Raw genomic sequence first — 113,278 nt, 5'->3', positions numbered from 1 at the left:
TCTGCTCCGGCAGATTCGTTTTCTTCGTCGGGCAGATTATCAGCCGGAAACACTTCCTGCCATGCTTCTTTTCGTATTTTTGTTTGCTTTCCGCTGCAGGCTGTGGTACTATTACGGTAAATAAAAGATTTTGTTAAGCGTTCACATATTGTAAAGGGTTTACATGTGTTTGAACCTTTTCCAATGTGTGAATTTTTATTTTACCCATAAATAAAAGTTGCATATTTACTTTAATTTTTTTGGAGGTAACACTCATGCAAACAGGTACAGTTAAATGGTTCAACGCTGAAAAAGGTTATGGCTTCATCGCAGTTGAAGGCGGCAACGATGTATTCGTTCACTTCAGCGCAATCGTAGGCGAAGGCTTCAAAACCCTCGAAGAAGGCCAACGCGTTGAGTTCAACGTAGTAGAAGGCAACCGTGGACCGCAAGCTGAGAACGTAGTAAAACTGTAATGTTTCCAAAAGCTGCCCTTCTGTAGTGAAGGGCAGCTTTTTTCATTTCCGCGATGGGAAGCTCTCTCCCGAAAGGCCTGCTGCCAAAAAGTGACGTACATCCGTATCTTCACCCATCGAGAAGCAGATCTCCGCCAAGCCCGCAAGCAGGAACAACACGATTGAGCCAATCACTTCATCCCCTCCTCCTTCTTGCCATTATTCCTGAAGAAACAGCGTCTGAAAACGACTCGTCTCACATACATTGTAGTGTGTTTTTGCGAGGAGAGCACAGAGAAGACTTGTCAGGCCTCTTTGCAAATTCTGCTTAAGAATCAACTTTTTCTTACAAGATCGCACATTTTTGCAATTGATATGCTCAAATGAATGTTATAATAAACTTGTAAACAATCAATATTTGGGAGGGGAACGATGGAACAAACGAATGCCAAATCGACTCACCAAAGATTGCCGTTGGGAAAATTGCTGAAGCGAATCTTTTTCATCATGATCGGTGCTTCTCTCGTCTCGATTGGTCTGGAAATTTTTCTGGTTCCAAATCAAATTATTGATGGCGGTATAGTAGGCATTTCGATTATCATGTCGCATTTGACCGGATTGACACTCGGCATTTTCCTCTTTTTGCTCAACTTGCCGTTCCTGATTGTCGGTTACAGGCAGATTGGAAAAACGTTTGCCATATCGACGCTGTTTGGCGTAACCATCATGTCCATCGGAACCACGCTGCTGCACTCGGTTCCGGGACTGACCGATGACCCGTTGCTCGCTGCTGTCTTCGGCGGAATCATCCTGGGAATTGGCGTTGGGCTCGTCCTTCGCTACGGAGGATCTCTGGATGGCACAGAAATCGTCGCTGTCCTGTTCAATAAAAAGACCCCGTTCTCCGTTGGTGAGATCGTCATGTTTTTCAACTTTTTCATTTTGGGCAGCGCCGGATTCGTGTTCGGCTGGGATCGCGCGATGTACTCGCTGATCGCCTATTACATTGCTTTCAAAATGATCGATCTGACCATCGAAGGCTTCCAGGAATCCAAGTCCGTCTGGATTATCAGCGAGCATTACAAGGAAGTGGGAGATGCCATCGTGGCTCGTCTGGGCCGGGGCGTCACCTATCTGAAAGGAGAAGGCGGCTATACGGGGGATGAGAAAAAAGTCGTTTTTTGCATCATTACCCGTCTGGAAGAAGCAAAGCTGAAGCTGATCGTCGAGGAGCTGGACCCGAACGCCTTTTTGGCAGTCGGCAACATCCACGACGTGCGCGGCGGACAGTTCAAGAAAAACGCCATTCACTAGCGTCACCGAAAGCAACAACGCCTTTTTGCGAAGGCGATCCGATCAGGGAGAAAGCCCTCCCGCCCAAAAAAGCAGCCGCCCTCTGGCCAAGCCGGATCGGGCAGCTGCTTTTTTCCTTCTTTACTATTTTAGACAAACGCACGCAATTGCTCCAGCCGCTCGATCGTCGCCAGCGGCGCGTGGCTCGTAGTGGGCTGCTTCCCCTGCGGGTTGATCCAGACAGCCGAAAGCCCGGCATCGATCGGGCCAGCGACATCCGCCTCCCACGAATCTCCTACAAACAGCACCTGCTCCGGCGTGACCTGCAGCGTCTCCAGGACCGCCGCATAGATGCGCGGGTCAGGCTTGTGGTAACCGATCAGTTCGGACAGAAAGACGCGTTCCTTCGGGAAGTAAGCGGACAGCCCCAGCCGGTTCAGCTTGATAAAGGCCATGTCCACCGGCCCGTTGGTGACGATCCCCAGCGTGTAGTGCCCGGACAAATCCGCGATCAGCGCCTGCACGCACGGGTCGGGAGTAACCGCCTCCATGCAGGCATCCGCGTACGCCTGCTGAAACCCGTCGATTTCCTCGATACTCGTAGACCGGTCGAAATCCGCCAAGGAGCGCTGCAGCCGTAGCCTGCGGTACTGGGTAAAGTCGCAGCGCTTGGCGATCACATCGCCCCACAAGTCATCTCCGTGCCGACGCAGCGCCTCAAGCAATGCCGCTCCATCCAGATCGTGCGTCAGCGGATGGGTCGCAATCGTCTGCTGCATTCCTTTTTCCCAGCACGCAGAAAAATCGAACAGCGTATCATCCAGGTCGAACAGTATCGTTGTAAAAGCAGACATCTCCGTCACTCCTCTCCCCTCCATTGTACCGGAAAAGAGTGTGGCAAAGGGGAGAAACATGCGAGACCGCAGCTATGGCAGCGCCAGCTCGGCACTTAGCGCCTCACGCAGCTCTGCGGGCAAGGCCGTGGAGCGCCGCGTGTTTGCATCGATCATCACCATCGTCACATCGGCGTCCGCCACGAGCTCCTCACGCTGATTGAACAGCTCATGGCGAATGACGAAGCTCTTTCCCCCCAGCTTGACAGCCGACGTCCTCGCCACGACCTGCTCGCGGATGCGCAGCTCCTTGCGGTAGTTGATATTGATGTTGACGACTACCGGCATGACGGCGCGGCGCTGCAGTTCGTCCAGCGTCAGCCCTGTCTGCCAGAACCAGTCGAACCGTGCCCACTCCATGTACTCCAAATATTTCGCATTGTTGACATGACCGATGAAATCGAGATCCGTGGATCGCACCGTGAATTCGATTTGATGCGGCATCTCCATCACTCCTTTTCTTTCCTCCAGTATAGCGGAGCTTTGAAAATGAGTGAACATTCATTCGCAATATTCCAAAAGATTTTGACTGTTCATTTCTTCCGTTTTTTCTATAATAGGTACATGTCACTTTCTTTTTTGGAAAACAGAAATGGTCCCGGTGCTTGAGCAGGCCTGTTTTTTGCCCTGCTGCCCATCGACATCATGAGGAGGTGAAAAAAAGATGGCACACACCCTGTTTGAATGTGATGTACCTGCAGCCCTCGCCTAGCCGTGAGGGAAAGTCCGTACATCCTCCCCTCGGCTACGGAAAAGACATGCCTATTTGATGAACATTCCGGGAGGGGCTATACATGAACCAAGCATCATGGAAACAACAGTTATTCGGCGCAATCTGCCTGACGCTGGCTGCGGCCATCTGGGGCGGCGTGTACGTCGTGAGCAAAGTCGTGCTCGACGTCATTCCCCCGTTTACCTTGCTGATTCTGCGCTTCGTCATCGCCATGGCGGTGCTCGGAGCCTTTGTCGTCGCGCGCCGGGAGTACATCGCGAAAAAAGATTTTCCGCTCATCATGCTGATCGCGTTCGTCGGCGTCACGATCTCGATTGCCGCCCAGTTTCTGGGGACCAAGCTGTCCACCGCTCATATGGGCGCCTTGATTACATCGGCATCTCCTGCCTTTATCGCTATCTTCGCCGTCTGGGTGCTCAAGGAGACCATCGCCTGGAAGCAGCTGGCAGGCATTCTGCTCGCGACAGTCGGCGTTCTCATCGTCATCGGCGTGCCGGATGCAGCCGATGCCCAATCGTCGCTGACCGGCAACCTGATCCTGCTCGTCGCCGCTGTCAGTTGGGGGCTGTACACGGTGCTCAGCAAGAGAGCGACGCAGCGGTACTCCTCGCTCGCCGTCACGACGTACGTCGCCTTGTTCGGCACTCTTTTCACCAGCCCGCTCATGATCTGGGAGCTGTCCGTCACCCCGGTTTCGTGGCATTTCGGCTGGGAAATCTGGGCAGGCGTCCTGTACATCGGGATCATCTCCACAGCCGGAGCGTTTTATTTGTGGAACAAAGGCTTTGAACTGATGAACGCAGGCAGCGGTGCCGGATTTTTCTTCGTCCAGCCGATCGTCGGCGCCTTCCTCGGCTGGCTGCTGCTGCACGAGCATTTGGGCGTGAGCTTTTTTGCCGGAGCGATCTTCATTTTCCTCGGCGTGGCTCTCTCCAACTTGCAGCAACCGAAGCAGTCCGCCTCGAAGCAGAGCAAAGCGTAACTCGCCTGACGGATACGCCGACAGGAAAAGCGGTTGCCGCTTCCGTCCTAAACCCACGTACAAATGCCAGTCCAGCAGGGCTGGCATTTGCCGTTTGCAGGGCATTCTGATGCTGATTTTTTGCTTGCGGTGTTAGAATTTTTGCGCAAATTACTGTTTGCAAATCCATAAGTATAAACTAAAATAAAGAAATATAAAGACTGTCTGTCCATTGACAATCTTTTATAAAAGTCATAAAATAACTGCTTGTATATTCATTCATCACTGTGAATAAAAGATACAGGAGATGTCGTCATGCTTACTGTTCCAGGGCCTGGAAAATACGTGCGCGAAGAAGGCCTGCTGCACGAGATTGGATCATACACTCGGGCATTCGGGAATGGCGCACTCATGATCGGCGGGAAGACAGCTCTGTCTGTCGCAGAGCCTGCTATCTCAGCCAGCTTGCAAAAAGAAGGTTTGGAAAATAAAGGATTCATCTGGTATGGCGGCGAATGCTCGTGGTCGAAAGTCGAGGAGCTGCGGGCCGTCGTCCAGGAGAGAAAGCCCGAGGTGCTCGTCGCTGTCGGCGGCGGCAAGGCGATCGACACGGTCAAGGCCGTCGCGTTTGCGGAAAATCTGCCGCTGATTGCTGTCCCGACGATCGCTGCAACATGCGCCCCGGCTACGTCGATTGCGATCATGTACGACGACGAAGGCACATTCATCGAAATCAGCCATCGCTCCAAGGCGCCCAACGTCGTGCTCGCAGACACGAAAATCATCAGCGCTGCCCCTTATCGCTTCCTGGTCGCAGGGATCGGCGACACCTTGGCCAAATGGTTCGAGTCCTCCGCCTCCGTCCGGAAAAGCCAGCCGACTGCGCTCAACCAGAGTGCCGTGCGTCTGGCGGAAGGGCTCTACCAGCTGCTGCTGGAAAAAGGCCCGGCTGCCATCGAGACGATCAAGCAAGGAAAAGTCGACCAGGCCGTCAACGACGTCATCGACAGCATCATCCTGATTAGCGGCAGCGTCAGCGGCTACGGCGGCGACGATTGCCGGACGGCTGCGGCGCATGCGATCTACTCCGGACTCACCATCTTCCCCGAGGTGCACGACACGTACCACGGCGAGATCGTCGCGTTCGGCATCCTCTCCCAGCTCGTGCTGGAAGGAAAGAGCGAAGAGACCATTCGCGAGCTGATCGCCTACTATCAAAAAGTAGAGCTGCCGTACACCTTGGAACATATGGCGATCAAGGAACTGACGCCTGAACAGTGGGATCGTCTCGGCGTCGTCACCGTCGGCATCGAGGACATGGCCAACATGCCGTTCGCCGTGACGCCGGAAATGGTCGTCAACGCCATCCAGGGCGCCGACCGCATCGGAAAGGAGGTCAAACAGTCATGAACCTGACGCAAATGGTCCGCAGTGTCTATCCCAATCTGACACCTTACACCTGCTCGCTCGCCGACCTGCCGGTAGAGGAAATGAAGCAGGCGCTTGGCCTAGAGCAGGTGTACAAGCTGTCTTTTAACGAAAACCCGCTGGGGCCTTCGCCCAAAGCCATCGCGGCAATGCAGCAGGCACTCACGCAACTGAATCTGTACCCAAGCTCCAGCGGGGAAGCCGTGTTGAACAAGATCGCGGAAAAGGAAGGCGTCCAGCCCCAGAACGTGATCCTGTCCAACGGAGCGGATGAGATGATCATCCTCGTCGCCCAGACGTTTCTGGAACCGGAGGACGAGGCCATCATCCCGCAAATCTGCTTCGTGCAGTACCTCGCCTCGACAAACCTGATGGGGGCGAAACCGGTTTTCTCCCCGATGAAGGAGGATCTGGGCATCGACCTGGACGGTGCGCTGCAAAAGATCACGGACAAGACGAAGGTCATCTTCCTCTGCAATCCGAACAACCCGACAGGCACCGTGATTCCGGCGGATGAACTGCGTGCCTTCGTCGCGCGCGTTCCGGAAAACGTGCTGGTCGTCATCGACGAAGCGTATCATGAATTCGCGGACGGAGACGGCTATGCATCTTCCGTAGAGCTCACCCGAGACTTCGCCAACGTGTTCGTCATCCGCACGTTCTCCAAGGTCTACTCGCTGGCGGCAGCGCGGATCGGCTACGGGATCGGGCAGACGGAGCTGGTCGATGCGGTCAACCACGTCCGCCCTCCGTTCAACGTCAACAGCATCGCGCAGGCAGGCGCGCTCGCCAGCCTCGATGATGCCGAACACGTCGCGGCGTCCAGACAGAACAACGCCATCGGAAAAAAGCTGTTGTGTGACACGTTTGACGAGTTGGGACTGACTTACCTGAAGAGCCAGGCCAACTTCGTCTGCGTCGACACGGGGCGCGACGGCAAAGCCGTTTTCGACCGTCTCGCCGAACGCGGCTTCATCGTCCGCACGCTGGCAGGCTACGGCCTGAAGAGCTCCCTGCGCATCTCCATTGGCCGCGAGGAAGAAATGCGGGCATTTGTAGCGGCCTTCAAGGAAGTCATGCAAGAAAGCGATCTGCCAACTATAAAGAACTAGATAAGGGGAAATTTCACGTGAAAAAATTTCTGTTTATGCTGCTGTCTGTCATGGTAGCCATCACGGCTGCCGCTTGCGGCTCCTCCAACCAGGCGAGCGATGCCAAGCCGGCTGAAGGAAACACCGCTGCCGCTCCCGCCGCAAAGACACCGCTGAAAGTAACCTTGCCGACATGGACTGGCTACGGTCCGCTGTTCCTGGCGAAAGAGAAAGGCATTTTCGAGAAGCACGGTCTCGATGTAGAGCTGTCCATCATCGAAGGTCTTGCCGAGCGCAAGCAGGCTCTCGCCGGAGGACAGGTAGACGGGATGGCGACTGCGCTCGACGTGCAAGTGACCTTGGCTGCTTCCGGCGTGCCGATGCAAGTAGTCTGGTTGCTGGATGATTCGCACGGCGGCGACGGCATCATCGCCAAAAACGACATCAAGACTGTCGCAGACCTGAAAGGCAAAAAGGTGGCGTTTGAACAAGGCTCGACCAGCCACATGCTGATTCTTACCGCGCTGAAGCAAGCGGGCCTGACCGACAAAGACGTAGAAATGGTGCAAATGTCTGCTGGCGACGCCGGAGCAGCGTTCGTGGCAGGCAAAGTCGATGCGGCTGTCACTTGGGAACCATGGTTGAGCAAAGCCTCGCAGGCAAACGGAAAAATCCTCCTCTCGACGAAAGAACTGTCCGGTATTATCGTCGACACGGTCGGCTTCAAAAAAGACGTCATCGAGCAGCGCCCGGACGACATCAAGGCGTTCGTGGCTGCCATGGCGGAAGCGATGGACTACTGGAAAGAACATACGGACGAATCCAATGAAATCATGGCAAAAGGTCTGAAAATCGATCTGGCTGAATTCACGGGCACCGTCCCAGGTCTGAAATTCATGAACAAGGATGACAACAAAAAATTGTTCGGCGATGGCAAGGGCGACATTTACACCTCCACCCAGAACGCAATCGACTTCTACATGGATCAAAAACTGATCGACACCGCACCTAAGCCGGAAGACGTTCTGAACTCGACTTTTGTTGGCGGACTATAAGGGGGAGTGCCCACTGCGGGCCTCCTTTTCTCTTGTACCAGACTCACAACATTTTTAATGACAAATGAGGGATGACGATGTGGAAAAATGTCTTTACCCCGAATAAGGATATCGCCAAACCTCTCTACACAGGGGCGGGAATCGCGACTTTTCTCATTCTGATTCTGGTCTGGTCGGCACTAAGCTACGGAGGGCTCGTCAATCCGCTGTTCCTCCCCGCTCCGGACAAGATCGTCAAAACGGCTGTCTCCATGTTTGAAAGCGGAGAAATCTGGACCGACATCGGCATCAGCTTCTCCCGGGTGGCGCTCGGCTTCATCCTCGCCGCCATCATAGGCGTACCGCTGGGCATGCTGATGGGCAGCCTGCGCATCATGGAGGGGGCGTTCGAGCCGATCATCGGCTTCATCCGTTATATGCCGGCTTCTGCCTTCATCCCGTTGTTTATTTTGTGGATCGGTCTCGGAGAAGCGGAGAAGATGGCAGTCATCTTTTTCGGGACCTTCTTCCAGCTGACCCTGATGGTCATGGACGTCACGAAAAACATCCAGAACGAGCTGATCGAAGTCTCCTACACGTTGGGTGCGAAACGCTTCCAGCTGTTCAGGCGGGTCATCCTCCCCGCTTCCATGCCGGGGATCGTCGACACGCTGCGCATCACGTTCGGCTGGGCGTGGACGTACCTGGTCGTCGCCGAGCTGGTCGGCGCATCAGACGGGCTCGGCTACATGATCATGCAGGCTTCCCGCTTCCTGAAGCCGGACAAAATCATCGTCGGCATTCTCATCATCGGGATTCTCGGATTGATCATGGACCTGATTTTCAAGGCAATCTATCGCGCATCCTTCTCCTGGATGAGAAAGGCGGGATCTTAACATGACGGCGACGCCAAAACTAGTCATTGATAACGTAGGGAAAGTATTTTCGACCAAGAGCGGACAAGTCGTCGCACTGGATCAGACGTCGTTCTCTGTCGCCGAAGGGGAGTTCGTCACCATTCTCGGCCCTTCCGGCTGCGGCAAGTCTACCATTCTTCGCGTCGTCGCGGGCCTGGAAGAGCCAACCTCCGGCCATGTCTATCTCGACGGCAAGGAGATCAAGGGACCGGGACCCGACCGGGGAATGGTCTTTCAGTCGTACACGTTGTACCCGTGGCTGACGGTCAAGGACAACATCACGTTCGGTCTCGACCTGAAAGGTGTGCCTAAGAAAGAACAGGACGAAATCGCCCACCACTACCTCGACCTGATCGGGCTGAAGGGCTTTGACAAGCATTATCCCATCCAGCTGTCCGGCGGGATGAAGCAGCGTGTGGCGATAGCCCGCGCCCTCGCCAACGACCCGGAAATTTTGTTGATGGACGAGCCGTTCGGCGCCCTCGACGCGCAGACGCGCACGATCATGCAAGAGATTTTGCTGAAGGTCTGGGAAGAATCGAAGAAAACCATTCTGTTCATCACCCATGACGTGGAAGAATCCATTTTCCTCGGCGACTCCATTTACGTCATGACGGCGCGTCCGGGGCGGCTGAAAAAAAACATCAAGGTGCCGCTCCCTCGCCCGCGCGACTACCACAACAAGAGCAGCGAGGAATTTCTCGCATTGAAGCTCGAGCTGCTCGAACTGATTCGCGAGGAGAGCCTGAAAGCAGTCAATCCGTAGCGAGCACGCAAACGATTCATACGACGGGAAAAACCCAAAGCGGATCAGATGGACGATCCAGCGCCTTGGGTTTTTTCGTTTTCGGACAAAAAAAAGACGGCAACAAAGCCGTCCCAATGTATATGGTAAACCCGGGGAGGGAAGTAGAGGAAAAACGAACAAGTTGGCTTCTTGTCGTCACTGCCAGATTACTTGCATACTGCTACGTTTGCCTGACTGCATGTTACTGCTTGGATGTCGTATCAGCCGTGGAGCTGCTGCTGTCTGTACCAGCAGATCCTGCTGCATCCTTGGCGACTGTGTCAGACTTGCTGTCCTTGCTGCTGTCGCTCGTCGTGCTGGAATCAGACGAAGAGCTGTCAGACGATCCTGCGGAAGCGTCTGTACCGCTGGCCGCAGCATTCGGTGCAGATTGATCTTGAGTAGAAACCGAGCTATCGGTCGATTGGCTGTTTGTCGTGGAGGAGCCCTCCGATGTAGCCGCGCTGCCTCCATCTTGCTGGGTAGCCGGTTCCGATGTACCTGTATTGCCGGAGCAGCCAACCAGGCTGCCTGACAGGAGCAATGCCACAGCCGCGATGGAGACCCATCTTTTGTTCATGTTCATTCTCCTTTCATTCCTTGGTTCGTGACTCTCTCTCCGTCACGCTTACATCGTAACGGCCAAAGATAATCATTCTGTGAGGAAAATGGGAAAAAACCATGTTCAAAAGATGAAAAAAGTATGACCATCCTGCCGGTGCCCGCTCGCAAAACTCACGTCGACTGGCGCGAAGCCGTCACGGTCGGCATCCAGACAGTAAACGTACTCCCCTTGCCCGGCTCGCTCTCAACGCTGATCTTGCCGCCATGCAGCTCGACCAGCTCCTTGACGATCGCCAGCCCCAATCCCGTCCCCTTGTTCTTTTTCGAGCGTCCGCGGTCCACCTTGAAGAACCGCTCCCAGATCCGCTGCAGATCTTCCTGGGAAATGCCGATGCCCGTATCTGCCACCTCTATTTTGACGTACGGCTCCTCCGCGACCGCCCGCAGGCGAATCTCTCCTTGCTCCGTAAACTTCACTGCGTTTTTCACGAGATTTTTCAAGATTTGCGCGACCCGATCCCGGTCTGCGTAAATTTTCGGCAGGTCCTCTTCCAGCTCCAGCTCGATCTGGATGCCTTTTTCCCCAGCATCGGCGCGGAACGCGAATGCCACCTTGTTCATCACGTCCGCCACATCGACAGGGAACTTCGCCAGATTGACTTCGTTGTTTTCCAGCTTCATCAGGTCCATCAGGTCATCGACCAGCCGGTTGACCTGCATCGTCTCCGAGTACATCACCGCGTAATACTTTTGCCGCGCTTCTTCGTCTTCCACCAGGCCGTCCTGCAGCGCCTCGAGAAAGCCTTGCATGGCCGTCAGCGGGGTGCGCAGCTCGTGCGACACATTGGCCAGAAAGTCGTTGCGCACCTGCTCCAGATGCTGCCGCTCCTGCTCGACCCGCTCCAGTTTCTCGGCCATCGTGTTGATCGTCTGGGCGAGGTCGCCGATCTCGTCCGACGTATCGACGCGGACCCGTTCGGCGTAGTTGCCCCTGCCGATCTCCGCGGCTGTCCGCTCAATCGTCCGCAGCGGGCGGGAGATGGACCAGGACAAATAAGAGACCATCGCCGTCGAAAGCAACACGCCAAAGAGCGTCGCCCACAAGATCGTCTCCCGCATCTGGCCGAAGGTGCGCTCGATCCCTTCGATCGGGGCGTGCAAAATGATGCCGCCGTAGACGTGCTCGCCTTCGCCCCACGGGACGGAGACGGACAGCATCGGGTCTTCCAGCCCTTCGATCTGCAACTCGGTTACGGCGCTCTTGCCTTTCAGAACACTCTCCGCGATGGAAACCGCCACCGATTTGCCGGTGAATACCTCGTCCTTCATGGAAGTGGCGACGATCTTCCCTTCCTGGTTGAACAACCAGATGCGCGTATCGAAGGCTTCGTCCAGCGAGACCAGCTCATCCAGCAGCTGCTTGTTCACCTTGTCGTAGTTCTGGATCGCGGCGTTCACTTTTTTCGCCATTCGCAGCATTTCTTCTTCTTTGGAATCGTAAATGTACTGCCGCGCAAACAGCGAGATGAGCAGTCCGGAGATGCCCAGCCCGACGAGCACGGTAGCCAGAAAGCTGAACAGCAGGCGGCGGAAAATGCTTTTCGAGGTGCGCAGCATCAGGCTTCCACCCCGAACTTGTAGCCGATCCCCCAGACCGTGTGAATACATTCATAGGGAAGCTTGTCCAGCCGCTGCCGGATTTTTTTGATGTGGACGTCGATCGTGCGCACATCGCCAAAGTAGTCAAAGCCCCATACCTGCTCCAAGAGCTGCTCCCGGGAGAAGACGCTCCCCGGCGATTTTGCAAGCTGCACCAGAAGGTCGAACTCCTTGGGGCGAAAGCCGATCTTCTCTCCTGCCACCACTACCTCGCGCTTGTCGATGTCGATGGTCAGCTGATCGAAGACGAGAGCGGCAGGGGCGTCCTCCACGGCTTTTTCTTTGGGCTGCATCCGGCGCAAGACAGCTCGAATCCGCGCCACCAGCTCGCGCGGACTGAACGGTTTGGTCACGTAATCATCGGCGCCCAGCTCCAGGCCGAGCACCCGGTCGAACTCTTCGTCCTTTGCCGTCAGCATGATGATCGGCGTGTCCCACCTCTTGCGGATTTCCCGGCACGCCGCAAAGCCGTCCATCTGCGGCATCATTACGTCGAGGATGACCAAGTCCGGCGTTTCTTTTTCCATCATGTCGATGGCTTGCTGCCCGTCACTTGCGACGACCAGATCGATTTGCTGTTTGGAAAAGTAAAGGCGAATAATTTCGCGTACATTCGGATCATCGTCTGCTACCAGTACCTTTGTTTGTGCCAAAGCCAACAACCTCCCTTCAAAAAAGAAAGCCCTTTTCAAGGCTGGCTCACGGATGTGCCACCGTATTTCACGGATGGTGAAAGCACATGTTCGGCATCAGGCTTTTTCCTATGGTAACACAGATACAGGGGATTGTGGATGGATGGAAGTCCTGGATAGCTGGAACCAGGTGGAAGACATGGCGGGGCTGCATGTCAAAGGAGAAACGGAACGCCAACACGCGAAAGGGAATAAGAAAAAGCCGGGCAAAATGCCCAGCTTTCTTTGCTGTTACGTATTGCTGGTTGTCTCGCGGTACAGCTTCGGCTCGCCTTTTCGCTTCGGACGAAGGCTGCCCCACAAAAAGCCGAGCAGCGCGCCGGCGACGGCCGGGAGCAGCCAGCCGATTCCTTCCTTGTACAGCGGCAGATGTCCGTACGCTTCCGTGATGGCATCTACCGGCAGACCGATCAGGGCGGCGCCGTCGATCAGGCTGATCGCCGCCGTAACGACGATCGCGCCGATATAGACAGCCGAGTAGCCACGGAACAGCTTATGGAAAAACGACAGGATCATCAGCACGATCCCGATCGGATAAATCGCCATCAGCACCGGCACGGAGAACGCGATCAATTGGGTCAGCCCGACGTTCGCCACCCCTGCACTAAACACGCTAAGGATGGCCGCCATCGCCTTGTAGGAGACGCCGGGGATTCGCTCCGAAAAGAAAGTGGCGCACGAGGCGACCAGACCGACCGAAGTCGTCAGGCAGGCCAGGGTGACGGCCAGGCCGAGCAAAAGGGAGCCGAGCGGGCCGAACAGAACGTGAACCACGCCGGTCAAGATTTGTCCCCCGTTTTCCAGTTTGCCCAGCGATTGGCTGGTCGCGCCCATGTGGCTGAGCGCCAGATACACAAGCCCAAGCCCTACGGCTGCGATGACGGCAGCTTTGATCGTCGATGTCGTGATCTTTCGGCGATCGGTGACGCCGACTGCCTGTACCGATGCGGTCACGACAATTCCGAATACCATCGCTGCCAGCGCGTCGAGCGTGAGATAGCCTTCCAGGAAGCCTTTAATGAACGGCGATTCGGTATAATCCCCGGTCGCAGGGCCCATGTCGCCGAGCGGATTGACCAAGGTCCCGATAAACATGACCGCAATGATGATCAGCAGTGCCGGCGTCAATATTTTCCCGATCCGGTCCACCAGTTTGGATGGATTCAGGCAAAGCCAGTACGTTACGGCAAAGTAAACGACAGTCGTCACGAACAGCGGCAGCCAGCTGTCTTTTGCCGACGCAGGCAAAAACGGCAGCACACCCATTTCATATGTGACGGTGCCAGTCCGCGGGATCGCCAAAAACGGGCCGATCGCCAAATAGACGACAAACGTAAAGACGACAGCAAAGACGGGGTGTACCCTTCTTGCCAGCGTCTGCAAGTCTCCTCCTCCGAGCCCTACTGCAATGACCCCCAGCAACGGCAAGCCTACACCGGTCGTGATAAAGCCAAACATGGCTGCCCACACGTCCGTCCCGGCGGCCTGGCCCAAAGCGGGCGGAAAGATCATATTGCCTGCCCCGAAGAACAAGGCAAACAGCATGAGCCCTACAGTAATGGTTTCTCTCTTTGATAATTCTCTCATGATGCTCCTCTTTCTATCTATATTATTGAATATTCGTTCATTATATTTGAAATTTCTCGCAATAACAACCTTCCTGTTTTTCAAACTTCTTGAAAAAGGGGTCCTGTCCTACTCCCATGTCTCCTTTCTCTTCACGGCCCCTACGGCTTCCCAGATGTACAGCGAGCAGATGCTGCGCCACGGCGCCCACGCTTCCCCGATGCGGCGAATGTCTTTTTCATCCGGCTTTTCCGTCAGGCCGTACACCAGCTGCAGCCCGTTGCGCAGGCCGATGTCCGCTGCCGGAAGCAGGTTGGGACGGCCCATGCCGAACATCATCAGGCACTCGACTGTCCATCTGCCGATGCCGCGCAGGGAGGTCAAACAGGCGATGATTTCCTCGTCCTCCATCTGCCACAAGCGGCCCAGATCCACCTTGCCATCGACGATCGCACGAGCGTAGTCGATGATGTATTCCGCCTTGCGCTGGCTGAACTGCAACGGCCGCAAATCCTCCGGCTCCAGCCTGGCGACGGCCTCCTCCGTGGGAAAAGCCAGAAAGACGCGGCCCTCGTCGTCCTCGACTGCGTCACCGGAAAGTTCCAGCAATCGCTTTGTCAAATTGGCGGCGAACGCCAGATTGATCTGCTGCCCGATAATCGTCTTGACCATGGACTGAAACAGGTCAGAATCCAGAAACGGATGCAGCCCGCGAAATCTTTCCGTCAAAATCGCCAGCGGCGGCTGATGCCGCATATGCTCGTAGATGGGGACCAGGTCCAGATCAGCGCAAAACATGTGTCGGACCGTCTGTTCCAGTTGCTGCTGCTCCCCGGCCGAGAGTGAAGACGGTGTGTGCAGCCGGAGGAAGGGCTCCTCAGTCGTGCCCGCAAACTGCAAGCTCACCAGCACAGGCCGCGTCCCCACACGAAGCACCCGGCGAAGCACTCTCTTATGCGCATCGACCAGCAGCTGCGGATCGGGATGAGTCTGTAACCGGCGAAGCAGCCGCTCAAAGGAATAGGGGGGAATCAAAGAAATGACAGATGAATACACGGGCATCGCACCTTCTTTCCTCGCATTGTTCGCGTTTTCACCAACTTCTACTACGATAACACAAAACACCTCCGGAACTCTTCCGAAGGTGCCTGTTGTCGTTTCGTATTCTTGCTCTTTTACTTGGTGAACATCCCTTTGAGGACGAATTTCACGTTGGCCGGGCTTTCCGCCAGGCGGCGCATGAAGTAGCCGTACCAGTCGTTGCCATAAGGCACATAGACGCGCATTTTGTAGCCTTCGCGGGCCAAATCGATCTGGGACTGGGAGCGAATTCCGTACAGCATCTGGAATTCAAACTGGGTGCGCGGGATGTCGTGCTCCTTCACCAGCTTTTTCACGTACTCGATGATGGCGTCGTCGTGGGTGGCTACCGCCGCATAGCCGCCGTTGAGCAAATGCTGCTTGATGATTTTTTTGTAGTTCTCGTCCACGTCCGGCTTGTTCGGATAGGCAACTTCCGGCGACTCCTTGTACGCCCCTTTTACCAGGCGGAAGTTGACTTTTTTGTCCTTGAGGCTCTCGATGTCATCGGATGCCTTGTACAAGTATGCCTGGATCACCGTGCCGACGTTTGTGTACTCTTCCAATAGCTCGTTCAAAATTTCCATGGTGACGTGATTGTGCGCGTAGTCTTCCATGTCGATCCGCACGAAAATGTTGCCGTTTTTCTTGGCTGCGTCGAGAATGCGGCGCATGTTGGACATGCACAGCTCGCGGCTGATGTCGAGACCGAGCGAAGTCATTTTCAGGGACAGGTTGCAGTCTACCCCGGACTGGTGGATCGCTTCAATCGTCTTGATGCAGTAGTCGGCCGATTCGTTCGCTTCCTCCACGCTGAAGACGAATTCGCCCAGGTGGTCGAGTGTGCACACGAGCCCTTTTTGGTTCAATTCGCGGACGGCCTTGATCGCCTCCGCAATCGTTTCACCGGATACGAAGCGGCTCGCGCCAAAACGCAGACCCCACTTTTTCGCAGCTTTGTTCAAGGTTTTGTTCTTGGATAAAAACAGGAAAAAATCCTTCATAGCTTGTTCCATCGTTGACTGTCTCCTCCTCAACGTACTCTGCGTCATTCTTCTAGCATGAACTGTGCCAAATTATCTGGCTGATAAAAAATTAAGTATATTTTCTGTTCGTACGCCTGCATGGGACGGATCATGCCGGAAAAGAAGGATGCATGCACAGTGAAAAGCACCCAATAATTTAACACTTCTGTACAGATGATGTTTATTCTTGTACACTTTTGATTAGAAGCTGTATGACAAACAGCATGAAAGCCCGTTTCTAGTTAGTATGAATAGGATGTGATGAGTTGAAACCGTTATTCTCGCTGGACACTGCTGTATTTTCATTGGCCGCTCCCGTCAAACCTGATGAAATCAGCATACGCGCGGGGGAGGCGGAAGGTGTGTGGCATCGCCGGGAGCAATCCGTCAAAGTGCTGGCGGTCAAAGAGACAGCGACGCTGGAAGCCGCAACCAAGCTGCTTCGCTCTGCGCTGGACGGCCCTTCTCTCCCCGCCCTCGTCACTGTCGATGAGAACGATCGGCCCACCGGCATCGTCGCCCCCGAGCATTTGCTAGACACGTATCTGACCTTGATCCAGAACCAGTCCGTACTGCTGCGCACGCTGATGGACACGATGAGCGAAGCCACGACCATCGTCGATTCGCGCAACGTCGTGCAGCACTGGAACCGGGCGGCGGAGTCGATCTATCGAATCGACCGCGCCCAGGTGATTGGCACATCGCTGGACGAACACTTCGCCAGCGAGTCGATCCGGCTGCTGGACGCGCTGCGTCAGGGGACGTCCGTGCAGCGCGTGTACCACATTCCTCGCCCGGACAGCCACGTCCTGATCAACGCGGCGCCAATCCGGCTGGACGGCGACATCATCGGAGCCATCTCGATCGAACAGGACATTACCGAGCTGGTGCGGCTCAACGAAGAGCTGGCCCACACCACCGCCCATCTGCACACGCTGCAGCAGGAGATGAGCCGCTTCCAGGCCCCGGACGATCCGTTTTACGCGATCAAGGGACATTCCTCCTCGATCCAGTCCGCCATCGTCTCCGCCCAAAAGGTGGCGCAGACGGATGCGACGGTCTTGATCTACGGGGAAAGCGGCGTCGGCAAGGAGCTGTTTGCCAAAGCGATCCACCAGGCGAGCCGCAGACGGGAGAAGCCGTTCATCGCCATCAACTGCGGAGCCATCCCTGCCGCCTTGTTTGAGAGCGAGCTGTTCGGCTATCAGGGCGGCGCCTTTACCGGTGCGGAAAAGAAAGGAAAGCCCGGCAAGCTGGAGCTGGCCCACGGCGGCACGCTGTTTCTCGACGAGATCGGGGAGCTGCCGCTGGAGCTGCAGGTCAAGCTGCTGCGCGCCCTGCAGGAGCGGCAGTTCTACCGCGTGGGAGGGACGGAACCGATCACCGTCAACACCCGGATCGTCGCCGCCACCAACCGCCAGCTGGAGCAGATGGTAGCCGAAGGCCGCTTCCGCGAAGACTTGTACTATCGGCTCAATGTGTTTTCCCTGGAAATTCCGCCGCTGCGCGAACGCCGCGAAGACCTTCCCGAGCTGGTGCAAATCTTCATCCAGGAATATTCCGTCGCACACGAGCAGCCCGTTCCCCGCATCGCACCGGAGGTCATGCAGGCGCTGTTCGACTACAGCTGGCCGGGGAACATTCGCCAGCTGCGCAACGTCATCGAACGGCTGTCCATTTTGCAGGAGAACGGCGTCATCTCGCCGGAGCATCTGCCCTCGGCGATCCTCTCCCGCCAGTCCGATGCGACCGGTGCGTATCAGCCGCCCGTGCTGCCTCGTCCTGTCCCGTCCCAGCTGTTTGCCCCATCTCCCGCGCCGGGCGGCTCCGAGCGGGAAAAAATTGCAGCAGCGCTGGCCCGCACCTACGGCAACAAAAAGGCGGCCGCCGAGCTTCTCGGCATTTCTCGCGGGACGCTGTACAACAAAATGAAAAAATACGGCCTGTCCGAGGAGAATTTCCGATGGGAATGATTATCTGGTCAGATGAACGGTTCCAAGTCCAGCATGCAGGAGAAACCATCACCCTCCTGCCAAAGGAATACGCGCTTCTTCATTATTTGTTCACCTGGAAAAACCGGACGTTCAGTCGGGACGAACTGCTGAACCGTGTGTGGCCGCTAGAGGACCCGACGGATCGCACTGTCGACGACCACATTTACCGGCTGCGCCGAAAACTGCAAAAGTGGTCGCATCTGTTTACCATCGACACCGTCCGCAAAGTGGGGTACCGGCTGACGTGGAAGCAGCATCATCCGCCCACGCCGGCTGTCCTCAACCGCGATTTCTCCGATACGGTCCGTACCTTGCTGGAGACCTACCACGGGATGGGAATGGGCGCGGCGATGCAGCTTTTGTCCACTCACCAGGAAATTCTCGGCTTCTCGCTCGATCCGTTTTACGACATGTACTTGCACTTTATCCGGGGCGATTTTGCGCATTTCACGGACGCGGCGTCCTCGCCTTTGGCAGACAGGCTTTTTTACCTTTTTCACATTTACTACATGGCGGAGGAGGACCCGCAAAAGACGCTGCGCCTGTATGAGCAGACGGAAACGCTGCAAGAGCGGATGCCCGCATCGTTCCGCCACGAGCTGCAGATCGTCGCCGTCGGTCTGTACGCGCTGACAGGTCAGCGGGAGGCGGCAGAGCGACAGCTGGCAGTAGCGAGACAGATCGTCGAAGGCATGAACTCCGAGAGCTTTACCCTCTTTTTGCACACCCAGCAAGTCATGCTGGCCCTGCTGTCGGATCAGCTGGAAGCAGCGGAGGAGACGATCCGCCACTCGGCGGAGCTGCTGCAGCTCGTCCCGATGCAGCGGGAACTAGGCAGCTTTACCGTGTACCGTGGACTTTGCCTGTACCTGCGCGGCGAAGGGAAAAAGGCGCGACAGCTGGTGGACGAAGGCGTCGAAATCATCCGCACGACCCATTTCGTCCCGCATCTGCTCTACGCTGCCCAAATCGTGCAGGAACTGCTCCGACACTTCGGCTGTGACGAGGAGTGGCTACGGAAGTACAAGAAGCTGTGGACAGAGCTGAAGCGCGAATACCGGCTGGACGACCTGAAGCAGCAGGTGCACGCCATCCTCACCCGCTCCGTTTGATATTCCTCTGACATTTTCCCTCTATCCTCAAAGAAAATCGTTCGATGGAGGGATCAGCTTGCTGCGGGAAAATAAAACGTTTCGCGTGTTGTTTTTCGCTTATGGATTGTCTACCTTGGGGGATTGGTTTGATTTTATTGCGGTGTCGATTTTGCTGGGGTTCGTCTGGAAGGCTGACCCGATGACCATGGCGCTATTGCCCATCGCCTACGCCGCGCCGGGCATCGCTTTTGGACAGCTGGCCGGCGTGCTGGCAGACCGCGTGAACAAGGTCAGGCTGATGATCGTCATGGACGTCATCCAGGCGCTGTGTACGCTGCTTTTGCTGGCCATGCCTGGCTCCTTGTCCTTTTTGCTCGTCATCGCCTTGCGCTCCTGCGCCTCGGTCTTCAACGATCCGGCGCAGCAGGCGCTGACGCGGAAGATCGTGCCCGAGCATCAGCTGCTGCAGGCCACCTCGCTCAACGGCGCCGTCTTTCAAATGGGGAAACTCGTCGGTCCCTTGCTCGGGGGGATCGTCGCCGCGTTTTTTGCTCCCGGCCTCTGCCTCGCCATTAACGCCTGCAGCTTTTTGCTGTCTGCCGCGCTGCTTTTGCCGATCGCAGGAGTAGAGAAAAAGGCGGGTGCAGTCGGTGCTGACGGTACAGTCCGTGCCGACGCAGCCCCGCCATCGCCTACCCTGCGCCACTCCTGGCAGGAAGGCTGGCAAATTTTCTGGCAAAACCGGATACTGCTGTTCAGTACGGTCTTTTCTCTCCTGGTCGCGCTGACCATCCAGCTCGCAGACGCGCAGCTGCCAATCATCTTTCGGGAAAAGGCTCCTCTCCACCCGGAAATGGTCGGCTTCGCGGTGAGCACAATCGGCCTGGGAGCCTTGCTCACCGTCACCTGGCTCCAGCGCTGGCAGGAAATACGCTCCTACGGCTGGGTTCTCGGGGGAGGCGTCTTTTTGATCGGCATCGGTTTTACCTGGATCGCCGTGTATCCGGAGGACAGCGGCCGCTACTGGCTGCTTCCCGCCGCCTTGCTCGCCGGCATCGGGACGGGGCTGACCACGGTTGGCTCCAACTACCTCGTACAGAAGGAAACGCCGCCGGAGGCTCTGGGTCGGGTGCGCGGCATCATCGGCTCCCTCACCAGCACGACGTTTATCGTCGCTCCGCTTTTGGGCGGCTGGCTCATGACCGTCTGGGGACCGAGCCTCGCCTTTTTGCGGGTAGGTGCGGCGATCTCGGCGCTTGGCGCAGGCGCGGTACTGCTGCAGCGCTTCATCTGGGGGAGGGCGGAGGAAGTGGGAAGACCGACCTTATCGGAGGAACTGCGCCGCGATGCAACAGGGTAAACGCGACGGCTACTTACCTTCGCGATCCACCCAATACGATTCCGGGAGCATTTTGCGTCCGAAGAAATGCTCCATTTCCGGAAGAATCCAGCGGTCCAGCTGCTCCTGGCTGCCTGCCTCCACCAGCCGGTTCACCAGAATGTCGTGCCAGATGTAATCCTCCAGCAAAAAAATGTGCACGGGATCGTCCGTGTAGTAGGCGTTGCCTTTGCGCTCGGCCGAATGACCGTAGAGCAGCTCCTTGCCGTCGACAGACAGCACAAACCAGCGCTCCTCGGTCATTTTGTTGATATACTCGTTGATCCGGTGCTTGTACAGACCTTCCAGCGGCTGCTCGACGTCAAACAGGATTCCCTTGATGCGGCAGCCTTTTTTCTGCTGCTCCGCAAGCTCGGGGAGCAGCTTGTCGTACATCGGCCCCCACATCGACAGCAGCACTTGTTCACGCGCCCTGCGAATCATGATGCGGCAAAAGGACAGGACGTTTTCCTCTCCGCGGACTGTTGTGAGCGAGACTTCCGTTTTGGCTTCGCGCTTTTCCAAGGTGCGCAGTTCATCCCCCACCTTTTGCCACGAATCCTCGAACGTGCGTCTGGCTTGCTCGAGGAACACCTCGACCGGCAGCGGCGAGTAGATTTTCGCGCCGTCTCCCGTTTCCTCCAGCAAGGCAAGGCCGCGCTGCACGAGCGTCTCCATGGTGTCGTAGATCCGCGCCCGGGGAATTCCGGACTCCTTGCTGATCTGGTAAGCGTTGGACGCGCCCAGACCGATCAGCGCAGTATAGGCCTTGGCTTCGTACTGGTTAAATCCGAACAGCTGCAGCTGCTCCCATAACCTGCTCATACGCTTCCTCCTTTCATCCTCAAACAAAGGATGGCTTTCTTCCTTATGGCAAATAGTCCATGACCAGCAGCAAAGTAAACGGGCAAAATACCGTCGTCAGCAGGATGACCATGGCCAGTGCGGACGTATCCCGCTCCTGATCCTTGGCGAGCAGGAGCAAATTGAGCGAGGTCGGCATGCCGAACATGAGAATCATGACGCTTCGCTCCACCGGATCATCCGTCATCCAGAGCGCCAGCGGCCAGGCGACCAGCACGGGAAGCACCAGCTTCAGGATGCTCACCTTCGCCGCATCCCACAATCCTTCGCGCCCGTACCGATTGTTGCGCATCTCCGCTCCTGTCAGCAAGAGGGTCAGCGGCAGCGTCGCACTCGCCGCCAGATTCAGAAAGGCATCCAGCGCTCCGGGCATGGTCCAATCCATCCAGCGCCAAAGCAGACCGGCGATCACGGCATACAAGTACGGATTTTGCAACGCCCTGCGAATTCTTCCCCGCCACTGTCGCTCGCCACCCACCTGCGAAAATCCAAACAAGGCCATATACAGGTTAAACGCCAACGATACAGCGACTGCGTAAGGTACCGCATGCTCGCCCACGGCATAGCGAATGACGGCCAAACCGAAATACCCGACATTCGCCAGCGTCGCAGCCAGCACATTCCATTTTAGCGTTTCCTTCTGCCAGCCAAACCACCGCCCCACGACATGCATCAGCAAGACGTAGACGAGCAGCGTCATCACAAAAAAGTGCAGCACGATCATCGCCAGCGACTGGATCGATACCTCTGTGTGCACAAATGACTGAAAGATCAGAATTGGAATGAGATAGTACAGGCAAAGCTTCGCCAGCGAGCGATTTTGTTCCTCCCTGCGCTGCGCTGCATATCCCAGAGCCATAAAGCCAAACACCACGACCATAGCCTGCAGCATCAGACAATCACCCCTTTAGTTACTACTAAGATAGTAACTAATCAAAAAGGCAGAAGGCAACAAAATATTTTCGTTTTTGTGCACAAAAAAAATTGGCCCTCATCGAACCAATTCGTCAAATGTGTATAATTACACCTGGATTCTCCTGCGCTCCTCGAGTTGCCGCTGCAAAATATACTTGCGCAGGTTGTGAAAATGGCGCGCATTGATCCCATTGATTGTACAACCGAACAGGTGATGGGGACCTTCGATTCGCTCGTGAATGACTTTCAGCTCGGCCTTGATGACGCCATCCGGACGGTTGCGCCCGTACAGCTCCGCCGAGAAAATGATCGACTGCTCCTCGGGGATCGATTTGTCCATACGGAAGGCGAGACCGCCGAGACTCAGATTGACCAGATCGACCATCTGGCTGTGCACGGAAAACAGGGAGTCCGGCTCCTTGCTCGGGTACTGAATCCAGCCCTTCAGGTCCATGTCAAATCGCGGGTATCGGCGACGCTGCTCGCGGAATTCGGTGGCAGTGGGCGAATGAAACAGAAAGAGCCGATTTTTTTCTCTGGCTACGACCACCGCCTCAAAATTGATGACCGATTCGTAGTCGATTGTAAGCAGGCAAGGCAGCTGATCTCCTACCGTCACATCCGTCAGGCCGGGAAAGACGGCCTCGATCAAATCGCCTTCTTCATAGGTAACGTTGCCCTCCATTACTTGATTGCCTCTTCTGATTTGTAAAATGCATTCCATCTGCGGACTCCACCACTTCGCACAATATTTTACCGGGGTTGCAAAATCTTTACCTGGATGTTTTTCGCGGAAAATAAGGTATAATGGGAACATTGACAGATAGGAGGTTACAATCCGATGAATCGTTATCAAGTGGTAACATTGGCTTTGGCATTTTTAGTAACCGCCTGTCTCATCGGAGTTGGCATTTCCATCGGGGAAAACAGCCCCCTTGGTATCCTTGGCTGTATCGTTGCTGCCTTCGCTTTGATGGGATTTGGCTTTTCGTACAAGCGCAAGCATATGCGCTGACCCCTTCTCCGTTACCTTCTCACAAGCAAGCTGTTCACGTAAAACAACAGGGACGGCAAGCCTTTTGCCTGCTTTAACAGTTGTTTTGCAATGGTGTATATATGCGGCTGGTTCCGATTTACCTTGCGATCGGCCAGGTAAAAAGCAATAAGCCCGTCCACGATCATACGGTGAAATGAAGAATTTGGCAAGCGTTTGACGCTTGCCTTTGCCTGTTTGATGAAAAACTGCAGCCGCGCCGTCGCATCCACATCCGAATCATAGTAACTGACGAAATTCAAATCTCCGCCCAATCTGTCTTCTTCCAGATCGATCAAATAGTCGAGCAAAATATGCAACCCGCACAGCCACGGGAAATACGCTCCGCTCACCGCCTGAATCTCTTCCTCCGTCACGTCCTCTTGCGTCGCCAGACAGAACAGGGCAAAAATCCCGATCGTCGAGCCTGTCACGGCGGCAAACTCCTGCCAGTACAGCTGGCCGTACGTTTCCTTGTATTGGTCCCACCACTTCAGCAGCTCGCTTTCGCGCAAGGCAGGAGCAATGTGCTTATACACCTGCAAATCGCTGTACAGCGTGGAAAACTCCACGACCCTGGACTGGATGCGCGCGTAGGCAGGCAATTGCGCCGCATGCTTTTGACAGGTCTGAACCAGGCTCGCCAGGTAGCCGCCATCGTCCCGGTCCTCCCGGTAGCGGTAGTAGTCGCGCAGGGGCGCTCCCGGCGTCAGCGCGTCCTGCATCGAGGTGTGCAACTGCCGAAAGTCCTGGGGGTCCAGCGACGTGCTGCGATCGCACAGGTTGTCCAGATAGTCGCTGATGGTCTGATACGCCACGATTAGCGGAACAATCGTCTCTACATAGGGAATCACCTGCGCCGCGTATACCGAGCCTCCCTGGCAATGAAACTTCTTCGTATGCATACTGTCCAGCGCCTGTTTTCTAAGCTCCGGATTGGGAATGTTCTGCGCCATTTGCTGCCAGGCAGCAAACTCCCGCTCCAGAACAGGTTGGACATGGCGATAAACCCGATATAGCAGCTGCCATGGATTGCGCAGTTCGCTCACTTGCTTCCCTCCCAACAACAACACAATAGTGATATCTTACCACATTTGCTGGCTCTCACCAAAAGCAACTGCATAATCTGTTCGTTGTCTGGACTCCGTGAGAGGACCATCAGGAAATTATGTCGGTCAGCCCGAGCGAGGCCAAAAAGCCCGATTGCCGCGATCGGACAAACCAGTAAAAAAATCCCTCCCTGCGCGGTCTTTGGTTCGGAGCTGCCGCGTATGGAAGGGATTTTCGCTTCGCCTAAACGTCCTGATTCCGGATCACTTTCGTCCAGCCGTCGACCTGCTCGACCCGGCGCTCCTTCATCAGCTTGCCCAAGGCCCGCTTGAAGCTGGACTTGCTCATCTGGAATTTCTCGCGGATGATGTCTGCATCCGTCTGGTCGGTATACGGCATCGCGCCGTCGCGGTTGAGCATATAGCGCAGCAGCTTGTCCGCATCTTCCTCGTACTGCCGTTCCTTGCGCTCGCGCATGGAGCCGTTCAACCGGCCATCCTCGCGCACGTAGCTGACGCGGCAGCGAACGGTCTGGCCGAGCCGCATCCGCTCGGTCATTTCATCGCGGTGAATAAACAGGATATGATCGTCCTCCGTCAGCAAAAACGCTCCGGCCGCAATGACCTTGTAAACGGTGCCTTCGACGTGTTTGTTCTTCATGCTCGCGTCGGCCGGGACGGAAATTTGGACCACTTCCTGCTCGGTGACCGGCTTTGCCAGCAGCCTTCCCTGCTTGTCCCGCTTCAGCGTCACCAGCAGGCGATCGCCGGGACGGGGCCATTCGTCGCGGAGCTTGGGCAGATCGTCGATGAACACAAGCAGATGCTTCTGAATCCCGTTGTCCAGAAACACGCCCATGCGCGAGGAGAGGTCCACGACTTCCAGCCAGCCGTACTCCCCCATCCCGACGTAGGGAAGGTCCATCGTCGCCGCCAGCCTGTTTTCATGGTCGTGATACAGAAACACGTCCACTTCCTCTTCCAGATCCAGCGGCCCGTGCGCTTCGTTCCTGTGCAAGAACACTTCATCCTTGCCCGCGCGCAAAAAATAGCCGATCTCCGTTTTGCGGAACACCGTCATCGTAAGGGTATCCCCTGCCTGCAAATGAGTCGGTGCAGGCGTGCTCGTCCGCACTTGTTTTTTCCCTTTGTACATCGTAACCCATTCCTCACTCTCGTCCATTCATGCACACTAACTATACCCGGCAAACAGGTGAAAATACCACAACTTTTTTCCACCGCGTCGGCAAGTCTCGTGCGAGTGGACATACACATGAGATTAGGCAGTGGCTCATGCTTTGCGCCATTCTTCCATAATTCTGACGTTGGGAGTGACCGTTCGCGATGCTGCTTTTGCTTGAGCATATGTTTCTGGGGATCGTCCAGGGCCTGACCGAATTTTTGCCCATTTCCAGCACGGGCCATCTCGTCCTGTTTCGCAAGCTGTTCGGGCTGCAGGAAGCCGGCCTGCTGTTCGACACCATGCTGCATTTCGGGACGCTGATCGCTGTCGTCATCGTCTTCTGGCCGCAAATCTCGTACATCCTGACCCACCCGTTCAGCAGACTGACGCGGCTGCTCGTCGTCGGGACGATTCCGACCGCTGTGATCGGCCTTTTGTTTGAAGACTATTTTGAAGAAATTTCACGGACAGGCATCACGATCGGCTGGGAGTTTCTCGCGACCGGGGCCATCTTGTGGGGCGTAGAATCCATGCGCCGGGGCAACCGCACCTTCGAGCAGATCAGCTACACGGATGCGCTGCTCATCGGAACGCTGCAAGGCGCCGCCATTCTCCCGGCCATCTCCCGCTCGGGGCTGACGATTGCCGGCTCCCTCATGCGCGGCATCGAGCGAGCATCTGCCGCCCGCTTCTCCTTTTTGCTGTCCTTGCCCGCCATCCTTGGGGCCTGCGCGTTGCAGTCTGTCAAGCTCGCCAAGTCTCCCGCAGACACGTCCTTGCTCATCCCGATGACCGTCGGGACGATCTGTTCCGCCCTCGCCGGGTACGTCGCCATTCGCTGGATGCTCAAAATCATCAGCACCGGGTCCATGAAAGGCTTTGCCATCTACGTCTGGATGCTCGGAGCCGTTATTCTCGCCCTGCAATGGCTGGGCTGGTAGGCGCTCGCTGTCGCAAGAGGAAAGCCGGCTGCAGATCGCCGGCTTGTTATTTGCTTTCTTCCTTGTCTGGATACCGGCTTGCCACAAGTTTCCCGACCAGAATCAATATCCCGTAAAACGCAGCGGCCAACAGGGACGTTCCCAGCCAGGTCGCCGTTCCCAAAGCCAAATACAGCAGGGCGTGCGCGATCCAGATGCCTGCCAGCCACGCGAGGACATTCATGCGATTGAAAAAGCTCATCAAACTGCGCAATCCACTTGCACCTCCACCAATCCATCTACCTATGTTATAGCCGATGAATTCGTGTTTTATCCTCCGGAGTCGATCAGCCGCGATCGAGAAGTCCCGAAGCGACCGCAAGTCCGGCGCGTTCCATGATTTCTGCCAGCACGGGCAAGGGCGTATTCGCCACTTCCGCGAACGCCTTTTGCGTGCGCAAAGGGATGGCGTGCGGAATTTCTTCCATCAAATGCATCCGCAGTTTTTTGCCGCTGTCATCTTCGTCCGTGAAAATGTACACTTCCTCGGCGTCCTCCGTTTTCCGTACCAGCTCCTCGCCCTTTTCCGGACTGTACGTCCCATACGTGCAGAGAATGGTGACAGGCTCCGCCAATACTTGCAGCAAACGCTCCTTGTCCGTCTTTCCTTCCACGATGATGACACAACCACCCATTCCCCATCCCTCCTGTTGGGTTCCTTGTCTTTGTAGTATACATGCCAGCCGCACCGGGAGCATCCTGTTTCAGAAGCTGGCCGTTCCCCGAAGCATCCCGCCTCGCCAAGAGTTGGATGAGTAGAGCGGCTCCTGTTTGGCATAGTAAAAAGGAGAACCGACGAAAAGGAGCGATTCCCATGGCCAAATGGAAAAACGCCAAAAACCTGAACCAAAAAGGACTGGCCGTCACGGGCTTGACGAGCAGCACCGCAGCAGACGATACGCATACGGAAAACAATCAGGGATCGTCCCGGCAGCAGCGCAATCAAAACCCGGCCAAGCCGATGTAACACTCGGAATAGGAAGCCGTCATTTGGCTTCTTTTTTCATGCTTCCGGCGCGGCGCAGGAGATTCGGCGGCACGACCCCATCCGGCAGATTCAGCTGCACCTGTACAGCTTTACATATCGTGTCGCCCTTGCTACGCTATCTTAATAAAAATCTTTTTGTTGAATTTTTCCGAATGGGGCGATTCGCAGTGGATGCAACTTTATGGAAAAACAGCTCCTTTTTGAAGCTGTGGCTGGCGCAGCTGACGGCGAACATCGGCGATCAATGCTACAGCTTTGCACTGCTCTGGTACTTGCTGCAGGCGACCAAATCGGGAACGGCCTTGAGCCTGCTCGCGATACCGGAGATGGCGGCCGGACTAATGTTTTATTTGACCGGAGGCGTGCTGGCTGACAGGTACAGCCCGCGTCTGCTGATGGCAGGGACGGACGCCGCCCGGATCGTCGTGGTCATCTCGGTCGGCGTCATGGCGTCTTTCGGAGTCGGGCAGTTTGGTTTCTTTTTGGCTGCACAATTTTTGCTCGGCGTATTTTCCAGCCTGTTTCAACCCGCGCGTACGGTAGCGCTGAAGAGCATCCTCCCGCTGGAACTGCTTGGCCGTGCAAACGGGATTTTGGACACCACCTTTCGCTCCATTCGGATTCTGGCCCCGATGACCATCGGCTTGCTTGCTGGCTCGGTGCCGCTGTCCGCCCTGTTTTTTGCCAATGCGGCCAGTTACCTGGTCTCGGTCTTTTTTGTGTTGACGATCCGCGACTCGCTAAAGGGCAAGGGCGGCAGTACAGCCAGCAAGCTGACGCTCGGACAGTACAAACGCGACATCGCGACCGGAGCGAGCGAGCTACGCCACACTCGCGACCTGTTTTACATCTTGCTCTTTGGCAATCTGGGGTACCTCGTCTGGCTCGTCACATACAACGTCGGCTTTCCGTTTCTTGCCGAGCGCATGGACCAGGGCAACGGCAGCACACTGGCCATGCTGATGGGCTTCTACGGCATCGGCAATCTGCTCGGGAGCCTGTACATGGCGCGCGCCTGCTACACCCGCCATCTGCTCGTCGTCCTCATCGGCTGGATGATGCAGGCAGCAGGATTTCTGCTGCTGACAGGCGGACCTGCCTTCCACTGGCTCGCGTTCCTCGGGGCTGCCCTCGCAGGAGTAGGCGGACCGCTCATCGGCATTCCTTCTGTCACGGCCATCCAAGTAAAGGCGACGGATGCGAACGTCGGGAAGGTGTACGCCATCAACATGCTCATGTACACCTGTTGCGGCATGCTCTCCAGCTGCCTGGGAGCGCTCTGGCTGGGCAAGCTGCCCGTGGAACGGCTCTTCCTCGTCAGCGGATTGGCACTGGTGCTGCTGACGGTCGTCGGCCTGGCTGTAGAAAAACGCAACCACACCACAAAGCACCACTCTCTCGACCTCTAGCGTGCGAGAGAGTGGTGCTTTTTGCTGCAAGGAACGTTGGTTGCGCTTACATTTTCCACTTTCGCCCATTCACGCAGGAAAGTTTCTGAAAGTACAAAAAAATAATTGCAAAGCGACTTTTCGCGTCATATAATCTGACATAAATATAAGACGTGTCAGAATAACTGACATGAAAAGGAGTGAATGGGATGGAACCGACTGTAGCGCAACTCTCTTCTGCCATTGATGCCACGTGGGTGATGGTATCCGCGATTCTGGTCATCCTCATGCAAGTAGGCTTTGCCCTCCTGGAGGCAGGATCGACTCGCATGAAAAACGCCGGTCACGTCGCCGGCAAGACTGTCCTCACTTTCGGGATCTGCTCAATCGCATTTTGGGCGTTGGGCTTTGGCCTGACGTTCGGGGACGGCAGCTCCTTCCTTGGACTGTCCGGATTTTTCTTTGACGGCAACTCCAAGGACGCTTTTTCCGCTTTTTCCGCAACGAGTATCCCGATCTCTATTCTCTTTTTGTTTCAACTTGCCTTTTGCGCCGTATCTCTCGCGATTGCCTGGGGCGGCTTCGCAGAGCGGGCCAAGTTGTCCGTTTACTTCGTTTTCAGCGTCCTGTTTACGGTCCTGATTTATCCCGTTGTCGGGCACTGGGTATGGGGCGGCGGTTGGCTGGCCCAGCTCGGCATGCAAGACTTCGCCGGTTCGACAGTCGTCCATCTGCAGGGGGCCATCGTCGCGCTGGTCGCCACGATTTTGCTGAAGCCTCGCCTTGGCAAATACAATCGCGACGGCAGCTCGAACCTGATTCCCGGACATAACCAGGTGTATTCCGTCCTTGGCGTGCTCTTCCTGTGGGTGGGCTGGTTCGGCTTTAACGCAGGCTCCACACTCGGCAGCACCTCCGGATTTTTCGGTTACGTCGCCATGACGACCAACCTCGCAACAGCAGCAGGGGCAGTCGCTGCATTGGCGATCTCCTGGATCGTAATGGGGAAAGCGGACATCCCGAGCATGCTGAACGGCGTACTGGCCGCACTCGTCGCCATCACCGCGTCCTGCGCGTTCGTCGATCCGTGGGCCGCTGTCCTGATCGGTGCCGTTTCCGGAATTTTGACCTTTTACACCTCCATCTGGTTCGACCGCATCGGCATCGACGATCCGATCTTCGCCTTTTCCGTACACGGTATAGCCGGGATCTGGGGGACGCTGTCCACAGGGCTGTTCGCCACACCAGAGCTGGCTGAAAAAGTAGGCGTGGGCGGACCCGGCCTGTTCTACGGCGGCGGCTTCCACCAGCTGGGCGTACAGGCGCTCGGACTGGCAGGCGCAATCGCCTACGTATTCGTCATCTCTTACATCATCCTGTCTGTTCTGAAAGCTGCGATTGGTCTTCGCGTGACTGAAGAGGAAGAGGTGGTTGGTCTTGACCTTAGTGAACACGGAGGATACGGCTATCCGGAACTTCTCCAACCCGAACGAGTACAACCCGCTGCAACTGCCAAAACGAGTGCCTCTCACTCTCTCACCTGAGCAACGGGACAGAATCTACAGCGCCGAATCGTTCCGCGAGCTGTGCGCCATCCGGCAGGAGCTGCTGGATGCGGCGCCGCTCCGGACGTTGAACCGCGCAGGCGAGCTGGCGCCTTATGCCATTGTCGTCAACCTGATCCACGACAACGTCATTCGCCAAAGCGTTCTGCTCGCTGTCAATGAACTGGCAAAACGGGGCGTGGGAACACCTCCCGCCCCTTTTGCCTTTCTGCAATTTGGCAGCGGCGGGCGCTATGAGCAGGCACTCATCAGCGATCAGGACAACGGGCTGGTCTACAAGCTGCCCGACCATCTCGATGAGAGCGAAACAGAGAAAGCGCACAGCTATTTTCACCTGTTGGGGGCGATGATCGTTCAGGGGCTGGAGGAGACTGGCTATCCACCCTGCCAGGGCAATGTGACCTGCCTCTCCCAAAAGTGGCGGGGCAGCGTCGAACAATGGATCGAACGTCTGGACGGCTGGGCCTCTCACCCCACTTGGGAAAATGCCCGCTACTTGCTGCTCGCCAGCGACGCCCGCGTGCTCTGCGGCGAGTCGGCCATTTTCCAACCCGTCCTGGACCACTTTCGGGGGATGCTGGCAAATAACGCCTTTCTGCTGACACGCCTGGTCAGCAACACCTTGCATTACCGCGTTCCCCTTGGGCTGTTCGGCCGCATTTTGCCGGAAGTCACCGGCCGATACCGGGGAGCCATCAATCTGAAATACGGTGTCTACCTGCCGATCGTCAACTGCATTCGCCACTTCGCCCTCTGCAACAACATTTATTGCAGCTCGACGCTGGAGAGACTGTCCCTGCTGCGCGAGAAGGGCGTCTGGGAAAAGGGCTTTTGTGACGATATAGAGAGCCACTTCCGGCAATTGCTTGGGCTGCGGCTCATTGCTCCGCTCCATTGGGAGGACGGACAATACACCAGCAACAGCTACATCAAACTAAGGGAACTGTCTCCCGATACGACCGTCATGGTGCGCACCGCGATGAAGCTCGCCATACGGCTGCAGCGGATGACAGCAAAGCTCCCATCCGTCTATGAGGGGTAGGAGGGAACTTCTTTGGCAAAATGGGATCTGTTTGGACGTCTGTGGTACTTAAACCGCGATACAGCCGGCGTGCAGGGAGACTGGAACATCGGACACAACGAGGGCGACAAACACCATCTGGCCTATCTTCGCTCGCTGCACAAGGACCGTCGCCATGAGGAATCGGGTGTCGACATGCCACTTGCCGATCTAAAGGTCGTCGTCGTCGACCTGGAGACGACAGGCTTTTACCCTGACCACGGCGATGCGATCATCTCCATCGGAGCGGTTGCCATGAATGGCCACCAGCTGCTGCCGGGAGAATCCTTTTATACGCTGGTCAATCCGGGACGCTCCATCCCTCCGCATGTCAGCACCCTGACCGGGATCACGGATGAAATGGTTGCCACGGCTCCCGATCTGTTGCTCGCCATGTCCCAATTTTTCCGATTCGTCGGCAATCGTCCGCTGGTCGCCCACCACTCCCGCCACGAACGCGAATTTTTCCGCGCAAGCTTGTGGAAGACCAGCCGCCGCCCGCTGACGCACCGGATGCTGGACACGATGCTGCTGATCCGTCTGCTTCGCAATCCGATCGGCAACGGCTCGCTGGATGCCCTGTGCGCCCTGCACGACATCCCGATCTCGCGGCGGCATCACGCCTACTGCGATGCGGTGGCTGCCGGGACACTGTGGGGCAAGTATTTGCTCAAGGCCCAGGCTGCCGGCTATTCCAATCTGCGGCAAGTGTATGAAGCGCTGCGGTAATTGTTGACCCGCCCTGCTGAACCGTCTGTATTTCAGTCAGGACGGTTTTTTTGTGCAAACATCTTTCGAGCACGGTGGCATGCCGGATTACGCCTTGGCCAAGCGGCTTCGCACCGGGAGCCGGCCGGAGCGGACAGGCGACTCGTCATTCAGGTGACTGGCACTGCGGCTTTACTCACTTGCCGCTGCCGCATCGATGACCTGGCCTCCCGTCATTTGCAGCAACTGCTCGTACGTCACTGGCAGCAGCGATTCCGCGATGCCTGCCGCCGTATACACGACGGAAAACCGCTGCAGCGAACGGTCGACGTAGACAGGCACGTCCTGCAGCAAGGCAAACGGACATACCGCGCCTACCTGAAAGCCCGTCACTGCCTCGACCTCCTCCGGCGAAGCCATTTTGGCCTTTGCGCTACCGAAGACTGCCTTGACTTGCCGGGCGTGGATGCGGACATCTCCCGCCGCCACGAACAAAGCGTACTGCTCGCCTGCGCGAAACAGGAGCGACTTGGCGATCTGGCCGATTTCCACTCCCAGTGCCTCCGCCGCCTGTTCGGATGTTTTCAGCGGCTGCGCAAACAGCAGCGGCGCAAGCGTCGGCTGGTATTGCTGCACATAATGCACGACTCTCTCCAACGGACTTGTCTTCATCGTCATTCCTCCCCTTCTGGAAACCTGGCTGCGACAAGCCTTTTTGTCACAGCCTCGTCGCACCTTTATCGAATCGTCATTCTGTCAAATTCCTGTTTGTATAAAAACGGGCTGTCCTTTGTCGGGGCAGCCCGTTTTTCTCGTTTGCTCTCGCGCTATTCGGAAACGTACACGGCATCCCCTGCAGCCAGCATTCCCGAGGTGACGACCGAAGCGTATACGCCAAAGCGGTTGTCGTGCCGCTTCACGCACGTTTTCAGGACGGCCGGGTTGATCCCCAGCGTATCCGGGTCGATGTTGACATACATGCAGCGCTCGCAGTGTCGGTTCACCTGCAGCACGACATCATTGATGCGGATCTGTTTGCCGATCCAGCGGTCTTCCGCAAACGGCTCGTCTTCGTCCAGCACGACGACGAGATTGCCCCGGAACCTGCGCGGATCGAGCTGCTCCTCGCCGATCAGGCGGGCGATCTCCCGCAAGGACGCATCCGTCACCAGTAGAATGTGGTCCTCCCAGTTTTTCCCGCCCTCCTGCGGCGTACTTCTCCCAGGCTGCACGGGACGCTTCGCCGTCTGCGCCACATGAGCGAACAGCGCATCGCCCCACGTATGTACATGGCCGTCTCTGTCTGTGACGCGAATCTCGGGATACTCCCCTTCTGCCTTTTCATCCGTAAAGCTGGCTGCGTACCCGAGCAGCGCGGGGACGACATCTGCACTCAGGTATTTACCATTTCGTGATTCGTCAAGGAAATAGTAGCCCCGGTCGCCGTACAGGCCAAAAGCATCCACCTCGCACGCCGCCAGCTGCTCGCCGCGCATCGCCTTGACCGGATGGCGAAAAATGCTCTCCAGTCTCCCTACTCGTTTCACCCGCATCCCTCCTTTTTTTTGCGCTCGCTATCCCTTTATAAACGAATTGCGCACACGGCTCCAGAACGTCAGCTTCTTGTAGCGGGCAAACTTCACTTTCTTCTGGCCGACCCGGCAAGAAATGGACCGAACGTCCTTCCAGACAGCCTGCTCGCGGTCCAGTCCGACCATGATCCGGGGATTCATGACAATCAGCTCGACTTCGTGATGCTTCGGCAAGACCAGCGAGCTGTTGATCGTCCGGTACGCCTGGTTGTTGATGGACGCAATTTCCGAGAGCTGGATCGCCTCGATGGACGGATGCACGATCGCCCCGTCCACTGCCTTGTTGTATGCCGTGCTGCCTGACGGAGACGACACGATCAAACCGTCGCCGCGAAATGTCTCCAGCTCGTCGCCGTTGATGTAGACGCACGTCACCAGTGTCGACAACGAGGCGTTGCGCAGCACCAGCTCGTTCAGCGCCCACTTGTGGTGGACCGTCCCGTCCCGCATCGTGATGCGGCAAGCCACCGTCGGATACTCCACGATGGCCGGTTCCTGCTGCACCAGCCTCTCCACGAATTCGTCCAGCTCGTCCGGTCTCCAGTCGGCATAAAAGCCCAAATGTCCCGTGTGGATTCCCACGTAGGACGGCTCGATGCCGTATTGGTGCACAGCCTCCAGCAGCGTGCCATCCCCCCCGATCGAGAGAACCATGTCCGGATGGTCGTCCGGTCCGCCCACAAATCGGCACGTTCTCCCTGCCGCCGCTCCCAGCTTTTCTTTCAAGAGCTGTTCGACTTCTCTCGTATAGTCGTCGTTTCGCAGTACGGTCGCAATCTTCATGCTGATCTGCCCTCACTTTTATCTTCACAAGGAGCGCCATAATCGCTTCTCTTTTTTCTCACTATACCATAGCTAATTGCCAGATGCATGGAAACTCCCCTTGCCTTCCCCTCGTTCAACCGTACTGCGGCCACAAAAAAGACCAGATAGACGCAAGATGGTAAAAACCCTTCAAGCGGCCAACTGGTCGATGCCTGGGAGCCGAATCCATTCAGTAACGTGTGACTTGATTCATTAAGCAAATACAGCTTCACCTGCAGCTTCCTCATCCTTGGGAATGAACCCCACAGACATTTCAAAAGCTTTGGCGATTTTTCCGAGCGTTTGCGAATTTGGAAGCTGCTCGCCGTTTTCAATGCGAGCGATTTGAGATTGATGCAAGCCAGCTTTCTGCGCCAATTCAGCTTGTGACCAATTGCGCCGCAATCGGTTTTCCACCACAATTTTTGCGATGTGCGCTTTATACTCCATCAATTCCAGTTCCTCACGCGAAAATCGCAAGTCCAATGCTGCTTTCTTATCATCCCATGTGATTTTCTTTCTCATTGAAACACACCCTCTTCGTTTCGTAGTTAATCACCAAAACGACGCACCCAATCCCAATAATTCCTTTGTGCTTTCGCGATGTCACGAGGCGGTGTCCTATCTGTATCTTTTTGAATCCAGTGCAGCATAAGCACATTTCCTTGCCAGAGAGTCCAGAAAATTCGGTAGTAGTTCTTCTCCCAGATTGGCGGATCTCCAACACCAGTCAATTTTCTTCCATCCGGCATGGATAAGGCAGGCCCAAATGTTTGAACATAACTGGCACCATTATAACACTTTTGATATTAAGTTACAATGATGCTTCCCTCCTTATAAAATGAAGCGCCCATAAGGTTCATCTATCGGATGATTGTTTCAACGTAACTTTTATACTACTTGCTTTGCAAAATCAGATGTACATTACTGAACATCCTGTATTTCCAATTGTTTCATATCAGATAAAGTGCCTCCGTTATTCTTTCAATATATCATGCAAAAGTGAGACAAAAATACGACCGTACATTCACTTTGCCAAGCTAAATCGCTCTTTCTTTTCCTTAATATGCACTCCTCCCTAAATGGAAATTGTTCTCCCCAAACAATAAGGGGCTGTCCAGAAAGTCAGCGTAAACTGACTGCTGGGCGCCCCGTTTTTATGGAATGTGAAAAATAGGCACAAAAAATCGCCACATCCTGTAGATATGGAAGTTACCACACCACCAACTCAGAATGGGCGATTTTTTGCGTAATCAAACGACTACTGCGGAACAGTATGCAAGGACAATCAGCCGTTCCATCGGTTCTCCTTGCTTTCGGGACTTGTTAGACACCCCGCCCTTACACCAGTCGATTCTCCAGCTCTTTGACAATCGCTTCCGCCTTGCGCAGCCAGCGCTCGTCTACCTCGGCATCCTTGTCCAGCGGCTCCTGAAACTGGTTCATCGCAGAGGAAGCGAGCGGCTCGTAATAGCCGATGTCCTCTTCCACCCCCGTCTGGTACACATGCCGCAGCACAAAAGGCTCTCCCAGCTCAATCCACGCATCCGGGCTGTCCAGTTCGCCCTGCAGCACTTTGATCGGCAAGCGCAGATACACCATGTTCCGGTCATCCAGCGCGCGGTCAAAATAGCCTTGCTCATAATCCCAATTCGCCAGGGTGAAGTACGGCTGGAGTGCTGCACGAAAATAGCCGAACGTCCCTCGGGTGCCCGGCAAGCTGCTTTTTATCGGCCTCATCGCCTATCCCTGCCTTTCCAGATTCTGATTGTAGTGTGCGACAAATCAGCCGGTTGTACTCACAGCTTGCACCCGATCGCGCAAAAAAACAGCAAGTCTTTCGCACCGTGCAAAGGCTCGCGGAAGACTTGCTGTCGATGGGGTTTAGAGCAAAGCGATGGTGAGCAGCGTAAACAGCGCCAGCGGGATGATTTTGCGTCCTCTCCGGCACGGGCGGCGTCTCCTTCTGGGCGGGATGATGACGGCTGCTTGCGGTCCCACAGGCGGCGGTGGTGGCGGTGGCGGCGGAAAGAAAGGAATGCACGGCATCGGCTGCGGGAACGGCGAAAATGGCGGAAACGGCGAGAAGTACGGATTTTGCCCGCCAAACGGGCTCACCTGCGTCGGGTAGTTGTGATCGGTGTACGGACTGACCTGGCTGAACGGCGCATTCTCATTTTGCTGGGGATAGCCCGGCGCGCTGCTGCTCCCAAAGGGACCGAACTGTCCATACGGGTTACTGCTGCTCCCGAACGGCCCTGCCCCAAATGGCCCGTACGGATTCATCTGCCCGTAGGGATAGCTGCTGCTGCCAAACGGTCCGAAGCCCTGGTAGGGAGTCCCTCCGGAAAACGGGCTAATATCGCCATATGGACTAGGGCCGCCGTACGGATTCCACCCGGGATAGCCTCCTCCCCAGTCTCCCCCGTATGGCTGGCGGCTGGCGACCTCCTCTACCTCCAGATCATCTATCTCTGCGTCCGGATCTTCGACTTCGACATACACGTTCTGGTCGTCGTAGTCGACTATCACACCTTCAAATATTTGCCCGTCGATCGCTTCAATGCGTACTTTTTTCTCGAGATGATCCTTGATGACGTTGTGCACATTATGGCGAATATCCTTGATCAGGCTGACGGTCTGCCCGTCGATCTGATAAAGGTTTTTCTCCTCCTCAGACTGCATGGAAACTCCTCCCCTTCTGGTGTTTCTTTACTACCATATACAAAAGCCTATGGGGAGGTGTTCCGCTTTGCATGTGTGACTAGCCCATTTTCTCAATCATCCGCCGCAGACAGGGTCAAGACAGGAAGCGGCTGGGCAGGAACGGTGCGATCTGGCCGCTCTCGCCGCTTTCCAGATAATCGGCCATTCGCTTGGCAGTGACCGGCGACAGCAAGATTCCGTTGCGGAAATGTCCCCCGGCAAGCGAGAGTCCTTCCCAGCCCGGAACAGGACCGAGCAGCGGCCTTCCGTCGGCGGTTGCGGGGCGCAGTCCTCCCCACGCTTCCAGAAACGCTGCCGCATGCAAGGCCGGTACGTACGGCATCACTCCCTGAAAAATGCTGGCAAGACCGGCCAGGGTGACTTCGCGCTGGAAGCCGCTCTCGTCCTCTGTCGCGCCGATGACGATCTTGCCGTCCTTTTTCGGCGTAATGTAACCGGACTTGCCGAAAATGACCGTCCGCAGCGGGATGCCCTCAGAGGAGACGGCTGCAATCTGCCCGCGCACCGGCCGCACCGGAATGGCGACATCGAGCATTTTCATCATGATGCCCGCCCACGCACCGGAGGCGATTACCGTGTGCCCTGCGCGGATCGGCCCGGACGACGTCTCGACGCCGACGACGCGCCCGCCTTCTGCCGCGATGCCGCTGACGACGCAGCCCGAAAGCAGCGTCACTCCCTGCAAGCGGCAAGCCGTGACGAGGGAGCGCAGCAACAGCCTGTTGTTGATATGCCCTTCCCCTGGCGAGTAGATGCCTGCCACCGCGCGTTCGGTCAAAAGCGGCTCCACTTCCCGCAGCTCTTTACCGTTCACCCAGTGGACATCGTGACCCGCTTCTTTTTGCCACAGGTACTTTGCCCGCAGTTCCTCGCTTTCCTGCTCATCGAGGGCGACGGTGACGAGCCCCTCCAGACTTAGCTGTACATCTCCCGCCGTGACCTCCTCCAGCTCCTGCGCCCATTGCGGATACAGGCGCAGCGATTCCATCCCAAGGTCCACCATCGGGCCCGGCGATGCGAATTCTTTCAGCGGAGCCAGCATCCCGGCCGCAGCCGAAGATGCCTGACCGCCCCACTCTCCCTGCTCGACCAGCGTGACGGCCATCCCCCGCCGCGACAGCTCATACGCCAAACTAAGCCCAATGATACCTCCGCCCACAACCAGACAATCACTCATCGTTCTCTCTCCTTCTCTCCCTCACCGGATGCGAAAACTTACTTGAAGCGCAGAAATGAAAAAGCCCGCCGCTTCCTCGCAGGAAACGGTGGGCTCATACGCATATGACCAAAGACAAAAGCGCTGCTGGCTCGCAACCACTTCCCTGCGCCGGCATGATCCGGATCAGGTGCAATGGGTCGATGGTCGTCGCTGCCATCCTCTCAGCCCCGCATGAAGGACTCCCCAAGTTGCTTTCTTGTTATGTCATTTTCATTGACAAGTATAGTCCTCGTTCGGAGCGTCTGGCAAGCAAAAAAACCTTGGTACGGGCCTCGCCCGAAGGATGAATGAACGGGAATCAGTCCTCGTCTTTCACGTCGTAGCTTTCCGGTACGGTCTCATGGCGGGCTGTTTCCTCATACTCCCGCAGCCTGCGCAACTCCTCCAGATGGTGCTGGAACTGATGCTTGTTGATGATGTACTCGTTGCCGTCGTGCAACGCCCGGATTCGTCCTTCCTTGATCTTTTCCAAAATGAACGTCACCGGCAGTTCGAGATACTCTGCCGTCTCTTCGACGGTCAAATACGTCTTGTTCTCTTTCAATCTGGCCTCCAGTTCCGCTTTCTGCCGTTCGTAGCCTGGCTTGCCCAGCAAGGCAAACATGTTCTCCTTGTACGCTTCTACTCCCGGCTGGTCGAACGGATTGACGCCGAGTAAATAGCCGCTGATCCCGCACGCCTTTTCAAAGAAGTAGATCAGGGCGCCCAGATGGTAGGCTGTCGCCTTGGGAATTTCCACCAGAAGGTTCGGGACGCCGCCATCCACATGGGCCAATACCGTTCCTTCAAAAGCCTTTTTATTGACAAAACCCATCTGCTTGCCCGTCAGAAAATTCAATCCGTCCACATCGGCCGGGTCTTCCTGCACGGTTACGTCCACAGACGGCGTTCTCACCGAGATGACAGTCTCAAACAATTGCCGCATGCCATCCTGTATGTACTGGCCAAGCGAGTGCAAGTCGGTCGAAAACTCGGCGGACGCCGGAAAAATACCTTTTCCGTCCTTGCCTTCCGATTCGCCGAAAAGCTGCTTCCACCATTCCGAGAAGTAGCGGAATTGCGGCTCGTAGCTGACCAGAAGCTCGACCGTCTTGCCTTTTCGGTACAAGACGTTGCGAATCGCCGCATACTGGTAGCACTCGTTTTCCGCCAGATCCTGCTGCATGTAGCGCCGCCGGGCATCTGCCGCACCCTGCATGAGCGCGTCCAGATCCGCCCCGCTGACTGCGATCGGCAAAAGTCCCACGGGAGTCAGCACCGAGTATCGACCCCCCACGTCGTCCGGGATGACGAAAGTCTCATATCCTTCTTCATCCGCGAGCCTTTTCAGCGCCCCCCGCGCCCGGTCTGTCGTGACGTAGATGCGTTTCCTCGCGCCTTCTCGCCCGTACTTGCGAACCAGCCAGTCGCGGAACAGTCGAAAAGCAATTGCCGGCTCTGTAGTTGTCCCGGATTTGGAAATGACGTTGATCGACACTTCCTTGTCCTCCAGCACGTCCATCAAGTGCGAAACGTAGACCGGGCTGATGTTGTTGCCTACAAAATAAATTTCCGGGGTGCGCCGTTTGGATTTGGGCAGCAGATTGTAGAAGCTGTGCCCCAAAATGTCCAGTACGGCTTTTGCCCCCAGATATGAACCTCCGATTCCAATCACCAAAAGCACATCTGAATCAGACTGAATACGTGCTGCCGCTGTCCGAATCCGCTGGTACTCGGCACGATCGTACAGTTCGGGCAAGTCTACCCACCCGAGAAACTCTCTGCCTGGTCCTGTTTTCCTGTGCAGCATCTCATGCGCTTGTCCAATCGCCGGAGCGAGCAGCTCCCATTCATGTGGTTTGACAAAAGCAAGAGCATTGGAGTAATCAAAACGGATCGCTTGGTTCATGGCTCCCCTCCCAGGAACGTCATTTTTTCCTTATCTTATCACGGCTAAACGGCGGAAAGTACAATCCGTCAAAACATGACAAATTGCGACTTAAATAAAATTTTTTCGATACAGAAGCCATTTTTTCGACACGCTTCGCAAGGCAGCTTTCTTCACGATCTCGCCGCGACAGCGCGTATCTCTGCCAGCGTCTCCTGGTCCAGCTCCACGTCGGCAGCAGGCAGGATGCTTTCGACATGATCGGGCCTCCGCGCGCCGACGATCGCGCTGGTCAACGCCGGATGCGCCAGCACATAGGCAATCGCGAGCTGGGCGACGGTGATGTCCAGACGAGCGGCGATGCTCTTCAATTTCTCAACCCGGTCGATGTTTCGTTTCAGCGCCTCGCCCGTATACGCCTTGTGGCGGGAGCGCCAGTCCGTTTCCGCAAACGTGGAGCCGTACGTATACTTGCCCGACAACAGTCCGGAAGCGAGCGGGCTGTACGCTACGACCCCGATGCCACGCTCCAGGCAGAAAGGCAAAAGCTCCCGCTCCGCCTGCGGCACCAGGATGGAGTACGGCGGCTGCAGCGAGTCCACATGGCGGACGGCAAGCGACTGTTCGAGCAGCGGAATGTTGTAATTGCACAGTCCGATATAGCGCACCTTTCCGTCCTGGACGAGCCGCTCCATCGCCCGCATCGTTTCTTCCGCAGGAGCCTGCGCGTCCGTATCGGGATAGTGCATCTGGTACAAATCAATCGTATCGGTTCCCAGCCGGCGCAGGGAGGCTTCTGCTTCCCGCATGATGGAAGCGTACGTGCCGTTTTTGACAAGGCGGCGCTCCTCGTCCCACAAGTACCCGCACTTGGTCGCCAGCACGACCCTCTGGCGGTCCTTCCCCAGCGCCTTGCCGATCAGCTCCTCGGCATGTCCCAGACCGTAGACGGGAGCGGTATCAAAAAAGGTGATCCCGGCATCAAGCGCAGCGCGTACACTTTCCATCGACACCCGGTCGTCCTGCTCTCCCCAGGACATCTCCCAGTTGGCTCCGCCGATCGCCCACGAGCCAAAGCCGATCACCGAGATCATGGGGCCGTCTTTCCCGAGCTGGCGATATTTCATGGTGTCTCCTCCTTTTGCATCTACAGATGTTTTACCACTCCCTGGCCCCTTCCGTAAATGGCATCCCAGCGCTGGACTCGTGAAAAGAAGTGCCGGGGACGCTGCCGGGCAGGCATGAAAAGTAAAAAACAGGCACCCGCCAGCTACAGCTGCAGGTGCCTGCTTACGTCGGAAACGTATCCGTCATCAGCTTCAACAGAAAAAACAGCACAATACCAGCGCTCGCAACCGTCCACCAAACAGGCTTGCTGTCTGCCTTGCCTGTCTTGTAAATGCCGATCAGCTTCCAGGTGCCCACGGCCACACAGAGGAGACTGATCAGGAGCAGGATTGTCCCCATGATCTCCCTCCTTTCCCTCTCCTAGCTATATGGGAGGGAAGGAAAAAAAATCACTCCTTCGGCACATCCTTTTTGCCCAGCCTGTTTACGACCGCGCGTCCGCGCTGCTTGACCGACTCGTCCCTGACACTCAGCTCGCGCCTTTTCATCATGCCGTTTTTGGACGTATCCGGCCTCTCGTTCTGCCGTCCATCACGCATCAGCTGTACTTTCCTTTGCCTTTTTTGTCGTATTCCTCGAGCAGTTCGGCAAAGCTTTTGTTCTTTTCCCGCTCTTCCTGCTCGCGCCGTTTCTTCTCCGCCGCTTCCTGCGCCTGCCGCTCGCTTTCCGCTTTCATATCTTTTTCCAGCTGCTTCAATTTGCCAAGCGCGCTTTCATTCAGCATTTCCTTCAGGCTAATCCCGCTTTTGACCTCAGTGGCCCCCGCACTCTCCGAAGACGTGCGCTGCGGCTTGCGTTGCTGCTTTTTCGCCATCTGTGTTCCATTCCTTTCCTGTTCCTTATAATGCCCTCATTCAATGGCCGGCGGTTGGTCATACTAACTCCATCCGACATCAAAGAGGAGGGAATGACATGGTACGTAACAAGGCAAAAGACTTTGGAAAAACCGCCGAAATCCGCGGGCCCAAAGCCCAGTCCGAAGCTGTCCGATCTGACGGCTCCATTAATAGTGAACCACAAGAGCGGTTAAAAGAAAACCGTTAGACCCGCAAAACAGACCAAGCCGCCGATCCTATGGGACCCGGCGGTTTTTCCTGATGGTGCTCCCCGGCAAATGGGCAGCCGCACTGGTATAAGGGGGATGCGCTTGCAGCATCTTAAAACGAGGGAAGCCTGCCCACAAAGGAGGTCCTATGGATGGACAATGACAAACAGGAAAAGAAGGAAACCGACGACATCTCGATCGACGGCACGCTGCCGCATCAAATCAGCGCGCCGGATTTCAAGCATTCTTCCCGCTCGATCCAGAAGCCGTTCGTCAACGGATTTGGCGTCGTGATCGGAGACAGCCAGTACAATTCGCCACAGTCGCCGCTCAACAACTGGAGCACGCAGACCGATCCCGCCATCATGGCCGGAGACCAGTGGGTGCATCCGACGAACGACATCGGCTGGAACACGTACGAAAACCGGGAACTGCTGGAGGACGAACAGCCAGACGGCGCCCGCTTTATGCATCCGACCCATGACGTGAGCAAAGGCAAGGATTGACGCCGCCTTCGCAGCAGCCCATTCGGCACCGCTTCACTGCCGGATGGGCTTTTCGTTTGTGGTACAATGGGCGTTAATAAGAAGAGAGGAGCATACCCATGAGTATCACGTTACAGATCGAACCCGCATTCGCTCTCGCCTATCGCCGCTACGCCGAATTTCAGCCGGGCGATGTCCTGCGCCTGTACGTTCGGACGAGCGGCCCCGGCACCGGCGGCATGTTCTACGCCATCGAAAAGGACGCGCTTGCGGAAGGCGATGCCGTCTTTGACGTGGAAGGGCTGCGCTTCGTCATACGCCCGACCGATTTTTGGTACTTCGACGGCGGCCATTTGACCTACAATCCCGCTTTTGGCGAATACGGCTTTTCCTTTTCCAATCCCCGCCTGGAAGACTAGCCCGGAGGCTTCCCCTGTCAGGAAACTTTTTCCGGGGATCGCCGTATAAATCAATGACCGCCATGACGTATGGGAGGAACCTGGAATGAATAAAAGCCGTTCGGTCCTCTTGGCCATCGGTGCCTTTTTGCTGACCAACCTGAAATGGCTTCTGGGTATTCTGAAGTTTTCCAAATTCGGTGCGACCTTGCTTTCCATGGTCATCAGCTTGTGGGCGTACGCTGTCTTTTACGGCTGGAAATTCGCCCTTGCACTCGTCTATCTGATCTTCGTCCATGAGATGGGGCATTTGATCGCCGCCAAACGCAAAGGAATCGCCACATCTCCTGCCGTCTTTATCCCGTTCGCCGGCGCCTTCATCTCCATGAAGGACACGCCCAGAGACGCCAGTACGGAAGCGTACCTCGCCTACGGCGGCCCACTCGCCGGGACGATCGCCTTCCTGCCCGCGCTGCCGCTCTATTGGTGGACGCATGATCCATTCTGGGCGCTGGTCATTTACCTTGGGGCCTTGACCAACCTGTTCAACCTGCTGCCCGTCTCGCCGCTGGACGGCGGGCGCATCGTCTCGGTCCTGTCGACCAAAATCTGGTTCTTCGGCCTGGCAGGACTCGGCTTCATGCTGTTTGCACGGCCCAGCCCGATCCTGGTGCTTATCTTCATCTTCGGGCTGATTACGTGGTGGAAACGGATGCGCGAAGACTATCTGCATCAGGTGCTCCAGTATGAACGGACGCATCTGAACGACTTTCTGGACGAGATCGGACAATGGCCGCAGCTCGAGTCGTCCTGGAACAAGCGCATGCAGCTCGGCGAGGAAATCAGCCGCCTCGAGAAAGCCGTGCCGCCCCAGGGCTTGCTCGTCCCTTTCCTGCAGGACAACAAGCGCTTCAAGCGCGACCGCCTGCGTCTCGACAAAGTGTACCTGTACCGGAAGTGGGATTTGTTCAGGGAGTGGGAGCGCGAGCCCGTCCTGTTCCCGAGCGGAGATCCCTTCCAGCCCGCGCCGTCGGAAGTCTTGGCCGAAGCGAAGCAAAAAGCGTTGCAGCGGCTGGCGGAGGTCGATGAACAGATGCATCGGCTGACCACGTACTATACGGCTCCTGCTTCGACCAAGTGGAAGGTGCTTGTGGCCTACCTTGGCCTTGCCGCAGTGCTGTCCGGCTTTTTCGTGTACGGACAGCATATTCTCGGCGCAGGCCCGTTCTGAACCGCAGCCGTCCGGCCACTGCCGCCGGACGGCGTTTGACCATCTGTGACCTTCTAAGGCCGCAAAAACGCGCGATATGGTTATCTGACCGACGCTCTTGTATGGCAACAAGGCATCAGCACCCATCACGGAAAATTATCGCCTTTGTCGGCAGCCGGAAAACCCTGTAAAATAGGAAGTATACATTCATAACATTCCAGAGAGGATGACTATTTTCTTGGATAGCGTTCCGATAGTGCTCGACCTTTTGCTTGTCGTATTTCTTGTCTTTCTGAACGGCTTTTTCGTGGCCGCAGAGTTTGCTCTCGTCAAAGTCCGGCAAACCCGCCTGATCCAGTTGGTCAATGAAGGGAACAAACGAGCCGCCTTTGCCCAAAAAGTAACGCAAAAGCTGGATGCGTACATGTCTGCCTGCCAGGTCGGGATTACCCTGGCGTCGCTGGGTCTCGGTTGGGTCGGGGAACCGGCCATCGCCCACATGATCGTGGAACCGCTTCTGGGCTCGACGGGACTTCCTGATTACGCGGTCTCTGCCATCTCGCTCGGTGTCGCCTTTGCGATCATCACGTTCCTGCACATCGTACTGGGTGAACTGGCTCCGAAATCACTGGCTATTCAGAAAGCGGAAGCGACTTCGCTGTGGGTTGCTGCGCCATTAATGTTTTTCCATAAATTATTCTATCCGGCGATCTGGTTTTTGAACGGAACCGCCAACGCGCTCATGAAACGACTGGGACTGGAGCCGGTGTCGGAGCATGAAGCCGCGCATACGGAAGAAGAAATCCGCATTTTGGTGAACCAGAGCCACCAAAGCGGCCATATCGACCAGACCGAGCTCGCTCTGGTGGAGCACGTCTTTGACTTTTCCGAAACCTTGGCCCGGGAGACGATGATCCCGCGCATCGATATGGTTTGCTTATATACCTCGAATACGTTTGAGGAAAACCTGGAAATCATCCGCACCCAGCGACACACCCGTTTTCCTGTTGCGGACGATGACAAGGACAACATCATCGGGTTTGTCCATGCGACTGATTTTTACCTGTCCGCCCTGCAAGACGGCCAAGCCGATCTGGCAAAACTGCTCCGTCCGGTGCTGACCGTTCCGGAGACAATGGAGATCAGCACCGTCCTGCGCCTGATGCAGAAAAAACGTTCGCAGCTGGCTATCGTCATCGACGAGTACGGCGGGACGGCGGGTCTGGTGACGATGGAAGACATCCTGGAAGAAATCGTCGGCGACATTCAGGACGAATTTGACGAAGAACTCCCGGAAATCGAAAAAGTGGAGAACGGTCTCTCCGTGTCCGGTATGCTGACCCTCGCCGATCTGAACGACCATCTGCCGTTTGAGTTGGAGTCGGAAGATGTGGACACGATCGGGGGCTGGTTGTACAGCCAGCTGGAGGAAGAGATTGCCGTCGGTGCCTTTGTCGAATGGGAGAGCTACCTGTTCACCGTCAAGCAAATGGACAATCACCGCGTGACCCGCGTCCTGATCACGCCCTTGCCTCCCCAGGAAGAAGAGGCTTCCGAAGAGCTGCAGACCGTATCGTAACCGCGAAAGCAAAAAACAAACACAGCGCCCCCTTCCAGCCGCTCAGGTATCGGAAGGGGGCGCTGAGCCTTCTATCGCTTGTCGCAAAAGAGAAGCATTGAAAATGGCAGGCATGGAGGAAGCCTCCCTCCTGCCGGTTTCCGCTGTCAGGAAACGAGCTTGAGGCCGACCACCGAGACGATGACCAGCGCGATGCAGACGATGCGCAGTTTGTCCCGCGGCTCGCCGTGCACCAGCATCCCGACCAGGGTGCCGCCGACAGTGCCGATCCCGGTCCAGACGGCGTAGGCTGTCCCCATCGCGATTTCCCGCATCGCTACGGAAAGCAGCAGAAAGCTAAGGGTAAAGCCTCCTGCCAGCACGAGCCAGGAGCGAAGCGACGGCTTTTGGTTGACCAGCGTAATCCCGGTGACGCCGATCACTTCACAGCAGCCGGCCAAAATCAGCGCGACCCATGCCATGCCGCTTCCCCCTCCTCTTGCGGTATCCGGTCTGGCTCACGCGTCGCCAGCTTCAAGCCGATGATGCCCGCCAAGAGCAGCGCGATCCAGCCGATTTTGACCCAACTGAACGGCTCGCCGAACCACACCATCTCGACGATAACCGTCCCCGCCGTCCCCAGCCCCACGAACACGGCGTACACGGTGCTCGTCGGCAGCTTTTTCCCGGAGTAGATCAGCACGACAAAGCTGGCCAAAATGGCGAGCGCGGTCAAAATCCACTCCATCCAATTGTTCCCATACTTCAGCCCCGCCACCCATGCGAACTCGAACAAGGCTGCAACCACGACCAGAAGCCAGTGTCTCCCCATCGTTCATGCTCTCCTCTCTATACCCGCATCCTGCCCCGCACCCATCGGCGGCGCATCGCCCGCGACGCAAAGAAAAAAAGCCGCGGTCGAATAACATTTCGCTATTCTCCCGGGCTTTTGTCCCTCCGTGACACGGCTGCGCCGTGGGTTTTCTCTCGGACCAGACCGGATGCTGACCATCCGCGGAACCCTAGAAAACACTGCGGTATGAAATTGGGTTTGTTTTCTGACTGATTGGTTTACCTTAGCACATTTGCTCTGGCCGTTCAATGGAAGCTGCTGGACGACTGCCTAGAAAAAGGACAGCCCGATGGCGAAGATGACGCCGGATACCAGCAGGGTAGTCACGCAGTAGCCCATGATGTCGCGCACGCCCAAGCCCGCGATCGCGAGTGCCGGCAGCGCCCAGAACGGCTGCGCCATGTTCATCCACGCTTCCCCGTAGGCAATTGCCATGGCCGCAATACCGCTGTCCACGCCCAGCTGCTGTGCCGCCGGCATGATGAACGGACCTTGGACGACCCAGTGTCCGCCGCCGGACGGAACGAAGAAGTTCACGAAGCCGGAGCTGAGGAAGGCGAGGAACGGGAACGTCTCCGGCGTGGAAATGGAGATGAAGGCGTTGGTCATCATCCCGCCCAGGCCAGACTGTTCCATCATGCCTTGAATCCCTGCGTAGAACGGGAACTGGATCAAAATTCCAGCCGTCCCTTTGGCAGCGTTTCCAACTGCTTTCATGTACGAGAGCGGCGTTCCGTGCAGCAGCAGACCCGTGATGAAGAAGAGCAGGTTGACGGTGTTGATGTCGACTTTGAAGCCTTTGTTTGCAAAGTAGTAGATCAGGAATGCGTAACCGAGCGCGCAGATGATGAGCGTCAAAATCCGGCTGTTTTCCACGACGGTCGCAAACGTTTTTTCAGAGGGCGCTGCATTGACGGCAGTCGCTGCGACTTCCTCTTTGGCGAACAGCTGCGGGTCGATTTCCACCACTTCTTTGCCGGTCGGCATCATCAGGCGGGTCATGATCGGCAGAGCGATCAGCAGGGCAACAGTAATGAACAGGTTGTAGCCCGAAAAGATCGTATCGGTCAGCGGGATCAGACCGACCGTTTTTTCCATCGGATTGCCAGCGGTAGCCGCAGTCAGCGGAACGGAGCCGGAGAGACCGCCGTGCCAGGTCAGAAAGCCGATGTACGCACAGGCGATCAGGAAACGGTAGTCAGAGCCTTTCACGCGCTTCGCCACTTCTTTGGCAAACAGCGCTCCAACGATCAGGCCAAAGCCCCAGTTGAGCAGACAGGCGATGGCGGAGCCCAGGGTGACGAGAATGACGCCTTGGGTCGGTGTTTTGGCGATGCCGGCGAGCCGGGTCAAGCCTCTGCTGACGAGCGGAGAGCTTGCCAAAGCGTGTCCGGTTACCAGGACGAGGGCCATCTGCATGGCAAATGCGAGCAGATTCCAGAAGCCATTTCCCCAAAATTGGACCATCTCGATCGGGCCGTGATCGGTAAAGATGAGACCGGATGCAAACAAAATGATCGTGAGAATGAGAGCGAATACGAACGGATCGGGCAAATACTTTTGCACCAGGGTCGAGAAAAAACGTGATAACGCTTTCATAATTGTCCTCCTTGCTTCTATGTGCGGATACCCCTCCAACACCTACAAGAATCGTGCCAACCGCTTCGCCGACGCACCATGACGCCATTGGCCGGTTCTGTCCGCTCGCGCAAAACGCCGGGAAAACGGGCAGTGGAAAGTGTTCTGGAGCTGCCTTGGCTGCACGCGGTACTTGTCCCGCACAGCGGCTTGTACGTGCCTGAACGAACAAAAAGTGTGTAAAAAGTAAACCTTCCGCCTACTTTTTACACACTTCTTCTTCATTCTTCCGATACGTCGATCCCGTACATGTCCATCTTGTACAGCAGCGCGCTGCGCGAAATGCCCAGCCGCCTGGACGTGCGCTGACGGTTTCCTTTTTCCCGCTGGAGCGCGCGCGTGATCGCTTCCTTTTCGACCTCCTGGAGGATGTCCTTCATCGGCCGGTCCTCCAGGCGCACGCCGAATGTATCCTGTCCGTCCGCTCCCTCCTGGCACGTCTCCTCCAGGTACGCCTGAATGTGCTCAGGCAGAATCGCCGGGCCGCTTGCCAGCACGACCGCCCGCTCGATCGCGTTTTCCAGCTGCCGCACATTGCCGGGCCAATGATAGTTGTTCAGCACATCCACTGCCGCCGGCGACAGGTAGCAGCCCTCCTTGCCCGTCTCCCGCCCGTATTTGTGCAAAAAGTGCCGGATGAGCAAAGGAATATCTTCCCTGCGGTCGCGCAGCGGCGGCATCTGGATCGGGACGACGTTCAGCCGGTAATACAAATCTTCGCGGAACAGCTGCTGGCGGATGCGCTCCCGCAGATCGCGGTTGGTCGCGGCGATGATGCGCACGTCGACTGGGATGGGCTCCACTCCCCCGAGCCTGACAATCGTCCGCTCCTGCAAGACGCGCAGCAGCTTGACTTGCAGCGGAGGCGTCAGCTCCCCCACTTCGTCGAGGAACAGCGTCCCTCCGTCGGCCGCTTCAAACAGCCCCTGCTTCCGTCCGACTGCTCCCGTAAAGGCCCCCCGCTCATACCCGAACAGCTCGCTCTCCAGCAGCTTTTCCGGGATGGCCCCGCAGTTGACGGGAATCAGCGGCCGATCCTTGCGCGGGCTGTTCAGATGGATCGCCCTCGCGATCAGCTCCTTGCCTGTCCCGCTCTCGCCCTGAATCAGCACCGTTGCCTTTGACATGCTGACTTTGCCTACCAGCTTGTACACCTCTTGCATCGCCGGGCTGAGTCCAACCAGAAATCCCGCGTCGTCCGGCTGCTCCTCCTGGGCGGGGTGCACGCTGCCGTCTTCGTCTCCGCCTGCTTCGGGCTGCTGCAAGGCTTTTCCTACCACCTGCTTGACCTGTGCGAGGTCAAACGGCTTTTGCACGTAGTCGTACGCACCGAGCCGCATCGCTTCCATCACGTCGTTGGCGGAACCGTACGCAGTCATCATGACCACGCTGGGAATCGGCCCCTTGCGCTGCTTCAGACGGCGCAGCGTCTCCATCCCGTCCAACTCCGGCATGCGCAAATCAAGCAGCATCACCTGCGGCTGGTAGTCGTCCAGCTGGGCCAGCGCCTCCGCTCCGCTCGCCGCTTCTTTCGTCTCGTAGCCCGCCTTGCGCAAGCTCGTGGACAACGCCTTTCTCACATTGGCTTCATCGTCGACCAACAGAATACGTCTATTCATCGTCTTCCTCCTCCCACCTGCCCGGCAGCGCCACGGTAAACCGGACGCCCCCCGGAACATTTTGCGCAGTAATATGGCCGCCGTAGGCATGCACGATCCTCTGGGAAATAGCCAGTCCAAGCCCTGCCCCTGACGGCTTCGTCGTATAGAACGGCTCAAACACGGAGAGCAGATGCTCTTCTGCAATCGGCTCGCCTTCGTTCGTCACGTGCACGCACGCCTGATCGCCGTCCATCTCCGTCTGAATTTGCACAATCCCGCCGTTTGGCATCGCCTGGATCGCATTCATCAAAATATTCAGGAACACCTGCTTCAACAAGTCAGGCGAAGCAAGGACGTACGGGGCATGGTCGCCGTAGCAGCGCTCCACTGAAATGCCTTTGGCGGCGGCGCTCCGCTCGACCAGCATCACGGTCTGATTGATGACGTCCCAGACGTGGATCGGGACGTGGGCTTCCTCATTGGGCCGGGTAAAGAGCAGCAGTTCGTCCGCGAACCGGTTCAGCCGCTCCACTTCCTCCACGATGATCTCCGTGTACTCCCGGCTGGCGTGCTCCTGCGGCAAATCTTCCTCGATAATCTGGGCAAACGCCTTGATCGACGTAAGCGGATTGCGCACCTCGTGAGCGATGCTGGCAGCCCACTCGCCGATCACAGCCAGCCGTTCCGCCTGGGCAAGCCGCAGCTCCATCCGTTTCCACTGCGTCCGTTCGTCGAGCACCACGATCACCCCCAGCACCTGTTCCGTCGGGCTCATCCAGATGGACGTTGCGACCTTCACATACCGCCGCCCCGTCTCCGGATGGACGTATTCCCACTCCGCATCCCGGATCGTCTGTCCGTGCCGGAGCGTCTCCGTCAGCAGATCAACGAATGACGGGCTCTGTGCAAATACGTCCGTGTACATCCGCCCCATGACCTGTTCGGCGGGCCATCCCGTTATTTTGGCGGCAGCCTCGTTCCAGGAAGTGACCCTGCCCTGGTCGTCCAGGGCAAGTACGCCGCTGTCCATGCTTTGCATGATCGTCTCCGTATGCGTCCGGCTCGCCTGCAGGTCTCCTGCCATTTTGTTGATCGCCTGGAAGATTTCCCCCGGCTCCCCGGCCAGCCGTCTCATGCGAAAGGACAGGTCCAGACTGATCGCCCGCAGGCCCGCCTTGATTTCCTCCAGCAGCGCCTCCAGCCGGTGGACCATCAGACCGCTGGCTCCCGCCGCGATCAGGCAGCCGATTCCCGAGATGAGGTAAATGATTCTGCGCATTCCAGCGAGCTGCACGTCAATATTGCTCATCAGCTCGTTCGCCCACGTATAGCCGATGGTCTTCCCGTCCCGCTTCAGCGGGTACATCGCGTTCATGATGTTGCCCCGCACCTGCTGCCCGATGGCGACCTCGGGCTTGCCGCTCTCCATCACGAGCCGCCCGAGATGGTCAGGGGAGATCGATTCGCCGACATGGAACTTCAATTCCTGGCTGGGCCCGTAGGTGACGATGGCATCCAGATCGGCGGCGTAGTACCCGACACCAACCCCGGGATGCTCGGCCGCGATCCGGTCTGTAAGCGGTTGCAGCGCCTGGTTCAAATACGCGATTTTTTGCGCCCGCGACGCTTCCTGCACGCCGAGCCTCCGGGCCAGGTCGTCGTAATCTTTGGGCAGCGCGAAATCAAGCTGCTGCGTAATGGCGATCAGCTTTTGCTTTTTTTCCTCCAGCAGGGCTTGCTCAGCCGCATGCAGCAGCACCAGCCCTGTAATCAAAATCGGCAGGATCGTCACCGCCACCACCGAAGCGATCAGTCGTATCCGATAAAAGTTGGCTTTCACTGTTCATTCCTCGCTCTTCCTTACCGCATCTATGTTATTCTATCATAGAGAACACGAACTATTACCTGGCTAACAAAAAAGGAGCACGATCATGACTCGCGTATTATTTGTCTGTCTCGGAAACATCTGCCGGTCTCCGATGGCGGAAGCGGTCTTTCGCCATCTCGTCGAACAGGAGGGCTTGGCCGCAGAAATCTCCATCGACTCGGCCGGGATTGGCGGCTGGCACGCAGGGGAACGCCCGCACGCGGGGACGCAAAAGATCCTGAACGAGAAGGGCATCGCCCACGACACCTTGCGCGCCCGCCAGATCACGCCCGACGATTTTGCCGCCTTCGACTACGTCGTTTGCATGGATGAGGAAAACCTGTCCGCTCTGCAGCGAATGGCTCCCGCCGGCAAAAAGGTGTACCGGCTGCTCGATTTCGCCTCGGCGGCCAAGGAGCAAAACGTGGAAGACCCGTACTACACCGGTCGCTTTGCCTACGTCTACGAACTCGTCGAGGACGGCTGCCGCGGGCTTCTGGCGCATATTCAAAAGCAAAAGGGATAGCCCCTCGCCCGGTGGCTATCCCTTTTTGCATGCTTTTGCCTGGTCGCGTGTTTACACGGCTACGGTCGCAAACTCTGTCTGGTCCCGCAGCCATTTGACGGTGCTGCCGATCAGCCGCTGGTAGCTGTCAGCAGAGGAGAAGGTATGGTCCCCGCCGATGATGATCTCGGTCTCGCAGCTGCCTCTCCGGCGCAAGCGAAGCTCCCGTTCGTAATGGAACATCGCGTCGACCGAGATGACGTCGTCCCGGTTGCCGTGCAAGAGCAGGACTTCTCCCTCGTACTGCTTGGCCTGGCGAAGCGGGAGCGCACCGCTCAGCGACTGGAAGAAGCGGTCCTGGAGCAGGTAGCCGTGATGGTCCGTTCTGCCGAGCAGCAAGGCTTCCTGGTACTCTTTTTCGCCCACGATGCGGACGATGTCGTCGTACGGCCGGGCGACTGCGGCCCAGAGCACGAGCGAGGAAATCCGCTTGTCCTGGCTCGCCGTCAGCATGGCGACGGCACCGCCCAGGCTGTGGCCGATGAGGCTGACGCGCTCGGGATCGATCTGGTCCAGACGAAACGCGTAGTCGAGAACGTCGCGCGTCTGGGTGAGCAGGACGTCAAGCCCCCCTGCCCCGTAATCGCCGCCGCTCTCGCCGCATCCCCCGTAGTCAAAGCGCAGCACGGCAAATCCGCTGGCGGTCAGTTCTCTGGCGGCCTTGACAAACAAACGGTCGACCCCGATGCGGCTGCCGATGAAGCCATGGCAGATGATGACAAGCGGATGCTTTGCGGGAGCACGGTCCCCCGTTTCGTCCGGTACATGCAGGGTAGCCGCCAGGTTGATGTCCCCGCTTGGAATGTACAAAGTCCGTTCCATTTGAACACACCTCATTTATTTTCAGTAATCCGAGTAGTTTACTTTGTTATGTACATTATGCTGGATGGCCGGGCTTTTGTCAAGAAAGATGACAGGTCAGGACAGGAGGCCGCTACGACTCCGCATTCCGATCGTCTGGGGATCACTCGCGCTTTTTATAAAAATAGAGCAATCCCTCCCTTTGTTCCGGCTCTCGCGTAAATCCCAGTTTCTCCAGCAATTTTTGTGATCGGTGATTCGCCGGATCAACTGTGGCATCCATCATGGTCAGTCCCAAATGGAAAAAGCCGAACGGAACCACCGCTTTCATTGCTTCATGCATGAACCCTTTTCCCCAGTATTGTCTGGATAGATCAAACCCTACTTCTGCTGTAAATCCTTCCCCCGTTTGTCTTAGACAATGAAATCCACAGGTACCGATAAGTTCTTGCGTCTCCTTATCAAACAGCCCCCAACGACAGCCTGCATCCAGTATGTGAAACCTGATGATTTCTTCGGCCTCTTTTACATCCTTGCACGGTTCAATGTCCATAAACCTTGTGACAGCTTCTTGAGAGAAGTGTTTCTATACGGCTTCAGCGTCCTGAAAGGTGAGAATCCGCAGATGTATTCTCCCTGTTTCTAATGCTGGATAATCGAATTTTTGATCCGCCACTTCGCCACTCCTTTTCTTTTTCCCCTTCCACCCCGTAACGCGAATGAATGTCTTCAAGCGATGCGCTCTCCATTCGGCTCGATACAGGAAAGGGATAGCACCCGCCGGGCTATCCCTCTTGTTTATGGAGTTGTTATCGTATTCTTCGGCGGAGAAGCCAGATCGCGCAAGATTGCGACTTCTACCCGCCTGTTTTTCGCTCGGCCTTCCGCCGTCGCGTTGGATGCGACCGGGTGGTATTCGCCCATCCCGGTAGCGCTGAATTTGGTCGGATTGAGTTTCGGGTTTTCCAGCAATACTTTGAGGAAATTAACCGCACGTTTCGCGCTCAAATCCCAGTTGGACGGAAAATCGGCCCGATGGATCGGTACGTTGTCCGTGTGTCCGGTTACGGTGACCTTTTTCGGATGGGGAACGAGCATCGCTGCCATCTCCGTCGCGAGTTTCCGCGCTTCTGGCTTGAGATCGGCCTTTCCGGAGTCGAACAGCGCATTGTCGAGGATCGTAATGAGCAGCCCTTCTTCCGTCATCCTGGTCTGGAGCTTGTCCTGCAGTTTGTTTTTCTGTATGTAGCCTTCCAGCTGCGACTGCAGGTTTTTCAAGTCCTGCGTCTCTTTGCGCACGGCTTCCTCCAGCTTTTTCTCCTCTTCGGTCTTCGGCTCTTCCGCTTCCTGCGCGCCTTTGTGGATCGTCTGCTGGGCCATGACCGGATCGAGCGGCACCGGGCTCGGCTGGTTCAGGACGCCTGTCCCGCCATTTAACGCCACGCTGAATGACTTCACCATCTGATCGAACTTTTTCGCATCCATCTCGCTGGAGGCAAACAGGACGATGAACAGAGCAAGCAGCAAGGTGAGCAGATCAGAGTAGGGCACCAGCCAAGTCTCGTCCATGTGCTCTTCATGCCCGGAATGTCGTTTGGATCGCTTAGCCATTGGCTACTGCAGCTCCTTCCTCCTTCTTCTCTTCTTCCTTCGCCTCGACACGCTCTTTGTACGGAATGTACACGAGCAGCTTTTGTTCGATCGCTGCCGGAGAAACCCCGGCCTGGATGGAAAGAAGACCTTCCACCATGATCTTTTTGATCTCGATTTCCTGCTTGGATTTTCGTTTCAACTTGTTCGCAAAAGGGTGCCACAACACGTATCCCGTAAAAATACCGAGCAAGGTAGCGACGAACGCAGCCGCGATGGATATGCCCAGCACATCTGTGTCGCTCAAGTTGCCAAGCGCAGCGATCAGCCCGACTACGGCGCCCAGTACCCCAAGGGTCGGCGCATAGCTGCCCGCCTGACTGAATACCAGTGCTCCTGCCTGGTGGCGTTCTTCGATAGCGTGGATTTCCTCGTTCAATACATCCCGTACGAAGTCAGGCTCTCCACCGTCGATAATCATCTTCATGCCGTTCCGCAAAAAAGGATCTTCAATCTCGTCGGAGGTGTTTTCAAGAGCGAGCAAACCTTCACGACGGGCGATGGATGCCCAGTTCATAAACTGGCCGATCAGCTCGCGCTTGTTGGGCAGCTTCTGCTCGGTAAACACAACCTTGAAAAGGGCGGGAATCCTTTTGACTTCCGACAACGGAAACGCGTTGAAAATAGAGGCAGTCGTCCCTACGATAATAATCATGAATGCAGCCGGGTTAATCAATGCAGAGGGACTGGCGTGCTTCAAAATCATCCCGACAATTAATGCGACAACACCTAGTGCGATACCTATCAAGGTCGACTTTTCCATCGTGACACTCCCTACTTCCATAATCGAAATCTGTCTACTATATGGTTTCGGTAAATTTCGCCCGGATTGTGAGAGTAAGTTGGGGGAAAAGAGGAACTCTTTTCCGAAAAGCCCGCGATCCTCGCCCGCAAAGAGCAGACTTGGACTGACTGCCTCACGTCTCCGAGCGGAATGTCTTGCCCAATTCCGCGCCGAGTCCGAAATAATGGCGGAAATTGTAGATGAGCGGATTCCAGTCCCGGGGGCTGACGTAGCGATCGCCGATGACGATGCGCTCTTCCGCATGCACATGCCGCACATCTGTCTCCACGATGGCAAATCCCCCCTCCCCTTCCGAGCGAATGATCTGCCTGACGACTGCTTCGAGCTGGAGAGGACATTCGGCGATGCGCTCAGGGCGGACCGATACCGATTTCATTGGCGTGAGGGATGCGGCAGCGAACTTGTCCTTTTCCCAGCGAAACCCGAGCTGCTCTTTGTATGGCGGGACGGGGAAGAGTCCGGTCAGGGAAGCAAGCGCCTCGACCTTGCGCCACATCCCCGCATCCGGCAGGTTGATGACACATTCCGCACGCTCGCACAGATTCGCAAAGCCCTGCGAGCCTACCCCCAGGCCGAGCACGACCGATTGGCCGAGCGCCCAGGAAGAGGAAAGCGGCGTGATATTGGTGGAGCCGTCCGGGTTTTCTGTCGACAGCAATACGACTGGCGCTCCGTAGTACAATATTTTCGGCTGAATCGTGACATGTGCCATAGCGCATTCTCCTTTGCAAACGAGTGGCGTTTTCCCAGCCATTCTACCTTGCCAACATTTCCGTCTGCATCGAAGTATGCCTGTACGCTTTGCAAAAATCCGAAAAGCACATCTCGATTTCCTGATGCTCTTGCAGGATAATAAACATAATTATTTCTATATGCTTACGATCACTATTGGGGGGATACGTATGGAGCACTACGATGTCATCATTGCCGGAGCAGGATCGATGGGCATGGCTGCCGGTTACTATCTGGCGAAGCAGGGCGTGCGCACCCTCATGCTGGATGCCTGGGACCCGCCGCACACGATGGGCAGCCACCACGGCGACACCCGCATCATCCGCCACGCCTACGGGGAAGGCAAGCAGTACGTTCCGCTCGTCTTGCGCGCCCAAGAGCTGTGGCTTGAGTTGCAGAAGGCTGCCGGGACCAAACTGTTCGAGCAGACAGGCGTGCTCAGCGCAGGGCCGACAGACTGCCCCTTCCTGCAGGAGCTGCGGGAGAGCGCCAGGGCGTATTCCCTCCCTCTGGAAGTATTGCAGGCGGCAGAGGTCAACAAGCGCTGGCCCGGCATTCTGCTGCCGGACGATTATTACGCCTGCCTGGAACCTTCCTCTGGTGTCCTTTATGCGGAAGCATGCATCACCTCCTACCGCGAGCAGGCGCTTGCCGCTGGTGCCCGGCTGCTGACCAACACGCCCGTGACCAGCCTCTCTCCGGACGGCGCAGGGGTCATCGTCCATACAGCGAGCGGCACCTATCGCGGGGAGAGGCTGCTGCTTAGCGCCGGTGCGTGGAATCCCGCCCTGCTCGCTTCTCTCGGCCTGAAGCTGCCGCTCGTCCCGACCCGCAAAACCGTCGCCTGGTTCGGAGCAGACGAGGAACTGTACAGCGCAGACCGGTTCCCCGCATTTATTTTCAATCTGGAAGAGTCTATGTACTACGGATTTCCGAGCATCGATCAGGCGGGTGTCAAGATCGGCAGGCACGACGGAGGAATCGAGATCGACCCCGATCAGTTGGAGCGGACATTCGGTGCCTTCCTGTCCGATGAGGGCGATGTCCGCGCCTTTCTGGAGACGTACATGCCGCAGGCAGCAGGGCCGCTGCGCCAAGGCCGCGTGTGCATCTACACGATGACGCCGGACGAGCATTTCATCATCGACCGCCATCCGGACTATCCGCAGATCGTGATCGCCGCGGGATTTTCCGGCCACGGCTTCAAATTTGCCAGCGCGGTCGGAGAAGCCGCCAGCGAACTGCTCACCCGCGGCTCGTCCACGTACGATCTGTCCATGTTCTCTCTCAGGCGTTTTTGCGACTGAACGGAAAACAGCCTCGCTGCCGCAACCATAGGCGCGAGGCTGCTTTTTTGCACAGCGATGGCTTCGGCTGCGCCGTAGCCTGGCAAGCCGTTTTTTCTGCTCATCCCTCCCAGCGCGAAGATCCGGCCCTGGCAAAAATGCGTGCGCTCACGCCTTGCATGCGCCCTGACATTCCGGGCGGATTATCGTTGAACGCCGACAGGTAGGCAAAGCCGGGCCTGGTGGCTTGCCGGACGAGAAAGGCAGATCGCGTCGCTCCCCTGATTCTCTCCCCGTTCAGGAAGTCGATCAGTTCCTCTGCGGTCTTGATTCCGGCACCGTGCCCGTAATACAGCCCTCTCCCCAGATCCACCGCGTTCTCTCCCTGCCACCACGGCTTTGCCGGGTTGTAGTCCGGGTTGGCAAAGTAAAGGATGTCGCCTGGCAAAAACGTGCCCGTAACCGCCGTCTGCAAGTCAAGGTCCTTGTCATAGCGCCAGTCGTAGAGCAAAATATCGGCGAACATCCGTTCAAAATCCGCTTGCCTGATCGACCGCAGCGCAGCGTGGTACATGATAATCACCATCGCGGTGGCACATTCTGTCGCATACAGATGGCCGTTCCGGAAGATGTCGATGATGCCTTGCGAGGGCAGGACGCCGCTGCGCAGCCGGAACCCGCCCAGCTCCGTCCGGTGCCAGTACGCCTCGTTGCAGCGCGAATCCTCAAAAGTAGAAAAAGCGAGCCCGCTTGTGTTGAGCGCCCTGGCCGATCTCACCAAATGATCCCGCATCTTCAATTCAAACTGCAGCATCTCCGGTGTCGGATAGTCAAAGGTCTCCGGGCTGCGCGCCATCTTCTCGACTATCTCGGTCTGCACCGCGTTCAATCTCCAGCTCGACGCCAGCGAAGACGGGTTGACCTGCGTTCCGGCAATCAGAATCATGGGTATCCCCCTTCTCGCACTCCATTACGAATATGTCTATGCACAGGTCCAGCGCGATGTGAGACCGGAAAACCGGGCTGCCTCAAACCTTTCCGGGGAGCTTTTGGCGCAATGCAAAAATCCCGCCTGGTAGCCAGACGGGATCGTTCACTCATATTTCAACCTGCTTGAACGCGGGCTTTTTTTCAGCGATACATGCTTCAGACTCGGGAACAAGGGCGGTTATAATGTATTTTGTCATGTATAACAGTATAATAAATGATTGAAACTTCATGCAGGAGGTAACAATGAAGGCAACCATTACAAGTTTGACACTTGTTTTCAGTCTCGTTTTCCTCTCTGGTTGTTCCCATAATACGTTGAGTGAAAGTGATACAACCTATCGAGATATGCTCTTGTCGGATGCAGAAATAAACTATTTTGTTCAAATTTCCAATGAGTACACCTACATTTCAGTCATTGATGGACTACTTCGCAAATACAATCCAGACGACGTCTCAACTTTCGGTTATCTCGAACAAACTGTAGGTGCCATAAAATTATGGGAACATACCTATCCATACGAACCAGGACGTATGGTCACTTTGAAAAATTTAGACTTGTCCATCCGCGATGAACTGATTAAACAAAAAGATGCAGAAGAACTTAATTTCATCATATCTAAACTTCGTAAAACGATCCAAGAGGTAAGTGAACGGGTTCTCGAACCACTGGCAGAGCAACACGAGCAACGAATTTCTTTTACCGCTAAACAGACTATACAAAAAGTCCAAAACGAATTGTCGGTGCTGCGTTTGAACATGTCAGTATTGGACCAAGCTCAATCAAGCAAGTTCAATCGAGATAGCGATAGCTATACGATACAATTGAATCGTTCATTCAATAAAATCAATCAAAGTTTAGATAAAATAAACTCCATTCTCGCATCAAAGTAAAGATACCCAGATCTGCCTTCGTAGGATTTTACCATTCCAGAGTCGATTATCAAACGCTAAAAAATGACACCGGATTCCTGATCTCGGTGTCATTTTTTGTTACGGCAGAAGGTCTGCACGGCGGCATTTTGCGGTGCCACTCTTCCTGTCAGCCCCTTATACCCCCATCCAAGACAAAATGACCGGCAGGAGCAGAAACGCCCATGCTACTGTCATGACTGCCCCGGCGATAACGGCGAGCGTCGCGCTGCTGCCTTCCAGTTCGCCCTGCTCCATCGCCTTTGCCATGCCGAGCACATGTGCGCCCATGCCGTACATCAGGCCGATGGACACTGGATGGCGCAGCCTCATTCGCCGGATGAGGACCGGTGCCCAGAAGACGCCGGCAAAGCTGGTCAGCATCACGAACAGCGCCGTCAGGCTCGAAATGCCGCCGATGGACTCCGACAGCCCGACCGCGATCGGCAATGTAATGGAGCGCGGAATGACGCTGATCGCCGCTTCTTGCCCCAGACCGAGCAGCATGGTCGTCGAGACTCCGGCGAGGATGGCGATCAGCGAACCGGTGGCGAGGCTGCCTACGATCATCCGCCAGTGCGAGACGAGAATCGGCCAGTTGCGGTAAAGCGGGATGGCAAAGGCGACGGTGACAGCCCCCAGCATCTCGCTCAACAGACCCGTCCCTTCCTGATAAGCGGAATAGGGGGTATCCGTCGCGAGCAGCAGGGCAATCACCCCCAAAGGCGCAACGATCGCAGGGGATAACAGCAAGCTCGGCCATTTGCGATTTAACCGTTTGGCAGCCGCAAAAAAGAGAACGGTCACGAGAAGACTACCCATGTTCCACAGAGTCACGCCGTTTCACCTCACCCAGATTGAACAGCCGTTCAGCAACGGCGCCTGTTGAAATCATCACGAACGCCGACCCGCTCACGACGACGATCAGCACGAGCAACCCTTTGATCCCGAGCAGCCACGGATATTGCATGATGCCTGTAATGGCCGGGACGAAAAACAAAATCATCTGCGAGAACAGCAGCGCAGCGCCCGCCTCAACCCAGCGCAGGCGAATCCAGCCGCGATGCAGGCAGAGGAACAGCAAGCCCATGCCGATCAGACTGCCGGGAACAGGCAGCTGCCATGCCTGGGCAAGCCATTTTCCCACCCACGCAAACACGAGCAGCAGCAGCACCTGCGGCAACGCCAAAAACCATGATTTCATCCTGACCACCCCGAATTCCCTAGTTGGTAGGTTTATTCTAGCTGGTCACGATACTATTCGTACAATACATAAAGATCATAAAATCCATTCCGATTGGTTATAGCCCCAGATGCTCTTTGGCAAAAGCGATAAACGCCCGTGCCGCGTGCGACAAATAACGGTCCTTCCGATAGATGAGGGCGTACTGCCAGTCGATCACCGGATGGGAGATGTCCACCGTGCGCAGCTCGCTGTTGTTCAGGCGGCGCACGATGGAGCGGGGTACGAGCGAGATCCCCAGCTGCGTCGCCACCAGCTCCCCGACGAAATCCCACAGCGAGCTCATGTAGGCCACCTGCGGTTCAAAGCCGGAGCGCAGACATGCCTGCTTGACCACGTCGTGGATGGCATACTCCTCCGTAAACAAAATAAATGCCTCATCCCGCAGCTCTGCCAGATTCACGGACTGGCGGTCGGCGAGCCAGTGCTCCCGGTGGACGATGGCGACCAGGTCTTCTGCCTGCAACGGGACCGCTGCGAACTTATCCGTGTCCGCCGGCAGCACGGTCAGTCCGACGTCGATGCTGCCCTGCTCCACCTGGATTTCCAGCAGCTTGGCGCTGTACTCCTTCATCTCGATTTCGATGCCGGGGTAATGTTTCTTGAACAGCGCGATGACGTTCGGCAAGAGGAACGATCCCACCGTCGGCATCATGCCCATTTTCACCCGTCCGCGCTCCACGTTGCGAATTTCCCCGATTGACGAGGACAGACTGTCCAGCAGCTGGAGCACCTTTTTCGCGTGATCGAAAACCAGCTCTCCCGCATCGGTCAGCTCCATTTTCCGCTCCGCCCGGTCGAGCAATGCGACGCCCAGCTCCTCCTCCAGCGCTTTTATCATTTTGCTGATGGACGGCTGCGAGACGTGCAAGGTTTGTGCTGCACGGGTAAAGCTCTTTTGCTTTGCCACTTCCACAAAATATTGCAGCTGCCTGATTTCCATGAAAAGCCTCCGTCAAATCCCAACCGTTCGTCCGGTCTTTTTTTACAGATTACCACAGCGGCCAGAGGAAGGCGCACTCGTGCAAGCAAAAAGACCGCCCCCAACAGGCAGTCTCTGCGCTTTTCCCGATAAGCGTGCCGGTTACTTCACCGTTACTTGCACGTTGACCAGCTTTCCGTTATACGTAGCGATGACAGTCGTCTTGCCTGCTTTCACCGCCGTGATCTTGCCCGCCTCGACTGTCGCCACCTTTTGGTTCACCGAGGTCCAATCCGCTTCGCTGGTCACTTCTGCTTTGGTCTCGTCGGTGTACGTCACGGTCGCCTTCACGTCCTTCGTCTCGCCCACTTTCAGCGTGACGGATCTTGCATCGGTCTCCAGGCTGGACACGACAGCCGCCTCCACGGGGATGGTGACCGTCTTGCCTGCGTACTTGGCCGTGATCTTCGCTTTTCCAAAGCCCACTCCCGTCACGACACCAGCCGCCACCGTGACGACCTTCTCATCGCTGCTCGACCATTCGGCCAATGCCGTGGCATCGATTCGTTCGCCGTTGGACAGGAAGGCGGACAGCTTCAGCGTCTGGGTTTTCCCCGGATGCACGTACACTTTTTTGGCATCCAGCTGCAGCTTGGCGATGACATCCACTTCCACCGGGATACTCACTGTTTTGCCGCCGCAGGAGACGGTCACCTTTGTTTTCCCCGGGCCGACTGCGGTGACGAGCCCTTTTTCCACTGTGACAACATCCTTGTTTGCCGACAGCCACTTTGCCTCGTCTGTAACGGACGCCGTCGTCTTGTCCGAATACGTGGCGGTAGCCGTGATTTGCTTGGTCGCTTTGCTGGTTAGCGCGATTTTTTTCTGGTCGACGGTCAGCTTCCCGATGACTTCAATCTCGACCGGGACAGTGACGGACTTCCCACCGTAGCTCGCCTTGATCTTCGTCTTGCCTGTCCCTGTCGCCGTCACCAGGCCCGCCTCCACTGTGGCGATCTCGCTGTCTGCCGAGCTCCATTCCGCCAAGGCCGTGACTTCCTCTGTCGTCTTGTCCGTATAGACAGCCGTCAGGACGAGCTGCTGCGTCCCTGCTTTTTTCAGCGCGACCGTTTTCGTGTTCACGCTGATCCTGCTGATTTTCTTTTGTACCCCCTCCGCCGCTTCCGCCTTGGCGTATACAGGCATGGCACCTGTCCCGGCCCACGCAACGCCGACTGCCAAAAAGGCTGCGAGGACTGCTTTTTGCCACCCGCGCACGCACCTGCTGTTTTTCTTCATGTCGTTCTCTCCTTCATATCTTTTCCACTTTTTACTATGTCGGCAATTTGCGATCCGAAATGAAGGGGAGGTTACCGTCCGCAGCCGGCGCTTTCCTGCAAAAAACTCATTGTTTTGGCTCTTCAAATTTCAACGGAATCGTTTCACTTTTCTCGTCTCCTTGATCGTTTATCCACGTAATTTTATAAACAGGATAATCTCCAAAAAATTGTTTTATTTCTTCTTCCGTTACGCCATTTTCAAACTTCTTTCTGGCACTTTCTGTATTTGGAAAGTCTTGAAACAAAATCATATATCCACTATGAAAAACAGGGTTCTCTATTTTTCCTTCTCGTCGGCTGGTATTTGTCATCGCTGCCTCATACTTAATAAGGTTAACATGTTCTTCAGACAGATGACTGATTTTACCTACAAAGCGTGCACCATTATCAGGATCTGGAGTAATTTCTGTAACTACATCCCAGTTTTCGGATTTCCCCCCGAAGCGATACGACCATTCGTTTGAGGAACACGCTACGACAAGAAGAAACAGGACAAACACAATAAAAACGTTCACTCTCTTGAATACAATGGTTTTCCTTCCTTTCCTTTCATTTCCTGATGAATATGGTAAAAAATGTATACATAAAGACAAAATGATATGCCTTGATAAATGGTGCCGCTGAGGGTTCTGGCCGATCACTTCCGGAGATTGCGCACGAGCATCCAGCACCGTTTGCAAACCTGGCTGCGCCAAGACTTTCTTGCACTTGCGCCGGATCAGCACATAGACATTCTTATCTGCATGATGAAAAAACCACCCGCTTGGATCGGGTGGCGATATGGCTTTCAGCGCTGCTTGACAGGATTCAGCTCGTATGGCGTCTCCTGGTAGACGTAGTAGTTCAGCCAGTTAGAGAACAGCAGGTTCGCATGCGCGCGCCACCTGACGATCGGTTCGCGGCTCGGGTCGTCCTTCGGATAGTAATTGCGCGGCACGGCAATGTCCAGCCCTTTGTTGATGTCGCGGAGGTACTCGTCCTGCAGGGTCGTCGGATCGTACTCCGAGTGGCCCGTGACGAAAATTTGCCGCCCGTCCTTGGTCGCCACGATGTAAATGCCGGCTTCTTCCGACTCCGACCAGATTTCCAGCTCCGGCACTTTCTCGATGTCCTCCCGGCGGTTTTCCGTATGGCGGGAGTGCGGGATGTAGAAGTAGTTGTCGAAGCCGCGCAGCAGCTTCACGTTCTCCTTGTTGAGCGTATGCGGGAATATTCCGAACATCTTCGCCGGCAGCGGATGCTTCGGCACGCCGAAGTGGTGGTAGAGCCCTGCTTGCGCTCCCCAGCAAATATGGAGCGTGGATGTGACATTTTCCATCTTCCAGTCGAGGATTTCCTGCAGTTCCTTCCAGTATGTGACCTCTTCAAATTCGAGCTGTTCGACCGGAGCGCCCGTGATGATCATGCCGTCGAAGCGTTCGTCCCTGATTTCCGCAAACGTTTTATAGAACATCGACAAATGCTCTTCCGAAGTGTTTTTGGAAGTGTGGCTGGACATGTGCAGGAGCACGATTTCCACCTGCAGCGGAGTATTCCCAAGGAGGCGCAGCAGCTGGGTCTCCGTCGTTTGCTTGACAGGCATCAGGTTCAGAATAACGATCCGCAGCGGCCGGATGTCCTGGGTAAACGCCCTGCTCTCTTTCATCACAAAAATATTTTCTCGCTCCAGTATTTCGGTAGCTGGCAACTCGTCCGGCAATTTGATTGGCATTGTAAAATCCCCCTTCCCGACTTGCTTCGAGCAAGCAGACAAACATTAATCCGACTAATTCGACAGTATTTCATACTTACCTGCTAGGATAATGGCTGGAGTCAAAAAAAGCAACGCCCATCCACTGGTTGCTGCCTCGTGGGGGCGTTGCCGATACGGCTATTTTTTCATATGCTCCCTGATCAGACGGTTTTTCGTTTCCCAGACTTCGTCGCTCATGTACAGGCGGTAGTGCTCCGGGTTGAGCATCCGCAAATACTCCGGCCAGAACAGCTCCAGCTGCTTCCGATGGTAGGCGCGGATTTCTTCGAGCGAAGGCAGGTCGTAGACGAGCTTGCCGTCGACAAAAACCGGGACGAGCAGCGGCTCTGCGCGGTATTTTACCAGCTGCTTGTTCAGGTACGGCAGGCTGGGAATAAAGAGGTGCAGCGGTGCTCCCGCCTTTGCCTGCTCCTCGCGAGGGAAGCAGAGGTAGTCCGCGATCGCCTTGTTCGTCTCGGGATCGATCAGCCGGTACATGTCCTTGATCCCCGGATTGGTCACCTTCTCCGGATTGCCCGATATTTTGATGGTCGGCATGTACTTCCCGTCTGCCCCCTCCCGCGCCACCAGCTTGTAGACGCCGCCCAGCGTCGGCTGGTCCGCCGCGGTAATCAGCTGCGTTCCGACGCCCCAGCTGTCCACTCGCGCTCCCTGCACTTTGAGGCTCAGGATGGTGTGCTCGTCGAGGTCGTTGGACGCGACGATCTTGACGTACGTCAGCCCGGCCTTGTCCAGCATCTCCCTCGTCTTGATCGACAAGTACGCGAGGTCGCCGCTGTCCAGACGAACGGCAGACAGCCGCTTGCCCTCCGCCTCCAGCCGCTTGCCGAGCGCAATCGCATGGGGCACGCCGCTGTTCAAGGTATCGTACGTGTCCACGAGCAGCGTCACCTGGTCGGGGAGCGCGTGCGCGAATCGCTCGAACGCCTCCTCCTCGCTGTCGAAGCTCTGCACCCAGGAGTGGGCGTGCGTCCCTTTCGTCGGGATGTTGAACATTTTCCCCGCCAGCATGTTGGAGGTCGCATCGAAGCCCGCCAGATAGGCCGCCCGCGTGCCCCACAGCGCCGCGTCTGCCTCCTGGGCACGCCGCGTGCCGAATTCCATGAGAATGTCGGAGCCTGCCACGTTTTTGATACGGGACGCCTTGGTCGCGATCAGCGTCTGGTAGTTCATGTAGTTCAACAGCGCGGTCTCGACCAACTGAGCTTCCATCATGCGGCCTTCGACGCGGATAAGCGGTTCGTTCGGAAAGACGAGCGTGCCTTCCTTTACCGAATACAGCGTGCCGGTAAAGCGCAGGTTGCGCAGCTCTTCCAGAAAGGCAGGGTCGTAGTTTTCCTCCTGCTCGCGCAAATAGTCCAGATCGCTCTCTTCAAAGCGCAGGTTGGTAATGTAAGCGACGATCCGCTCCAGGCCCGCCGCAACAGCGTATCCGTTGCCAAAGGGAAGCTTGCGGAAAAAGGCTTCAAAGACCGCCTTGCGATTGTGCGTCCCGTTGACCCAATGGGCGTACATCATATTGATTTGATATTTATCCGTGTGTAACACCACACCTGAAGATTGCATGGTACGTAAGCCTCCTGTATCTGCCTTTCCCCCATCATACCAGAGTTGCCATTTGCTGTCCCTGCGGTCAGTGGTAACAGGTGGGAATTTGTTATAGTATGTAGGAAGTACACATGTGGGGAGAGGTTAAACGTGGCGGAGAGAAGCATCGTATACGTCAGCAAAGGCTTGCCCAAAAACAGGCTGTACAATGGGCAAGAATATCGCTCAGCCATCTGGAAAGAGCAGACAGATGAGCTGCACGTCCGCATGCAGCAGATCGACGGGGACGAGGTGGCCGCCCCCGAATACCACGGCGGTCCCGACCGCGTCGTCTGTCTCTACCCTTTTGAACATTATGCCCATTGGGAGCAGGAATTTGGCCAACCGCTGGAAAAATCGGCCTTCGGGGAAAACGTGACGGCTATCGGCATGCGCGAAGACGCGGTCTGCATCGGCGACATCTATCAATTCGGGGATGCGATCCTGCAAGTCTCGCAAGGCCGCTATCCTTGTGCCAAAATCAATAAACGCAATCAAAACAACCAGCTGCTGAAAAAAATCATCGCCACCGGGTACACCGGCTACTTTTTCCGCGTTCTGCAGGAGGGCACGATCCGTCCGGACTCTCCCATCGTCCAGTTGTCCGCCCATCCCGCGCAGGTGAGCGTCGCCTCGGTACACCATCTGTACTTTCATGAGACATCTCCGGACCCGGACGTGCTGCGGCGGATGCTCGAGGTGGAGGAGCTGGCATTGAAATGGCGCAAATTACTGCTCGAAAAACAGCAGAAATGATGAAAGGAACGTTCCATGCGAATCAACAAGTACATCAGTGAAACCGGCTTTTGCTCGCGCCGGGAAGCGGACAAGCTGATCGAGGCCAAACGGGTGACGATCAACGGAAAGCTGGCAGAGCTGGGCAGCACGGCCGAACAGGGCGACGATGTGCGCATCGACGGACAACCTGTCGGGCCGAAGAAAAAGTCCGTCTACATCGCCTTAAACAAGCCGGTCGGCATCACGTGCACGACGGAGCGGCACGTCAAAGGGAATATTATCGACTTCGTCGGCCACCCGGAGCGCATTTTCCCGATCGGCCGCCTGGACAAGGACTCCCAGGGGCTGATTCTGCTGACCAACGACGGCGACATCGTCAACAAAATCTTGCGGGCGGAAAACAACCACGAAAAAGAGTACATCGTCACGGTCGACAAGCCGATCACCCCGCAATTCGTCCAGGGCATGTCCGGCGGCGTCCGCATCCTTGGCACCGTCACCAAGCCGTGCAAGGTCACGAAAATCGATGACCGCGTGTTCAAGATCATCCTCACGCAAGGGCTCAACCGGCAGATCAGGCGGATGTGCCAGGTGTTCGGCTATCAGGTGCGCCAGCTGAAGCGCGTGCGGATCATGAACATCCAGCTGGGCAGCCTCAAGGTCGGGCAGTGGCGGGACCTGACCCGGGAAGAGCTGGCGGAGTTGAACAAGAGTCTGTAGACGAAACAGAATTGTTGTGCCGACTTTTAGCGGCTGAATCGGAAACAGGTATGGCTCAAGTCAACGGCAGACTGATCGAATGAAAAAGGCAGCGGCAGCCATGAGCTGAAAAAGTCTCTGGCTGCCGCTGCCTCTATTCAACTGCCGATCCGTTTCTGTAAAAATAGACTTGCCCTGCGGTTTCCGAAACAACCTGGTTTTTCAAGTAAATGCCCGAATCGTCATCCAATCCGTAACCAACGGAGACATTGGTTAGAGCCAGCGCCTTTCGCAAGTTGTTTTCTTCTTTCCACTTGGAAAAGTGGACACTTACCACACAATGATCGATCAACCCTAGACCTCGCAAGAAAAGATGCTCGTTTTTCCGGTTGTCGATGGGCGGTATGACGCAAATATCCGGACATATCAAGGCTCCTGCTGAAAATCCCGCGACAGCTCCGGACAAACCATTGCGTTCATCCGGGATCTTTATCCTAGAGAAGATATTCCGACTCTTAGACTTCCGACAGATAGCTCCAGCGATGTTTCCCCTTGAGGATTATGTTCATTAAAAAACCAGCCCCCGCTCGCACAAGCGTGGACTGGCCCGCCTTCTCCCTGTCGAAAAACAATCACGCTTTCCCGGGAAATCGACAGCGCGGATACGCCCGCTTCTGTCTAATAATGTTTGCCGTTTGCGTAGTAGCTTTCCTTTTGGAAGGCGATAAAGACCATTTCCACCTCGGGGATGCCGAGCGACTGGACGTGCCTGGTGACGATCCGGGCAAACTGGTCGCGGGTCTTTTGGCCGCGCTCGAACCAGCCTACCTGGATGAACGGATACGACTCTACCACTTTTCCGCCAAAGACGCCTGTCGTGTGCAGACACTCAATCGTGAAATTGTCCGTTCCGCAGCCGCAAAGAGCGGCCAGTTCTTCGAGCAGCGGCTCGCTGATCGTCGCCATTTGTTCTGCCTGAATACCTCGTACGAGTAATTGTGGCATAATTGCTTTTCTCCTTTTTGCGTTTGGTAGAAACATGCATGCTCTCATCATACATGGCTCGCTGGCTCATGAGTAGTCTCTTTCCTGCCCCCGTCGTTTCCTCGTTCTCGTCTTTTTTCCGGCAGACCTGTATCCCGTTCGGCTGGTGAAACGTACTTCCCTTTGTGTCCGTACCGTCAGCAAGGAAAAGGCTTACTATTTCCCGTCTTTTGTATTACATTGAATAGGGACAACTTCTATTAAACACGTACGCCCGAACTAACGTGGCGTTTTTGGAAAGGTGAGTAACCAATGGATCTTTGGCAAATCTTCGTGGCGTTTGTGTTGGGACTTGTAGAAGGACTCACGGAATTCGCGCCCGTCTCATCCACCGGGCATATGATTATCGTGGACGATACGCTGCTGCATTCAAAAGCACTGTTTTCTCCCGAGGTCGCCAATACGTTCAAGGTCGTCATCCAGCTCGGTTCGATTCTGGCTGCTGTCATCGTCTTTCGAGACCGTTTCCTGAGCATGTTCGGCCTGAAAAAAATTTCGCCGGACGGCAACGGACCCGGGCACAAGCTCCGTCTGTCGCAGGTGATCGTCGGGCTCTTGCCGGCCGGCGTGCTGGGCGTTCTGTTCAACGATTACATCGACGAGTATTTGTTTTCCATCAACACCGTCCTGATCGGCCTCGTGGCAGGAGCGCTCCTGATGATCGCCGCCGACTGGTTCCGTCCCGCCAGGCCGAAAGCCGCGAGCGTGGACCAGATTACGTACAAGCAGGCGCTGCTGATCGGGCTGTTCCAGTGCATTTCCCTGTGGCCCGGCTTTTCCCGTTCCGGCTCGACCATTTCCGGCGGTGTCCTGCTCGGACTGAGCCACCGCGCCGCCTCTGACTTTACCTTTATTATGGCCGTGCCGATCATGGCGGGGGCGAGCTTCCTGTCCTTGCTGAAGCACTGGCAGTACATCACCGCTGACACGCTGCCGTTTTTCATCGTCGGCTTCATCAGCGCGTTCGTCTTCGCCCTGCTGGCGATTCGCTTCTTCCTGAAGCTGATCAACAAGATCAAGCTGGTGCCGTTCGCCCTGTACCGCATTGTCCTCGCGGTAATCCTCTACCTGCTCGTCATGTAGGGAAGCGGCGTTGCTGCCCTGCCAAAACAAGAGCTGCCTGCCCTGGATGAACTGTCCCCTTGTTCGCCGTATGGAACAAAGAGGAACCGTTTCATAAAGGAAGGCAGCTCTTTTCATTTCAGACAAAAGATATGCAGGAGCGCGGCAGAGCAGCCGGGCCTTCCGGGCAGAACCGGGGCCTTGGCGGATCTGTCGGGCCATCCGGACGAACCCGGCTCCCGCGCCAATCCCCCTGCCAGACCCGCTTCGTCTCAAGCGGAACAGCAGATTCACGGTCGACGGCAACCCCTTCCTCGTCGAGCAGTTCAAACACCCGCTCCGCCGCGACCCGCGCCTGCTCCAGCAGGGCGAGCTGGTTGACGATCTGCGTGATCGGCTGGAACAGGCGGTTCAAGTAGTCGAGAAAAGAGTACAAGACGCCAAGGCTAAACAGGCTCCCCACTCCGCCAGACGCTCCGCCAGAAACGCCCCTCCGAACAACTTGTTGATCCAGACGATGTTGACCAGATAGAGCGCGACGGTCAGCACCGCGTAAAAACCGACAATTTGCACCAGCCGTCCCGTTGTCAACGTCTGTTTTTTTCTCCTGCCCGTTTTTGCTCGCCTGCTTTTTCTGGTATCATTACCCTTACGATGAACAATCAGGAGGCCGTTTGTTTTGCTATCTTCCTCTCAAAAACGACGTTTGACATCTGTGCAGATCATAGTCTTTTTTTATGTGGGACTCATTATCCTCTCCACCCTTTTCTTGTACTTGCCGTTTTTTCATAAGCCCGGCGCCTCGCTCTCGTTTATCGACAGCCTGTTTACCGCGACGAGTGCCATCAGCGTCACCGGCCTCACCGTCATTACCATCCATCAAGTGTTCAACGAGTGGGGGCAGCTGTTTTTGACCTTGCTGTTTCAGGTCGGCGGCATCGGCATCATGACGCTGGGAACGTTTTTCTGGCTCCTGCTCGGCCAAAAGATCGGGCTGGAGCAGCGCATCTGGATCGCCACCGACCACAACCGCTCGACCTTGGCCGGCCTGGTCGACCTGATGCGCAACATCCTCGTCATCGCGCTGATGATCGAGCTTGCCGGCACGATCCTGTTGGGCAGCCACTTTCTGCTCGCCGGCTACTACAAGGACTGGTATACAGCTTTCTACCACGGCTATTTCTCGGCGGTCAGCGCCTTTACCAACGCGGGCTTCGACCTGTACGGCAACTCGATGCTCGGCTTCACTCACGATTACATTTACCAGATCCTTGTCATGCTCTTGATTATTTGCGGGGCCATCGGCTTTCCGGTGCTGGTGGAGCTGCGCAGCTACCTGTCCTATCGCCGGGCCAAACAACGGTTTACGTTTTCCCTGTTTACCAAGATCACGACGCTGACCTTTTTTTCGCTCATCGTGGCAGGGGCCCTGCTCATCTTCCTGTTCGAGCGCACGGCTTTTTTCCAGAACCAGACGTGGGACCAAATCCTGTTCTACTCCTTGTTCCACTCGGTTTCCTCGCGCAGCGGCGGGCTGGCGACCCTCGACATCAGTCTCCTGTCGACGCCGACGCTGATCATGCTGGCGGGAATGATGTTCATCGGCGCCTCGCCCAGCAGCGTCGGCGGGGGGATTCGGACAACGACGTTCTTCGTCCTGATCGCCACCGTCGTTGCCAGCATGCGCGGATTCAAGGACGTCAAAGTATTCGGCAGAGAGCTCGTGGAGGACGACATCATGCGCTCGTTCATGGTCTTTTTTGTCGCGATCATCCTCGTCTTCACCGCCTGTGTGCTGCTGATCTGGCTGGAGAACCTGCCGTTTGCCCACGTCCTGTTCGAGGTGTGCTCGGCCTTCGGTACGACGGGTTTGTCAACCGGGATCACATCCCATCTCGGTACCGGCGGCAAAGTGATCCTGATCATCATGATGGTCGTGGGGCGGATCGGGATTATCAACCTGCTGCTGTTCCTCAAGCGCAAGGAACAGGTCGTGCGCTATCACCATCCGAAAGAGCGGATCATCATCGGGCAGTGAGCGGTGGAAAGCATGGTCAAAAGCAAAAAACGGCTGCCCTCGCACATTTCAGGCGAGGCAGCCGTTTTCTTTTCTCCTTCTGTCAAACAGTGACAGACGCTTCCTTGGTCCCGTGATAGACCGCCGTGTCGAGGTCTTTGGTGGCTTTGCTGGTGAGCAGGCCCGCCGTCATGCTTCCGCTCACGTTCAGCGCGGTGCGGCCCATGTCGATCAGCGGCTCTACCGAGATCAGCAGCCCGACGATCGCAATCGGCAGGTTCAACGTCGACAGGACGAGCAACGCGGCAAAGGTGGCGCCGCCGCCTACGCCTGCCACCCCAAAGGAGCTAAGGGCGACGACGGCAACAAGCGTCAGGATGAAGGACGGCGTCAGCGGATCAATGCCTGCCAACGGTGCAGCCATCACAGCCAGCATGGCCGGATACGTGCCTGCGCAGCCGTTTTGCCCGATGGACAGACCGAACGAGCCCGCGAAGTTGGCAATTCCCTCGGGAACGCCCAGTTCCTCGGTCTGAGTCTTGACGTTCAGCGGCAGCGTACCGGCGCTGGTGCGGGAAGTAAAGGCGAAGCTGAGCACAGGCAGCACTTTTTTCACGTACGTCACCGGGTTCAACCCGGCAAACGCCAGCAGCAGCAAATGGACGATAAACATGACGATCAGGGCGACGTAGGAGGCGATGACGAATTTTCCAAGCTGCCAGATCGCGTTGTAGTCGCTGGTCGCCGTCACTTTCGTCATGATCGCCAGCACCCCGTACGGCGAAAGGCGCAAGATCAGGGTCACAATACGCATCGTAAGCGTATGGAGCGTGTCGATGATTTTTGCGAACAGCTCCGCCTGCTCCGGATTTTTCCGCTTGATTCCGAGGAAAGCCACGCCGATGAAGGCGGCGAAAATAACTACGGCAATCGTCGACGTCGGGCGCTCACCCGTAAAGTCCTGGAACGGGTTGGCCGGCAGCAGCGACACGACTTTTTGCGGCAGTGTCGTCTGCACGTCGCCCAGTTTCTGCTGCACCTGCTCGATCCTCGCCTTTTCCGCTTCTCCCTGCTGCAGTTGTGCGCCGTCCAGGTTGAATGCCAGCGTAGAGGCAATCCCGATGGCAGCGGCAATCGCAGTCGTCCCGACCAGGATGCCAAGAATGAGCGAGCTGATTTTCCCGACCTTGTTCGCCAGTTTCAATTTGGTAAAAGCGGAGACGATTGAAATAAAGACCAGTGGCATAACGACCATTTGCAGCAGCTTCACATAGCCGCTTCCCACGATGTTGTACCAGTCGATCGTCGTCTTCAGCACGTCGGACTTGACTCCGTAAACCAGTTGCAGGATCAGCCCGAAGACGATTCCGATTCCCAATCCGGCAAATACCCGTTTGGAAAACGATACGTGTTTCTTTTGCAGCGCGTACAGCCCAATGATAAACAAGAGCAGGATGATAATGTTGACGATGATCAGCAGGGCAGACATGCTCTCTCCTCCATTTCCTTACTTTCTCTTTTTGTCAGTATAATGTGCTTTTTATAGTTATATTCCTATAATTCTGATTTGTAAAGTAAGAATTTAAGCATTTCACACTTCTCTGCTGTCATCTGCATAAAAAAACCAGGAATCGCAATGGAGTCGACTCCTGGGTCCCACCTTCCTTCGTTTATTTCAATTGCTTTCTGACGAGACTCCAGAGCCACATCAGCACGATCGCGCCGATCGCACCGGCAATGACGTTGAAGCCTGCCCACATCCACAGCCAGTTGCCCAGGATGAGATCGCCCAGCCAGCTGCCCAAAAGCGCCGCGATCAGCGAAGCCAGCCAGCCGTCTCCCCCTGCTTTGCCTGTCATCAGCATGTTCATTCCCCACCAGACAACGAGACCGACCAATGCCCATACGACCCAGTACATACAGCACACTCCCTTTCTCAAGATGGTAACGCTTTCATGAGGACCAAATAATGAAAGTTATCTGTTACCATCATATGGAGATTGGTTGAATGTGTTCGTAGGTGCATGCCTGATTCGCTAGAGGAAATGCGTGCTTGCTGCCCGGCTCCGCCCCCGCAGCCACAGAAGTCATCGGCGGAGACTGGGTTGTCCGAATGCTGGATTGTGCCCTTTCACAAAAAACAGCGGTGTCCGGACGAATCCGCCAGACAGCCGCCGTTTGTCGTTGACCGGGTATGAACGAATCAGTTGGTATACAGCTCTGCTCTGCGGTTGGCGACGCTCGGCAGTTTGCCGCGGACGCGGGCAATGCGCTCCTGATCCAGCTCGGCCACGATGAGCGTCTCCTCTTCGCCCGCACTCGCCAGCACGACACCCATCGGATCGACGATCAGGCTGCGGCCCGCGAAAATATTGCCCACCTGGTCGGCGGCGCAAACAAACATCGTATTCTCGATCGCCCGCGCGCGAACGAGCGTCTCCCAATGGTCTTCCTTCATCGCGCCCGCTACCCAGCCTGCCGGCACGAACAAAACATCGGCACCCTGCAGGGCAAACTGTCTGGCGATTTCAGGAAAGCGCACCTCATAGCAGACCATCAGGCCGATCTGGCCGAATTCCGTCTCCACCACCTGGTACGGATTGTCCCCCGCCGCGATGGCGTCCGATTCCTTGAAAGAAAAGGCGTCGTACAAATGCGTCTTGCGGTACGCGTGGATCAGCTCGCCGGAACGGTTCAGGAATACCGTCGTATTGTAGGCGCGCTTCGGATCGTCCGGGATCGTCTCGTAGACGCCGCAAACGACGTAGACCCCCTGCTCGCGGGCCGCTTGCGCAAGCCCTGAGACAAACGGGCCGTCCAGCGGCTCTGCTACCTCCGCCGGCTTGACGCCCGTAGTGGGAGTGGCCGGAGCGAGGTACATCTCCGGCAAGATGACAAAGTCTGCCCCGTTTTCTTTCGCCTTCGCGATGTAGGCAACTGCCTTTTGCAGATTTGCCGCTTTATCCATAGTGGAAGTAAGCTGCGCAATCGCTACTTTCATGTTTTCTCCGCCTTTCACGTTTCACGTTGGTCAAACTGCTTACTGAATAGTATAACTGATTTTCCGTGCGGGGAAGGAGCGGCTTTGTGCAGTTGTGCCGCCTATGCGAGGCGATCCGCCCGAGCCGTGCAGTGACCGCGGCTAAAACACCGAAGGCCCCGGCCCGCAGTATCACGCAGGGCCTTTGCAGCCGTCCTGCCAGATGACGTCCGGTTGCTTTCATCCGTCCCGCCAGGAAAATGAGCCCATAGAAAAAGGTCCCATCCATCGCTGGACAAGACCATCTTTCCTAACGCAGGCGCATATAGGTGACTGCCGTAAATGTCCCTGTCTCTTTGGCCCGTATGGATGGCGGCTTCATGGAGACATGGCCTTGCAGGACGTAGTGGCGCAAAGGGAGCCCTCGCTCGTCCTGGCTGACCATCGTGCCGACAAAGGTCGCAAAGGGAGATTGAAAGGCGATCTGCCTGGTCGCCTCGTTCCACGTCCCCTGAATGGGATGAAAGGTACCGCGAAAATTTACCGCGCCATTGATCTGATTGCCTGTAACGCTCTGAATGGCCAATGTCCCCAGCGACATCGGTCTGCCGCCAAAGCTGGCCTGGATGTCCCACGTTGTCGGGTACGGCAAGCTGACCCTCGTCATCTGTCCGATTGCCACATAGACTCTCTCCTTCATCCGTAATGGTAGCTCGAGCAGAAAGTTTCTCTACAGTATATGAACCCATGGGGAGGTGTCACGTAGGCAAACGCACATTTTTGGCAGCGGCCGTACGGCTCCCCGCCGGACCGGACAGCGCACGCGCATGCGAAGCAGCCCGCAGTCTCTTGCAGGCCCCTACTCTTGATCGACTCCAGCTCGACTGGCGTCTCCGCCAAACGTACTCCCTTTATTTAAACCAGCCCTTTTCCTTGAAATGGGTGATGGCCTCGATGCGGTTGCTGACGCCGAGCTTGTCGAGAATGACGGAGATGTAGTTGCGGACGGTTCCGGTCGTCAGGAAAAGCTGGCTGGCGATCTCCTTGGTGTTTTTCCCGTCGGCGATCAGCTCCAGCACCTCCTTTTCCCGCTCGGTCAGCGGGTTTTCCTGCCCGTACGCTTCGTCCACCAACTCTGCGGCGTAAATGCGCCGCCCCGCCATGATGCTGCGGATCGAGCTGGCCAGTTCTTCGCTGGGGCTGTCCTTGAGCAGGTAGCCGTGCGCACCTGCCTTCAAGGCCCGTTCAAAATAGCCGGGGCGGGCAAACGTCGTGAGGATCATCACCTTGCAGCCACATCCTTTCAGCTCCTCTGCCGCATCCAACCCGCTCTTCACCGGCATCTCAATATCCATGATGCAGATGTCCGGCTGGTGCAGATGGACGAGCTTGACGGCATCCTCGCCGTTGCTCGCGCGCCCGACGACCATCATATCTTCTTCCAGATCGAGCAGGGAAGCCAGCGCGCCCAGCAGCATCCGCTGGTCCTCGGCGATGACGATGCGAATCATACCTCTGCCTCCTTTACCGATTGTTTGAAGACGTTTGGCACCTTGATGACGACCGTCGTCCCGCTTTTTCCGGACGCGATCTCCATGCACCCGTTTACGAATTCGAGCCGCTCCTTCATGCCCCGCAGGCCGTTTCCCCGCTTGCAGGCGTAGTCTGCGGCCATGCCGATGCCGTCATCCATGACCTTGAGCAGCAAATCCGTGCGGGTCGGCTCAATGACGACGGTGCAGGTCTTCGCGCCGCTGTGCCGGACGACGTTCGTGACCGCTTCCTTCAGGCACATGCTAAGCACGTTTTCGGTCATCGAGGATGTATGCTCCAGGTTCGGATCGCCCTCCAGAACGAAATCGATCTCCGCAGCCTTGGTAATCTGCATGACCCGAAACAGCTCATCCTCCAGCCGCGTTCCCCGCATCTGGGTGACCATTTCTCGCACTTCCTTGAGGGCGATCCGCGCCGTCTGGCGGATTTCCTCCAGCTCTGTCTGTGCCCGCTCCGGATCTTTGCTGATCAGCTTGGAGGCCAGATCGCTCTTCAGCCCGATCAGCGACAGCTTTTGCCCCAGTGTATCGTGCAGGTCGCGGGCGATCCGCTGGCGTTCCTCCAGCTTGACGAGCTCCGAGATGCGCTTGTTGGCGTCCTCCAGCTGCCCCTGCAGCTTTTCCCGCTTGTTCCAGTTGTATGTCGTGACGGGCAGCAAAATCACCGCCACGAGACTGACGAGGACGAACGGCAGCTGGTTGAAGAACTCCGCGTTTTTGGACAGGAAGCCGAGGTTGACGGTGACAACGGTACTGATGAGGTGGATCGTGTACAGGGTGAAGAAGCCGATCTTGTTTTGAATATGTCCGATAAAAAACGCCAGAAACAGCGAGAAGTACACGTAGCCGAACAGGACGGTCATCGCGATGGAGATGACGATTTGCAGACTCGTCCAGAAGTAGACCGCCCATCCTTTGGACAAAAAGGCCAGCACATAGCAGACGAAAAACATCAGGATCATCACGATGCCGATCACGACCTCGTACGTGGAGGAGGACCGGAAGATGAAGTAGAACGGGAGGATGTAAAAGACTACCCACACATACGGGCTAAGTCCCGTGCTTTTATGAAGAATTTGATACCACTTCTGCATGCATGCCCACCTTTTTTCCTCCGACGCTTACGCTAAGTGTATATGAAACGGCAGGCAGATGGCAGGGTTATTTTCCTTCCAAGCTCGCCCGCGGCACGGAAATCGAGTCGGCCAGCGCCTCTGCCGATACGACCGGACGGCGAATGTCCCGGAACGAGACGAACTTTTTATTTTCCTCGTCCCACAGGCGGAAGCGCAGCGATTTCAGGCTGGACGACAGCGTGATGGTCGTCGCGTGTTGCAACGGTTTGGTCTCGTTATGTGCCCGCTCGAGGTTGTAGTTGGGAACCTTTGGACTTAAATGGTGAACGTGGTGAAATCCGATGTTGCCGGTAATCCATTGCAGCACCTTGGGCAGCTGGTAGTAGGAGCTTCCTTCAACCGCAGCTTTGACGTAGCTCCATTCGGCTTCCTCCTCAAAGTAGGAGTCCTCAAACGTGTGCTGGACGTAAAACAGCCAGACACCGAGCAGGCCGGAGACGAAAAAGATCGGGCCTTGCACCTTGAGAAATGCCTGCCAGCCCACCGCCCAGATCATGAGCGCGTACAGACCCACGATCAACAGGTTCGTCAGGTACGTGTTCAGCCGTTCCTTGCGGCTTGCGCCTTTACGGTTGAACCGGTACTGGAAGACGAAGACAAAGGTCGGGCCAAAGATAAACAACGAGATCGGGTGGCGGTAGATCCGGTAAGCCACGCGCTGCCACAGCGGCGCGGAGCGGTATTCTTTGACGGTCATCATCCAGATGTCGCCTACGCCCCGCTTGTCGAGGTTGCTGCTGGTCGCGTGGTGGATGGCGTGGCTGTTTTTCCACTGCTCATACGGGCACAAGGTCAACACGCCGGTAATGTTGCCGAGAATATCGTTAGCCAGACGGCTTTTGAAAAACGATTGGTGGCAGCAGTCGTGAAACAGGATAAACGTGCGGACCGTAAAGCCCGCAGCGACAATCGTCAAAGGAAGGGTGAGCAGGTAAGAGACGTCCAGGCAGATGTACGCCGCGTACCAGAGCAGCAGCAGCGGTACGATCGTATTGATCAACTGCCGGATACTCGTCTTCGTATCCGTTTTTTCAAAGGGGGCCACATCTTTCTTCAGATGGGCAATGTTCGCATGATGCATGGCATATCCTCCTTGATCTGACGCATGTCTCGATCGCTGTAGACTACTTTCATCTTCATTGTAGAAAATACTGATTTTTCGGCGTAGTCATAAACGTCAGCTTGAGGATATGACAAATGTCATGGATCTCCCCGCCTCATCCAGCAGCTCGTCTCGCGCAAATCCAGACTTGACAACTCGGGATTATTTTCAATTAAATGTAAGGAGAAATCATTTCCAAACGAAATGGGGAGGATCGCATGGCAAAGAAGCGTATCGACCACGTAGGGCTGGCAGTGAAAGATTTCGAGGGTGCGATCGAGTTTTACCAAAAGATCGTCGGCTTTGAACTAAAGGGCAAAATGACCCACACGAACGGCGTCATCCAGCTGGCTTTCCTTGGATTCGGCGGTTCGGACGAGACCGAACTGGAGATCATCCACGGCTACAACGACGCTCTGCCTGCCGAAGGAAAAGTGCACCACTTCGCCGTGAACGTGGACAATCTCGAGGAAGAGTACGAGCGCGTCAAAAGCCTCGGCGCGACATTCGTGGACCCCGAGATCGTCACGCTGCCGAACGGCTACCGCTATTTCTTCATCTACGGCCCCGAAGGCGAATGGGTCGAATTTTTCCAGCGGTAAATGCAAAGAGAAAACAAAAGGGAACCGAGCTGCTCTCACCTGGAAAGCGGCTCGTTTCCCTTGAATCGTTGGAGCATAAGCCGCTTCAACAAGCTGCTGGTTTTGCCCAACCGCGCAGTATCACAGCCGTCTCCGAAGCGGTGACCGTTTACGCGCCGAACCGCTGGCGATACCCGCATCTTTTGCACAATTCCTCGACTGCCTCTCTGCGAGAAAAGCCTTCGACGAGCTGATTGGCACGCTCGCCCCCCACGATTTCGGAGAACGGCTTCTCGTTCACATTGCCGAGATTGATGATCCCTTCCCCGTCCAGACAGCAGGGCACCACTGTCCCGTTCTCGAGAATCGCCGCCTGCGTGCGCAAGCCGTGGCAGAAGCCTTTTCCTTCGTCCCTTGGCGCGTGCAGGCTGGGCCACTGAAATTCAATGTCCTGATTCAGGTAGACGTGCCGCGCGATTCTCACGCCGCTGCCCGGCACGACCCTTTCCTCGATCTTGAAATCCAGCCCGAATTCTTTTTCAATGATTGCCAGCGTCTGGCGGTTTCTGCTCTTTTGCATGTTCGTGGCATTGTCCGGGGTCAGGTTCCAGAGGCGCAGCGAAAAGATGATACCGTGCTCCTCCGCTTCCCGGACAAAGGAGAGAATGTCCCGCAAATACCCTTCGCGGTCGGTCGAGCCTGCGTGGCCGTCGAAGCTGTGGAGCGAGAAGTTCATCTGGCGAAGCGCAGGCTTGCCCAGCAGCTTGTGCCGGTTTTTCGCGATCAGCGTGCCGTTGGTCGTGATGTTGACCTTGAACCCTTTCGCGTGGCTGATGTCCAGCAGCTGGTCGATCTTCGGATGGAGCAGCGGCTCCCCTTTGACATGCAAATAAATATAGTTGGTGTGCGGTTTGATCGCGTCCAGCCGCTTCGCAAAGTCATCCACCTGGATAAAGCTCTTCGTCCGCTCGGTCGGCGGGCAAAACGAACAGGCGAGATTGCAGACGCTCGTAATTTCTATATACACTTTTTTAAATGATCTCAAGATTTCGGCCCCATTCCCTACGACGATGTGTTGCGATGCTCGCTGCATACCCCACATCGTACCACAGGTGGGCTCATGCATGTAACGGTGCTTTTTGGGGAGTCCTTCCGCTCCATCTCGGTCCCGTGCGCAACTTTCTCTTTTCCTGCTTGCGGCGCCGGCTCTCCCCGCTTACTCGGAGGCTGCCTGCGGCGCATCTTCTTTTTTGGTGATGTCGTACTCCATCGGGTTCCATTTTCCCGAAGCTCCTTCTACCTGCACGACGGGCAGCTTGTCCACGTATTTCTCAAACTGCGGCGCAAAGTAGCTGGTGAGCTTTACCGTGGCGGTCATCCGGGTTTCTTTCGGAATGACGAACTCATCCTTCTGGTTCGTCTTGAAATCGAGCTGGTCTACGCGCAAATAACGGGACAATTTTTGCATTTCGGTCACAAAGCGGTAGATTTGCTCGTAATCTCCCTTGATTTTCATAGAGATGGAGATACTGTTGAAATGAACCTCGGGCAGGAACTTCTCGATGATCTCCGCCTTCACTTGACGCTCGGCATTCAAGACCGCAGAACCGCTTGCCTGTGCTGAATCGTTCGCCTGCCTGCCAGGCTCGTCGACGTTCGCGGACGCATCTGCCGCTTTCTCATCCTGACTGGCCTCGTCGTCCTTTGCCTTTTCGTCCGCTCCGGCGTCGGCCCCGTCCTTTTTCTCTCCCTCTTTCTCTTGCTTGTCGGTGTAGGCCAGTTGATCCGCCAAATCCTTTGCCGAGAGCTTCTCCTGTTCCGTAAAGGTAGCTTCTTCGATCGACACCTGACTGATCGACTGCAGCCTGTCCAGATCCTTGATGAGCTGATCTGCGTACGGCTTGACCGGAATCGCCTCCTGAATTTGGCTCAAGAGCTGCGGGGAGATTCGCTGCTCCTTGGCGGCCGCCGGATTTTGCAGCTGCTCAAAAGATTGCTTCATTTTCTCCAGCCGCACCTGCAGGCTCGTCTGCTGGTCCTGCAACGGCATGACGTACAAGTAATAGGCTCCTGCCAAAGCAGAAAATAAAAGCGCAAAGACGACAAACGCAGCCTGGCGCACTCTCCCTTCCATCATGCGGACTCCCTCCTTTCCCCTACTTCTTCTCCTTGTCCTGTTCCGTCTCGGCTGCCGGCTTCTCCTGCGCGGCCAGCTCTTTCAGATCGACCGTGATGGCCTGCACCGCAAACGTGGCTTGATAGCGGGGCAGCATGTCTCCGCCCACCGTACGCAGCGCTGCCGACATCGGCTCCCCTTGCTCGTCCGTCGGCCCCTGCCATTTGATCGGGCTTTGCTTGATGCTTCTGATTTCCGCCTTCCGGACGTAAGAGGAGTCTTGCAAATGGTGCAGGAACGCAGCGATGTCGTCGTACTGCTCAAAGCTGCCCTCCAGCTCCAGGCTGCCGCTCAAATTGTACTTGATGCTCTCCATCCGGCCATGTGCAGGCAAATTGCGCGCGATCTCATCAAAGAGCAGCGTCGGCGGCAGGAACAGATGCTGCATTCTCTCTGACAAGAGCAAATACTGTTCCAGCGAATCTTCGTGCTGGACGGTCGCTGTCTTTTTTTGCATGGCGGCGATGGCCGTTTCCTTCATCTTGATCTCCTGTTTCAATTCAGAGACCGACCCGCTCACGGAATAGTAGGAAAGACCGAGAGCCGCCGCTCCAGCCACCCAAACCAGTCCGACTCCTGCCAAAACGATATGCGATGCCGTAAAAAACGGCTTTTTGCGCGGAAGCAGATTTATCGTAATCAATGGCCTCAACCTCTCAAAGATAATCCCAGCGCCACGGAATAGGCTTGCAGCTCTGCCTCGCTCGCCGTCGCGTGCTGGATATGCCCCACCGGCAACGGAGCGATCTGCAGCTGCGGCAGCCGCTCCCGCAAAAACCCGACCATCCTGTCGATGTCGGGAAAATCTCCGGTGAGGTACATCGTATCCAGCCTGACCGTGCCGTTCTTCAAGGAAAACTGGTAGAAGTTAATGACTCGCTCCAGCTCCCTTGCAAAATCTTCGGCGAAGGTCTCGAATGCGTTGTGCTGCTCCAGAAAAGCGAGCAACTCTTTCGAGGAAAGGACACGCCCAGGGACGTCCATCCGGTAATTATCCAGGTCGAGCGATATATTGCGAAGAAATTCAGGTATCTCCCCATGAAAAATGCCTACATTAATGGAGTGCATTCCGAACTGGACGATCAGCAAATTCTCGCTCAGCGCCACGCCGCTGCGCTCGAGAAACCGGTAGAGCGCCAATGGTTCGATGTCCACGGACTCCGTTTTCAGCTGGAGCCATTTCAGCAAAGAGACGTACTGGTCAATCAAATCGCCCGGCGCGGCGATGACGACGTACGAGTCTTCGGCTCCTTCCCCCGCTGCTTCTTCGTTCTCATCTGACGGGGAGGACGCAACGCTTTGCGGCAGCTTGTAATAATCAAAATAAGGCCGGGAAAACGGCAAGTGAATGGAAGATTCCAGCTCGACCTCAATCAGCGAGCGGACTTCCTTCGGCGGCAGCGGCGGCAGAGACAGCTTGCGAATCACGACAAAGGAGCTCGGCACAGCCAGCGACACTTTTTTTCTGCCCAGCGACAGGTCTTGTCCGGCCAATGACAGCTGAAGCTCCAGCGCTTTTTCGTCCATGATCTTCCCTCCGGCAATGAGTCCTCGTTCCAAAGGAATGGAGCTCATGCGGCGAATCTGGATGCTTCCTTTGTTCTGCGACGTCTCGACAATCCGAATCCTGTCCTCTTCAATTGTGACGCCGACTTTCTTTCTCGATGGGAGAAATGGCAGACCCATTCGATTCCATCCTTTCTGGTGGTAGTAGACATGTTTTAGGAAGGGAATAAAATGATGACACTGTCAATATAAAGAGAGATACCACGCCCCAAGCCCGGAACCGTACAGGTAGGAAACCAGAGCGCCTATGGCAATAAAAGGACCGAACGGAATCATCGCTTTGCGCGCGCCTCGACCGCTCATCCATAGATAGAGCCCGTACAGCGTCCCGCATGCCGCGGAGAGAAACACCGTCAAAAATAGCAGCAGCGGCGGCAGAAAAAGCCCGATTACAGCGTACAGCTTGATATCCCCGCCCCCCATGCCGCCGCGGCTGACGACGGCGAGCAGCCAAAAAAACAGGAAGCCTGCTGCCATCCCGATCAAATGCTGTCCATATCCTGTCCCTTCATACGGCCAGAGGAAGCGCAGGACGAGAAACAGGAGGAAGAATGGTAGCAGCACCTTGTTGGGAATCAGCCTGTACGACAGGTCGGTTACGGTAATGATAATCAGGAGGGAGACGAACAAAATCCCGAGCATCGTCTCCCAGGAAAGCCCGTACCGCAGAAAAACAAGAACAAATCCCAGCCCCGTCAGCCCCTCCATCACCGGATAAAGGAGGGAAATGCGGGTATGGCAGCCTTTGCATTTCCCTTTTGCGAGAACATAGGACACCAGCGGGATCAGCTCGCCCGGCCCAAGCCGCCGCGCGCAAGCCGGGCAATGCGACGGCGGATAGACGATCGACTCTTTTTTCGGAACCCGCAGGCCCACCACGTTGTAAAACGAGCCAAAGAGAAGGCCGAGGAGAAAAAATGAGACGGACAGTAGAAACTGGAGCATTTCCTCACCTCCTGGTTACGCGTGTTGCCGTTAATCGGTCATGTTGCGGTTTCGCCCGTTCGGCCTGCTTTAGCTGTTCGTTCATTTAATGAAAAGACTTCCTTCTTCGGGTGAAGGAAGTCTTTTGTAGTGGATAGCTATTCCTCTCTATTTGTCTCCTGGCAATTTCACATCCTCACGAGTGACTGTATCAATTGGTTGTGGATCAGTTGCTTTACCGATGACTTCAATGGATGTAGCTGAAGATCCAGATCCCGTTTTTCCAATCAGGACAATCTGATACTCTTTTACATTTCCGGTAGGAGTGTCTTGTTCAAAAAATACTTTAGTATTTTCCGGATCATATCCGTCATCAAAACCAGGTGCACTCGGATTGTTGATATAACCTTCATCTACGAGCGTTTCAAGAGTAACAGGTGAACTTGCATTGGGATTATTCACCAAATACATCCGAGTAGCATCCACCATCATCCGCGCATTCGCAATATGCGAGTCTCTTCGGGAATTATCAATCACATTCCCAATCGCCGGAATCGCAATCGCCGCGATAATCCCCAGGATGACGATCACCGCCAAAAGCTCAATCAAAGTAAATCCTTTTTCATTTTTTAACATCCGCTTGAACATACGATAAGTCTCCCTCTCCTCTTATTTGACTTTGCTGAAAATATCAAACATTGGCACCATAATGGATAACACAATGGTTCCGACAATGCCCGACAAAAACACGATCATGATTGGCTCGATGAGCGACTTGATCTTGTCGACGGAACTCTCGACTTCCTTCTCGTAGAAATCCGCGACCTTGTCCAACATCGAGTCAAGCGATCCTGTCTCTTCCCCGACGGCGATCATGTGGGAAACCATCGGCGGTATGACCCATGACTTTTTGAACGGCTCGGACAATGGACGGCCTTGGCGCAAGCTTTCTTTTGCTTGTCCAACTGCGTCACCGATGAGCCGATTCCCGACCACTCCCTCGACAATGCTCAGTGATTGCAAGATCGGAACCGAACTGGAAAACAAGGTAGCCAGCGTTCTCGTCATTCTCGCAATTGCAGATTTTTGTAAAAGTTTACCGAATACAGGCATTTTTAACATACCATAATCTACCCAAAATCGTCCATAAGAATTATTGACAATTATATTAATAATCACAACAAGTACCAAAAGACCTATCAGATAAAAATACCAGGTATCAATCAGGCTCTTGCTAAATGCCATGACCACCTTCGTCATCTCCGGCAACTCGGCATGGAGCCCGCTGAACATCCCGACAAACGTAGGAACGATATTGGTCAGCAAATAGACCGTCACCGCCACCGCCAGCAGTCCTACCGTTACAGGATAAGCCATGGCGGACTTGACCTTTTCCTTCGTGTAATGGGCCTTCTCGTAAAACGTAGCCAGTCTTTCCAGAACCAGCTCCATGTTCCCCGATGCTTCCCCCGCCCGAATCATGCTGATAAAAAGCGGCTCGAACACCTTCGGATACTTGGCGCATGCGTCAGACAGCTGCGTCCCTTGCTGCAAATCGGCCTGCACATCGGAAAGATACCTTTGCAGCTTTTTGTTCTCGGTCTGAAGTCCCAGCACCTGAATTGATTCCACGATCCCGATTCCCGCACGGATCAGCGTGGCAAACTGGCGCAGAAAAATGACGATATCCTTGCCTTTTACCGGTCTGCCGAGCTCGATATTGCGATCCAGCAAACCCTTGACCTCTTCCTTCATCGAAAGTACGAGGACGCCCTGCTGCTTTAACTCCGTGATCGCGGAAGCTTTGGCATTGGCTTCGATTTTCCCTCGCACCTTTTTCCCGGTTCGCTCCCGGCCTTCATATTGAAAAACAGGCATTACTCCGGCATCCTTTCATTCAGGTAAAACTGGGCGGTTTCCATCGTAATCTTGCTATTTGCAATGAGCTCCTTGATCGACATCTCCAGCGTATGCATCCCAAGCTCCCGGCCTGTCTGGAGAATGCTTTTGATCTGGTGCACTTTTTCGCTGCGGATCAGATTGGCAACGGCCGGGGTGTTGACGAGAATTTCGGTCGCCACGGTTCTTCCTCCCCCGATCTTGGGAAACAGGCGCTGACAGATGATGCCGACCAGCACAGACGCGAGCTGTGTCCGCATCTGCGGCTGCTGGCTGCCCGGGAATACGTCGATGATGCGGTCGATCGTCTGCGGAGCATCGGACGTATGCAGCGTCGCGAGCACCAGATGCCCTGTCTCCGCTGCTGTAATCGCGGTGCTGATCGTTTCGAGATCGCGCATCTCCCCGACGAGAATCACATCCGGGTCCTGCCGCAAAGCTGCCCGCAGCCCGCTGGCGAAATCCCGCGTATCCAGACCGACCTCACGCTGGTTCACGACGGACAGCTGATGCTTGTGCAAATACTCGATCGGGTCTTCCAGCGTCATGACGTGCTTTTTCATCGTGCGATTGATGTAGTCGATCACGGCCGCCAGCGTCGTCGATTTTCCGCTTCCTGTCGGACCTGTGACCAGCAGCAGTCCCTGCGGCTTTTGCGCGAATTTCTTGACGATGCCTGGCATCCCGATAGTCTCCAGCGTCGGGATCGAGGTAGGGATCACCCGCGCGACGATTCCCGTACATCCGCGCTGCTGGTAGGCATTCACCCGGAAGCGAGAGACGCCTTGCAGGCCGTAAGAAAAGTCCAGCTCGCCCTTTTCCTTGAACTTCTCGTACATGTGCGGCGGAATCATCGTTTTGGCCATCCATTCCGTATCCTCCGGAGCGAGCGGCGGGGTATCCAGCCTTTTCAATTCCCCGTCGATCCGAAAGACAGGGGAGGTCCCTACCGACAAATGCAAGTCGGATGCCCCTTTGTCGAAGGCGTACTTCAGTAATTTGTCGACGTCGATTCCTGACATGCTGCACTCCCCTCCTGAAACGGCCAACCGCTACGAGTTGACCGTAATCCGATAGATTTCCTCCATGGTCGTGACGCCCTGTTTGACTTTGAGCAAGCCATCGTCGAACAGCAGAACCATGCCGTTTTTCATCGCATGCTTTTTGTATTCGGCGGCAGGCAGATTCTGAATCAGCATCGAGCGGAGCGTGTCGTCCATCCGGAAGACTTCGTGCACAGCGATCCGGCCCCGGTATCCGGTCAGGAGGCAGCTGGCACAGCCTTTGCCCTTCCACAGCGTCTCCACGGTCAGTCCGCGCTGGGCAAAAAGCAGTTTCTCCTGCTCCGTCGCCTGATATTCTTGCTTGCAATCCTTGCAAATGCGGCGGACCAGCCGCTGTGCCAGGACGCCGTTGATGGAAGAAGCGATCAGGAAGGGCTGAATGCCCATATCCACGAGACGGGTAATGCTGCTTACCGCATCGTTGGTATGAAGCGTGCTGAAAACGGAGTGACCGGTCAGCGCGGCACGGATCGCGATCTCCGCCGTCTCCCTGTCGCGAATCTCCCCGACCATGATGATGTCCGGGTCCTGGCGAAGGATCGAGCGCAGCGCGGACGCGAAGCTCATCCCGATATTCTCGTTGACCTGCACCTGGTTGATGCCCTCCAGCTGGTATTCGACCGGGTCCTCGACCGTAATAATGTTCACGTGCTCCGAATTCAAATGGTTGAGCACCGCGTACAAACTGGTCGATTTTCCGCTGCCCGTAGGCCCGGTCACGAGAACAATTCCGTTGGGCGAGTTCACCAGCTCCTGGAAGGTGGCGAAATTCCGTCTGGAGAGACCGAGCTGGCTCATCTCCACCAAAGCGTTGGAGAGGTCCAACAGACGCATGACGATCTTCTCGCCGTAAATGGTCGGCAGCGTCGACATGCGCACATCGATGTCTTTATAGGCGACGTTCATCTGAATCCGGCCATCCTGCGGTATTCTGCGTTCCGCAATATTTAGGTTCGCCATGATCTTCAGACGGGCCGTCAGCATCCCTTGCATGTGTCTCGGCAAAACACGTTCTGTTCTCATCATCCCGTCGATCCGGAAGCGGACGCGAATCCCGTCTTCCAACGGCTCGATATGGATGTCGCTCGCACGGAGCTGGACGGCTTGCTCGAACATCTGGTTGACCAGCCGGACGATCGGGGAATTGTCGTCAAAAATTTTGGCTTCCTCCAGGTCCTCCGGTAAAGACATGCCCTCCATGAGCTCCTGTACGGAACCTTGCATGCTGTACATGCGGGAAATCGCACGTCCGATCTCGTCGCGCGTTGCAATCGCCACGTTGATGACAAAGCCTGTGCTCATGCGCAGTTCATCGATGGCATAGTAATCCAGCGGGTCCACCATCGCGACGGTCAGCTTGTTTTCTTCCTTTTTCAAAGGAATCAGCGAATAGCGGCGAGCGAGCTCTTCTGGTACAATCGCCGACAGCGCAGGGTCCAAACGGTAGCGAAACAAGCTGACATGGGGGATGCCCAGCTGAAATTCCAAAATTTCAATCAACTGCTGCTCGGTGATATATCCGCTCTGCAACAAGTGGTCGCCCAGCTTCAGTTTCGATTTTTTCTGTTCGGCCAGCGCTTCCTGCAGCTGTTCTTCGGTAATGATGCCGCTTTCCACCAGGATGTCTCCCAGTCTTTTTCGGGACATGCCGCTCCCCCCTTCAGTTCTGATAGATGATGCCGTCTACGACGCGAGGCTCTCCCGCCCCGCCGCTGCCCGAGTCAGCCAAAGTGTCGGGCGCTGCAGGAATATCCGGCGGCCGGTCTTCGGACGTCGCTTCCTTCGCAGGCAGCATCGCTTCTGCCGGCAACTTTGCCGCGCCTTCTTGCGGCGCATTTTGACCAGCCCGCGCTTCTTCCTTGTCTTTTTCATAGACAGGACCTACCGCGATAATATTGTGCAGCGGCTTGTAGTAATCTTCGGAAACTTTCTGTCTGACCTCTTTCCCGCCCATCTCCATCCATGATCGGTAGGCGGTTACCGTGAAGCCTTCGCTTCCCTTTCGCTCAATCAGCTCCTGGTTGGGCGAAAGGTCCTTGTCTACCCGAATGATCGTATTCGGCTTGATCCTCTCGCTTTTTTCCGTAGAGAGAGTCACTTTGGGCGCATCCCCTTTTCCGCTAAACAGGGAGACACTCACCCGGTTATCGCTTAGTTCCGCATGGATAAACACCGGCTTCTTCGTGTCGTTGGCAAAGCGCAGATCCAGTCCATCCCCGCCTACCACCGCTTCCAGACCCGCCTCTGCATATGTGACAGGCCGCACAGCCGCATGCCTTTCGAGCACAGCCAGTCGGCTCTTCAATACTGCCTGGTAGAGCGCAGTAGCGATTTGACCAGCTCCCCCTCCCAGTTCGTCGAGCGTCTGTTCATCCGTGTGTGTCTGTATCGGCACGTATCCGTTTTCCTCTGTGTAAGGTCCGGTCTTTTCCAAAAAGGAGAACGCCTGGTTCGGGAACACGACAGAGCCGTTCAGGCGGGCGATCAGCTTGGCTGTGTTTTCTTTCATCACCTCGTCGGTAAATGCGACCGGAAATGACGCCTCCGCTACCCGCTGCTCGATCGCTTCCAGATCGCTCTTGCGCATATCCGGGACGACCTGCTCGACCTCCAGTTTCAAATCGCCGGAACTTTGGGAGAGCTCGTTCATCAGGAAGCGGTCGAACCGCGCAAGTGACTTGTCAATGTCGACCCGGTACCCGATTACCTCCGGAACGATCGCAATGCGGTCGCCTGAAACGACTCCCTTCGCAGGCACAGCCGGCCGATTCACTTTTTCTCCGATCTCGCCGAGCTGCTTCGCCAATGCGGCGCGATCGTACGCGACCTGCAGCGTCAAATCTGCGCTCTGTTCGGATTCACCCCAGAGGCGCGGGAACAACCCGCTTTGTTCGCCCGAGCGAGCCAAAGCCTTTTTCATCGTAGCTTCGATGTCAAAGGTGACATCCAACTGGCCCAGGTCAATCGGGTAAGCCTGTCCATCCAGGACGTACCGGACAGTCGTCTTCTTTCTGGCCTGGACGGCCGCGATCAGTTTTTTCCTTGCTTCCTCGTATGTATTTCCCCCTACAGGGATCGAAGCGATGCTCATGCCGGAGCGAAACACCTCTGCCCCGGATGAGCCTCCCCCCCACTTCACCGCCACATAAAAGGAAAGCGAGGTGATCAGAACGAGTTGGAGGGAAAATGCGGCAAAGTAACGCAAAAAGCGCTGTGATGCTGGAAAAATGCGAGTTGCGTACATACGTCAACGCCTTTCTTTATCCGTTGTCCTTTACGAACTTCCATTCAAGCTCTTCCGCCAGAAGCAGGCCTGTCTGCGCCGCTTCACTGGACGATTCCCGCTTTTCAGAAAGAGAAGAAGGCTCGTCATCAAAAAAGTAGATGATCTGATCGTCTTCTTCCTCTACTGCTGCCAGCGTTCGCCGCTCCCGGCCCGAAATTGCAGGTTCAGGCTCCATCACTGCGGGGCCGTCCGGCAGAAAGTCAAATTCCATTGCATCCGGACTGTCCTGACCGGTTCGATCGGCCGCTGCTTCGGTGCTGGTTACCGTCCCGTCCATGCGAAGATTCCCTTCCTTGCCGGCCGCCGCTTCCTCATAGGCAAGCAGCACTTCCCGCCCGGTTTTCCAAGGGGACTCTGGCTGAACCTTGCTCTCGCCCGCCTGCTTCCGCTGCGGCTGATTGGCTCGGGATGCTTCTCTGTCCGCCATTTTCTCTGCACCCCGCCGCCAGGAAAACCAGGCCAACCCGATCGCCAGGGCCAGCAAAATGGAAAACGCCGCCCACGCTCCCGTGATCTGGACGAGTACGGGAGTAAAGGCTCCGATCAGGACAGCCGCCGCCAACATCGCCCAGCCTGCACGCGAAAAAAGAAATCTGGCCCTCTGATAGAGGATTGCCAACAAAAGGGCTGTCATCAGAAAATAGCAGCCATAATAAACAAACACATTTGTCGCCCCCATTACTCTTTCACCCTGCCCAAAGAAAAACGTGACTTTAGACCCAGCACTTTCATACGAGTAGATTCGACTCTACTATACAGAATCCTGCATGAAATTATATTTTTTTCCTAGAATATCCTATTTTGTTCATTTCGTGTACAATAGAAACACGGTCTTTTTCAGGAGGAAATGTAGGATGAAAGCACTAGCTAACGAGAAGGGCTTGTCCCTGATTGAGGTGGTCGCCTCTCTGCTGATCTTGTCCGTTGCCCTCATGTTCTTGAGCCAGTTCCTCGTCAGAAGCTTTGCAATCTCCGGAAATCAGGACAATCGCCAGGTGGCCCTGAATCTGGCGCGACAGACGATGGAAGAGTGGAAAACGGGAAACGGGATCATACCGAAAGATGTCGATCAAGAGGATGTGACGCTGGAGGAAGACTTTTTGGAGAAGCCGCTTTCGTATCAGCTGCTGTCAGACATTTGCACGTCGACAAACCAGCTGTCCAAAGACGCGAACGGGATACGTCTCGCTGATCTTTCTATCAATGACCGCACGTACCAGACCTATGTGCTTCCCCAAACCATCCGTCCCGATTCCATGAAGGACAACCCGCTGATCCGGATTGTCGTCAAGGTTTTCTCGAATGATGCAAAGGACGCTGAATTAGAGACGCTGGTCCCTAATCCGGCTGTAGGGCAGGAGACGGATTCATGAAAAAGACACCCTTTTACAAACGCCTGCTTGCCGGATTGCTTCGCGATGAGCGCGGGCTTACGCTCGTGGAGCTGATCGCCTCTTCGCTGATCTTCTTTACCATTCTGATTCCGCTGGTCTCTGTCTATGTGAAAGGCGTCGAAATCTATCAGGAGACGACGGTGAAAAACCAACTGCGGAGCGATACCGACTTTCTCATCGGCAACGTAATGCGAACCATTCAGGAGGCAAGCTACGTCAAGCTGGCTCCCGAAACCGCCACGGAGCGGCAGGACCCGGCAAATGAACAGGTAAAGTCCATCATCGCGGCGTCATTTCCAGCCTTCCAGGAAAGCAATGCTGCCAGTTCCTGCCGAATCTATCTGTACAAGCGCTCCGTCAAGCGCAGCGAAGAAGCGGTCCCCGATGAGGAAGCGACCTCGACAGGCAATCGCACTGTATCGTTGCTTACCAGGGAGACGTACTCCTTTGCACCTTGCCCGCAGGCCGAAGGCAGCGGCGCCAGTTGCGAACACGTCCCTTTTCCGACCGACCCGGACCGCTATCTGGTTCAGGGGTACTTTGAAATCGATCAGCCTGCGGGCGATTCCTCAGGCAAAAAACGGGTGACGCTCTATCTGGTCGTCGCACAGCGGTACGATACGATGACCTTGCCTTTCTCCCAGGAGGATCGGCGCGATCACGAGCTGTTCGCTGACTGGGATGCCGTAGCGAGTGCCGTCGCGCAAAACAGTGAGCAGGCACAGTATGTCCGCGTTGTTCGTACCGAAATCGATCTTAGCAGCGAGCAAAAGGGGTGAGGCCATGAAGATCGTTAAAGACGAGCGGGGCGGCGCCCTTCTCATCGTTTTCATGATTCTGGTCCTGTTTACGGCGCTGGCGTACTCCCTCGCCAACCACACGATGCAGAGCGTCCGCCAGCGCACCTTTTCCGAAGATGAGGTGCAGGGCAAGCTTTTGGCAGATGCGGGACTCGCCTATTTTCAGGAGTATTTGGAGGCGAACCTGCAGATGCCCGCTTCCTTTCTCACAGGCGACGACGCGCTCCAAAAAATCGGGGAGTCGCTGTCGACGCCGAATGCCGAGCAGGTCGCCTTCTCGGAAGACAAGGTCATCGAGCTGGTTCGGCGCATTTCGTCAGATGAAGCCAATACATACAAAGAAATCCGTCTGCCCGGGATGAACGGCAGCTTTGCGATTCAGGCGCAGATCGTGTCGCGTATCCCGCGAGAGACCGGAAGCACGCCCCAACCGTACGTCCTGCAGTTGAAAGTGTCGGTGATCGGGATTCCGGACCGCGCGGAAAACCTGCGGAAAGTGAAGCTCACCTCCACGGTGTATGTCAATACGGTTCCGGCTCCGTTCCACTACGCGGTCAGCACCCCCGGGCAGCTGCGCCTGTTCGGCGGGAGCAACATCATCGGAAATATCGCGGCCGATTCAGTCGTCACCAGCTCCGAGTACCGGTACAGTACACCGGAAAACGATCAGGATGTCTGGGACACTGACCTTGGCGGCCTGCCTTATGTAGAGGGCGAGATCTCCCTTCCGGACCGCGGCAATTTGCAAAGCGTGGACAGCATTCCGGAAGAAGAGCCGGACAGCACCGCCTTTTCGGGAACGACTATCGCGGATGCCGACCTGGAGAAGTTTTTTGTCCCCAGCCCGCTCGACTCCGTGGAGGCGAGCACCGTCACGCTCAGCGCCGATCCGGCCACGCAGCAAATTCCCGGCTATGAACCGCCCATCGTGACTGTCAGGAGCCATCCCACGGATTCACTCTTCCTCGACGACGCGGAGACGGATAGCGTGGAAAACACCTCGACCTATGTCCGGGAGCAGATCCAGCAGGCGAGGGCGAGTGCAGCCGGAGACCAAATCAGGCGCATCACCGACAAGGATACGTCCCTCTGGTTCAAGGGTCCGGACGACGATGAGCACGATCCGAAAGGCGAGACCAGCAATCCCGGCATGGTGGATGCGGAAGAGCCGGACGGCGACACTCTCCTGATCGAGTCCCCCTATGGGACGGCCACCCCTGACTTCTTGAGCCTGACTGCACGATTTACGGGACGCTCCTTGCAGAATGTGCACCATCTGTACATTGGCGGCAAGGACAGCGCAGGAGAGGGGATTGCCGCTGTGGAAATGGGCAGAATCGGCTCCTTTTTGCCCGAGCCCAACGATGCGGGAGACCCGTTCACCTTTGATGGCACAATCTACATCAAAGGGAATCTGGACATCGTCGGCGACGTCTCGATCAACGGAACCATTTATGTCGATGGCAATGTGGTCATCCGGGAAATCCGAAACGTCTCCGCTCCAGGGAAAAAGAACAATCTGGTCATCATCGCATCCGGAACGATCAGCCTGACCGACCGCTACAAGGACCAACCGATCACGAGCGAAGCAATCCAGCCGCTGTCGGCCTTTCTCTACTCGGAGAGTGCCATGCAAATTTATTCGACGAGCTCGCACAACCGGCTCATCGGCGGAATCGCAACCGGCCGCGGCATGCCTCTGTACGGGCAGGACGGGCGCCTGAGCGGTTATACGGACAGCTATATTGAGCTGAATACCCGGCGCGAAGGAAAGGCAGACCGGTACGCGTCACATATGTCCATTTCCTTTGACCGCAATATTTTTGACGAAAAGACACCGGGCCTGCCGCCTGGCGATCGTTTTCATATCGATCTGTACGACAAGGAATATCCCGAGGTAGGAAATCCGGTCATCGTCACAGGCGACTAAAAAAGTGCCAATGGGGACAATTATCCCGCATTGGCACTTTTTCTTTCTCCCTCTGCACGCTACTGGCGCGTCCCCGTCGCCAATACCGTAATCGGCGCCGTCTCCTGCGTATGCTTTACTCCCGAAATGTTTTTCTCGTGATCTTTTCCATACGTCGTCACCGTGTACCAGACGTCAACCGTAACCAAATACGTCTTCGTTTTGGAATCGTCGGACTTCAGATTCAAGTATTTCTCGGTAAAGATTCCGTCGGTGGGCAACGGGTTTGGCGTTCCTGCTGCACTCCCTTGCGGCGCAATCGTAAACTGGGCTTTCGTGACGTTCACTTCCACGTTGCCCGGATCGTGCACCGCGTTAAAGGAATACCCGAGCCGCACCGAGACCGCCCGATTCTCCTGCGCGCTCTTGGTGGCGGTGACAAACGCATACGGCGAATCACTGCCTACCGGGAGCACGGGCACCTCCAGTACGATCGTGCGGTTGGTCACGTAGCCGTCTCCGTTGTCTGCCTGAATCACGACAGTCGTTTTCACAGGATTTCCGTTGCTGTCTTTCTGGTAAGGAATCTGCAGGTAACTGTCTCCATGAGTCTCGACGCCATTGGTCTGCCGGAAGTCGTCGGGCGCCTCCCCCTTCGATGTGGCGTATCTCCAGACGGTTTCATCCGTAATGTTGTCGATCGGCGTCACCTTGACGAGCCCGATGTCGTCAAACGTCTTGTCTTTGACCGGTTCAGCCGTGAATAACGGGTACTCTCCGCCAATCGTGACCACGTTGGACACGCTCATTTCATTCGGATCGGTCGTGTCCTGATCTTCATTGAAATCCTGGCGCAGGACGACGACAAAGTAGTTTTTGCTGTCCTTCAGCGGGACTTTGTGCGTGATGGAGCCGTCTGTGAAGTCGACCAGACGGGTCTGATGATTGACCTTGCTGTTGTCGCTCTCATTGGTCCAGCCAAAGGTTGCATTCGGCATGATTGCGCCAGACGGAACGGCAGTGAGCTTGGCCGTCTGTGAGCCGGTTTCCCTCTCGCCTGCTGCCGTAACCAGCACCACCGGATTAAAGTACACTTTACCTTCTGCCTGCTCGGACAGCTGATCGAACCGGTTTTTGACCTGTCCGGAAATGACGGCCGGTCCGATAAAAGGTCCGCCTGCTTCCGTCTGGTTTTGCGCAATTTCCAGCGTATAGACCGTCTTATAGAGGCTTCCCGATGCATCGACAGGGGTTGGCCCGGCTGTCTTCGCAGGCGCAAGCGGCTGGCCGTTGATGCGGAAGTCCGGCTGCAGCGGTCCATCCTCCTTGCCGTGGACCACTTCTGCCGTGATCGTCACTTTGTCCGGGTACAAGCTGTTCCAGCCCTGATTGGCCGTCATGGAGATGAGCGGCGCAGTCGGGACAATCACGACGCATGTATCGGTGAAACCTCCGTCCAGCGTAATCACCGTGATCGTCGCCTGGCCGCTGCCTGTCGCAACGACCCGCCCCTTGGCGTCCACCGTCGCTACGTTTTCATCGCTGGACGTCCATTTTACGCCTTTGTTCTCGGCATCATCGGGGAATACCGTGGCAATCAGCTGCTCGGAGTTGCGCGACGGATCATCTGCAATCAGCACGAGCTGCTCTTTGTTGAGCGCCACGCCCGTCACCGCCGTGTACACATGGAAAGTCATGCTGTTGAAGGTGTCCGCCACATCTGCAGAAGTGAAATCGGTATACTTCAGTTGGGATTGATTCAGCGTGTACAGACCGCTTTTCACAGCTCGAACAGTAACGGTAAACTCCTTTTTCGCCGCCCGAAATCCTTTTCCATCTGGTGAAAGGGTGTACGAGATGTCCTGCAGACTGCCGGATATCCGGCTCTTGCCGTCTGATTGCGACGGCGTCCACGCTTCAGAGTTGCCCACCACCTCGATGCCGGACGGGTAGACTTCATCGAACCGCAAGTTTTGCAAGGTCAGCTGATCATTGCTGAGGTTGTAGACGTATCCCCGAAAAACGCCGACGTAGTCGCCCGAGCTGTCTTTCTTCACTTCAAAGCGGCCGAAATTGAGCGCAGTCGCTACCGTCGAATTGCCGCGCAGCACCGTTTCGTCGATGATCGGCAGCGTAATCGTCATTTTTTGCTTGTACAGGTAGTCGAAGCCGCCCTCGATTTCGCTTTTGAGGTTGTTTCCCGTCATCGTATCAATACTATCGTACAAGGCGACGGGAGTAGAGTAACCCGCCTTCATCAATTGCAGGAAAGCCGCGCGGTCGTTTTTGCCCGTCCAGGCGATCGGGCCGAAATTGCCCCGCGTCACATCCCTGAATGAATAAGCATTGCCCAAAACGTAATTTTGCTGCGGCATCCAGATCGGACGCAGGCCCGTCACCGCCAGGGAGCTGAGAGGAATGTCCCGAGGCTCGATGGTATAGCGGATTTGGAACGGACTGTTTTTCGCGATGCGCTCCGGATTGACATCGACCAGCTTGCGGGACAGCGCGAGCGCAGGCGTCACCTTGTCCACGATGACGGTGCGCGTGATCGTCTGCTTGGCTCCTTTGCTGTCCTCCAGTTCGACCTTCACCTCAATTTCTCCGCCGTTGGTCGCGGTGTTTTCCGCATTGTAAATGACGGTCGATCCATTGCCGGCACGGTCGTTGGAATAGACCAGGGAGCCGTCCACGTAGATCCTCGTTTTCAGCAGGAAGTCTTTCAGATCGTAATCATCCACGCGATAGGCAATATCAAACGTCTTGTCCGTGCTGCGAATATGCTCCTTGTCGTTTGGCGTAATCATCGTGATGAACGGCGCGTGGTTGGCACCGATGAAGGCGCGGTACAGCGTGTTGACAAACAGCTTCTGCTCCGAATCGGGGAAGCTGTTGGACGTATGCCCCGTACCCGAATAGGTGACGCTTCCCTTTGAATAGGTGTAGTAGTGATTCCAGCTGTCGGCAATATCGCGATTGTCTTCCGCCATGTTATACCACGGGATGACAGCCGGGTCCTCGAGATCGAGTGTAAAATACTGATCGTGGGTCGTCGCCACCGTGACCGAATCGCCCAGGGCAAACGGATATTGCGTCAGCAAGCCGCTGTTGACCTGCTTGGTCGTGGTAGACGGATTGGGCGCTCCCAGGCCCAGGTTGTGCATAGGGTCCTTCTGGCCGGTGATGTCTTTGAAATAGGTGAGCCAGTTGTTGCTGCTGCGATAGATCGTATCATGGGAGAACATGACGCCCTGGCCTGTGCTGATAAAGGACTGCACGGCCTCTGCCGCTTTCGTCGTGATCGTCGCCCCTTCGTTGTAGGTATCCCGGAACCCGAATACCAGCATGTCGTAATTGCCATTGAGACTTTTGTAGTAGGAATTATTGAAATCGTTGATCGATACAGTCGTAATGTCGAGGTCGTAATCCGTCTGGTTGTCCAGATAAGTCGACTTGATGCGCTTGTTCAGATCGCTGACGTCATTGGAACTTACCGTTACCTGAAGTACGCGGACATGTACTTTTTGATCCCGGAACTGAAAGATGCCTGTCGCGAAATCTTTCAGTTTTGTTCCTTCATCGACGATCTCCAGCTTCCAGTAGTACAGGGTGGAGAGCCCTTTCGGCAGCGTATACTGAATTTCCTTGACAGAATCGCTGGCAGTCATCGCCGTCGTGCTGACCAGCTCATCCGGTTCGTATACCTTGTCGAAGTCAGCGTCGATGTACAGATTGGCGCTCAGGTTATGGCCAGCCAGCTGCGCGTTATTCGCCAGCTTGAACGTATAGGAAATGGTCTGGTCCGCGCCGTAGATGGTATGCGTCGGAAGCGTGTAATCGCTTGGCTGGGTGAGCAGCTCCAGCCGCGGCCTGGCCGCAATGTTTTGCCCGATCTTGCTCGCTGCCTCAGCGGCGCTGGATACAAAGATGACGTTCTTGACCGGATTGCTTTTGTAGCCGATGAACTGGCTTTTCAGCTTGCCCGTGTTTTTCGTGACGGTATCCGTGTGCAAAACGACCAACTGGCCTTTGCTGATAAACTCCTTTTTAATCGCTTCTGCCTTCAGATTGGTGATATCGTTCATGATGTCTTTCGTGTTGTGCGCATTCGCGCGTTCCGACTGCGAATTTTGGTTGGTCATGTTGGGGTAGCTGACTTGTGCGGTGCTGTACTTCCCTGAGCCTATATAGATCGCGTCATACCTTCCGTCCAGTTCCTCCCGAATCGCGACAAACCGCTTCATGCTCATGGTCGTAATCGCATACTCGGTGCTCGGTAACATTTGCGTAGACAGCTCGGAAATGCCGCTATCCGTGATCTCCAGAATCTTTTTCTTTGGGGAGGGCATGTCGGCTGCATGGCTGATAGACTGCGGTCCCCATGTGCCGAGCGAGATTTGAATCATGAGCGAAAATAATAGCAACAGCTTCCAAACTCTCACAACCGCATTCTCCTTCTCTTTTTGATTCCTGAAACCGAATGGTGTTCTCGTAAACGATGCAAATGGAAACACTAACCATTTCACTATCAGATTACCCTATTAATGGTTCTTTTGCACTATATTTCTGCGGAAAACCATCTCATTTGTCCTGGTTTGTCAAACGAATGAAAAAAATCCATTCTGCTCTGTAACGTTTCTTCATCCCCTTCGTCAAATTGATAGCAACTCACAAAACTATAGAAGGCGTGATAACGCTGATAGAAGTGTCTCGCTCGCTCTCGCTGAATGGGCATGAACCATATGCAACGCCTGACTTCAACTAACTGGAAAAGGTGGTCTCCTCTATGAAACTCACACGCAATCTTGCAGCACTTTCCGCTTTTGCGATTCTGTCGCTCTTCCAATCGGGCGCTTCCGCTGCGGCTGCCCTCACTTCTGCCGCTGCTCCCCTCACCCCTGCAGCGCAAACGCAGGAAAGCAGCCAAATGTCCATCACGCAAAATAACGCGCATCCGCAAGACAGCCAGGCCGACGAAGACTGGAAAAACGGCCTTTTCCTGCCGCAAGCCACCATTACCGCTGCGGAAGGCATCCAACTGATCGTCAACGCCTTCCACTTGAATATCGATGGCATTCACTTCTTCAAACTCCCCGTTGCCAGCGATTATTACGCCAAAGCGGACAACAACGCCTGGTACGCTCCCGCCCTCGTGATCGCCGCGAACCAAGGCTTTAAACTGCCGGCCGATCTCGCACCGGATCAGATGTGGACGAAAGAGGAGTTTGTCTATCAGCTGATGACCGTAATGGAATCCCGTTACAACCTCCCGATGCTAAATATTGCTCCGGTTGCACTCGGAGATGAAAGCGAGCTGAACATCAGCTATCAAGGAGCTGTTCAACGGGCACTCTCCCTTGGCATCGCACACCTCGATGAACAAGGCAACTTCCACCCGAAACAGGCCTTAAGCCGCCAGGAGACAGCCGAGCTCATCCAGCATGCCGTCGAGTATATTCAGGCTCATCAGGCGCCGGTGGCTGAATAAGCCGGTCCGCCAAGCAACCACCGGCTCGCAGCACCCCCTATCCAGCCGCCCGCCGGTTCTTCCTGCCAGTTGCCTGTCATCCCTGCCTTACAGCCAAAGCAAAAGGGGAAAGCAGATCCGATTGGACCTTGCTTTCCCCTTTTTGCTCAAAGGTCGGCTAACATCTTACATATTTCCGTTTGAAACCAAGCTGCCCTCTGGCGATCGCCTTTTGGATACTTTCGGCGGCATGCAGGGTACTGCTTTTTTTCTTGTCCCGTTTCAATTGGATCGGACCGACTGCCTTTGCGGTCTCAACCGCCTTTTCATGGAGCGGCAGGTAGGACACCCCGACAGTGTACATAAAATTGTTCATCGACGCTTTCGTTCGCTCGGGAGCATCACAGATCGTCTTTTCTACCGTCTCCAGCATGCCTGCCAGTTTGCTCTCGGCAAATTCCGTGTCCGGCCGACTGCCCAGCAGCCAGCAATAGCAGCTCCAGCCCGCCGACATCCTGAGCTCTTCGCCGCTTGCGATCCATTTGTCGGCCACTGCTTGCGCGATATCGGTCTCCGCCAGGGTGACGGCAACCACGTAATCGGATAGCATATAAAAATAGGCACCATCCATCCAGCGCTCAAAATCCGCCTCGGTCATCGCTTTCGGGTCTGCAATAATGCCGGCAAAGTACATGGCATCGTAGTTTCCCGTGGCGTAAAGCTGCTCGGCCAACGGTTGATTGATCCCGATTTTCCTGGCGAGCGGCTTCATCTCTCCTGTCGCCACGCCAAAAAGCGGTTCACGCGCCCCGTTGGACATGTACATTTTCTTCAGCCGTTCCTTGCCGAGAGCTTCAAGCTCCTGCATGACCGTCTCCAGGTTCAACTCTGTTCATCTCCTTTTGCGGGTACTCCTATTTCAAATCGAAAGGCCGCCATCGACAGGAATTACGGCACCATTGATATAGCTGGAGTCATCGCTCGCCAAAAATAGATACACATTCGCAATATCCCTTGGCTTTCCAAGGCGTTGGAGAGCTATTTTGTCCCTCATGCCTTGAAGTACCTTCTCCGGCATTTTCTCCGTCATCGGGGTCATGATAAAACCTGGCGCCACCGCATTTACAAGAATCCCCTTCCTGCCAAGCTCTTTCGCCCACGTCTGCGTCATGGCAATAACCGCTGCTTTCGATGCGGCATAATTAGTTTGTCCAAAATTCCCCATTCTCCCTACGATGCTGCTTGTATTGATAATTTTGCCCGAGCCTTCCCTGATCATGTGAGGCACCACGGCCTGCGTGCAATGAAAGACACCTGTTTGGTTAATGGAGATCACACGGTCCCACTGTTCCTGCGTCATCTTCGCAAGCGTGGCGTCCATGGTAATCCCGGCATTATTAATCAAAACATCAATTTTCCCAAACCGGTTGATTACTTCACTGACCATCCCATCCACTTGATCGCGGTTGGATATGTCAACAGCTAGCCCCAGACCATTCGCTTCTTTCGCTACTTCTTCTGCCGACTGCTGATGACAATCAACGACAACCACATGTGCCCCTTCGCTAGCCAATAATAGACTCGCTTCTTTTCCTATTCCCCCTGCTCCCCCCGTAATGATGACAACTTTCCCCTCCAGTTTCATGCAAGACACTCCTCATCACATTTTCCGAATCATGATTTGCAGTCAACACCGATTCGTCAAAATTATCCGAACACCATGTTCAATGCTAGTACGCCGAGTATGCCGTAAATCGCAACAAGGGTGTACATGAAGCATACAGATTTGATCGTTTGACCAATCGTCAAATGAAAATACTCCTTTGTCATCCAGAAAGAGACATCGCTCGGCGGAGCCCAGGCAATGGATGCGCTTCCAATCGCAAGCACCATCAATTCAGGACTCACTCCGGTTTTCGAGACAATGGGCAGCATGATTCCTGCTGTCGTTAACACCGTTACGGTAGCAGATCCTACAGCCAGCCGAATGATGAGCGCAATCAGCCACGCCAGGATAAAGGGAGAGATATTCCATCCGCTTGTGAAATCCGCAATGTACTTTGCCATGCCGCTATCAAGGATGACCTGCTTGAATGCGCCGCCGCCACCAAGGGTGAAAATGATCCCTCCTATGGAGATCAGCGCCCCTTCTACGATTTTCATCAATTCCATCATCGTCTTTCTCTTTTTGCGCAGACCAAACACATAAACAGCGACGAGAAGGGAAAGAAGCAGCGCAATATCCGCATTCCCGATAAAAGTCAATGTTTTGTAGATCAATGATGTTTTCGGAAAGGAGAACCCTGCAATTACCCCGATCAATATCAGAATAACAGGTAACAACGTAATGAATACAGACGTTGCAAAGGATGGGACCTCATGCATGTTAAATTCTTTCTTCGTAACCAAATGGTTAGGAATTTGGATATCCCAGTTCCGATACAGCTTCGCTACTAACGGACCAAAAATCACGGTAGCCGGAATGGCTAACAGGAATCCATATCCCAACACTACACCCAAATTCGCCCCTAAAGCAGCTGAAATAGCGGTTGGTCCTGGATGTGGCGGCAAGAAGACATGGGTGATGGAGATTGCAGCCAGAAAAGGCATTCCTACTTTCATCAGCTTGACTTTTGCTTCATTGGCTACTGTATACACAATGGGAATAAGTAGAATATAACTTACTTCATAAAACAAGATAACCCCTAACAGAAAGGATGCGATACAAATAGCCCAATCCACTCTTTTTTCACCGAAAATATCAATTAACGTTGATGCAATTCGGTTCGCTCCGCCGCCTTCAGAGATGATTTTTCCGAAAATAGCTCCCAGTCCAATAATAATCGCCAGATGCCCCAGCGTACCTCCCAGTCCGGATTCGATGGAGGTCACGATCGCCGATGGCTCCATGCCCAGAAAAACGCCTACGAAGATTGCTGATAGCATGAGAGATAAAAAAGCATTGAACTTGCAAACAATGACTAACACAAACAACAGTACGATCCCTAAAAATAATGCGATAAGTGGCATACATATACACTCCATTTCACATTTTCGTTTTCAGGAATAGCGTTTCGCAGCAGGAGCTTTCCCCGCTCCTTTTATAGACTTGAACCAAAATAAGCAATATTCTCTTCAAATTTCGGGGGTCTGCCCTTCTTCTCTGCTTCTTTCACTAATTGAACAACCAAATCATTGTACGGAGTCTGAATCCCTGCCTCCCTTCCTTTTTTACAAACAAAGCCGTTGATATAATCAATTTCTGTCGGTCTCTTTTTCTCTAAGTCTTGCAGCATGCTTGCTTTTGTATTGCGATGCGGCCCCCATACTTCCTGGTAAAACGCCATTTTATTGGGGACGTCATTTCGATCCCGGAGCTCAAGAAATTCCATATCTTTTCCCTGCATTGGCTCTAATCGAATTTTGTGTGCATGCGCCACCTTGATCGTTTCATCTGCAAGATACGCCAAATGAAACATGGCTGCGTCATTCCTCAAGACATCGCCGAAACGGCAGCCTAATGCAGCTGACATGCCGCTAAATGTGGCATTCATCAAGAGTTTGGCCCACTTGATTCCCATGATGTTCGATGAGATATGACAATGTCCAACAAGGTCCAGTACCTTCTTTACTTCCTCGAGGCGAGGCGTTATCGCTCCATCCAGCTCCCCGATGTCAAACGCATAATGTTGCATCGTATGTACTTCCGTTGCCAGCTCTGAGATTCCTGGCCCTAACCATGCAGCCCCGAACCCGACCGCGCCTCCGATGGTTCTTTCGCGTCCGATCAATGACGAGACATAATCCTCAGGCACACCATTTTGCAGCGTACACACGATGCTGTCCTCAGACAGATGGGGAAGCAACTGTTCCAACGTCGTTTTGTTATAAACCTGCTTGGTCAAAAGAAAAACCAAATCATACGTCCCTGTCATTTCACTGGGCAAAATCGCTTTTACTCGTACACAAAGATCCAGAAAACCGGTAATTTTTGCACCCGAATCATTGAGTGCGTCGACATGCTCCTTGTTAATGTCGATTAGCTCGATCTCTCGTCCCCCTTTCGTAATAAGAGCCCCGATTATCGTACCTAGCGAGCCGGCACCCATAATTGCCATTCTCATCTGTTTTCCTCCTCGTTGAGTTGTCGGATCAGCAATCGTTCACTCGCCGATTCTCTTGATTCATCCAAAATGAAACCGCTTGCATTTTTTCGTACAGGCATTGCGGTAAAACGTTATTTGGCCACTCTGGATTTGCTCAAACCCAAAATGTCTCTCGCTTCATTTGGCGTTGCAATTTCTCTGCCCAGTATTTTTGATAATTGGACGATTCTTTCCACAAATTGAGCATTCGTTTTGGCCAGTTCCCCCTTGCGATAATAAACACTATCCTCCATGCCTACCCGGACATGCCCTCCCAGCAGAATGCTCATAGTATTGATCGTCAATTGATCTTTACTTGCCCCGATCGCTGACCATGTTGAACCAGGGGGAAGGCTTTCAACCAAAAACAGTAAATTTCTCGGGGTAGCACGCATTCCTCCCTGTATGCCAAGGACAAACTGAAAATGGGCTGGCATATCAAGCAGGCCTCTCTGAACCATTCTCGTCGTATTCTCGAGCATTCCAATATCGAATATTTCGATTTCCGGCTTGATCTGATGTTCTTTCATTTTTAACGCCAATCTCTCCAGAAATTGCGGAGAATTAAGAAACACATTCGCGCCAAAATTCATGGAACCAGCATCAAAGGTTGCCATCTCAGGCCCTAATTCACAAACCTTTAGTCTGTCTTCATCGTTCATGAACAAGCCGCCGGCAGTCGTTAAGTTGATAATGATATCACATTTGTCCTGAATGCGGTTTACGACTTCCCTGTACGTATCCAAATCCAAGGTATTGTTGCCGCTTTCATCTTTCACATGAATATGTGCGATCGATGCACCCGCTTGCCACGCCTCATAAACCGAATCAGCGATTTCCTTCGGTGTAAGCGGCAGATAGGGAGTATGCTCACGAGTCGTCTGAGACCCTGTGGGAGCAACCGTAATGATTAATTTTTCCATCGAATTTCCTCCTCGTATCGTAATTTTGGGAAAGCTGGTTCATAAGGGACTTCCCGCTTGCACGCGGCCTGGTCAAGGGGAGCGGTCGGCGAGTGCGCCGGAGACATCCCGGAGTGTCCATTCCTTGAATCCCCCCTGAGAATCCCCCCGGAAAGATGGGGCAATCTCATGAACCAGAAGATTGCCATCATGCTGCCAGACTTTCGTTATTGCTTTACCATTTATAATCGAAACGTTTCGATAATATTCATGGAAAATCGTAGTGAAATTCCATCAAACTCTTTCTATCACCTTTGAAAAGCAACGGTTATTACCGATTTCAACCGTTTTTACACCAATTCGATCTGCTGATCCATTACCCATCTATCGAAACGTTTCGCCATTCGTGATTCTCATTATAATGAGCGCTACATACAAAATCAACCATTTCCTCTGAAAATTTTTATAATTTTTCAAATTCACTACTTTACCTGTATGAGCAAAAAAAGAAAACCATTTTCGCTTTCTTGATGAAAGTGAAAATGGTTTCCGAAAATACAACTTCTGTATATGGATCTACCCTTTGCTTTTTAGACACCCTTTCGTTTTTGCGCTCCGCAGCTTTCACGAATTACCAGGGATGGAGTGAGGATAATTTGTCTCGCCGCCGTCTGTTTCTTTTCCTGTATCAACTGTAACAGCAATTCCATCGACAATTTCCCCATGTCATATGTTGAGTGATCGACACTGGACAGGGGGACCAGGAAATTTTCTGAAAAGGAACTGTTATCATTTCCGATAACGGCAATATCCTCCGGTACACGAATCCCCGATTCTCTCAACCCCTTGATCACCCCGAACGCGACTATATCGCTTACAGCGCAGATCGCCTCCGGCAGCTCTTTTACTTGTTCGAGCATTCTTTTTACATTCTCATATCCCGACTCCAAAGAGTATTCCCCTTCAAACACAAGCTTGGGGTCCACCTCTAACCCATGTTGCGTCATACAGGTAATAAATCCATCTCTTCTTTCCCTTGCCGTGTTGATTTCCAGATTGCCGCCAAAAAACGCAATTTTTTTGTACCCTAGAGAAACCAGATGATTGACGGCTAATTCCGAACTGAGCGGATTGTTAATTCCTACGAAATTTTTATCGTAGCCGGGTGGCTTTCGATTGATTAGCACATATTTTAATCCTGTTTTTTCAATTTCGCTTAAATCCTTCGCTGTAGCAATATTCGCCAAAAGAAGTCCATCGACCTGTTTTTCGACCATGAGCTCTAAATAAGCCTTAATCCGATTTCGCTCATTTGATATATTACATAAAATTACATTGAAGTTACTATGAAAGGCCACATCTTCAATCCCTTTAATCATCGGCGGGTAAAAGGGATTCAATATATCTGTTACAATGAAACCAATCGTATTCGTGGACTTCTTTTTCAGGCTCCGTGCTACTGCATTTGGTCGATAATTCAGTTCCTCAATCGCCTGCATCACTCTCTTCGTAAGTTCCGGACTTACATATGCAGACTGATTAATGACGGCCGAAACGGTCGAAAGTGAAACATTCGCCATTTTGGAAATGTCCTTCATCGTAGCCATTTGAACCCTCCACGAAAAAACGTTTCGTTACTTTTAATTTATATGAAATGTAGAACAATTGCAATTTTACTTGCTGAGTGTGGTTTCATAATGGAGAGAAGATCTATAGAACAGGAGGGTCTCTATGAACGACTTTTTGCCAAACACCAAGCCAAGAGTAGTAACACTTTGCGGCTCAACAAAGTTCAAAAAACAATTCCGTGAAGCGGAGGCTAATTTGACACTGGAAGGCAAAATTGTGCTTAGCCTTGGTTTTTTCGAGCAAAGCGATCATATCGAAGTAACTGCGGAACAAGTCAAGCTCTTTGAATGGCTACATTCCCATAAAATCGATATGTCTGATGAAGTTTTTGTTATCAATGTAAATGGATACATTGGTGAAAGCACAAGAAGGGAAATTGAGTATGCAGCCAAAAAGGGCAAGGCCATAACGTATCTGGAGCCGATTCGGTAGCGGGTGTTTATTGCGGGCTAAAAATGTTGTGATTTGTAATGTATTTCCCAGGGAACAGGTCTGTTGCATGTTGCCTTGGTTAGGAAAACCCTTCAATATCAAATCTTATAAATTTCCGTCATCACGAATAGGAAATTGCTGTAAGGCAGAAACGAGAGAGGGTCTTAGTTTCCAGATGAAATTTCCCATCTCATCAAACTCCCGATCAACATCTCCATCAAATAATACATTCCAATAACGGTTGCCGCCCTTACAATTTAATGGCGGCTCCTTACAAAGCTTTTGGTATATATTCTTGGCTATCCTACGATTCCAAGCGGTAACCTGTTGCTGTGTAACTCCACCTAATGCTTCACCGATTTTCGTCGCGCTCGACTGACAATTGGGTTGAGCAAAAACAAAAGCAACCATCTTTAAGCCGATCTCATCAAAAATGTCTTTATCTTTGAGAAGGCCTATCCATTCTTCGGCACTAAGATTTAAGGGATCTTGATTATGCCAAGTCGTAACAGGGGAAATATTCAAAATTTCACATCCTTCCGAGTAACTTCCATATTAACTTGTGAATGCGTGCCATAATACGGCGCCCGCACAGGACGCCTATCAAGAGCGACGAAAGCATTCATGAACGAACTGTCGCACTTCATATTAAAATCCGTCGAATAGTATCTATCTAAAAAGAGAACACCGCAAAAAGGGCGTTCTCTTGCATACGCGTCGTCCAACCCAGCATCAAAACAACAGAAACTCCAAACTAATCATTGAAAGGCTGCGGCACTGCACCTGTCTTGGTTCAACTAATACTTTACAAATTGCATCCCATCTGCTTACGATTCGCTCGGTCAGCTAACCAATCTAACGCGCTGGGTGTTGTTTTCCATGAATGAAGAGCGAATGAGGCGTAAATAATCGCTTCCTCCTCACTCCCTCGCGAGTAAGCATCAGGTTTAATATATGGAATATGCTTCTCACCTAGTAAATAAGCGGGAACAAAAGAATTCGATTCGAGAGCTTTACGCAACGATACGGCGGCTTTGCTAACACTCTTGCAGCGGAAAGAAAGCAAGGCTTCGCTATACAGCATAAAGCATGTAGCCTCTTTATGCTCTGACAGAAATTCGTCAGCTTCTTTATTCATTTCCTCAGCTATCAAATAGTTTACCAGTATATAGCGAATTCCCAGATTGTCATTGGGATTCAATCGGAGCAACTCACGACAGTTCGCAATGGCATCTTGCCGGTGACCATTATTCCAAAGGCATTCCGCCAGTCCTGTCAGTGCCCTCATATATGGTCTGGTCTCGGTAAGCCACCAAAATTCACCTACATTCTTTTCAAAAAACGATTCTCCTAAAGCTAGACGCCCCACCTTCACCCCCCGCTCGTACAGTTCCATTCGTTCTTCCGAAGATTTACTGTGTTCCGCTAACAAATTATAGGCATCTGCACAGTATGGCGACAGAGCCAATGCTTTTCGTGCCATCGAGAGACGCTTGCTTCTACTCATCTCGTCCCATGCATCATAAATCATTTCCTGCGCCTGATCCAGCTTTTCTCTGTCAAACGAAGGAAGCTCCAATTCAAGCACCGTCTTGTCGTATCGTCTATGTTTACCTTGCTCTATCTTGAAAAGGCCGGTATCAATTGTAATAAAATGCTGGGTAAAATCATCATAGTCCGGAATTGACCGAGGATGATGCTCCTTTGGCAAGCTTTCTTTCCATGTATTGAACTTCGAACCAATCAAATATTGACATACTTTCAGACGAAGTTTGTCCACTCCTTCGAGTGTATGATCCACTGTTTCACTCAAATAATAGGATAGCAGCTGTTCTATATCCCGAAAGATTCTGACACCCGAAGCAAAGCCGCTTGGTGGATGCAACGGCATAATATCCAGACTTTCCAACGCGGCAAACAAGCCGTCGGTTGTAACTGTCTTCGGTACAAATAATGCGTCCGGCAATCCGTATATAAATTTTTCTTCCTGCTTCTCCCCGCTCCAGGCATAATAAAGGAAATCTGCGAGAGAAAGCGGCCTTCTCGTCGTAGCCATCCGAAAAGCAAACGTCCCGCTGTAGTGATCGCGCAATATATAGTAAATGAGATGTTCTTTACGTGATTTAAGTGCGTTTTTCAGATCAACGTCCAACGGTTTGTTCTGGTATCTCAAATATCCGTCTTTGCCAAAATAATAATGCCTTGAGACGGAGACCAATAATTGATGCAATTGGTTGGAGTAATCGGAAACCAACCGGCGATGCATACAACCAACCCCTTTAGTAGTAATGCTGCATCCCGAGATTGTACTTAGGGTATGCTGAACGATTCATAGACGTCAAAAAGTGTTCGGAAGTCTGGTCATCTCACAACAAACAGTTGTTTCATCAACGAGAAAAAAAGAACTCGAAGCCTGCGCTCAAAGTTCATCACCAACAGTTGCAGCGCAATGAAGGCTTCGCTCATCGTTGCAAGTCGGGCTCGAATACGGCCAATCCCATACTTGCGCTTGCCCTCGCCGAAATTGCCTTCGATGGCATTGCGTACACTCCCATCTTGCCTTTCGACTAGCCGCTATTCCGCTGCCTCTTCGCCTTGTGGTGGACGACCAAGCGTAGGACCGCTCAAGCAAATGTCATGTGCCTTGCAGAAGGCTCGATTCTCCCGCGTACGGTAAATCTGGTCGACCGGAAGAAGCAATTGGTTTTCACGATGAGAGACGGATGAGTACATCCCGATCAGCACCATGTGCAAAGAATTTGAGGGGAAATTGTTGATTTCCTTGCACATGATTTCGATAAAAACGAAACAAAATCCTTGTGGTTACTGGATTTTTAATCTATTCAGCAGACCCTATGTACTTGAGCAGCCATGTTTATGTTATGGTTGGTCAATACGAATAGGAAAATAGTCAACCGAACTTGCCGACTGGCTCTTCCCGTTAGATGGAGGATGGAAAAATCCCATCCAATGCGATCATAAAGTTAGCACATTGATACGGTTGCATGTTGTTGTGCGGCTGGCTGCCTCCTGCTTCCATCAATGCGGAAGGGGCCATCTGAGCATTGATTTCCTTGGAGTAAGGATTGGGCAATCCGCGTTCGTTTGCTACGTTTGCCCAAATCGCTCCATCTGGACTATTTACGTCTGCCTGATCGCACACATGGCAAAGTGGGTGTGCCCGGGCAGTTGAGCGACAGTAAGCGTCACAGTTCGCTCGCCGCTGTTGCGTAATAAATTAGATAAAGAAGCCTAGTTATCCGCACCTCACAGGTCTGTCCAGTATTTTGTGTAAACCCTTTTGGAATAAAAAACTAGCGTAAGTATTGACCGATCCGATCCGGGAAGAAAACGGAGAGCTGGAGGAGCATTTGCCCCCAGTTCTGCACTCGTCCCGTCCACTTCCTGGTGACGTCCATGGTAGCCAAATAGAGCATTTTGAGCAGGGCTTCATCGGTGGGGAAAATGCTCTTGCCCTTCGTCACCTTCCGGAGTTGCCGATGGTAACTCTCAATCATATTGGTCGTATAGATCAATTTACGAATCTCTGGTGGATACTTGAAAAAAGTAGCTAGTTCGTCCCAGTTGGTACGCCAAGAGCGAACGATGAGGGGATATTGGTTGCCCCATGTTTCCTCGAAGCGATCCAATTCCAGTAAGGCAGCTTCTTCTGTTGCCGCTTGGTAGATTGGCTTTAAATCCGCCGTCACTTTCTTGAGATCCTTGTAAGAAACATAACGGGTCGAGTTGCGGATTTGATGAATGATGCACTTTTGAATCTCCGTATTCGGATAGCAGGCGGAGATGGCCTGAGAGAAGCCCGTTAGGTTATCCACGCAGGTGATGAGAATGTCCTGAACCCCACGGTTCCGTAAATCGTTCAGTACGCTCAGCCAGAACTTTGCGGATTCATTCTCTCCAATCCACATGCCTAATACGTCCTTGTTGCCGTCCAAATCAATGCCAATGACCATATAAGCCGCTTTGTTTACAATCGCACCGTCTTGCTTGACTTTGTAGTGAATGGCGTCCATAAATACAACCGCATAGATGCTTTGTAGGGGGCGGTTCTGCCATTCTTTGATGAGTGGCACGATCTTATTCGTCACATTGGAGATCATGGTAGGAGAAACGTCAATTCCATACAGATGGTTCAGATGGTCCTGAATATCCCGTGTGCTGACACCTTTGGCATACATGGCGATAATTTGGTCCTCAATGCCGGTAACGGTAGACGGATGCTTTTTCACGATAACGGGCTCAAATTCGCCATTACGGTCACGTGGCACCGCGATCTCTACCTCGCCGTATTCGCTTGTCACCGTCTTCTTTGTCTTCCCGTTACGGCTGTTTGTTGTTTTCTTTCGCTTCACATCGTGCTTTTCATAGCCGAGTTCCGTGTCAAGCTCCGCCTCTAGCATCGACTGCAGCGTTTCTGCAAACAGTTCCTTTAGTGCCGACTGCACATCGTCCATCGTCTTGAGGTTGTTTTCCTTCACAAACGCCTTCACTTGTTCCTTACTAAATCTCACCATGGGTGTCATCCTCTCAAACAACCTTTCTCTTACTGTAATAGGTTTTGAGAGTTTACACAGAATATTTTACAGTCCCGGCTTTGACGTACCCCTTATAGGGTTTCATGCAGAATTATCTTTAGCAAAGAGATCATCAATATTTTTAACCCTTACCTTAAATGTGGTATCCTGACCAGTAGCTTTATCTTTATCGGCTCTAGCGGTTCCATAGATACTGAAGTTCCATTCTCCCTTAGCCAATTTAACTTTTACACTTTGTGACTTATATTTGCTGGTTCTATTTATATCAATGCACTGTAATACGATACTATCGGGTACAACTGCTATCCTACTTTTATTTAACTCAGATCTTCCACAAACGAATGCGAAATAGAACTGTTTCCGTTCATAAATCAGACTTTTTATTTCATCAATTTGACTTTCGGTAAACGGAAAATTCCATATTGCACTATTATGAGTATCGCTCTCGCTCGATGGGTTTTCACTGCACTTTACATACACTCGGAAATCGCCTTTATCAGTGGTAAAGTCATATACTTTTCTGTTTAAGTCTTTTCGATCTTCAAATAATGCTGGAACGATACCGTTATTGAGTAGATATGACAAAAAAGCTCCACAATAGAAATCTTCTCTTGTCAATTTCAATTTCCACTACCTCCTTACCATATACGCCTAACAATCTTCGCATCTCGGAATATTTCGCCAAAATTCCAGTGATACCTTCTTTTCTTGCAGACAAGCTCGAAAGCTGTCTACAAAAGTGGTTTAAGTAGGTATAGTGGTTTCGAAGGATAGAGGTATATTTTAATCAGAAAAATTCATTACTAGTTGGATTAGCAAGTTGACTTGAAGTAATCGGAATCACTGTTTCATCTGTGATTGTTCTTAATTTCCTTAATTCTTTCCTTATAGTTATTTTGATTCATCACCATAACCCGTGCTAGACATTGAAAAAACGCAGATGTTCCTCTATCGTGGGAGTTGTCGAGACAACCACTGAAAAGGAGGGAATCTGCGTTGTGCCTTGATTTTAGCACAGACCTTGTCAGACTTCCATCATTCCATATCACTCATTGGGAAAAAACAACGGAAACGGATTGGATCGCTGTTCTGGAACCGAATTCTGCTTGTTATCTTTGTCCGATCTGCCTCCGAGCCAGTACCAACCATGCCCGTCCTGGACGGCGCATTCTTCGTCATCGTTTCGTTCCTTCTTGGGGGACCGTCTGGGTATCCGTTCCCGTGTTTCGCCAGCGCTGTGCGAGTTGCGGGCTTACATGGACAGTGGAATGGAACGGTATCCCGCC

At 54.7% G+C, this 113,278-nt stretch carries 112 protein-coding genes, 5 pseudogenes and 2 riboswitches; of the genes and pseudogenes, 36 read left to right on the top strand and 81 right to left on the bottom strand.

From position 1 onward, the window contains the following. Positions 1-254 precede the first annotated feature (254 nt). Complete coding sequence (locus tag ACFSO0_RS04065; RefSeq protein ID WP_122905157.1) at positions 255-455, top strand: cold-shock protein; 201 nt, start codon at positions 255-257, stop codon at positions 453-455. Positions 456-497: 42 nt separating this feature from the next. Here the strand turns inward: ACFSO0_RS04065 and ACFSO0_RS04060 are convergent, their stop codons facing one another. Next, a complete protein-coding gene (locus ACFSO0_RS04060; RefSeq protein ID WP_376876696.1) occupies positions 498-629 on the bottom strand; it encodes a hypothetical protein in 132 nt (43 codons plus the stop codon). A 237-nt stretch (positions 630-866) separates the two neighbouring features. Here ACFSO0_RS04060 and ACFSO0_RS04055 point away from each other — a divergent pair, with 237 nt between their 5' ends. Then, complete coding sequence (locus ACFSO0_RS04055) at positions 867-1,748, top strand: YitT family protein (RefSeq protein ID WP_376876693.1); 882 nt, start codon at positions 867-869, stop codon at positions 1,746-1,748. 128 nt (positions 1,749-1,876) lie between these two features. Here the strand turns inward: ACFSO0_RS04055 and ACFSO0_RS04050 are convergent, their stop codons facing one another. Further along, positions 1,877-2,581: an HAD family hydrolase gene (locus ACFSO0_RS04050; protein ID WP_376876690.1), complete on the bottom strand. Its 705-nt coding sequence runs from the start codon at positions 2,579-2,581 to the stop codon at positions 1,877-1,879. A 72-nt stretch (positions 2,582-2,653) separates the two neighbouring features. Next, positions 2,654-3,064, bottom strand: coding sequence for an acyl-CoA thioesterase (locus ACFSO0_RS04045; protein WP_376876687.1), 411 nt, complete (start codon positions 3,062-3,064; stop codon positions 2,654-2,656). 350 nt (positions 3,065-3,414) lie between these two features. Between ACFSO0_RS04045 and ACFSO0_RS04040 the strand changes: the two genes are divergently transcribed. From ACFSO0_RS04040 to ACFSO0_RS04015, 6 genes are all read left to right on the top strand, one after another. After that, the gene (locus ACFSO0_RS04040; protein ID WP_376876684.1) at positions 3,415-4,335 is read left to right on the top strand and encodes a DMT family transporter; all 921 of its coding nucleotides are present in this window, start codon (positions 3,415-3,417) and stop codon (positions 4,333-4,335) included. Positions 4,336-4,629: 294 nt separating this feature from the next. Then, on the top strand, positions 4,630-5,724 hold the full coding sequence (locus tag ACFSO0_RS04035) for an iron-containing alcohol dehydrogenase family protein (RefSeq protein ID WP_376876681.1): 1,095 nt from the start codon (positions 4,630-4,632) through the stop codon (positions 5,722-5,724). Then, positions 5,721-6,854: a histidinol-phosphate transaminase gene (gene hisC / locus ACFSO0_RS04030; protein ID WP_376876678.1), complete on the top strand. Its 1,134-nt coding sequence runs from the start codon at positions 5,721-5,723 to the stop codon at positions 6,852-6,854. The genes ACFSO0_RS04035 and hisC overlap by 4 nt, the downstream gene beginning before the upstream one ends. A gap of 17 nt (positions 6,855-6,871) precedes the next feature. Continuing rightward, positions 6,872-7,888, top strand: a complete 1,017-nt coding sequence (locus ACFSO0_RS04025; RefSeq protein ID WP_376876675.1) for an ABC transporter substrate-binding protein — start codon at positions 6,872-6,874, stop codon at positions 7,886-7,888. A 77-nt stretch (positions 7,889-7,965) separates the two neighbouring features. After that, positions 7,966-8,763 carry an ABC transporter permease gene (locus tag ACFSO0_RS04020; RefSeq protein ID WP_376876672.1) on the top strand — a complete coding sequence of 266 codons (798 nt, stop codon included), beginning with the start codon at positions 7,966-7,968 and terminating at the stop codon, positions 8,761-8,763. 1 nt (position 8,764) lies between these two features. After that, positions 8,765-9,550, top strand: a complete 786-nt coding sequence (locus ACFSO0_RS04015; RefSeq protein WP_376876669.1) for an ABC transporter ATP-binding protein — start codon at positions 8,765-8,767, stop codon at positions 9,548-9,550. A 223-nt stretch (positions 9,551-9,773) separates the two neighbouring features. Here the strand turns inward: ACFSO0_RS04015 and ACFSO0_RS04010 are convergent, their stop codons facing one another. From ACFSO0_RS04010 to ACFSO0_RS03985, 6 genes are all read right to left on the bottom strand, one after another. Then, on the bottom strand, positions 9,774-10,151 hold the full coding sequence (locus ACFSO0_RS04010; protein WP_376876666.1) for a hypothetical protein: 378 nt from the start codon (positions 10,149-10,151) through the stop codon (positions 9,774-9,776). Between the two features lie 155 nt (positions 10,152-10,306). Next, the gene (locus tag ACFSO0_RS04005; RefSeq protein ID WP_376876663.1) at positions 10,307-11,752 is read right to left on the bottom strand and encodes a sensor histidine kinase; all 1,446 of its coding nucleotides are present in this window, start codon (positions 11,750-11,752) and stop codon (positions 10,307-10,309) included. After that, on the bottom strand, positions 11,752-12,447 hold the full coding sequence (locus tag ACFSO0_RS04000; protein WP_376876660.1) for a response regulator transcription factor: 696 nt from the start codon (positions 12,445-12,447) through the stop codon (positions 11,752-11,754). The genes ACFSO0_RS04005 and ACFSO0_RS04000 overlap by 1 nt, the downstream gene beginning before the upstream one ends. A gap of 270 nt (positions 12,448-12,717) precedes the next feature. Beyond that, positions 12,718-14,073, bottom strand: a complete 1,356-nt coding sequence (brnQ, locus tag ACFSO0_RS03995) for a branched-chain amino acid transport system II carrier protein (protein WP_376876658.1) — start codon at positions 14,071-14,073, stop codon at positions 12,718-12,720. 108 nt (positions 14,074-14,181) lie between these two features. Next, positions 14,182-15,114 carry a DNA-3-methyladenine glycosylase family protein gene (locus ACFSO0_RS03990; protein ID WP_376876655.1) on the bottom strand — a complete coding sequence of 311 codons (933 nt, stop codon included), beginning with the start codon at positions 15,112-15,114 and terminating at the stop codon, positions 14,182-14,184. Between the two features lie 113 nt (positions 15,115-15,227). Then, entirely contained in the window at positions 15,228-16,148 is a 921-nt protein-coding gene (locus tag ACFSO0_RS03985) for a proline dehydrogenase family protein (protein ID WP_376876652.1), read from the bottom strand. A gap of 275 nt (positions 16,149-16,423) precedes the next feature. Here ACFSO0_RS03985 and ACFSO0_RS03980 point away from each other — a divergent pair, with 275 nt between their 5' ends. The 3 genes from ACFSO0_RS03980 to ACFSO0_RS03970 are packed head-to-tail and all read left to right on the top strand — an operon-like array spanning position 16,424 to position 20,605. After that, positions 16,424-18,130, top strand: coding sequence for a sigma-54 interaction domain-containing protein (locus ACFSO0_RS03980; protein WP_376876648.1), 1,707 nt, complete (start codon positions 16,424-16,426; stop codon positions 18,128-18,130). Continuing rightward, entirely contained in the window at positions 18,121-19,263 is a 1,143-nt protein-coding gene (locus ACFSO0_RS03975; protein WP_376876645.1) for a winged helix-turn-helix domain-containing protein, read from the top strand. The genes ACFSO0_RS03980 and ACFSO0_RS03975 overlap by 10 nt, the downstream gene beginning before the upstream one ends. Before the next feature lie 58 nt (positions 19,264-19,321). Then, complete coding sequence (locus ACFSO0_RS03970; RefSeq protein ID WP_376876642.1) at positions 19,322-20,605, top strand: MFS transporter; 1,284 nt, start codon at positions 19,322-19,324, stop codon at positions 20,603-20,605. Between the two features lie 9 nt (positions 20,606-20,614). Here the strand turns inward: ACFSO0_RS03970 and ACFSO0_RS03965 are convergent, their stop codons facing one another. The 3 genes from ACFSO0_RS03965 to ACFSO0_RS03955 all read right to left on the bottom strand — a co-directional run bounded on the left by ACFSO0_RS03965 (position 20,615) and on the right by ACFSO0_RS03955 (position 23,087). Beyond that, positions 20,615-21,448 (bottom strand): TrmB family transcriptional regulator, encoded by an 834-nt coding sequence (locus tag ACFSO0_RS03965; RefSeq protein ID WP_376876639.1) that lies wholly within the window; start codon positions 21,446-21,448, stop codon positions 20,615-20,617. 43 nt (positions 21,449-21,491) lie between these two features. Beyond that, positions 21,492-22,379, bottom strand: coding sequence for an AEC family transporter (locus ACFSO0_RS03960; RefSeq protein WP_376876632.1), 888 nt, complete (start codon positions 22,377-22,379; stop codon positions 21,492-21,494). Positions 22,380-22,508: 129 nt separating this feature from the next. Next, a complete protein-coding gene (locus tag ACFSO0_RS03955; RefSeq protein WP_376876629.1) occupies positions 22,509-23,087 on the bottom strand; it encodes a PilZ domain-containing protein in 579 nt (192 codons plus the stop codon). Between the two features lie 156 nt (positions 23,088-23,243). On the opposite strand from ACFSO0_RS03955, the gene ACFSO0_RS03950 reads away from it, so the two are divergent. After that, the gene (locus ACFSO0_RS03950; protein ID WP_376876626.1) at positions 23,244-23,417 is read left to right on the top strand and encodes a YlaF family protein; all 174 of its coding nucleotides are present in this window, start codon (positions 23,244-23,246) and stop codon (positions 23,415-23,417) included. A gap of 11 nt (positions 23,418-23,428) precedes the next feature. Here the strand turns inward: ACFSO0_RS03950 and ACFSO0_RS03945 are convergent, their stop codons facing one another. Both ACFSO0_RS03945 and ACFSO0_RS03940 read right to left on the bottom strand, forming a co-directional pair. Continuing rightward, positions 23,429-24,484: a tetraprenyl-beta-curcumene synthase family protein gene (locus ACFSO0_RS03945; protein ID WP_376876623.1), complete on the bottom strand. Its 1,056-nt coding sequence runs from the start codon at positions 24,482-24,484 to the stop codon at positions 23,429-23,431. A gap of 244 nt (positions 24,485-24,728) precedes the next feature. Further along, positions 24,729-25,640, bottom strand: coding sequence for a CvfB family protein (locus ACFSO0_RS03940; protein ID WP_376876620.1), 912 nt, complete (start codon positions 25,638-25,640; stop codon positions 24,729-24,731). A 188-nt stretch (positions 25,641-25,828) separates the two neighbouring features. Between ACFSO0_RS03940 and ACFSO0_RS03935 the strand changes: the two genes are divergently transcribed. After that, positions 25,829-26,608, top strand: a complete 780-nt coding sequence (locus tag ACFSO0_RS03935; RefSeq protein WP_376876617.1) for an undecaprenyl-diphosphate phosphatase — start codon at positions 25,829-25,831, stop codon at positions 26,606-26,608. Between the two features lie 46 nt (positions 26,609-26,654). On the opposite strand, the gene ACFSO0_RS03930 is transcribed toward ACFSO0_RS03935, so the two are convergent. Both ACFSO0_RS03930 and ACFSO0_RS03925 read right to left on the bottom strand, forming a co-directional pair. Beyond that, positions 26,655-26,861 carry a hypothetical protein gene (locus ACFSO0_RS03930; protein WP_376876614.1) on the bottom strand — a complete coding sequence of 69 codons (207 nt, stop codon included), beginning with the start codon at positions 26,859-26,861 and terminating at the stop codon, positions 26,655-26,657. 73 nt (positions 26,862-26,934) lie between these two features. Then, positions 26,935-27,282, bottom strand: coding sequence for a toprim domain-containing protein (locus ACFSO0_RS03925; protein ID WP_376876611.1), 348 nt, complete (start codon positions 27,280-27,282; stop codon positions 26,935-26,937). 179 nt (positions 27,283-27,461) lie between these two features. Between ACFSO0_RS03925 and ACFSO0_RS03920 the strand changes: the two genes are divergently transcribed. From ACFSO0_RS03920 to ACFSO0_RS03900, 5 genes are all read left to right on the top strand, one after another. Then, positions 27,462-27,614, top strand: coding sequence for a hypothetical protein (locus tag ACFSO0_RS03920; protein ID WP_376876608.1), 153 nt, complete (start codon positions 27,462-27,464; stop codon positions 27,612-27,614). A gap of 188 nt (positions 27,615-27,802) precedes the next feature. Continuing rightward, complete coding sequence (locus tag ACFSO0_RS03915; RefSeq protein ID WP_376876605.1) at positions 27,803-29,044, top strand: MFS transporter; 1,242 nt, start codon at positions 27,803-27,805, stop codon at positions 29,042-29,044. A gap of 188 nt (positions 29,045-29,232) precedes the next feature. Further along, on the top strand, positions 29,233-30,567 hold the full coding sequence (locus ACFSO0_RS03910; protein WP_376876602.1) for an ammonium transporter: 1,335 nt from the start codon (positions 29,233-29,235) through the stop codon (positions 30,565-30,567). After that, positions 30,470-31,630: a DUF294 nucleotidyltransferase-like domain-containing protein gene (locus ACFSO0_RS03905; protein ID WP_376876920.1), complete on the top strand. Its 1,161-nt coding sequence runs from the start codon at positions 30,470-30,472 to the stop codon at positions 31,628-31,630. Before ACFSO0_RS03910 ends, ACFSO0_RS03905 begins: the two co-directional genes overlap by 98 nt. A 12-nt stretch (positions 31,631-31,642) precedes the next feature. Further along, positions 31,643-32,377 (top strand): exonuclease domain-containing protein, encoded by a 735-nt coding sequence (locus tag ACFSO0_RS03900; protein WP_376876600.1) that lies wholly within the window; start codon positions 31,643-31,645, stop codon positions 32,375-32,377. Between the two features lie 171 nt (positions 32,378-32,548). On the opposite strand, the gene ACFSO0_RS03895 is transcribed toward ACFSO0_RS03900, so the two are convergent. From ACFSO0_RS03895 to ACFSO0_RS03830, 14 genes and pseudogenes are all read right to left on the bottom strand, one after another. Beyond that, complete coding sequence (locus ACFSO0_RS03895; protein ID WP_376876597.1) at positions 32,549-33,028, bottom strand: YbaK/EbsC family protein; 480 nt, start codon at positions 33,026-33,028, stop codon at positions 32,549-32,551. Positions 33,029-33,183: 155 nt separating this feature from the next. Then, complete coding sequence (locus ACFSO0_RS03890) at positions 33,184-33,909, bottom strand: MOSC domain-containing protein (protein ID WP_376876594.1); 726 nt, start codon at positions 33,907-33,909, stop codon at positions 33,184-33,186. A gap of 21 nt (positions 33,910-33,930) precedes the next feature. Beyond that, complete coding sequence (locus ACFSO0_RS03885; protein WP_376876591.1) at positions 33,931-34,731, bottom strand: NAD kinase; 801 nt, start codon at positions 34,729-34,731, stop codon at positions 33,931-33,933. A 234-nt stretch (positions 34,732-34,965) separates the two neighbouring features. Next, positions 34,966-35,277, bottom strand: coding sequence for a helix-turn-helix domain-containing protein (locus ACFSO0_RS03880; protein ID WP_376876588.1), 312 nt, complete (start codon positions 35,275-35,277; stop codon positions 34,966-34,968). A 26-nt stretch (positions 35,278-35,303) separates the two neighbouring features. Continuing rightward, positions 35,304-35,531 (bottom strand): annotated as a pseudogene (locus tag ACFSO0_RS03875) (type II toxin-antitoxin system RelE/ParE family toxin); the annotation flags it as partial. Between the two features lie 562 nt (positions 35,532-36,093). After that, the gene (locus ACFSO0_RS03870; protein WP_376876585.1) at positions 36,094-36,492 is read right to left on the bottom strand and encodes a YugN family protein; all 399 of its coding nucleotides are present in this window, start codon (positions 36,490-36,492) and stop codon (positions 36,094-36,096) included. 144 nt (positions 36,493-36,636) lie between these two features. Then, positions 36,637-37,437 (bottom strand): LSm family protein, encoded by an 801-nt coding sequence (locus ACFSO0_RS03865; protein ID WP_376876582.1) that lies wholly within the window; start codon positions 37,435-37,437, stop codon positions 36,637-36,639. A gap of 115 nt (positions 37,438-37,552) precedes the next feature. Continuing rightward, a complete protein-coding gene (thiO, locus tag ACFSO0_RS03860; protein ID WP_376876579.1) occupies positions 37,553-38,656 on the bottom strand; it encodes a glycine oxidase ThiO in 1,104 nt (367 codons plus the stop codon). Positions 38,657-38,781: 125 nt separating this feature from the next. Continuing rightward, a riboswitch (TPP riboswitch) is annotated at positions 38,782-38,894 on the bottom strand. A gap of 102 nt (positions 38,895-38,996) precedes the next feature. Then, entirely contained in the window at positions 38,997-39,221 is a 225-nt protein-coding gene (locus ACFSO0_RS03855; protein WP_376876917.1) for an excisionase family DNA-binding protein, read from the bottom strand. A gap of 15 nt (positions 39,222-39,236) precedes the next feature. Then, positions 39,237-40,586: pseudogene (locus ACFSO0_RS03850) on the bottom strand (glucose-6-phosphate isomerase); the annotation flags it as partial. A gap of 152 nt (positions 40,587-40,738) precedes the next feature. Further along, entirely contained in the window at positions 40,739-41,692 is a 954-nt protein-coding gene (locus ACFSO0_RS03845) for an aldo/keto reductase (RefSeq protein ID WP_376876576.1), read from the bottom strand. 163 nt (positions 41,693-41,855) lie between these two features. After that, on the bottom strand, positions 41,856-42,032 hold the full coding sequence (locus tag ACFSO0_RS03840; RefSeq protein WP_376876573.1) for a hypothetical protein: 177 nt from the start codon (positions 42,030-42,032) through the stop codon (positions 41,856-41,858). A 50-nt stretch (positions 42,033-42,082) separates the two neighbouring features. Further along, positions 42,083-42,232, bottom strand: coding sequence for a hypothetical protein (locus tag ACFSO0_RS03835; RefSeq protein WP_376876570.1), 150 nt, complete (start codon positions 42,230-42,232; stop codon positions 42,083-42,085). After that, positions 42,232-42,507: a YqkE family protein gene (locus ACFSO0_RS03830; protein WP_376876567.1), complete on the bottom strand. Its 276-nt coding sequence runs from the start codon at positions 42,505-42,507 to the stop codon at positions 42,232-42,234. The genes ACFSO0_RS03835 and ACFSO0_RS03830 overlap by 1 nt, the downstream gene beginning before the upstream one ends. Positions 42,508-42,605: 98 nt before the next feature. Here ACFSO0_RS03830 and sspK point away from each other — a divergent pair, with 98 nt between their 5' ends. The 5 genes from sspK (at position 42,606) to ACFSO0_RS03805 (ending at position 46,410) form a co-directional block, all read left to right on the top strand. Further along, the gene (gene sspK / locus ACFSO0_RS03825) at positions 42,606-42,737 is read left to right on the top strand and encodes a small acid-soluble spore protein K (protein ID WP_003391014.1); all 132 of its coding nucleotides are present in this window, start codon (positions 42,606-42,608) and stop codon (positions 42,735-42,737) included. Positions 42,738-42,890: 153 nt separating this feature from the next. Continuing rightward, the gene (locus ACFSO0_RS03820) at positions 42,891-43,244 is read left to right on the top strand and encodes a DUF3905 domain-containing protein (protein ID WP_376876563.1); all 354 of its coding nucleotides are present in this window, start codon (positions 42,891-42,893) and stop codon (positions 43,242-43,244) included. A 98-nt stretch (positions 43,245-43,342) separates the two neighbouring features. Continuing rightward, positions 43,343-43,642 (top strand): iron-sulfur cluster biosynthesis family protein, encoded by a 300-nt coding sequence (locus ACFSO0_RS03815; protein WP_376876560.1) that lies wholly within the window; start codon positions 43,343-43,345, stop codon positions 43,640-43,642. Positions 43,643-43,727: 85 nt separating this feature from the next. Then, the gene (locus tag ACFSO0_RS03810) at positions 43,728-44,852 is read left to right on the top strand and encodes a site-2 protease family protein (RefSeq protein WP_376876557.1); all 1,125 of its coding nucleotides are present in this window, start codon (positions 43,728-43,730) and stop codon (positions 44,850-44,852) included. Positions 44,853-45,069: 217 nt separating this feature from the next. Next, complete coding sequence (locus ACFSO0_RS03805) at positions 45,070-46,410, top strand: hemolysin family protein (RefSeq protein ID WP_376876554.1); 1,341 nt, start codon at positions 45,070-45,072, stop codon at positions 46,408-46,410. 146 nt (positions 46,411-46,556) lie between these two features. On the opposite strand, the gene ACFSO0_RS03800 is transcribed toward ACFSO0_RS03805, so the two are convergent. From ACFSO0_RS03800 to atoS, 5 genes are all read right to left on the bottom strand, one after another. Next, on the bottom strand, positions 46,557-46,871 hold the full coding sequence (locus ACFSO0_RS03800) for a DMT family transporter (protein WP_376876551.1): 315 nt from the start codon (positions 46,869-46,871) through the stop codon (positions 46,557-46,559). Further along, positions 46,853-47,221, bottom strand: a complete 369-nt coding sequence (locus ACFSO0_RS03795) for a DMT family transporter (protein ID WP_376876548.1) — start codon at positions 47,219-47,221, stop codon at positions 46,853-46,855. The genes ACFSO0_RS03800 and ACFSO0_RS03795 overlap by 19 nt, the downstream gene beginning before the upstream one ends. Positions 47,222-47,325: 104 nt before the next feature. Further along, a riboswitch (guanidine-I (ykkC/yxkD leader) is annotated at positions 47,326-47,426 on the bottom strand. Positions 47,427-47,512: 86 nt separating this feature from the next. Then, positions 47,513-48,841 (bottom strand): TIGR00366 family protein, encoded by a 1,329-nt coding sequence (locus ACFSO0_RS03790; protein ID WP_376876545.1) that lies wholly within the window; start codon positions 48,839-48,841, stop codon positions 47,513-47,515. Positions 48,842-49,101: 260 nt separating this feature from the next. Continuing rightward, positions 49,102-50,499 carry a sigma-54-dependent transcriptional regulator gene (locus ACFSO0_RS03785; protein ID WP_376876542.1) on the bottom strand — a complete coding sequence of 466 codons (1,398 nt, stop codon included), beginning with the start codon at positions 50,497-50,499 and terminating at the stop codon, positions 49,102-49,104. Then, a complete protein-coding gene (gene atoS, locus ACFSO0_RS03780; protein WP_376876539.1) occupies positions 50,492-52,321 on the bottom strand; it encodes a two-component system sensor histidine kinase AtoS in 1,830 nt (609 codons plus the stop codon). Before atoS ends, ACFSO0_RS03785 begins: the two co-directional genes overlap by 8 nt. Before the next feature lie 91 nt (positions 52,322-52,412). Between atoS and ACFSO0_RS03775 the strand changes: the two genes are divergently transcribed. Beyond that, positions 52,413-52,874, top strand: a complete 462-nt coding sequence (locus ACFSO0_RS03775; RefSeq protein ID WP_376876536.1) for a low molecular weight protein-tyrosine-phosphatase — start codon at positions 52,413-52,415, stop codon at positions 52,872-52,874. 51 nt (positions 52,875-52,925) lie between these two features. Here ACFSO0_RS03775 and ACFSO0_RS03770 read toward each other — a convergent pair whose 3' ends face one another. From ACFSO0_RS03770 to ACFSO0_RS03750, 5 genes and pseudogenes are all read right to left on the bottom strand, one after another. Beyond that, positions 52,926-53,735 (bottom strand): alpha/beta hydrolase, encoded by an 810-nt coding sequence (locus ACFSO0_RS03770; protein ID WP_376876533.1) that lies wholly within the window; start codon positions 53,733-53,735, stop codon positions 52,926-52,928. A gap of 142 nt (positions 53,736-53,877) precedes the next feature. Further along, positions 53,878-54,282 (bottom strand): annotated as a pseudogene (locus tag ACFSO0_RS03765) (GNAT family N-acetyltransferase); the annotation flags it as partial. A 230-nt stretch (positions 54,283-54,512) separates the two neighbouring features. Then, positions 54,513-55,325 carry a flagellar motor protein MotB gene (gene motB / locus ACFSO0_RS03760; protein WP_376876530.1) on the bottom strand — a complete coding sequence of 271 codons (813 nt, stop codon included), beginning with the start codon at positions 55,323-55,325 and terminating at the stop codon, positions 54,513-54,515. Next, positions 55,318-56,127: a flagellar motor stator protein MotA gene (gene motA / locus ACFSO0_RS03755; RefSeq protein WP_376876527.1), complete on the bottom strand. Its 810-nt coding sequence runs from the start codon at positions 56,125-56,127 to the stop codon at positions 55,318-55,320. Before motA ends, motB begins: the two co-directional genes overlap by 8 nt. Positions 56,128-56,281: 154 nt before the next feature. Beyond that, positions 56,282-56,881 (bottom strand): flavin reductase family protein, encoded by a 600-nt coding sequence (locus ACFSO0_RS03750; RefSeq protein ID WP_376876524.1) that lies wholly within the window; start codon positions 56,879-56,881, stop codon positions 56,282-56,284. Positions 56,882-57,071: 190 nt separating this feature from the next. Between ACFSO0_RS03750 and solA the strand changes: the two genes are divergently transcribed. Next, entirely contained in the window at positions 57,072-58,208 is a 1,137-nt protein-coding gene (gene solA, locus ACFSO0_RS03745) for an N-methyl-L-tryptophan oxidase (protein ID WP_376876521.1), read from the top strand. Positions 58,209-58,308: 100 nt separating this feature from the next. On the opposite strand, the gene ACFSO0_RS03740 is transcribed toward solA, so the two are convergent. Further along, the gene (locus tag ACFSO0_RS03740) at positions 58,309-59,133 is read right to left on the bottom strand and encodes a protein-glutamine gamma-glutamyltransferase (protein ID WP_376876518.1); all 825 of its coding nucleotides are present in this window, start codon (positions 59,131-59,133) and stop codon (positions 58,309-58,311) included. A gap of 287 nt (positions 59,134-59,420) precedes the next feature. On the opposite strand from ACFSO0_RS03740, the gene ACFSO0_RS03735 reads away from it, so the two are divergent. Beyond that, positions 59,421-60,068, top strand: coding sequence for a hypothetical protein (locus ACFSO0_RS03735; protein ID WP_376876515.1), 648 nt, complete (start codon positions 59,421-59,423; stop codon positions 60,066-60,068). A gap of 156 nt (positions 60,069-60,224) precedes the next feature. Here ACFSO0_RS03735 and ACFSO0_RS03730 read toward each other — a convergent pair whose 3' ends face one another. The 7 genes from ACFSO0_RS03730 to ACFSO0_RS03700 form a co-directional block, all read right to left on the bottom strand. Next, the gene (locus ACFSO0_RS03730; protein ID WP_376876512.1) at positions 60,225-60,923 is read right to left on the bottom strand and encodes an LrgB family protein; all 699 of its coding nucleotides are present in this window, start codon (positions 60,921-60,923) and stop codon (positions 60,225-60,227) included. Continuing rightward, on the bottom strand, positions 60,901-61,290 hold the full coding sequence (locus ACFSO0_RS03725) for a CidA/LrgA family protein (protein ID WP_376876509.1): 390 nt from the start codon (positions 61,288-61,290) through the stop codon (positions 60,901-60,903). The genes ACFSO0_RS03730 and ACFSO0_RS03725 overlap by 23 nt, the downstream gene beginning before the upstream one ends. 97 nt (positions 61,291-61,387) lie before the next feature. Continuing rightward, positions 61,388-62,272: a LysR family transcriptional regulator gene (locus ACFSO0_RS03720; protein ID WP_376876506.1), complete on the bottom strand. Its 885-nt coding sequence runs from the start codon at positions 62,270-62,272 to the stop codon at positions 61,388-61,390. 141 nt (positions 62,273-62,413) lie between these two features. After that, positions 62,414-63,550: an Ig-like domain-containing protein gene (locus tag ACFSO0_RS03715; RefSeq protein WP_376876503.1), complete on the bottom strand. Its 1,137-nt coding sequence runs from the start codon at positions 63,548-63,550 to the stop codon at positions 62,414-62,416. Between the two features lie 106 nt (positions 63,551-63,656). Next, a complete protein-coding gene (locus ACFSO0_RS03710; RefSeq protein WP_376876500.1) occupies positions 63,657-64,286 on the bottom strand; it encodes a hypothetical protein in 630 nt (209 codons plus the stop codon). Positions 64,287-64,378: 92 nt separating this feature from the next. Next, on the bottom strand, positions 64,379-65,302 hold the full coding sequence (gene metA, locus ACFSO0_RS03705) for a homoserine O-acetyltransferase MetA (protein ID WP_376876497.1): 924 nt from the start codon (positions 65,300-65,302) through the stop codon (positions 64,379-64,381). Between the two features lie 159 nt (positions 65,303-65,461). Next, complete coding sequence (locus ACFSO0_RS03700; RefSeq protein WP_376876494.1) at positions 65,462-66,910, bottom strand: nicotinate phosphoribosyltransferase; 1,449 nt, start codon at positions 66,908-66,910, stop codon at positions 65,462-65,464. 132 nt (positions 66,911-67,042) lie between these two features. Here ACFSO0_RS03700 and ACFSO0_RS03695 point away from each other — a divergent pair, with 132 nt between their 5' ends. Both ACFSO0_RS03695 and rluF read left to right on the top strand, forming a co-directional pair. Beyond that, positions 67,043-67,687 carry an MOSC domain-containing protein gene (locus ACFSO0_RS03695; protein WP_376876491.1) on the top strand — a complete coding sequence of 215 codons (645 nt, stop codon included), beginning with the start codon at positions 67,043-67,045 and terminating at the stop codon, positions 67,685-67,687. Positions 67,688-67,702: 15 nt separating this feature from the next. Beyond that, entirely contained in the window at positions 67,703-68,389 is a 687-nt protein-coding gene (gene rluF / locus ACFSO0_RS03690; RefSeq protein WP_376876488.1) for a 23S rRNA pseudouridine(2604) synthase RluF, read from the top strand. A 657-nt stretch (positions 68,390-69,046) separates the two neighbouring features. On the opposite strand, the gene ACFSO0_RS03685 is transcribed toward rluF, so the two are convergent. Beyond that, complete coding sequence (locus tag ACFSO0_RS03685; protein ID WP_376876486.1) at positions 69,047-69,373, bottom strand: DUF1904 family protein; 327 nt, start codon at positions 69,371-69,373, stop codon at positions 69,047-69,049. 291 nt (positions 69,374-69,664) lie between these two features. On the opposite strand from ACFSO0_RS03685, the gene ACFSO0_RS03680 reads away from it, so the two are divergent. Further along, entirely contained in the window at positions 69,665-70,495 is an 831-nt protein-coding gene (locus tag ACFSO0_RS03680) for an undecaprenyl-diphosphate phosphatase (RefSeq protein ID WP_376876484.1), read from the top strand. 268 nt (positions 70,496-70,763) lie between these two features. On the opposite strand, the pseudogene ACFSO0_RS03675 reads toward ACFSO0_RS03680, so the two are convergent. Together ACFSO0_RS03675 and ACFSO0_RS03670 are read right to left on the bottom strand one after the other, a co-directional pair. Next, a pseudogene (locus ACFSO0_RS03675) lies at positions 70,764-70,955 on the bottom strand (hypothetical protein); the annotation flags it as partial. Continuing rightward, positions 70,886-71,065, bottom strand: a complete 180-nt coding sequence (locus ACFSO0_RS03670) for a hypothetical protein (protein WP_376876481.1) — start codon at positions 71,063-71,065, stop codon at positions 70,886-70,888. The gene ACFSO0_RS03670 and the pseudogene ACFSO0_RS03675, both read right to left, overlap by 70 nt. 88 nt (positions 71,066-71,153) lie before the next feature. Between ACFSO0_RS03670 and ACFSO0_RS03665 the strand changes: the two genes are divergently transcribed. After that, a complete protein-coding gene (locus tag ACFSO0_RS03665) occupies positions 71,154-72,512 on the top strand; it encodes a TrkH family potassium uptake protein (RefSeq protein ID WP_376876478.1) in 1,359 nt (452 codons plus the stop codon). Between the two features lie 82 nt (positions 72,513-72,594). Here the strand turns inward: ACFSO0_RS03665 and ACFSO0_RS03660 are convergent, their stop codons facing one another. From ACFSO0_RS03660 to desA, 7 genes are all read right to left on the bottom strand, one after another. Continuing rightward, entirely contained in the window at positions 72,595-73,980 is a 1,386-nt protein-coding gene (locus ACFSO0_RS03660) for an L-cystine transporter (protein WP_376876475.1), read from the bottom strand. 181 nt (positions 73,981-74,161) lie between these two features. Then, positions 74,162-74,410 carry a GlsB/YeaQ/YmgE family stress response membrane protein gene (locus ACFSO0_RS03655; RefSeq protein ID WP_376876472.1) on the bottom strand — a complete coding sequence of 83 codons (249 nt, stop codon included), beginning with the start codon at positions 74,408-74,410 and terminating at the stop codon, positions 74,162-74,164. A 284-nt stretch (positions 74,411-74,694) separates the two neighbouring features. Continuing rightward, entirely contained in the window at positions 74,695-75,492 is a 798-nt protein-coding gene (locus ACFSO0_RS03650; RefSeq protein ID WP_376876469.1) for a carbon-nitrogen hydrolase family protein, read from the bottom strand. 289 nt (positions 75,493-75,781) lie between these two features. Then, positions 75,782-76,153, bottom strand: coding sequence for a hypothetical protein (locus ACFSO0_RS03645; RefSeq protein WP_376876466.1), 372 nt, complete (start codon positions 76,151-76,153; stop codon positions 75,782-75,784). Positions 76,154-76,382: 229 nt separating this feature from the next. After that, complete coding sequence (locus ACFSO0_RS03640; protein WP_376876463.1) at positions 76,383-76,982, bottom strand: response regulator; 600 nt, start codon at positions 76,980-76,982, stop codon at positions 76,383-76,385. Further along, positions 76,979-78,118 carry a histidine kinase gene (locus tag ACFSO0_RS03635; RefSeq protein ID WP_376876460.1) on the bottom strand — a complete coding sequence of 380 codons (1,140 nt, stop codon included), beginning with the start codon at positions 78,116-78,118 and terminating at the stop codon, positions 76,979-76,981. The genes ACFSO0_RS03640 and ACFSO0_RS03635 overlap by 4 nt, the downstream gene beginning before the upstream one ends. A 67-nt stretch (positions 78,119-78,185) precedes the next feature. Continuing rightward, positions 78,186-79,241 (bottom strand): Delta(5) desaturase DesA, encoded by a 1,056-nt coding sequence (gene desA / locus ACFSO0_RS03630; protein ID WP_376876457.1) that lies wholly within the window; start codon positions 79,239-79,241, stop codon positions 78,186-78,188. Between the two features lie 239 nt (positions 79,242-79,480). Between desA and ACFSO0_RS03625 the strand changes: the two genes are divergently transcribed. After that, positions 79,481-79,864, top strand: coding sequence for a VOC family protein (locus ACFSO0_RS03625; protein ID WP_376876454.1), 384 nt, complete (start codon positions 79,481-79,483; stop codon positions 79,862-79,864). Between the two features lie 148 nt (positions 79,865-80,012). Here ACFSO0_RS03625 and ACFSO0_RS03620 read toward each other — a convergent pair whose 3' ends face one another. The 11 genes from ACFSO0_RS03620 to ACFSO0_RS03570 form a co-directional block, all read right to left on the bottom strand. After that, on the bottom strand, positions 80,013-80,888 hold the full coding sequence (locus ACFSO0_RS03620; RefSeq protein WP_376876451.1) for a radical SAM/SPASM domain-containing protein: 876 nt from the start codon (positions 80,886-80,888) through the stop codon (positions 80,013-80,015). A gap of 171 nt (positions 80,889-81,059) precedes the next feature. Beyond that, positions 81,060-81,980: a type 4a pilus biogenesis protein PilO gene (pilO, locus tag ACFSO0_RS03615; RefSeq protein WP_376876448.1), complete on the bottom strand. Its 921-nt coding sequence runs from the start codon at positions 81,978-81,980 to the stop codon at positions 81,060-81,062. A gap of 19 nt (positions 81,981-81,999) precedes the next feature. Continuing rightward, a complete protein-coding gene (locus ACFSO0_RS03610) occupies positions 82,000-82,662 on the bottom strand; it encodes a PilN domain-containing protein (protein ID WP_376876445.1) in 663 nt (220 codons plus the stop codon). A gap of 5 nt (positions 82,663-82,667) precedes the next feature. Beyond that, positions 82,668-83,705 carry a type IV pilus biogenesis protein PilM gene (gene pilM / locus ACFSO0_RS03605; protein ID WP_376876442.1) on the bottom strand — a complete coding sequence of 346 codons (1,038 nt, stop codon included), beginning with the start codon at positions 83,703-83,705 and terminating at the stop codon, positions 82,668-82,670. A gap of 63 nt (positions 83,706-83,768) precedes the next feature. Next, positions 83,769-84,530 (bottom strand): prepilin peptidase, encoded by a 762-nt coding sequence (locus ACFSO0_RS03600; RefSeq protein WP_376876439.1) that lies wholly within the window; start codon positions 84,528-84,530, stop codon positions 83,769-83,771. 147 nt (positions 84,531-84,677) lie between these two features. Further along, positions 84,678-85,157, bottom strand: coding sequence for a prepilin-type N-terminal cleavage/methylation domain-containing protein (locus ACFSO0_RS03595; protein WP_376876436.1), 480 nt, complete (start codon positions 85,155-85,157; stop codon positions 84,678-84,680). 21 nt (positions 85,158-85,178) lie between these two features. After that, positions 85,179-86,387 carry a type II secretion system F family protein gene (locus tag ACFSO0_RS03590; RefSeq protein WP_376876433.1) on the bottom strand — a complete coding sequence of 403 codons (1,209 nt, stop codon included), beginning with the start codon at positions 86,385-86,387 and terminating at the stop codon, positions 85,179-85,181. Further along, on the bottom strand, positions 86,387-87,430 hold the full coding sequence (locus ACFSO0_RS03585) for a type IV pilus twitching motility protein PilT (protein WP_376876430.1): 1,044 nt from the start codon (positions 87,428-87,430) through the stop codon (positions 86,387-86,389). The genes ACFSO0_RS03590 and ACFSO0_RS03585 overlap by 1 nt, the downstream gene beginning before the upstream one ends. A gap of 30 nt (positions 87,431-87,460) precedes the next feature. Beyond that, a complete protein-coding gene (locus ACFSO0_RS03580; protein ID WP_376876427.1) occupies positions 87,461-89,119 on the bottom strand; it encodes a GspE/PulE family protein in 1,659 nt (552 codons plus the stop codon). A 13-nt stretch (positions 89,120-89,132) separates the two neighbouring features. Then, the gene (locus tag ACFSO0_RS03575; protein ID WP_376876424.1) at positions 89,133-90,716 is read right to left on the bottom strand and encodes a VanW family protein; all 1,584 of its coding nucleotides are present in this window, start codon (positions 90,714-90,716) and stop codon (positions 89,133-89,135) included. Between the two features lie 16 nt (positions 90,717-90,732). Further along, complete coding sequence (locus tag ACFSO0_RS03570) at positions 90,733-91,422, bottom strand: hypothetical protein (protein WP_376876421.1); 690 nt, start codon at positions 91,420-91,422, stop codon at positions 90,733-90,735. 190 nt (positions 91,423-91,612) lie between these two features. Between ACFSO0_RS03570 and ACFSO0_RS03565 the strand changes: the two genes are divergently transcribed. From ACFSO0_RS03565 to ACFSO0_RS03555, 3 genes are read left to right on the top strand one after another with little or no spacing between them, the layout of a single operon-like run. After that, positions 91,613-92,131, top strand: coding sequence for a type IV pilus modification PilV family protein (locus ACFSO0_RS03565; protein ID WP_376876418.1), 519 nt, complete (start codon positions 91,613-91,615; stop codon positions 92,129-92,131). Beyond that, complete coding sequence (locus ACFSO0_RS03560) at positions 92,128-92,931, top strand: PilW family protein (RefSeq protein ID WP_376876415.1); 804 nt, start codon at positions 92,128-92,130, stop codon at positions 92,929-92,931. The genes ACFSO0_RS03565 and ACFSO0_RS03560 overlap by 4 nt, the downstream gene beginning before the upstream one ends. Before the next feature lie 4 nt (positions 92,932-92,935). Continuing rightward, complete coding sequence (locus ACFSO0_RS03555) at positions 92,936-94,882, top strand: hypothetical protein (protein ID WP_376876412.1); 1,947 nt, start codon at positions 92,936-92,938, stop codon at positions 94,880-94,882. A 59-nt stretch (positions 94,883-94,941) separates the two neighbouring features. Here the strand turns inward: ACFSO0_RS03555 and ACFSO0_RS03550 are convergent, their stop codons facing one another. Continuing rightward, positions 94,942-99,303, bottom strand: coding sequence for an Ig-like domain-containing protein (locus ACFSO0_RS03550; RefSeq protein WP_376876409.1), 4,362 nt, complete (start codon positions 99,301-99,303; stop codon positions 94,942-94,944). Between the two features lie 344 nt (positions 99,304-99,647). Here ACFSO0_RS03550 and ACFSO0_RS03545 point away from each other — a divergent pair, with 344 nt between their 5' ends. Next, complete coding sequence (locus ACFSO0_RS03545) at positions 99,648-100,349, top strand: S-layer homology domain-containing protein (RefSeq protein ID WP_376876407.1); 702 nt, start codon at positions 99,648-99,650, stop codon at positions 100,347-100,349. A gap of 157 nt (positions 100,350-100,506) precedes the next feature. Here ACFSO0_RS03545 and ACFSO0_RS03540 read toward each other — a convergent pair whose 3' ends face one another. From ACFSO0_RS03540 to ACFSO0_RS03515, 6 genes are all read right to left on the bottom strand, one after another. Further along, a complete protein-coding gene (locus tag ACFSO0_RS03540; protein ID WP_376876404.1) occupies positions 100,507-101,214 on the bottom strand; it encodes a DNA alkylation repair protein in 708 nt (235 codons plus the stop codon). Positions 101,215-101,247: 33 nt separating this feature from the next. Then, positions 101,248-101,973, bottom strand: a complete 726-nt coding sequence (fabG, locus tag ACFSO0_RS03535) for a 3-oxoacyl-ACP reductase FabG (protein ID WP_376876401.1) — start codon at positions 101,971-101,973, stop codon at positions 101,248-101,250. Positions 101,974-102,035: 62 nt separating this feature from the next. After that, positions 102,036-103,358: a gluconate:H+ symporter gene (locus ACFSO0_RS03530; RefSeq protein ID WP_376876398.1), complete on the bottom strand. Its 1,323-nt coding sequence runs from the start codon at positions 103,356-103,358 to the stop codon at positions 102,036-102,038. 71 nt (positions 103,359-103,429) lie between these two features. Further along, positions 103,430-104,452 carry a ketopantoate reductase family protein gene (locus ACFSO0_RS03525; RefSeq protein ID WP_376876395.1) on the bottom strand — a complete coding sequence of 341 codons (1,023 nt, stop codon included), beginning with the start codon at positions 104,450-104,452 and terminating at the stop codon, positions 103,430-103,432. Between the two features lie 113 nt (positions 104,453-104,565). Next, entirely contained in the window at positions 104,566-105,396 is an 831-nt protein-coding gene (locus ACFSO0_RS03520; RefSeq protein WP_376876392.1) for a beta-keto acid cleavage family enzyme, read from the bottom strand. Positions 105,397-105,965: 569 nt separating this feature from the next. Continuing rightward, positions 105,966-106,982 (bottom strand): LacI family DNA-binding transcriptional regulator, encoded by a 1,017-nt coding sequence (locus ACFSO0_RS03515; protein ID WP_376876389.1) that lies wholly within the window; start codon positions 106,980-106,982, stop codon positions 105,966-105,968. Between the two features lie 124 nt (positions 106,983-107,106). Here ACFSO0_RS03515 and ACFSO0_RS03510 point away from each other — a divergent pair, with 124 nt between their 5' ends. Beyond that, a complete protein-coding gene (locus ACFSO0_RS03510) occupies positions 107,107-107,436 on the top strand; it encodes a hypothetical protein (protein WP_376876386.1) in 330 nt (109 codons plus the stop codon). A 105-nt stretch (positions 107,437-107,541) separates the two neighbouring features. Here ACFSO0_RS03510 and ACFSO0_RS03505 read toward each other — a convergent pair whose 3' ends face one another. The 5 genes and pseudogenes from ACFSO0_RS03505 to ACFSO0_RS03485 all read right to left on the bottom strand — a co-directional run bounded on the left by ACFSO0_RS03505 (position 107,542) and on the right by ACFSO0_RS03485 (position 112,616). Beyond that, complete coding sequence (locus ACFSO0_RS03505; RefSeq protein WP_376876383.1) at positions 107,542-107,961, bottom strand: hypothetical protein; 420 nt, start codon at positions 107,959-107,961, stop codon at positions 107,542-107,544. Between the two features lie 280 nt (positions 107,962-108,241). Further along, positions 108,242-109,702 (bottom strand): hypothetical protein, encoded by a 1,461-nt coding sequence (locus ACFSO0_RS03500; protein ID WP_376876380.1) that lies wholly within the window; start codon positions 109,700-109,702, stop codon positions 108,242-108,244. Between the two features lie 95 nt (positions 109,703-109,797). Beyond that, positions 109,798-110,133, bottom strand: a pseudogene (locus ACFSO0_RS03495) (transposase); the annotation flags it as partial. 617 nt (positions 110,134-110,750) lie between these two features. Next, the gene (locus ACFSO0_RS03490; protein WP_376876914.1) at positions 110,751-111,971 is read right to left on the bottom strand and encodes an IS256 family transposase; all 1,221 of its coding nucleotides are present in this window, start codon (positions 111,969-111,971) and stop codon (positions 110,751-110,753) included. A gap of 102 nt (positions 111,972-112,073) precedes the next feature. Next, positions 112,074-112,616, bottom strand: a complete 543-nt coding sequence (locus ACFSO0_RS03485; protein ID WP_376876377.1) for a hypothetical protein — start codon at positions 112,614-112,616, stop codon at positions 112,074-112,076. Positions 112,617-113,278 lie beyond the last annotated feature (662 nt).

The organism is Brevibacillus sp. GCM10020057 (assembly GCF_042683565.1).
Lineage (GTDB): Bacteria > Bacillota > Bacilli > Brevibacillales > Brevibacillaceae > Brevibacillus.
The sequence above is the reverse complement of the archived record's forward strand: the minus strand, read 5'-3'. Positions and strand labels throughout refer to the sequence as shown.

What these genes read in the sequence shown, in the direction of transcription:
- ACFSO0_RS03585 (WP_376876430.1), bottom strand. Translation starts at nt 87,430, where the DNA reads ATGTCAGGAATCGACGTCGACAAATTACTGAAGTACGCCTTCGACAAA.
- ACFSO0_RS03985 (WP_376876652.1), bottom strand. Translation starts at nt 16,148, where the DNA reads ATGGAACAAGCTATGAAGGATTTTTTCCTGTTTTTATCCAAGAACAAA.
- ACFSO0_RS03795 (WP_376876548.1), bottom strand. Translation starts at nt 47,221, where the DNA reads ATGGGGAGACACTGGCTTCTGGTCGTGGTTGCAGCCTTGTTCGAGTTC.
- desA (WP_376876457.1), bottom strand. Translation starts at nt 79,241, where the DNA reads ATGCATCATGCGAACATTGCCCATCTGAAGAAAGATGTGGCCCCCTTT.
- ACFSO0_RS03680 (WP_376876484.1), top strand. Translation starts at nt 69,665, where the DNA reads ATGGATCTTTGGCAAATCTTCGTGGCGTTTGTGTTGGGACTTGTAGAA.
- ACFSO0_RS03960 (WP_376876632.1), bottom strand. Translation starts at nt 22,379, where the DNA reads ATGCTGCAGGCTATGGTCGTGGTGTTTGGCTTTATGGCTCTGGGATAT.
- ACFSO0_RS03520 (WP_376876392.1), bottom strand. Translation starts at nt 105,396, where the DNA reads ATGGAAAAATTAATCATTACGGTTGCTCCCACAGGGTCTCAGACGACT.
- ACFSO0_RS03865 (WP_376876582.1), bottom strand. Translation starts at nt 37,437, where the DNA reads ATGCAGTCTGAGGAGGAGAAAAACCTTTATCAGATCGACGGGCAGACC.
- ACFSO0_RS03635 (WP_376876460.1), bottom strand. Translation starts at nt 78,118, where the DNA reads ATGCAGAAGTGGTATCAAATTCTTCATAAAAGCACGGGACTTAGCCCG.
- pilM (WP_376876442.1), bottom strand. Translation starts at nt 83,705, where the DNA reads ATGGGTCTGCCATTTCTCCCATCGAGAAAGAAAGTCGGCGTCACAATT.
- metA (WP_376876497.1), bottom strand. Translation starts at nt 65,302, where the DNA reads ATGCCAATCAAATTGCCGGACGAGTTGCCAGCTACCGAAATACTGGAG.
- ACFSO0_RS03720 (WP_376876506.1), bottom strand. Translation starts at nt 62,272, where the DNA reads ATGGAAATCAGGCAGCTGCAATATTTTGTGGAAGTGGCAAAGCAAAAG.
- ACFSO0_RS03685 (WP_376876486.1), bottom strand. Translation starts at nt 69,373, where the DNA reads ATGCCACAATTACTCGTACGAGGTATTCAGGCAGAACAAATGGCGACG.
- ACFSO0_RS03750 (WP_376876524.1), bottom strand. Translation starts at nt 56,881, where the DNA reads ATGGCACATGTCACGATTCAGCCGAAAATATTGTACTACGGAGCGCCA.
- ACFSO0_RS04055 (WP_376876693.1), top strand. Translation starts at nt 867, where the DNA reads ATGGAACAAACGAATGCCAAATCGACTCACCAAAGATTGCCGTTGGGA.
- ACFSO0_RS03600 (WP_376876439.1), bottom strand. Translation starts at nt 84,530, where the DNA reads ATGCTCCAGTTTCTACTGTCCGTCTCATTTTTTCTCCTCGGCCTTCTC.
- ACFSO0_RS03820 (WP_376876563.1), top strand. Translation starts at nt 42,891, where the DNA reads ATGGACAATGACAAACAGGAAAAGAAGGAAACCGACGACATCTCGATC.
- ACFSO0_RS04065 (WP_122905157.1), top strand. Translation starts at nt 255, where the DNA reads ATGCAAACAGGTACAGTTAAATGGTTCAACGCTGAAAAAGGTTATGGC.
- ACFSO0_RS04010 (WP_376876666.1), bottom strand. Translation starts at nt 10,151, where the DNA reads ATGAACAAAAGATGGGTCTCCATCGCGGCTGTGGCATTGCTCCTGTCA.
- brnQ (WP_376876658.1), bottom strand. Translation starts at nt 14,073, where the DNA reads ATGAGAGAATTATCAAAGAGAGAAACCATTACTGTAGGGCTCATGCTG.
- ACFSO0_RS03940 (WP_376876620.1), bottom strand. Translation starts at nt 25,640, where the DNA reads ATGTACAAAGGGAAAAAACAAGTGCGGACGAGCACGCCTGCACCGACT.
- ACFSO0_RS03870 (WP_376876585.1), bottom strand. Translation starts at nt 36,492, where the DNA reads ATGAGGCCGATAAAAAGCAGCTTGCCGGGCACCCGAGGGACGTTCGGC.
- thiO (WP_376876579.1), bottom strand. Translation starts at nt 38,656, where the DNA reads ATGAGTGATTGTCTGGTTGTGGGCGGAGGTATCATTGGGCTTAGTTTG.
- ACFSO0_RS03830 (WP_376876567.1), bottom strand. Translation starts at nt 42,507, where the DNA reads ATGGCGAAAAAGCAGCAACGCAAGCCGCAGCGCACGTCTTCGGAGAGT.
- ACFSO0_RS04020 (WP_376876672.1), top strand. Translation starts at nt 7,966, where the DNA reads ATGTGGAAAAATGTCTTTACCCCGAATAAGGATATCGCCAAACCTCTC.
- ACFSO0_RS03895 (WP_376876597.1), bottom strand. Translation starts at nt 33,028, where the DNA reads ATGAAGACAAGTCCGTTGGAGAGAGTCGTGCATTATGTGCAGCAATAC.
- ACFSO0_RS03975 (WP_376876645.1), top strand. Translation starts at nt 18,121, where the DNA reads ATGGGAATGATTATCTGGTCAGATGAACGGTTCCAAGTCCAGCATGCA.
- ACFSO0_RS03735 (WP_376876515.1), top strand. Translation starts at nt 59,421, where the DNA reads ATGAAGGCAACCATTACAAGTTTGACACTTGTTTTCAGTCTCGTTTTC.
- rluF (WP_376876488.1), top strand. Translation starts at nt 67,703, where the DNA reads ATGCGAATCAACAAGTACATCAGTGAAACCGGCTTTTGCTCGCGCCGG.
- ACFSO0_RS03890 (WP_376876594.1), bottom strand. Translation starts at nt 33,909, where the DNA reads ATGCGGGTGAAACGAGTAGGGAGACTGGAGAGCATTTTTCGCCATCCG.
- ACFSO0_RS03920 (WP_376876608.1), top strand. Translation starts at nt 27,462, where the DNA reads ATGGCCAAATGGAAAAACGCCAAAAACCTGAACCAAAAAGGACTGGCC.
- ACFSO0_RS03800 (WP_376876551.1), bottom strand. Translation starts at nt 46,871, where the DNA reads ATGGCATGGGTCGCGCTGATTTTGGCCGGCTGCTGTGAAGTGATCGGC.
- ACFSO0_RS03955 (WP_376876629.1), bottom strand. Translation starts at nt 23,087, where the DNA reads ATGGAGGGCAACGTTACCTATGAAGAAGGCGATTTGATCGAGGCCGTC.
- ACFSO0_RS04005 (WP_376876663.1), bottom strand. Translation starts at nt 11,752, where the DNA reads ATGCTGCGCACCTCGAAAAGCATTTTCCGCCGCCTGCTGTTCAGCTTT.
- ACFSO0_RS03990 (WP_376876655.1), bottom strand. Translation starts at nt 15,114, where the DNA reads ATGCCCGTGTATTCATCTGTCATTTCTTTGATTCCCCCCTATTCCTTT.
- ACFSO0_RS03625 (WP_376876454.1), top strand. Translation starts at nt 79,481, where the DNA reads ATGGCAAAGAAGCGTATCGACCACGTAGGGCTGGCAGTGAAAGATTTC.
- ACFSO0_RS03530 (WP_376876398.1), bottom strand. Translation starts at nt 103,358, where the DNA reads ATGCCACTTATCGCATTATTTTTAGGGATCGTACTGTTGTTTGTGTTA.
- ACFSO0_RS03510 (WP_376876386.1), top strand. Translation starts at nt 107,107, where the DNA reads ATGAACGACTTTTTGCCAAACACCAAGCCAAGAGTAGTAACACTTTGC.
- ACFSO0_RS03950 (WP_376876626.1), top strand. Translation starts at nt 23,244, where the DNA reads ATGAATCGTTATCAAGTGGTAACATTGGCTTTGGCATTTTTAGTAACC.
- ACFSO0_RS03715 (WP_376876503.1), bottom strand. Translation starts at nt 63,550, where the DNA reads ATGAAGAAAAACAGCAGGTGCGTGCGCGGGTGGCAAAAAGCAGTCCTC.
- ACFSO0_RS03660 (WP_376876475.1), bottom strand. Translation starts at nt 73,980, where the DNA reads ATGTCTGCCCTGCTGATCATCGTCAACATTATCATCCTGCTCTTGTTT.
- ACFSO0_RS04035 (WP_376876681.1), top strand. Translation starts at nt 4,630, where the DNA reads ATGCTTACTGTTCCAGGGCCTGGAAAATACGTGCGCGAAGAAGGCCTG.
- ACFSO0_RS03555 (WP_376876412.1), top strand. Translation starts at nt 92,936, where the DNA reads ATGAAGATCGTTAAAGACGAGCGGGGCGGCGCCCTTCTCATCGTTTTC.
- ACFSO0_RS03880 (WP_376876588.1), bottom strand. Translation starts at nt 35,277, where the DNA reads ATGAGAAAGAAAATCACATGGGATGATAAGAAAGCAGCATTGGACTTG.
- ACFSO0_RS03835 (WP_376876570.1), bottom strand. Translation starts at nt 42,232, where the DNA reads ATGCGTGATGGACGGCAGAACGAGAGGCCGGATACGTCCAAAAACGGC.
- ACFSO0_RS03740 (WP_376876518.1), bottom strand. Translation starts at nt 59,133, where the DNA reads ATGATTCTGATTGCCGGAACGCAGGTCAACCCGTCTTCGCTGGCGTCG.
- ACFSO0_RS03925 (WP_376876611.1), bottom strand. Translation starts at nt 27,282, where the DNA reads ATGGGTGGTTGTGTCATCATCGTGGAAGGAAAGACGGACAAGGAGCGT.
- sspK (WP_003391014.1), top strand. Translation starts at nt 42,606, where the DNA reads ATGGTACGTAACAAGGCAAAAGACTTTGGAAAAACCGCCGAAATCCGC.
- ACFSO0_RS03515 (WP_376876389.1), bottom strand. Translation starts at nt 106,982, where the DNA reads ATGGCTACGATGAAGGACATTTCCAAAATGGCGAATGTTTCACTTTCG.
- ACFSO0_RS03885 (WP_376876591.1), bottom strand. Translation starts at nt 34,731, where the DNA reads ATGAAGATTGCGACCGTACTGCGAAACGACGACTATACGAGAGAAGTC.
- ACFSO0_RS03655 (WP_376876472.1), bottom strand. Translation starts at nt 74,410, where the DNA reads ATGTACTGGGTCGTATGGGCATTGGTCGGTCTCGTTGTCTGGTGGGGA.
- ACFSO0_RS03790 (WP_376876545.1), bottom strand. Translation starts at nt 48,841, where the DNA reads ATGAAAGCGTTATCACGTTTTTTCTCGACCCTGGTGCAAAAGTATTTG.
- ACFSO0_RS03560 (WP_376876415.1), top strand. Translation starts at nt 92,128, where the DNA reads ATGAAAAAGACACCCTTTTACAAACGCCTGCTTGCCGGATTGCTTCGC.
- ACFSO0_RS03775 (WP_376876536.1), top strand. Translation starts at nt 52,413, where the DNA reads ATGACTCGCGTATTATTTGTCTGTCTCGGAAACATCTGCCGGTCTCCG.
- ACFSO0_RS03785 (WP_376876542.1), bottom strand. Translation starts at nt 50,499, where the DNA reads ATGAATAGACGTATTCTGTTGGTCGACGATGAAGCCAATGTGAGAAAG.
- ACFSO0_RS03845 (WP_376876576.1), bottom strand. Translation starts at nt 41,692, where the DNA reads ATGAAATATCGCCAGCTCGGGAAAGACGGCCCCATGATCTCGGTGATC.
- ACFSO0_RS03725 (WP_376876509.1), bottom strand. Translation starts at nt 61,290, where the DNA reads ATGAAATCATGGTTTTTGGCGTTGCCGCAGGTGCTGCTGCTGCTCGTG.
- ACFSO0_RS03545 (WP_376876407.1), top strand. Translation starts at nt 99,648, where the DNA reads ATGAAACTCACACGCAATCTTGCAGCACTTTCCGCTTTTGCGATTCTG.
- ACFSO0_RS03565 (WP_376876418.1), top strand. Translation starts at nt 91,613, where the DNA reads ATGAAAGCACTAGCTAACGAGAAGGGCTTGTCCCTGATTGAGGTGGTC.
- ACFSO0_RS03575 (WP_376876424.1), bottom strand. Translation starts at nt 90,716, where the DNA reads ATGTACGCAACTCGCATTTTTCCAGCATCACAGCGCTTTTTGCGTTAC.
- ACFSO0_RS03700 (WP_376876494.1), bottom strand. Translation starts at nt 66,910, where the DNA reads ATGCAATCTTCAGGTGTGGTGTTACACACGGATAAATATCAAATCAAT.
- ACFSO0_RS04050 (WP_376876690.1), bottom strand. Translation starts at nt 2,581, where the DNA reads ATGTCTGCTTTTACAACGATACTGTTCGACCTGGATGATACGCTGTTC.
- fabG (WP_376876401.1), bottom strand. Translation starts at nt 101,973, where the DNA reads ATGAAACTGGAGGGGAAAGTTGTCATCATTACGGGGGGAGCAGGGGGA.
- ACFSO0_RS03650 (WP_376876469.1), bottom strand. Translation starts at nt 75,492, where the DNA reads ATGAAAGTAGCGATTGCGCAGCTTACTTCCACTATGGATAAAGCGGCA.
- ACFSO0_RS04015 (WP_376876669.1), top strand. Translation starts at nt 8,765, where the DNA reads ATGACGGCGACGCCAAAACTAGTCATTGATAACGTAGGGAAAGTATTT.
- motB (WP_376876530.1), bottom strand. Translation starts at nt 55,325, where the DNA reads ATGGCTAAGCGATCCAAACGACATTCCGGGCATGAAGAGCACATGGAC.
- ACFSO0_RS03935 (WP_376876617.1), top strand. Translation starts at nt 25,829, where the DNA reads ATGCTGCTTTTGCTTGAGCATATGTTTCTGGGGATCGTCCAGGGCCTG.
- ACFSO0_RS03595 (WP_376876436.1), bottom strand. Translation starts at nt 85,157, where the DNA reads ATGTTCAAGCGGATGTTAAAAAATGAAAAAGGATTTACTTTGATTGAG.
- solA (WP_376876521.1), top strand. Translation starts at nt 57,072, where the DNA reads ATGGAGCACTACGATGTCATCATTGCCGGAGCAGGATCGATGGGCATG.
- ACFSO0_RS04040 (WP_376876684.1), top strand. Translation starts at nt 3,415, where the DNA reads ATGAACCAAGCATCATGGAAACAACAGTTATTCGGCGCAATCTGCCTG.
- ACFSO0_RS03770 (WP_376876533.1), bottom strand. Translation starts at nt 53,735, where the DNA reads ATGGAACGGACTTTGTACATTCCAAGCGGGGACATCAACCTGGCGGCT.
- ACFSO0_RS03910 (WP_376876602.1), top strand. Translation starts at nt 29,233, where the DNA reads ATGGAACCGACTGTAGCGCAACTCTCTTCTGCCATTGATGCCACGTGG.
- ACFSO0_RS04045 (WP_376876687.1), bottom strand. Translation starts at nt 3,064, where the DNA reads ATGCCGCATCAAATCGAATTCACGGTGCGATCCACGGATCTCGATTTC.
- ACFSO0_RS03500 (WP_376876380.1), bottom strand. Translation starts at nt 109,702, where the DNA reads ATGCATCGCCGGTTGGTTTCCGATTACTCCAACCAATTGCATCAATTA.
- pilO (WP_376876448.1), bottom strand. Translation starts at nt 81,980, where the DNA reads ATGATGGAAGGGAGAGTGCGCCAGGCTGCGTTTGTCGTCTTTGCGCTT.
- ACFSO0_RS03815 (WP_376876560.1), top strand. Translation starts at nt 43,343, where the DNA reads ATGAGTATCACGTTACAGATCGAACCCGCATTCGCTCTCGCCTATCGC.
- ACFSO0_RS03640 (WP_376876463.1), bottom strand. Translation starts at nt 76,982, where the DNA reads ATGATTCGCATCGTCATCGCCGAGGACCAGCGGATGCTGCTGGGCGCG.
- motA (WP_376876527.1), bottom strand. Translation starts at nt 56,127, where the DNA reads ATGGAAAAGTCGACCTTGATAGGTATCGCACTAGGTGTTGTCGCATTA.
- ACFSO0_RS03965 (WP_376876639.1), bottom strand. Translation starts at nt 21,448, where the DNA reads ATGAGCAGGTTATGGGAGCAGCTGCAGCTGTTCGGATTTAACCAGTAC.
- hisC (WP_376876678.1), top strand. Translation starts at nt 5,721, where the DNA reads ATGAACCTGACGCAAATGGTCCGCAGTGTCTATCCCAATCTGACACCT.
- ACFSO0_RS03840 (WP_376876573.1), bottom strand. Translation starts at nt 42,032, where the DNA reads ATGGGGACAATCCTGCTCCTGATCAGTCTCCTCTGTGTGGCCGTGGGC.
- ACFSO0_RS03580 (WP_376876427.1), bottom strand. Translation starts at nt 89,119, where the DNA reads ATGTCCCGAAAAAGACTGGGAGACATCCTGGTGGAAAGCGGCATCATT.
- ACFSO0_RS03490 (WP_376876914.1), bottom strand. Translation starts at nt 111,971, where the DNA reads ATGGTGAGATTTAGTAAGGAACAAGTGAAGGCGTTTGTGAAGGAAAAC.
- ACFSO0_RS03810 (WP_376876557.1), top strand. Translation starts at nt 43,728, where the DNA reads ATGAATAAAAGCCGTTCGGTCCTCTTGGCCATCGGTGCCTTTTTGCTG.
- ACFSO0_RS03525 (WP_376876395.1), bottom strand. Translation starts at nt 104,452, where the DNA reads ATGAGAATGGCAATTATGGGTGCCGGCTCGCTAGGTACGATAATCGGG.
- ACFSO0_RS03590 (WP_376876433.1), bottom strand. Translation starts at nt 86,387, where the DNA reads ATGCCTGTTTTTCAATATGAAGGCCGGGAGCGAACCGGGAAAAAGGTG.